We start from the raw sequence: 111,013 nt of genomic DNA, 5'->3' as shown, positions 1-111,013 counted from the left end.
CACGAGCCGACCGCATCTCCGCGGCCTGCCCCGCCGCCTCCGCGGCGATCGCGCACGCCTGGTCCAGTTCGCCGAGGCCGAGGCGGGCGGTGGCGAGGACGACCCGGCAGAACAGGCGGCTGCGGGCATAGGCGGGCGCCCGGAGCTGGAGGGACCGCTCGGCGTGCTGCGCGGCGGCCCGGAACTGCTGGAGGTCCCGGTGGCAGTGGCCGAACTCGTCGGCGAGCTGCGCCTCGTCGAAGAACGCGGCCCAGTACGGCGCCTCGTCCCCGGGCCGGGCCGCCTCCAGGGCGCGTTCGGCCCGCACGAGCGCGGCGGTGCACGCTCGCACCTCCCCCAGTACGCCGTGCGCCCGCGCCTCGGAGGCGTGCAGCAGCGCCTGGACGACCGGCGGGGCGCCCGTGCCGACCCCCTGCTGGGCGACCCGGGCCAGCTGCACGGCCTCCCGGCCGTGGCCGAGGTAGACGGCCTGGCGGCTCATGGTGACCAGGACGTAGGAGCCGTAGGCCCGGTCGCCGGCCGCCTGGGCGAGCCGCAGGGCCTGCACGAAGTACCGCTGGGCGAGCCCGTGCGCGGCGATGTCGTACGACGTCCAGCCCGCGAGCCGGGTCAGATCGGCGGCGGCGGCGAACAGGCGGCGACCGGTCTGCTCGTCGTAACTGCCGCGCAGCATCGGCTCGCACTCGTGCTCCAGGTAGCGCACCAGCGCCTGCCGGGCGTGGCCGCCGCCGAACCGGTCGTCGAGGGTGCGGAACAGCTCGCCCACCGAGTGCAGCGCGGCGATGTCACCGCCGGTGACCCTGTGGCCGGGGGCGCGCTCGGCGGGCGTCCGCAGCCGCGGCGGGACCAGCGGCCCCGGCTGCGGCGCCCTGGCCGCGCCGGGCCGGCCCTGCGGCGGCACCCGGGGGGCCGGCTCGCGGGCCACCCGGTCGTCGGCCTTGCCGATCAGCCAGTCCCGGCTGGGCACCACGAGCCCCGCCGGGGTGAAGGCGATCTTGCGCAGTTCGGCGTGGCTGCCGGAGTCCTTGCGCCACAGCCCGCTGACGATGTCGACGGCCTCCTCGGGGGTGGCCGCGAACTCCAGCCCGGCGTACACCGGCGCACACGCGTCCAGGCCGAGATCCTGGGCGGTGAGCCGGCGCCCGAGCCGGCGTGTGAAGACCTCGGCGATCAGGGCGGGGGTCGTACCGCGTGGCTGCTGTCCGCGCAGCCAGCGGGTGACCGAGGTCTTGTCGTATCTGAGGTCCAGCCCGTGTTCCAGGCCGAGCTGGTCGACGCGACGGGCCAGACCCGCGTTGGAGAACCCCGCTTCTGCGATGAGCGCGGCGAGCTGGCGGTTGGGGGTGCGCTGCGCGGATCGGTCCGTCATCTGCGGTGCGGTCTCCTGCCTTCCGGGCGGTCGATGTGCCCGGATTGCCGTTGAGCAGCCCTTATGGCCTCACGAACGGCGCGAATGTAGCGGAGAGTGAGCAGACGGTCGCACACTTCACCGTGCATTCATCCGATCGTGTGAGGAACGCCCTCAGGGCTGACGTACTCCGGTCGGACGTACAGTGGCGAGGGCGCGTTACGCGCCTGACACACCGGTCGCTGAGGGAGGCGTTTGCCGTGAGTGAGTTGCGGTTCGTCCGCATGGGGTTCGGTGCGGATGCCGTCGATTACCAGGAGGCCTGGGACGAGCAGCGCCGGGTGCACGCGGCCCGGTTCGCCGACGAGGTCCCGGACACCGTGCTCCTCCTGGAACACCCCCCGGTGTACACGGCCGGCCGGCGCACGGAGGACAGCGAGCGCCCGCTGGACGGCACCCCGGTCATCGACGTGGACCGCGGCGGCAAGATCACCTGGCACGGACCGGGCCAGCTGGTGGGCTACCCGATCCAGAAGCTGCCCCGCCCGGTGGACGTGGTCGCGCACGTGCGGCGGCTGGAGGAGGCGATCATCCGGGCCTGCGCCGAGTTCGGCCTGGAGACCACCCGGGTGGAGGGCCGCAGCGGCGTCTGGGTGCTCGGCGACCCGGTCGAGCAGCGGCCGGCACTCGGAGGGCTGTCCCTGGACTTCGACCCGCGGCTCACCGACGAGGAGTTCGACCCGCGGCTCAACGGCCCCGAGTACGCCCCCTCCAACGCGGGCCAGCGCCGTGAGGACCGGAAGATCGCCGCGATCGGCATCCGGGTCGCCAAGGGCGTCACGATGCACGGCTTCTCCTTCAACGTGAACCCGGACAACGCCTGGTTCGACCGGATCATCCCGTGCGGCATCCGGGACGCCGGGGTCACCTCCCTCGCGAACGAGCTGGGCCGGGACATCACGATCGACGAGGTGCTGCCGGTGGTCGAGAAGCACCTGCGGGACGTCCTGGAGAACGCGGAGCTGAAGCCGCGGGTGATCGAGAAGGCGTCCGCCTGACCGTCCGCCGGGGGAATGCGCCCTGCGACAGCGGGGTTGGCCCGAGCGGCAGGGCGCACACAGTACGGGCGTACCCTGGGGTACGCCGAAGAATCGAAGTCACAGGGAGCCGGTCGTGTCCGCAGTCGCACCCGACGGACGCAAGATGCTGCGCCTGGAGGTCCGCAACAGCCAGACCCCCATCGAGCGCAAGCCCGAGTGGATCAAGACCCGGGCGAAAATGGGCCCCGAATACACGAAGATGCAGAACCTCGTGAAGAGCGAGGGGCTGCACACGGTGTGCCAGGAAGCCGGCTGTCCGAACATCTACGAGTGCTGGGAGGACCGCGAGGCGACCTTCCTCATCGGCGGCGACCAGTGCACCCGGCGCTGTGACTTCTGCCAGATCGACACCGGCAAGCCCGAGGCGCTGGACCGCGACGAGCCGCGCCGCGTGGGCGAGTCCGTGGTCACCATGGACCTGAACTACGCCACCATCACCGGCGTCGCCCGCGACGACCTGGAGGACGGCGGCGCCTGGCTGTACGCGGAGACCGTGCGCCAGATCCACCAGCAGACGGCGGACCGCGAGGGCGGCCGGACGAAGGTGGAGCTGCTGGCCCCGGACTTCAACGCGGTCCCCGAGCAGCTCGCCGAGGTCTTCGCCGCCCGCCCCGAGGTCTTCGCGCACAACGTCGAGACGGTCCCGAGGATCTTCAAGCGGATCCGCCCGGGCTTCCGCTACGAGCGCTCCCTGAAGGTCATCACCGAGGCCCGCGACTACGGCCTGGTGACCAAGTCGAACCTGATCCTCGGCATGGGCGAGACCCGCGAGGAGGTCAGCGAGGCGCTGAAGCAGCTGCACGACGCGGGCTGCGAGCTGGTCACCATCACCCAGTACCTGCGCCCGTCGGTGCGCCACCACCCGGTGGAGCGCTGGGTGAAGCCGCAGGAGTTCGTGGAGCTGAAGGAGGAGGCCGAGCAGATCGGCTTCTCCGGTGTGATGTCCGGCCCGCTGGTGCGCTCCTCCTACCGCGCCGGGCGGCTGTACCAGATGGCCGTGGAGAAGCGTGGCACGTACGTCGCCGCCCAGGCGGTGTGAGCCGCGCGTGTGAATTCGCGCACAAGTTCCTACCGGTCAGTAATGGCCAAGACGTCGCGGCCCCGACCGTCCTCGCTGATGAGGGCGCCGTCGGGGCCGCGTCGGCGTTCCAGCCCCTCGCACCAAGGCTTCATGCGTGTTTGACCGGTCGGTCACGCCCTGGTAACACCAATCAGTGACTCTCTTATCACGCCCCGTATCTCCATCGCTCAGAGGGGGGACCTCGATCATGCAGGCCGCACCCGTACGCGCCACCGCCATCCCGTCCTTCACCGGCGCCCTGCGCGCCGTGGAGTCGCTGCTCCTGAGCGGCGGTCAGCGCACCGCCCGCCGCAACGCCTGGACCTCCGTCCTGGAGGACCGCCGCCGCGCCAAGGACCGCGTCGAGGCCCAGCGGTTCCTGGACCAGGCCGCCGGCCAGTCCTGACGCCGCCCCCGGCGGCCCCGTCCCGCCCGCCGGGCACTGCCGTCGTCCGCGCTCCCGGGGGCACGTAGACTTCGTGGCATGGCGAGGAAGGAAACCGCGGCGGACGCCGCGAACGCAGGGCGACTGAAGCAGATCGCCCTCACGTACAAGATGACCCGCAAGGCCGACACGAAGATCGGTCTTGTACTCGCGGCCGTCGGCATCGGCACCCTCGGTGTCTTCCTCGCGATCGGCTTCCTGATCGGGCACCCGGTCTACCTGGGCATCTTCGGCCTGCTGATCGCCCTGCTGGCGACCGCGATCGTGTTCGGCCGCCGCGCCGAGCGGGCCGCGTTCGGCCAGATGGAGGGCCAGCCGGGCGCCGCCGCGGCGGTGCTGGACAACATCGGCCGGGGCTGGACGACGACGCCGGCGGTGGCGATGAACCGCAGCCAGGACGTGGTGCACCGGGCCGTCGGCAAGGCCGGCATCGTGCTGGTCGCCGAGGGCAACCCGAACCGGGTGAAGACCCTGCTGGCCGCCGAGAAGAAGAAGATGAACCGCATCGTCGCCGACGTGCCGGTGCACGACCTGATCGTCGGCAACGGCGAGGGCCAGGTCGAGCTGAAGAAGCTCCGCACGACGATGCTGAAGCTCCCGCGCGTGCTGACCGGCCCCCAGGTGACGGCCACCAACGACCGGCTCCGGGCGCTGGGCGACCTGATGAGCAACATGCCGCTGCCCAAGGGGCCCATGCCGAAGGGCATGAAGCTGCCCAAGGGCGGGCCCCGGGGGCGCTGACCCGGCCCCTGCCGTGGACACGCCGCCGAACGGAGTATCCGGCCGGTAATCGGCTCATACGCTCCTAGCCTTCGGAATGTGACAAAACGACACATTGCGTACCTGGCATGCGCCACGACCCTCGTCGGCACGGTCATCGGTGCCACTCCGGCGTCCGCTGCCCACAAGACCCTCGTGGTGCATCCGGGTCAGTCGATCCAGAAGGCGGTCAACGCCGCCAAGGCCGGCGACACCGTGTTCGTGCTCGCCGGCACCTACCGTGAGAGCGTCACGGTGAAGACGGCGGGCCTCACCCTGCGGGGCGCGGGCCCCGGCACCGTGATCCAGCCCCCCAAGAAGAAGACCAAGCCCGCGCCGCACGGCAAGAAGGCCGCGGTCACCTGCCTCTCGGACGGCAACGGCATCTGCGTGGTCGGCGGCAAGAACAAGCCCCTCAAGGACGTCACCGTCTCCGACCTCAAGGTGACCGGCTTCGCCAAGTCCGGCGTCTTCACCATGGGCACCGACCATCTGACCGTGAAGCGTGTGATCGCCGAGCACAACGGCCAGTGGGGCATCGCCCAGGAGCACTCCACCCGCGGCGTCTTCCGCAACAACACCGCCCGCAGCAACGGGGACGCGGGCATCTTCCTCGCCAACAACGTCAAGGCCGAGCAGGGGGCCAAGGACAGCAAGGGCGCGGTGGTCGACCACAACCGGCTGGAGGGCAACCGGATCGGCCTCACCGTCCGCCGGCTGCGCAACCTCGCCGTCACGCGCAACTACGTCCTCGGCAACTGCGCGGGCGTGTTCGTCGTCGGCGACGAGAACAAGCCGCGGGCCGGCGCCCTCGCCGTCAGCGACAACCTGGTCGTGCAGAACAACAAGTACTGCCCGAAGACCGCCCGGCTGCCCTATCTTCAGGGCTCCGGCATCGTCCTGACCGGCACCGAGAAGTCCCTGGTGACGCGGAACAGGATCACCGGCCACTCGGGCAAGTCCCCGCTGTCGGGCGGCATCGTCCTGTTCAAGAGCTTCGTGGGCGCCACGAGCGAGAAGAACCGGATCACCGCCAACCTGCTGGCGAACAACTCCCCGGCGGACCTCGTCAGCCAGGAAGCCACCAAGACCGGCAACGCCTTCACCGGAAACGCCTGCCGGGTCTCCAAGCCCGCGGGCCTGTGCTGACCGGACGGCCGTACCCGATCCACGCAAGGAAGGAAGGCGGCACATGACCGCACCATCCCGCGCGCCCTCTGCTCCCCCCGAGCCGGGGGCACCCCCCTCCCCTCCCCCGCCGATGCGGCTGCGCGAGCTCGTGTTCGGGGCGGCCTGCGCCGCCGCGGTCCGCGCCGCCGCCCGGCTCGGTGTCGCCGACGCGCTCGGGGACGCCCCCATGACCGTGGAGACCCTGGCGAGCGCGGTGCGCGCCGAGCCGAAGCCGCTGCGCCGGCTGCTGCGCGCCCTGTCCTGCTACGGCGTCTTCGCCGAGCGGCCGGACGGCACGTTCGCCCACACCGAGATGTCCCGGCTGCTGCGCGAGGACGACCCGAACAGCCTGCGGGCCATCGCCATGTGGTGCACCGAGCCGTGGACCTGGGACGCCTGGCCGCTGCTGGACCAGGCCGTGCGCACCGGCCGGAACGTCGTGGAGGACCTCTACGGCAAGGAGTTCTTCGCCTACCTCAACGAGGACGCCCCCGAGTCCGCGGACGTCTTCAACCGCGCGATGACCCGCTCCAGCGAGCAGTCGGCGCGTGAGGTGGCGGCCCTGCTGGACCTGTCCGGCAGCAGCTCGGTCGCGGACCTCGGCGGCGGCCAGGGGCACGTGGTGGCGTGCCTGCTGGACAAGTACCCGGCGATGCGCGGCAGCCTGCTCGACCTGCCCCGGGTGGTGGAGAACGCCCTGCCGCGGCTGCGCGAGGGCGGCGACCTCGCCGACCGCGCGCGGATCGTGCCCGGCGACGTCCGGGAGGCGGTGCCGGTCGAGGCCGACGTCTACATCATCAAGAACATCCTGGAGTGGGACGACGAGTCCACGGCCCGGCTGCTGGGCAACGTGGTCGAGGCGGGCGGTCCCGGCACCCGGGTGGTGGTGATCGAGAACCTCGTCGACGACACCCCGTCGATGCGGTTCAGCACGGCCATGGACCTGCTGCTTCTCCTGAACGTCGGCGGGGCCAAGCACACCACCGACAGCATGGTCGGACGGCTGGAGGCGGCGGGCCTGGCGGTCCGCGACATCCGGCCGGTCAACCCGTATCTGCACGCGTTCGACTGCGTCGTCCCCGCATGACCGGCTCCCCGCGCCCCGAAGGGGCGCGGGGAACTGCCCTCACCGCTGTTCCGGCGGAGCGCTCAGCCGGCGTCGCGCTCCCAGAGGTAGAAGCGCTCTGCCATGGCGTCCTTCGGGGACCGCCAGGTTTGCGGGTCGTACGCGCTGACGTACGCCGACAGCCGCTCGCTGACCTCCTTGAACTCGGGGTGGGAGGTGACCTTGGCGATGGCCGGTCCCGGCTCCCGCTCGGACTCGATCAGGTGCATGTACACGTCGCCGAACTGGAAGAGGCTGCGCCGGACGACTCCGACGAGGTGCGGCAGCTCTCCGCGGTCGGACTCCGCGAACACCTTGGCGATGTCGGTGGCGGAGCCCGGGGCCATGCGGGCGACGATCAGGGCCTGGTGCACGGTGGTCTCCTGTCGTCCGGCTCAGTCGGCCAGGGCCGGGGCGGGCCGCTCGCCGGCCGCCGCCTTCTCGATCTTCTGCCGGATCAGGTCCAGCTGGATCTTCGAGTTCTTGTTGATGTTGTCGGTCATCCAGTCGTCGTCGACCGGTGCGTCCGGCTTCATCGCGAAGTCCTGGGTCCAGACCATCCGGGTGCCGGCGGGGACCTCCTCGTACCGCCAGTGGATGTCCATGTGGGCGAAGGGCCCGGTCTCCACCCGGCGGGCCCTGACGGTGCGGGTGGCGCGGTCCGGCTCGCGCTCGGAGACCCAGCTCCAGACGGTGCCGTTCTCGTCCGGGTGCATGGTGAGCCGGAACGTCGTCTTGTCGCCCTCCTTCTTGAGGACCTCCACCGACGCGTACTCGCTGAACAGCTGGGGCCAGCGCTCCAGGTCGTTGGTCATGTCCCAGACCAGGTCCAGCGGGGCGGCGATGGTGATCTCGTTCTGGGTGTGTCCTGCCATGTCAGGCTCCTGCCATCAGGGTGCTGTTGACGAGGTTGAGGAACTGCTGGGGCGTCTTGCAGCGCTCGGCGTCGACCGGCATCGGGGTGCCGTGCGTGTTCTCCAGCTCGCCGACGATGCCGAGCAGGCCGAGCGAGTCGACACCGAGGACGTCGAAGCCGGTGTCCGGCTTCTCCTTCAGCTGCTGCGGGCTGACGGTCACACCGGCGGCCTTCTTCATCAGTGCGGCGAGTTCTTCCACGGTGATCTGGGGCATGTGCTCTCCTCCTTCTCTGTACTCACTGCGCGGTGCCGCGTCGCAGCACCAGCGCCGAGTTCGACCCCATGAGTCCACGGCTGAGGATCAGCGCCGTCCGCAGTTCGGCGGCGCGGGCGCTGCCGGTCACGAGGTCGAGGTCGTGGCAGACGTCGAAGACGTTCGGCGTCGGCGGGATCAGGCCGTGCTCCATCGCGAGCACGGCCGCCGCGGTGTCCAGGACGGGGGCAGCGCCGTACCCCCGGCCGATCCCGGTCTTGGGTGCGGTGACCGGTACCCGGGTGCCGTGCTCGCCGAGGGCGTCGGCGATCGCCAGCGCCTCGGCCCGGTCGGCCTCCGGTACCCCGAGGGCGTCGGCGAAGACGACGTCGACCTCCTCGGGGGCGCACTCGGCCTCCGCCAGGGCCTGCCGGACGGCCTGGGCGAGCCCCTCCCGGGACCGGTCCCAGCGGGAGGCGCCGGTGAAGGTGGCCCCGTGGCCGGCCACGACGGCCTTGATGTCGGCGCCGCGGGCCCGGGCGGCTCCGGCCGCCTCGACCACGAGCATCCCGCCGCCCTCGGCGGGCACGAACCCGCAGGCCCCGTCCGTGAACGGGCGGTAGGCCCGGGACGGGTCCGTCTCCCTGCTCAGTTCCTCGTAGCCGAGCTGGCAGACCATCGAGTACGGCGCGAGCGGCGCCTCGGTGGAGCCGGCCACGATCACGTCGGTGCCGCGCCGCACGGCCCGGGCCGCGTGGGCGAGGGCGTCCAGACCGCCGGCCTCGTCGGAGGCGACGACCGAGCAGGGTCCCTTGAAGCCGCGGCGGATGGACACCTGGCCGGTGCTCGCGGCGTAGAACCAGGCGATGGACTGGTACGGTCCGACGAACCGGCTCCCCTTGCCCCACAGTCGCTGGAGTTCGCGCTGGCCGAACTCGCCGCCGCCGGACCCGGCGGCGGTGACCACGCCGATGGAGTACGGCGCGTCGGGGATGTCGGCCAGCGCGAGCCGGGCGTCGTCCAGTGCGAAGTCGGCCGCGGCCATGGCGTAGTGCGTGAACCGGTCGGTCTGGACGAGGAAGCGCTCCTCGATCGTGGCGGCCGGTTCGAAGGCGCGGACCTCACCGGCCACCTTGAGGGGAAGGTGCTCACAGCCCTCGCGGGTGACCCGGTCGAGGACGCTGAGGCCCTCCTGGGTGGCCTTCCAGAAGGTGCCGGTGGTGGTGCCGTTGGGCGCGACCACGCCGATGCCGGTGATGGCCGCGTGCCGGTCCTGCGGTTCGCTCATCGTGTCCTCACTCCCTCGGCCGGGTCAGGATCACCGCGGACTGGAAGCCGCCGAACCCGCTGCCCACGGACAGCACGCTGGTCAGCTTCCGTTCGCGGGCGACGCGCGGGACGTAGTCCAGGTCGCACTCGGGGTCGGGGATCTCGTAGTTCGCGGTCGGCGGGACGACCTGCTTGGCGAGGGCCAGGACGCAGGCGACGAGTTCGATGGCGCCGATCGCCCCGAGGGAGTGCCCCACCATGGATTTGATGGAGCTCATCGGGGTGTCGTAGGCGTGGTGGCCGAGCGCCCGCTTCACGGCCGCCGTCTCGTGGCGGTCGTTCTGCCGGGTGCCGGAACCGTGCGCGTTGACGTAGTCGATCGCCGTGGGGTCGAGACGCGCCTGGTCGAGGGCGTTGTCGATGGCCCGCGCCATCTCCAGGCCCTCCTTGGTCAGGCCGGTCATGTGGTAGGCGTTGCCGAAGGTGGCGTAGCCGCCGAACTCGCAGTACACGTGGGCACCGCGGGCCCGGGCGTGCTCCAGTTCCTCCAGGACGAGCACCGCGCCGCCCTCGCCCATGACGAAGCCGTCACGGTTGTTGTCGAAGGGCCGGGAGGCGTGCGCGGGGTCGTCGTTGTTCGGTGAGGTGGCCTTGATCGCGTCGAAGCAGGCCATGGTGATCGGGGAGATCGGAGAGTCCGAGGCTCCCGCGATGCATATGTCGGCGCGGCCTTCCTGGACGGTGTGGAAGGCGTACCCGACCGCGTCGAGTCCCGAGGTGCAGCCGGTGGACACGGTCTGCACGGGACCCTGGGCGCCGAAACGTTCCGCCACCGCGGAGGCCGCGGTGCTCGGCGCGAACGCCCGGTGCAGCTGCGGCTCCGCCTCGGTGTGGTCGACGTCCCAGCGCTGCCCGCGATGGCTGACCAGGACGTAGTCGTGCTCCAGCCGGGTGGTGCCGCCGACGGCGGTGCCCACGGAGACGCCGACCCGCCAGGGGTCCTCAAGCCCGAGGTCGAGACCGGAGTCCCGGACCGCTTCCTCGCCGGCGACCAGGGCGAACTGTATGTACCGGTCCGCCCGTTCGACCTGCTCGGCGTCCAGGCCGTACGCGGCGGGGTCGAAGTCGCACTCGGCGGCGATCCGGGACCTGAGCCCGGTCGGGTCGAAGAACGTGATGCCCCGCGTCGCGGTACGGCCGTCGGCGAGCAGATCCCAGAACGCCGGTACGCCGATCCCTCCCGGGGCGACGACGCCTATGCCGGTGACCGCCACGCGCCGGTTCATGAGCGGACCCGTGCCCGGTCGGCCGGATCGGCGGCGACGGCGACGGCCTCCGTCTCCTCGGTGTCGACGTGGCCGAGGGCCGGCCGGGGGGCCAGCGGGCCCAGGTGGAAGACGATCCGCGCCTCCACGTTGCCGACGTTGCGGAAGCGGTGCCGCATGTTGATGGGGATCATCAGCCCCTGCTCGGGCTTCAGCGGGTGCGGCTCACCGTCCAGGTCCACCTCCAGCTGTCCGCACAGGACGTACACGAACTCCTCGGAGTAGGGGTGGTAGTGCTCACCGATGCGGTCGCCGGGCTGCACGATGGCCACGCCCATGAAGCCGCTGGTGGAGCCCACCGTGGCCGGGGTGAGCATGGCGCGCAGATCGCCGCCGCGCCGGGTGTTGGGCTCGATCTCGCTGAGGTCCACGATCTTCGGAAGGGATTTGATCACGACGTTCCTCCGTTTGGTGTGCTGGCCTGCCGGGCTCAGGCGTCCGGCGAGCGGCGGTCGGTGACGAGGTCCATGCCGACGGGCTCGCCGTCCAGCAGGGTGCTCAGCGCGGCCTGACGACCGGGCTCCGGCAGCGGAGCGCGGGCGCCCGCGCCGGGACGTACGTCGACCAGCCGGACGACGACGTCGTCGCGCTGGAAGATCGTGCTGCGCAGCACCGGGCTGTCCGGGTCCCCCGCAGCCGCCTCGTCCTGCTGGGCGAGCAGCTCCGCCAGCCGCATCCCGCAGTCCGGCCGGGCCGGGTAGTACAGCGCCTGCCGCTCGCCCTCGGCGAGTTCGTCCGCGGTGACGTGGTGCACGGCCGGCAGCGCCGCCCGGGTGAAGAACACCCGCGCGGACTCCTGGTCGCCCAGGTCCCGCTCCTGCTCCAGGTAGGGGTTGATGGCCTCCTCGACGGCCCGCACCTCGGGCTGCCGGGCGACGTGCCGCAGCGCCGCGAGCAGGTCGCCGCGCACCTCGATGGCCCGCACGACCCGGTTGCCGTGCATGAACAGGGAGGTGCGGCACAGCCGGGTGGTCTCGTCGACGCGCGCCTGGGGCGAGGCGTAGCCCGCGAGGATTTTCGCGACCTTCTCCTCGCTCCCCGGCCTGACCGTGAAGGTCAGCGCGTGCCGGATCACGCCGTCCCCGATCCGCGGGGACGCCTGGAGCCGGCGCCGTGACGCGGCCCCGGCCGACTCGCCGCCGGTCTCGCGCACGATGTGGAACCGCAGCGACCGGGTGTCCCGGACGCAGCTGTGCAGCGGTTCCACCATGTGCACGTGCTCCTCGCTGTTCACCCAGGTGAGGAACGGCGGGGCACTCTCCCACTCACTGGTGATGAGCCATTGGGAGGGGTTCTCGATCGACTGGCACAGCTGGTCGCTGACGTGGCCGGGCACCTGCGCCACCTGGTTGCACAGCTGCTCGTAGGCCTCCAGGAACTGCTGCTGGGCGCCGTCGTTGACGTCCACGAGCAGGACGACCCGGAGAGGGGAGCCGTCGAACACGGACTGGGAGACCCTCTTCGACACCTGGCGCGTCGACTGGTCCGACATCTTTTCCGACAAGGTGGTCATGCTGCGCATCTCCTTCACGGGGGCAGAGGCGAACGCCGGCCGCCGATGACGCGACGTCAGTGCTCCTTGATCCTGTGCCGCTTCCCGCACAACGCGCGACTCGCGTGAACCACGTGGGTGATTGAGCACGCGAAAGCCGTCCCACAGGGCACAGAAACAGCAACGCGCCTCACATCCCGACCCCTGCCTCTGGAGCTTTGATGCAGCACAAAGCCGATCACCAGGTGCCCGTCCTCGTCGTGGGCGGTTCGCTGGTGGGCCTGTCCCTCTCCCTGTTCCTGGGCCGTCTCGGCGTACCCCACATGCTCGTCGAGCGGCACTCCGGGACCTCGATCCACCCGCGTGGCCGCGGCAACAACCTGCGGACGATGGAGCTGTACCGGGTGGCCGGCATCGAGCCGGACATCAAGGCGGCGGCCTCGCTGCTCGCGGCCAACCACGGCATCCTCCAGACCCCGACCCTGGTCGGCGGCGCCGGCGAATGGCTGTTCAAGCACATCGACCCGGGCGGCGGACTGGCGAGGTTCAGCCCCACGGCCTGGTGCCTGTGCAGCCAGAACGACCTGGAGCCGGTGCTGCTGAAGGGGGCCCGCGCGCTCGGCGGGGACCTGCGGTACTTCCACGAGTTGGAGGGCTTCGAACAGGACCCCGAAGGAGTGACGGCGTTCGTCCGGGACCGGGACAGCGACGAGCTGTACACGGTCCGCGCGGACTACCTGGTCGCGTGCGACGGCCCGCGCAGCCCCGTCCGGCGCCGGCTCGGCATCGGGCAGAGCGGCCCCGGCGACCTCTTCGCGAACGTGAGCGTCACCTTCCGGTCCAAGCTGCTCGCCGAGACGGTCGGCGACCGGCACTTCATCTGCTGCTACCTCACCAACCCGGAGGCCGACGGCGCCCTGCTGCCGGTCGACAACAAGGAGCACTGGGTCTTCCACGCGCCCTGGCACCCGGAGCAGGGCGAGACGCTGGAGGAGTTCACCGAGGAGCGGCTCCAGCGGCACATCCGGCTGGCCGTCGGCGTCCCCGACCTGGACGTCGAGATCACCGGCAAGGCGTCCTGGCGCGCCGCCGAACGCGTCGCCGAGCGGTACACGGCGGGCCGGGTGCTGCTGGCCGGCGACTCCGCCCACGAGATGTCCCCGACCGGCGCCTTCGGCTCCAACACCGGCATCCAGGACGCCCACAACCTGGCCTGGAAACTCTCCGCCGTCCTCGACGGCTGGGCCGGGCCCGACCTGCTGGAGACCTACGACAGCGAGCGCCGGCCCGTCGCGCTGGCGACCAGCGCCCGCGCCTCCGCCCGCTCGGTGGAGCACAGCCACCCGGGCTTCGCGCCCACGCCCGGCGTCGGCGGCGGCCCGCGCAGCGGCATCCTCCCCGTCGTCCTCGCCTACCGCTATCTGGAGGGGGCCCTCATCGGCGCCGACCCCGCCCAGCCGGTCGTACCCGACGAGGTGCGGCTGACCGCGGACCCGGGCAGCCGGGCGCCGCACCTGTGGCTGCGCCGCGCGGGCGACCGGCTCTCCACGATCGACCTCTACGAGCGGTCACTGGTGCTGCTCTGCGACGCCGGGTCGGCCGCGGGCGGGGCCTGGCACGCCGCCGCCCGGGGGATCGCCCGCACGGACGGCGTACGCCTGGAGGCGTACCGGATCGGTACGGGCGCGAACGCCGACCTCGCCTACGACGGGGACGGCCCCGGAGCCGGCACCGACTGGGCGGCGCTCCACGGCACGACGGCGGACGGCGCGGTGCTGGTACGGCCGGACGGCTTCGTGGCCTGGCGCGCGACGGCCGCCGCGACCGACCCGGAGACGGAGCTGCGGGCGGTACTGAGGGCGGTGCTGCGGAAGGGGTGACGGCGGTGCCGCGGCGGGGGTGAGCCGGTGGGTGGTCCCGGTGGCCGGTGGCCGCCGGGAGCACGCGGTCGGACGCGTACCCCGGCCGTCCCCGGCGGTCACCGGGGTCGCTCGGTCAGATCCTGACCTCGACCGTCTTCGCGAGCCGGTCGTGCAGGCCGCGGCCGTCGCGGTCCCAGATCAGGGCGGGGATCGCGAGGCAGAGCAGGACGGTGCGCAGCAGGGCGCGCCCCGGGTTGACCGTGCCCGTCCGCAGGGCCACGACCCGGATGCCGAAGAGGCGCTTGCCGGGGGTGAAGCCGACCGTGCCGACGGTCAGGACGCTCAGGACGAAGAAGACACCGAGCGCCCAGTTGCTCGTCGCGGGGGCGCGGTAGCCGTCCGTGATCAGGCCGTATGCGATCAGGACGCACAGCGCCCAGTCCACGGCGAGTGCGCCGAGGCGCCGTCCCGGCCGTGCGATCGAGTTCGGCCCGTGCTCCGGGAGACCGAGCTGTTCGCCCCGGTACCCGAAGTCGGCGCCCGCCTCTTCCATGGCCGCGCGCGGTCCGGAGAGCCACGATCCGATTGCCTGCCTGTTGTCCACGCCTCCACGGTACTGTGCCCGGTTTCGGGCACTACGCACAGGGGTGTGTCGGGGCTACGGTGGACACGTGGCCGGTTAACTTCTGCGAAACAAACGGGTCACGCCCGAGAAATCACCCGTCCCTAGGGTCGAGACCAGCGTGTGCCACCGCACTGGCCGCACGAACGATCTACCACCCCGGCGAGGACGGTCGGGAGTAGGAGGAGCTGGATGTTCCAGAACGCCGACGAGGCCAAGAAGTTCATCGCGGACGAGGACGTCAAGTTCGTCGACGTCCGCTTCTGCGACCTGCCGGGCGTCATGCAGCACTTCACGGTGCCCGTTGAGGCGTTCGACCCGGACGAGGAGCTGGCCTTCGACGGATCGTCGATCCGTGGTTTCCAGGCCATCCACGAGTCCGACATGGCTCTGCGTGCCGACCTGTCCACGGCCCGTGTGGACCCGTTCCGCCGCGACAAGACCCTCAACATCAACTTCTTCATCCACGACCCGATCACGGGCGAGCAGTACTCCCGTGACCCGCGCAACGTGGCGAAGAAGGCGGAGGCGTACCTGGCGTCGACCGGGATCGCGGACACCGCGTACTTCGGCCCCGAGGCCGAGTTCTACGTCTTCGACAGCGTGCGTTTCGCCACCTCCGCGAACGAGTCCTTCTACCACATCGACTCCGAGGCGGGCGCCTGGAACACCGGCGCGCTGGAGAACAACCGCGGGTACAAGGTCCGCTACAAGGGCGGCTACTTCCCGGTGGCCCCGGTCGACCACTTCGCCGACCTGCGCGCCGAGATCTCCCTGGAGCTGGAGCGGTCCGGCCTGAAGGTCGAGCGCCAGCACCACGAGGTGGGCACGGCCGGCCAGGCGGAGATCAACTACAAGTTCAACACCCTGCTCGCCGCCGCCGACGACCTCCAGCTCTTCAAGTACATCGTGAAGAACGTCGCCTGGCGCAACGGCAAGACCGCGACCTTCATGCCGAAGCCGATCTTCGGTGACAACGGCTCGGGCATGCACGTGCACCAGTCGCTGTGGAGCAACGGCGACCCGCTGTTCTACGACGAGGCCGGTTACGCGGGTCTGTCGGACACCGCCCGCTACTACATCGGCGGCATCCTCCGGCACGCCCCGTCGCTGCTGGCCTTCACCAACCCGACGGTGAACTCGTACCACCGTCTGGTGCCGGGCTTCGAGGCGCCGATCAACCTGGTGTACTCGCAGCGCAACCGCTCCGCCGCGATGCGCATCCCGATCACGGGTTCCAACCCGAAGGCCAAGCGCGTCGAGTTCCGCGCGCCCGACTCCTCCGGCAACCCGTACCTGGCCTTCTCGGCCCTGCTCCTCGCGGGCCTGGACGGCATCAAGAACAAGATCGAGCCGGCCGAGCCGATCGACAAGGACCTGTACGAGCTGGCTCCCGAGGAGCACGCGAACGTCGCCCAGGTCCCGACCTCGCTGAACGCCGTCCTCGACGCGCTGGAGGCCGACCACGAGTTCCTCCTCCAGGGCGACGTGTTCACGTCCGACCTGATCGAGACGTGGATCGACTTCAAGCGCACCAACGAGATCGCCCCGCTCCAGCTGCGCCCGCACCCGCACGAGTTCGAGCTGTACTTCGACGTGTGATCGACGCGCTGAGGCGCCGACCGAGGCCCCGCCGCTCCCCCGGGAACGGCGGGGCCTCGGCGTTCCCGGCTCAGGTCAGCGCGGACGCCGACGGTACGACCACGCCGTAGAGATCGGCGACGGTCGCGAGGGCGCTGTGGTGGAGCTGGTCCGCGGTCACCTCGGCCTGCGGGGTGCGCAGGGGGCGGGTCGCGCAGGCGTCGGCCACCACGGTGGGGCGGTTGCCGCGCAGGAACGCGCCCTGGGCGGTGAACAGGACGCACATGTGGGTCATGAAGCCGGCGATCACCACGTCCTGGTGGCCGGCGGCGTCCACGTGCTCGCCCAGGCCGGTGCCGTGGAACGCGTCGGGGGCGCCCTTGACGACGACGGGCTCGCCGTCGGCGGGGGCGACCCGGGGGTGGATCCGGCCGATCTCGGCGCGGATGTCGTACGGGGTGCCCGGGCCGCCGTCGTGGACGACGTGGATCACCCGGGCGCCCGCGGTCCGCGCCGTCGCCAGCAGTCCGGCCGCGGCGTCGAGCGCGGCGTCCCAGCCCGTCAGCTCCAGCACGCCCCGCGTGTAGGTGTTCTGGTAGTCGACCAGGATCAGCGTGGAGCCGGCCGGTGTGGCCGGGGTCTGGTCGAGGCCGTTCAGTTCGCGCAGCGTGGTGGTGGGCATGACGGCCCTCTCCTCGGTGGTGTGGTGGGTACGTGATCACGCTAGGAGCCGCCCCCGCATGGCAGCAATGTCGGGTAACTTGCAGATCCGGACATCCGGAGGGGGAGGGCGTGGGCGGGAGCCGGCGGTTCGTCGTGATCATGCTGTTCGACGGCGTCGACCTGCTGGACGTCACCGGACCGCCGGAGGTGTTCGCGCTGCTCCGGCGGGAGACCGGCCAGGAGACCGGTTACGAGGTGGTCCTGGCCGCCGCGGCCATGGAGCCCGTCACGACCGCCGCCGGGGTGCGGGTACTGCCCGACCTCACCTTCGCGGAGGTGTCCGGGCGGGCCATCGACACGCTGCTGGTGCCGGGCTCGGTCGAGGTCGACGAGGAGCGGCGGGTGCAGGCCCTGGCCGATCCCGCCGTCGTCGCCCAGGTGCGGACGCTCGCCGCGCGCAGCCGGCGCGTGGCGTCCGTCTGCGTGGGCGCCCATCTGCTCGCCGCCGCCGGCCTGCTGGACGGAAGGCGCGCCACCACCCACTGGTCGACCGCCGGGCAGCTCGCCGCCGAGCATCCCGCCGTCCAGGTCGACGCCGACCCGATCTTCATCCGGGACGGCGGGGTGTGGACCGGCGCGGGCATCACCGCCTGCCTGGACCTGTCCCTCGCGCTGGTCGCCGAGGACTTCGGGGAGGCCGTCGCCCTGCGGGTCGCCCGGCAGCTGGTCATGTACCTGAAGCGGCCGGGCGGGCAGAGCCAGTTCAGCGTGCCCGTCGAGCCCGTCTCCAGCACCCCGCGCATGGCCGATCTGCGCCACTTCGTCGCCGAGCACCTCACCGGGCCGCTGACCCTCGCCGACCTCGCCCGGCACGCCCACGTCAGCGAACGCCAGCTCGCCCGGATCTTCAAGGCGGAGCTCGGCATGACCCCGGCCGCCTACATCGAGGCGGCCCGTGTCGAGGCGGCGCGGAACCGGCTCGAAACCACGGACGACACCCTGGACCGCGTCGCCACCGCGTGCGGCTTCGGTACGGCCGACACGCTGATCCGGGCGTTCCGCCGCAAGCTCGACACGACGCCCACGGAGTACCGGAGCCGTTTCCGCCGCTCCGGCTGACCGGCTTCCGCCGCCGTGCAACCTTTCCCGCTTCTCAAACTTCCTACTGTCGGGAGATCATCCCTCCGGATCGTGTCGGACGAGAGAGGTTGAACGGGGATGCCGGAACAGAACGACTGGGAGCGCGAGTTCGATCACACCTGGGCGAACTCCGCCGAGCACAAGGAGCCCTCCGCCCGGGCCCGGATGCTCGCCGCCCGCTGGAAGGAGAACCCGCCGAACCCGGCGCCCTTCCGCGCCGACCCGGACCCGGTGCCGCGCCGGTCCTCCTGGGTCTCGACGGCCGTGGTCCTCGGCTGCGTGGCGGTGGTCATCGTGCTGCTGGGGTACGCCCAGATGCGCTCGCCGTACTAGGAGCCGGGCCGGAAGCAGCGGGCGGACGACACGGGCAGGAGACGTTCATGCGGGCAGGCGTCGCGGCGGCACTCCGCCTCGCCGAGGGCGTGGCGCTGCCGGACGCGCTCGACACCGGTGACCCGGCGGCCTGGCTGGAGTTGGACGAGGGTGTGCGGGCGGCGGGGTGGAGCGGGCCGTCGGCCGGCGAGCGCGCCCTGCTCACCGCGCCGGCCGCCGACGGTCCGCTGAGCGACGCCCGGCTCGCCGTCGCCCTGTGCCACCGTGACGGCAGGGTCCGGCACCGTGCGCTGGGCCGGGTCGCCGGCCGTCCGGCGCTGCTCCCCCTGGTGGTCGTGCGGTGCACCGACTGGGCGGAGCCGGTGCGGGCACGGGCCCGTGACCGGCTCGCCGAGGCGCTGGACTCCGTGACGGCCGCACCGCTCGCCCCGCTGATCCTGCGCCTGGGCGACCGCCACCGCGGTGACTTCGCCATGGGCCTGCTCGGCGACGTCCTGCGGCGGTGCGCCCCGGGACCATCTGGCCCCGCTGCTCGCGTCCGGTGACCGTGCGGTACGCCGGTTCGCGTACGGCCTCGCCGTGGAGGAGGGCTTCCTCTCCCCCGCCGAACTGGCCCGTGCCGCCGCCCGCGACGACGACGCCGTCGTCCAGACGCTGTGCGCGGACGCGGCGCTCACCGCCGTCACGCACGACACCGCGGCAAAGGTGCTGGACGCTCTGCTCGGCGCCCGCAGCCCGCGGGCCCGGTCGGCCGGCGTGACCGCGCTGCGGCGGCTGGCCCGGCCGGACCGGGCGGTGGACTTCCTCGCGGACCGGTCGGCGCTGGTGCGGGCCTGCGCCCGCTACGTCCTGCGGCAGCACGGAACCGATCCGCTGCCCTGGTACCGGGCCCGCTGCGCCGAGCCCGCCGACCCGTCACTGCCGCCCGGTGCCGCGATCGGGCTCGCGGAGTGCGGGACGCGCGCGGACGCCCCCCTGCTGTGGCCGCTGCTGGATCATCCGGCACCGGGGGTGCGGGCACGGGCCGTGGCCGGGCTGCGGACGCTGGACGTGACGGACGTACGGCGGATGTGGCGGATGCTCGACGACCCGGCACCCGGCGTGGTGCGCGAGGCCACGCTCGCTCTGCTGCCGTCGGCCGCCGGGCTGCCGGAGCGGGAACTGGTGCGGCGGCTGGACCCGGCGCTCCCCCGCTGGGTGCGGGTGTCGGCGTGGCGGCTACTGCACGCGCACGGCGAGGTCGTACGCCTGCGGGCGGCCGTGGCGCTGCTCGGCGGTCCCGACGAGCGACTGCGGACGCGGGCGGCAGCGGTGGTGCGGCGCGCACTGCGGTGGGGAGCGGGGAGCCGGTCGGAGCCGGAGGCCGCCCGGCTGCTGGCCCGGGGTCGCGCCCTGCTGGGCTGACCCACGGCACCGCACCGGTGACACACAGGGACATTTTGCTGCTCCTGGGGACGTTCGGGACCAGCTCATGGCAATCCACAGGTGCACACTGGACAGCGGGACGAGTGCCTGACTGCGGGGTGATGCAAGATGCGGAGCCGGTTCCGGAGCGATCGAGGGCTGACCGTGCGTATGGGTCTCACGCTGTTCCTGCTCGGGCTGCTGTACGTGGGCTTCGTCGCTGCACTGATCGTGCTGCTGAAGTCCTGGGTGCTGGTCGCCGTCCTGATCGGGGCGCTGTTCGTGGCGCAGTTCTGGTTCTCCGACCGGATCGCGATGTTCGCCATGCGCGGGCGGGTCGTGGAGCGGGAGGAGTATCCCGAGCTGCACGCCGTGGTGGACCGGCTGTGCGCGATCGCGGACCTGCCCAAGCCGGCGGTCGCCGTGTCCGCGATGGACATGCCGAACGCGTTCGCGACCGGGCGCAGCCCCGAGCACGCGGTCGTCTGTGTGACCACCGGGCTGCTGCGCCGGCTGGAGCCGGCGGAGCTGGAGGGCGTGCTCGCGCACGAGTTGTCGCACGTGCGGCACAAGGACGTCGCCGTGATCACGGTCGCGTCGTTCCTCGGGGTGCTCGCGGGCCTGGTCGTGCGGTTCGCCTTCTACTCCCAGGTCTTCGGCTCGGGCCGCCGGGACCAGAACACGGCCGCGGTCTTCGCGGCGGTCCTGGGCGTCTCGGCGGCCGTGTACGCGATCAGCTTCCTGCTGATCCGGTCGCTGTCCCGGTACCGGGAACTGGCGGCCGACCGCGCCGCGGCGCAGCTGACCGGCCGGCCGTCGGCGCTGGCGGCGGCGCTCACCAAGGTCTCCGGGGACATCGCCCGGATCCCGACCAAGGACCTGCGCACGGCCCAGGCGTTCAACGCGTTCTACTTCACCCCGGCGGCCGGCCGGGAGCCCGGCATCGAGCGGTTCTTCTCCACGCACCCGACCCTGGAGCAGCGGCTGGAGCAGCTGGGCCGGATCTCGGCGGAGCTGGGCGAGGCCGCCACCCCGGGAAAGGCGGGCTGACCGGTGGGGCTGCTGGACATCCTGCTGGGCCGTACGAAACCCGTCGCGCCCGATCTCGACCAGCTCTTCGCGCTGCCGTCGGCGGCCGTGACGCTGGAGGCGGCGGCGGGTTTCACGCCGACCGGGGTCGGGGCGGTGTGCTTCGCCACGGTGGAGGGCGCGGCCTTCGAGCAGATGCACCGTGAGGTGCAGGCGCTGCTGGACGCGGACACCGACCGGACCGGCCCGCCGGTGGAGCTGCGCCGGGACGGCTACGGCTACTCCTGGCTGGTGTCCCGGCGCTCCCCCGACCAGCTGCCCGAACTGGTCAACGATCTGCACGCCGTGAACAGTTCGCTGGAGGTCAACGGCTTCGGCCCGCAGTTGCTGTGCTCGCTGGCCGGGTTCACGGACGGCACCGCCCGGAAGCTGGCGCTCGTCTACCTCTACAAGCGCGGCACGTTCTACCCGTTCGCCCCGCTGCCCGGCGCCGCCGAGCGGCGGGACACCGCGCTGGAGCTCCAGCTCCGGGCCACGCTCGGCGACGACCTGCGGATCGAGCAGGACCTCGGCCGCTGGTTCCCGGTGTGGGGCGCCCCCGGCCTGTGACGGCCGGCGACGCCCCCGCTCACCTCCCGCTCTTCTCCCGCGCCTGCCGCCGGGCCTCGACGGGCCGCTCACGGCGGTAGCGGCGCTCCCACTCGGCCTGCCGGTCCCGGCGGTCCCGGTACGCCCGGTAGCTGTCGGGCGGGGCGCCGGGGCCGGCCGGCGGGATGGTGCCGGGCGAGCCGCGGCCGTGCGTCGCGTACAGATACAGCAGGGCGACGGCGGCGAGCCACCAGAGGTGGTTTCCGGTTCCGAGGATCACCAGGACGACGGTCCCGGTCGCGAGAACGCCACGCATGACGGGCCTCCTGGGGTGCGTCGGGGGATGCGGTTGCCTTCGCTCAGCGTAGGGATGCCGTGACTTTCGGTGCACCCCGTTTTTCCTTGGCGCGAGCGGCCGTGAGTGAATGGCCCGCATGAACGAACTCACCGACTTCAGCCACCCGTTCGACGGCGAACGGCTCAGCGGGGTGAGCGCCGGACGGCCCGGCCGCACCACGGCACTCCTGCTGCACGGCGCGGGCAACGGCAGCAAGCAACGGCTGCTGCCCCTCCTGGCCGACTTCGCCGCCCACGGCTGCCGCGCCCTGGCGTTCGACTTCTCCGGCCACGGCGAAAGCACGGGCGCGCTCGCGGAGTTGAGCCTGCGGCGGCGGTACGAGCAGGCGGTGGCGGTGCTCGACTCGCACGTCCCGGGGGACGACCCGCTGGTCCTGGTCGGCTTCAGTATGAGCGGGCAGACGGTGGCGGACCTGGTACGGCACTACGGGCGCCGGGTGGCGGCGGTGGGCCTGGGCGCGCCCGCCGTCTACACGCCCGAGGCCTGGGACGTGCCGTTCGGCACCGGCGAGGGCCGCTTCTCGGAGCTGATCCGCACGCCCGGGAGCTGGCGCGACTCCCCCGCCCTGGAGGCGTTCCGCTCGTACGAGGGCCGGGCGGTGCTCGCGGTCCCCGGCACGGACGCGATCATCCCCCCGGCGGTGACCCGAGCCGTCCAGGACGCGCTCTCCACCCGCGCCCGCTGCACCCGCTTCGACCTCCCCGACGCCGACCACATGGTGGGCCTGTGGCTCCACGACCACCCCGAGGACCGCCGGGAGTTCGTGAAGACCCTGCTGTAGCCCGGCCCGCGGGGGCCGCGGGGCCGCCATCGGCGCGCGGCTCCGCCGCCTCGCCCCGCGCGGTGTCAGTGGCACCGGCGACCATGGCGGCAACGCATCGCGAGCCGAAGGGGAGGACGGTATGGCGGAGGGACGGCGGTACGTCGACGTGGTGGAGCGGCGGGCCCGGCTGGCCGTGCGGCACCGGCTGGCCGGGGCGGCACGGGCGGTGACGCCCGAGGAGGTCGCGGCCTCCCTGGTCGCCCTGCACGGCTCGGACCCGGCGACCGTGCACCTGGCGGTGGCCGCCCGGCTGACCGACCCCGCGCGGGCGGTACCGGAGACGGAGCGGGCGCTGTACGAGGACCGCACGCTGGTGCGGATGCACGGCATGCGGCACACGGTGTTCGTGTTCCCGGCGGACCTGACGGCCGTCGTCCACGCCTCGACGGGCCTCGCGGTGGCCGCCCGTGAGCGCGCGAGCCTGCTGCGGGACATGGCACTGGCCGGCGCCCCGGACGCGGCGTGGCTGGCGGAGGTGGAGGAGGCCACGCTCGCCGCGCTGGCCCGGCGCGGCCAGGCGACGGCGGCGGAGCTGGCGGCGGACGAGCCCCGCCTGCGCGAGCGGTTCGTCCACGCGGCCGGGAAGAGCTACGAGGGCGTCCACACGGTCTCGACCCGCCTGCTGCGCGTGCTCGGCGTGGAGGGCAAGGTGGTTCGGGGCCGTCCGCTCGGCTCCTGGACGTCGAGCCAGTTCCGCTGGGCGCCGGCGCCGCCCCACCCCGAGCTGGACGTGGCCGGGGCCCAGGCGACGCTGCTGCGCCACTGGCTGCGGGCGTGCGGCCCGGCGACCGAGGCGGACCTGAAGTGGTGGACGGGCTGGACGCTCCGGGAGGTCCGCCGCGCGCTGGCGGCGATCGGCGCCGAGGAGGTCCTGCTGGACGAGGGCACGGGATACGTCGGTGCCGGGGACGCGGAGCCGGTGACGGGCCCGGGCGCGCCCTGGGCGGCACTGCTGCCCGCCCTGGATCCCACGGCCATGGCGTGGCAGCGGCGCGACTGGTACCTGGACCCGGTGCTGCGCCCCCTGCTCTTCGACCGCAGCGGCAACGTGGGTCCGACGGTGTGGTGGAACGGCCGCGTGGTGGGCGGCTGGGCCCAGCGCGCGGACGGCGAGATCGTCTGGCGGATCCCCGAGGAGGGCGTCCGCCGGGAGGCCGCGGCCGAGGTCGCGGCGGAGGCGGAGCGCCTGCGCGGCCGGCTGGGCGCGACCCGGATCACCCCGCGCTTCCGGACCCCGCTGGAGCGGGAACTGACGGCGTGACGGTGCCGGGTGCCCCGCGCCGGTGACGCGGGGCACCCGGCACCGCGGCCGGCTCAGCGCGAGTAACGCATCAGTGCCCGCACCATGTGGCACGTGGTGTCGGACGGCGGGCGCATCCCGATCCGCTCCGCCGTGCCGCGGATCGTCTCGTTCCGGGCCTGGTCCGGCAGGTACACCCCGGAGTCGAGCAGGGCTATGGCCAGGCGCATGGCCTTCAGGCGCCGGTTGTGCGTGACGTACCACTCGCGCGGCCGTCCGGCCGGCAGCGGTCGCTTCGCCACGGGCTCGTAGGGCGAGTCGAACAGCACGGAACGCTGGGCGGTGGACTGGGTCGGCAACGGCTTCGGCTTCAGGGCGGCAGCGGGCACAGGCATCCTCCTGTCGCGGTCAGGGCACCCACCGAAGTCCGGCGCGCACCCTCGAACACTGCTTCTATTCTACGGGCCACCACTGACAAAAGCCCCTGGCCACAAGGGCTTTCGGGGCTCCAGTGACGGGGGTGCAGAACGGGTTTCGCGTACCGTGTGCGGCATGGAGATCTGGATCAATCCGGCCTGTTCCAAGTGCCGCAGCGCGATCAGCCTGCTCGACGCCGAGGGGGCCGAGTACACCGTCCGCCGCTACCTGGAGGACGTGCCGAGCGCCGACGAGATCAGGGCCGTACTCGACCGGCTGCACCTCGAACCGTGGGACATCACCCGCACCCAGGAGCCGGTCGCCAAGGAGCTGGGGCTCAAGGAGTGGCCGCGGGACGAGAGCGCGCGGGACCGCTGGATCACCGCGCTCAGCGAGCACCCGAAGCTGATCCAGCGCCCGATCATCACCGCGGACGACGGTACGGCGCTGGTGGCCCGCAGCGAGGAGGCCGTACGGGAGGCCCTCTCCCACAGCGGCAACGGCTGAGAGCGGATCAACTCCTGGGTGATGCAGGTCACTTCACCGACTCCCGCGACCGCTGAGCAGCCTCGTTCGGTATCTCGTACATAGCGGCGTACGCTCCCCTACCTCTTCAGGAGGCGCGCATGTCGCGCAGGAGAACTCTCGGTACGAAGAAGAAGCTCGCGCTGCTCGTCGGCGCCGCGGCGGTGGCGGGCGGCGGGGCGTTCGCCCTGGCGTCCACCTCCAACGCCGCGCAGGGCCCGCAGGACGCCAGGACGCTGTCCGCCGGGGACTCGACCGTCTGCCAGGGGCTGGCCACGGCCCTCGGCAACAACGAGAGGTTCATCGCGGACCAGAAGGCGAAACCGGACGCGCAGTCGGCGGCCCGGATCGCCAACCGGCAGGCGGTCGTCGAGCAGATCAAGGTCCAGCAGAAGGCGTCCGGTTGCACCGTTGGGGAGTCGGCTCAGGGCTCCCAGGCGGCGCAGGGCGGCGACGCCGGGCAGAGCGCGGCCCCGCAGGGCGGCGGTCAGCAGGCCGGGGGCGCCCAGCAGGGCGGCGGCCGGCAGGTGTGCAAGGGCTCCACCGTGACGCTCTCCGGCGAGGGCGGCGCCCCGGCCGCGTCCAGCGACCAGTTCCCGGCGGGGACGACCCTGAAGGTCACCAACCTGGACAACGACAAGTCCACCACGGTGAAGGTGACGTCCGTCTCCGGCAGTTGCGTCCTGCTCAACAACGCCGCCTTCGAACAGGTCCGGGAACCGGGCAAGTTCCTCATCCGGCGCGCGGTGATCGAGAAGGTGGGGTGAGGCTCAGGGAGCCGACAGGAAACCGGTGAGGTGGCGGATCAGGGCCGGCGGTGCCGTCTGCGGCAGCGCGTGGTGGGAGACGTCCGGCAGTATGGCCGTCTCCGCGTGCGGCAGCAGCGCACCGGCCCGCGCCACCACCTCGTGAGGGTCATGGGTCCTGCTGTTCGCGGCCACGAGCAGCAGGACCGGCACCCGCAGGGCGCGCAGCGCGTCCGGCGCCGGGCGGGGCCTGGTCACCGGCTTCGCGGCCGGGAAGCCGGCGGCGGCCTCCTGGAGCGCCAGCCAGTCGGGGTCGAGCGCCGCTCCCCCGGTCTCCCACTCCAGGAAGGCGCGGACCCGGCGGGGTGCGGGCCGCAGCAGCATCGGCAGCGCGTGCAGCAGGTACGCCGTCTTGAACCCGGCGAAGCACTGGGTCGGGTCCAGGAGGAACAGACGGCGCACCCGGGCGGGCGCGCGCAGCGCGTGGTGCAGGGCGATCCAGCCGCCGTAGGAGTGGCCGCCGAGGTCGGTCGCACCGACACCGAGGCCGTCCAGGACGGCGTCCAGCCACTCGGCCAGGTCGGCGACCGTACGGGGGTGGCGGTCGCCTGCCCGGCTCAGCCCGGGTGCGCCGGGCAGGTCCACGGCGTGCACCCGGCGGATCCGGGCGAGGCCGGCGGCCTGCGCGTACCAGGAGGCGGAGGTCGCTCCGCCGCCGCCCGGCAGCAGGAGCAGCGGCGGCGCGTCCCGCGGGCCGCAGACGTTGACGTGGGCCTCGCCGAAGGGCGTGGCGACCGTCAGCGCCTCACGGTCGGCGGGCCACTTCGCCATCACCTTGTCGTACGCAACCCGGTACGCCTCCCGGTCGTGTCCGGCCACGGTACCGCCCCCTATCATCTCGCTCAGCAAGATATTCGCCGAGCGAGATGATAGCCGGGAGGCTGCCCGTGTCCACCCCGTCCGGCCCCGCCCCGGGGCCCGAGCTGGAGATCGTCCACCTGCTGCGCGCCACCACCGTGGAACTCGGCCTGCACAGCGGCCGGTTCGCACAGCGAAACGGCATGCACCCCACGGACGTGCGCGCACTGATCGCGCTCATGGACGCGCGGCGCGCGGGCGAGGAGATGAGCGCCGGGCGGCTCGGCGGCGTGCTCGGGCTCAATTCGGCGGGTACGACCGCGCTCGTCGACCGGCTGGAGGGGGCCGGGCTGGTGCGCCGGGTGCGCGGCGAGCGGGACCGGCGCAGGGTGGTGATCGAGGTGGAGGACCGCGCGGTGGAGCTCGGCCAGGACTTCTTCGGGCCGCTGATCGAGCGGTCGGTGGAGCTGCTGCGCGGCTACGACGACCACCAGCTCGCGGCGATCCGGGGCTTCCTCACCGGCGTGCGCGAGGCCGCCGCCGGCGGACGGTGAGCGGCCGGTACCTCACCCGGCGCGGCCTCACCGGGTGAGCCCGGACACAGAAAGACCAGGTAACACGGGGTTCACAGACGAGCAATGGACGGGAAACGGCCTGTTGACAGGCTGCCCGGCAGATCGAGCGGCGCACCGGTGCCGCAGCGCCGCAGCACCCACGAGTGCACCCGACCCACCCCCGAAGGATGTGGCCCCCGTGACCTTCAAGGCTGAGTACATCTGGATCGACGGCACCGAGCCGACGGCCAAGCTGCGTTCCAAGACGAAGGTCATCACGGGTGCCCCGGCCGGTCTCGACGCGCTGCCGGTGTGGGGCTTCGACGGCTCCTCCACCAACCAGGCCGAGGGCCGCTCCTCGGACTGTGTGCTCAAGCCGGTCTTCACCTGCCCGGACCCGGTGCGCGGCGGCGACGACATCCTGGTGCTGTGCGAGGTGCTCGACACCGACATGCGCCCGCACCCGTCCAACACCCGCGCCGCGCTGGTCGAGGTCGCCGAGCGGTTCGCCGCGCAGGAGCCGGTCTTCGGCATCGAGCAGGAGTACACCTTCTTCGACGGCTCCCGCCCGCTGGGCTTTCCCGAGGGCGGCTTCCCGGCCCCGCAGGGCGGCTACTACTGCGGTGTGGGCGCCGACGAGATCTTCGGCCGGGAGATCGTCGAGGCCCACCTGGAGAACTGCCTGAAGGCCGGTCTCGGCATCTCCGGCATCAACGCCGAGGTCATGCCGGGCCAGTGGGAGTTCCAGGTCGGCCCGCTCGCCCCGCTGGAGGTCTCCGACCAGCTGTGGGTGGCCCGCTGGCTGCTGTACCGCACCGCCGAGGACTTCGGCGTCTCCGCGACCCTGGACCCGAAGCCGGTCAAGGGCGACTGGAACGGCGCGGGCGCGCACACCAACTTCTCCACCAAGGCCATGCGCGAGGGCTACGACGCCATCATCACCGCGTGCGAGTCGCTCGGCGAGGGTTCGAAGCCGCTGGACCACGTGAAGAGCTACGGCGCCGGCATCGACGAGCGGTTGACGGGCCTGCACGAGACCGCCCCCTGGGACAAGTTCTCCTACGGCGTCTCCGACCGCGGTGCCTCGGTCCGCATCCCGTGGCAGGTCGAGAAGGACGGCAAGGGCTACATCGAGGACCGCCGCCCGAACGCCAACGTGGACCCGTACGTGGTGACCCGCCTGCTGGTGGACACCTGCTGCACCGCGCTGGAGAAGGCCGGCCAGGTCTGATCCGTACCGCCGCGTCCGAGGGGCGCCCGCCATGACGGCGGGCGCCCTTCGCGCGTGTCAGGGCCCCGTCCTCACCTCGCCGCTGTCCGAGGAATGAGACGGCGATCCGGTCACCGGCGCACTGCGGCAGGCCGCTGACCAGGGCGGAAATCCGGGGTTCCGGGTGAACGCAACGTCAATTTCACGCCAAGGACGCGTCCAAGCAGTGAGAGGAGGCTCCTGCCCGGCGCACGCCTCTGCTTCAATGGGCGCATGGACGGCTTCCAGCAGATCACCGCGACGGGTCGCCACGACCTTGAGCCGTTCTGGCCTTCCCGTCAGCACCACGACTTCGACCGTGTGTGTCGCCCCGCGAGGAACGCGCGGGCCCTCTAAAGCCGTACACCCCGGCCTTCGGCCAGCGCGGAACGACGTACGTCCTCCGGCGCGCCCGACCACGAATCGCGGCCGCCGCACCTTCCGACGAACTCCTCGCGCGAAAGAGCTGACCTCTCATGGCGACCTCCCGTTCCCTCTCCACCGCCACCCTGACCGCCCCCGCCGCGAACGGCACCCGGCACCGGCTGCGAGCCGTCGACCGGGACGAGGTGGTGGACGTCGCGGACTTCCTGCCGCCCGGCGCCACCTGGCTGCCCGCGCCGCAGCACGCCCTGCCCACCCTGCCGGGCCAGCCGCCGATGGTCGGCTACCTGGTGCTGGTCCCCGCCGACCAGCGGCCCCCGTTCCTGCCGGTCGCGGTCCCGGACCAGCCGGAGAGCGAGGCGGACCCCGGCACCGAACCGCCGGTGCGGATCGACCCCGTGCGGCGCACCGCCAGCGTCGACGGCCGTGAACTCGACCTGACGTACCTGGAGTTCGAGCTGCTGGCGCACCTGGTGGCGCACCCGCACCGGGTGCACACCCGCGACCAGCTGGTCACCACGGTGTGGGGCTACGGCCACGTCGGCGACGGCCGCACCGTCGACGTCCACATCGCCCGGCTGCGCCGCAAGCTGGGCGCCGAGCACCGCCAGGCGATCCAGACGGTACGCCGGGTCGGCTACAAGTACACCCCGCCGACCGCCCGCTGACGGTTCCCCCTGCGGCCGGTCCGCCGACCCCCACGGACCTGGGCTCCGCCGACCGCACGGTACCGGCGGGGCCCGGGGCAGGCCGCCGGAACCGGTACGGCCACCCGAGTACCGCCCCGACCGGTGCCGGCGAAGGCGCGCTCGGCCGGGGTGGGGGCGTCGGCGGTCGCCGGGGTCGGCGGGCGGGCGGCACCGGTGGAGGCCGGGTGGCAGGGGCACGGCAGCCGCGTCCCACCGGACGTTCTGCCCTCGGCAGAGCCCCGCGTCGCCACGGTCCCGGACCGGGCACGATCCCGGCATGAGACTTCTCGTGCTGGGCGGAACGGAGTTCGTGGGACGGGCCGTGGTGGAGGGCGCGCTCGGACGCGGCTGGGAGGTGACCGTCTTCCACCGGGGACGGCACCAACCGCCGGCCGGGGTGCGGTCGTTGCACGGTGACCGCACCGCGCCCGACGGCCTCGCCGCCCTCGCGGCGGACGGCGGCGACGGCTGGGACGCCGTGGTGGACACCTGGTCGGCCGCCCCGCGTGCCGTGCACGAGGCGGCCCGGCTGCTGCGCGGCCGGGCCGGGCGGTACGCGTACGTCTCCAGCCGGTCGGTGTACGCCTGGCCCTGGCCGCGCGGCGGCGCGGAGGACGCCCCGCTGGTCGAGGGCGCCGCCGCGGACGCCGGGGCCACGGACTACGCGCGGGACAAGCGCGGCGGGGAACTGGCCGCCGTCGGGGCCTTCGGCGCGGCGGACTCGCTGCTGGTACGGGCCGGGCTGATCCTCGGCCCGTACGAGAACGTCGGCCGGCTGCCCTGGTGGCTGACCCGGATCGCCCGCGGCGGCCCGGTCCTGGCCCCCGGCCCGCGCGAACTGCCCGTGCAGTACGTCGACGTGCGCGACCTCGCCGAGTGGCTGCTCGGCGCCCTGGAGCGCGGGCTGTCCGGGCCGTACAACCTGGTGAGCCCGCCCGGCCACACCACCATGGGCGAGCTGCTCCAGGCGTGCCTGCGGGTCACCGGCGCGGACGCGGAGCTGCGCTGGACCGACCCGGAGCCGATCCTGGAGGCCGGGATCGAGCCGTGGACCGAGCTGCCGGTGTGGGTGCCGCCAGGCGGCGAGATGTACGACGCCGTGCACGGCGCGGACGTCTCGCGGGCGGTGGCCACGGGGCTGGTGTGCCGGCCGGTGGGCGAGACCGTCGCGGACACCTGGCGGTGGCTGACGCGGATCGGCGGCAGCGCGCCCCAGCGCCCGGACCGGACCCGCAAGGGCCTGGACCCGGAGGTGGAGGCGAAGCTGCTGGCACGGACCGGGAACGACCCGACATGACCACCGATGTCCGTGAACTTCCGCTGCGCAGGCGGAGGTTGGGGCCGCTGTCACACGGTGGTTCCGTGAGGAATTCGTGAGACCGCTGAACACCTGAGGGGCGGCGTCCGTATGGAAGGGCGCCGCTTCACTCCTGTCGGGCGCCTCGATGCTGCCCCGCAAGGAAGTCAGAGGAGTTCCATGGGACGCAACACACGAAAACGCCGTACGCCGCTGGCCACCAAGGCCATAGCCGCATCGGCGGCCCTAGCGCTCGGTGGGGGCGGGCTGATCTGGGCGAACTTCTACGCCTCGGCTCACGAGTCGGACAACCAGTCGTGGGGAGGCAACCAGACGAAGGCCGCGACGGCGCAGGTCGCGACCCTCTCCTGCCCGGACGTGGGCCAGAAGCTCACCAACGTGCCGGCGCAGGCCCGTACCGAGGTCGCCGGGGAACTGGCCAACCTCGACCGCCAGATCACCGACGCCTACCAGCGTCTGGCGACCACGCGGGACGCGCAGGCCAGGGACGCGAGCTTCGTGCAGAACTCCATCCTCCAGCCGCTCCAGGACCGGCGGAAGGTGATCCTCGACCGGATCAAGCTGGAGATCACCCGCGTCGGCGGCACCGCTCCCGCCAGCCTGGACACCCTGGCCACCTGCACGGCGCAGAACGCCAACCAGACCACCGCCGGCGGCCAGCAGCAGAACGGCGGCCAGCAACAGGGCGGTCAACAGCAGAACGGCGGTCAGCAACAGGGCGGCCAGCAGCAGAACGGCGGTCAGCAGCAAGGCCAGAACGGCCAGCAGGGTCAGAACGGCCAGCAGGGCAACATCGGCGGGCAGGCCGGCAACGGCCCGGTCGCGGCCGACTTCGTGGACATCACCAAGGTCCAGGCGAACGTCAAGGCCAAGCCGCGCGCCGGCCGCAACGCCTCGACCGGCACCTTCACCACGCGCTGCGGTGTGAACGCCAACAAGAACCACAACACCGACAACGTGATCGTGGCGCCCGGTGTGGCCAACGGCGCGCACCACCTGCACGACTACGTCGGCAACCAGAAGGTCAACGCCTTCTCCAGCAACCAGACGTTCCTCCAGGCCGCCACGAGCTGCCAGAACCAGAACGACCTGTCGTCGTACTACTGGCCGGTGGTCCGCGTCCAGGACGGCACCCAGGACTTCGACCAGAACGCCGACGGCGGTGGCAAGGAAGGCAACGTCGGCCGCATCCTGACCCCGGTGCAGGCGCAGATCAAGTACGTGGGCAGCCCGCGGAGCAAGGTCGTGGCGATGCCGCAGTTCCTGCGGATCATCACCGGTGACGCCAAGACCACCACCAACGGCCTGGCCAACGCCAACGCGCACTGGAGCTGCACCGGCTTCGAGAACAAGGTCCAGCTGACCACGCAGTACCCGATCTGCCCGCAGGGCAGCAAGGTGGTGCGCACGTTCGCCTTCCAGAGCTGCTGGGACGGCCAGAACGTCGACAGCGCCAACCACCGCACGCACGTCGCGTTCGCCGACGCGAACGGCAACTGCCAGAACGGCTTCAAGGCGATCCCGCAGCTGACGATGCGGCTGGTGTACGACATCAAGCCGCCGACCGTCCAGAACGGCCAGGTGAAGAACGCCTACGCGGTGGACGGGTTCCCGGAGCAGCTGCACAAGGCGGCCACGGACCACGACGACTTCATCAGCGTCACGAAGAACGGTCTGGCCAACAAGATCGCCAACTGCGTGAACCGCGGTCAGAACTGCTCGTGATCCCGTAACGGGCGCAGGACAGAAGGCCGGTGACGATCCCCCCCCCCCCCGTCACCGGCCTTCGCCGTGCCCGAAGGCGCTCGTCAGCCGCTGTGCGCGTGGTGGTCGGCGCCGTCCTCCAGGTCGCCGCCGAGCGTGCCGCGCAGCGCCTTGACCACCCCGTCGTCGCCGACGGCGACCCATTTGCGGCCGACCAGGTAGTGACCGCCGTAGTCCTTCGCGTCGTTGATCCACTCACGCTGGCCGCGGTCGGTGGCGAAGGTGGCGAGGATGAATTTCCCCTCGCCGGTACGGCAGATGGCCTGGCGGATCTCGTCCGCGTCGGTCTGCATGTTCGGCGCGCACTTCACCTCGGCGGCCAGGTGCTCCAGGCTGCCGGTCGCGGTGGGCGGCACGGACTCCGTCGTGCCGCCCGAGCCGCAGCCCGCCAGCGTCAGTACGGCCGCGGCGCCGAGCAGCAGTCCTGTCAACCTCATCTGTTTCCTCCGGTCCGGTGGGCCGAGCATGCCCCAGCGCCCTCGGATACGGCTCCCGCGCGCGCTGCGCTCAAATCCGGTGACCGGGCGCGCACGGGTGTGCGAGGGTGACGCGGTGAACCAGAACTGGGAAGACCGCGTGGCCGCCGCCTGGGCCGCCTTCGACACGTATCCGGAGGAGCGCGCGCACGAGTTCCGCGCCCTGATCGACACGCTCGTCGCCGAACTGCCGGACGACAGCCCGCTCGGGCCCTTCGAGCAGGCCTGCGCCTGGGACTCCACCGGGCACTCCGACAAGGCGGTGCCGCTGTACCGGGAGGCGCTGGCCCGCGGACTCGACGGGTACAAGGGCCGCCGGGCGAAGATCCAGTTGTCGAGCTCGCTGCGGAACACCGGCCGGGCGGAGGAGGGCGTCGAGCTGCTCACCCCCGAACTTGACGCGCCCTCGGACGAGTTGGACGACGCGGTACGGGCCACGCTCGCCCTGTGCCTGTCCAGCCTCGGCCGCGACCGCGAGGGCCTGTCCCTGGTGCTCGGCGCGCTCGCCCCCCATCTGCCGCGCTACCAGCGGTCGATGGCGAACTACGCCCGCGCGCTGGTCGAGCCCGGGGTGTGAACCACTCGTCCGGCGGTGACCAACCGCCGGCTCGCTCGTTCTCCCCGACGTGCAGTCACAGGATGTATCCCAGCGTCACGCACCCTTCCCCGCCGGGAGCGCGGGCCCGGTCGACGTCGAGCAGGCCGAGGCCGCGCTCGTCGAGCACTACCCCCGGCTGGTCCGGCTCGCCTACCTGGTGCTGCCGCCGGGCCTCGGCCGCAGCCGCCGGGTCCTGACCGCACACGCCCTCGCCCAGCGCGCCCTGCCCCGCGGCCGCAGACAGCCGTCCGTGATCCCGGCCCAGGCCGTCGGCCGGGAGGGCGACCCCGGGTACACCTACCTGCGCGAGCGGGTCCTGCGCACGGCCCTGGAGGCGGCCCGCCCCCGCAAGGGCCTGCCCCGGCTCACCCAGCTCCCCGCGCCGCTGCCCCAGGTGTGGGGCCTGAAGCTGTTCCCGCGCTCCGGCGGCGCCGACGAACTCGCCCTGGACCAGCGGCTGTCCGCCCTGTCCGGCCCGGCCCGCGCCGCCTACGTCCTGCGTGGCCTGGAGAAGCTGCCCGACCCGGACATCCGCGATCTGCTCGACGCCGCCGGGGTCGCCGACCCGGGCGGCGCGCTGGCCTCCGCGAACAGTGTGCCCATGCAGCCGGGGCTGCTCTCCTCCCCGGAGTTCGACCCGTGCTCGCTCCAGGCCCGGCCCACCGATCTGATGCGCCGCCGGCAGCACACCAAGGCCGCCCTCGCCGCCGCGGCGGCGCTCGCGGTGTGCGGCACGCTGGTCGCCCTGCCGGGCGGCGGCTGGGGCCCCGACGGCGCCGCCGCGCCCGCCTACGCCGGGAACCCGGCCGCCGAGGCCGCCCTCGACCCCGGCAAGGTGGTCCGGGTCTCCCCCACCGCCTGGCGGACCTCGGCCCGTACCGACTTCTCCGTGTGGCCCGCGCGCGGCCCGCTCACCGGCGACAAGGCCCTGCTGCGCCGCGCCCTCGCCGTCTGGGCCCGCCCCGGGGAGGCGGTCCGCGTCTCGGCGACCCCGGGCACGCAGACCGGCGGCCCGGCCGGCCCGCCCCAGTTGCTGTACGCGGGCGAGGTCGACGCCGCCCGGGTGGTGATCCTCTACGACGGCCTGCGCATCGTCCGCTACGCCGAGCCGAAGAACGGCACGCGGGGCGCGGCACTGGACTTCGCCCGGGTCGACGGCGCGACGGGCGCCGGGGCGAGCGCGCTGGTGCTGGGCCGCTCCGACGGCAACGTCCGCTACCTGACCGCCCCGTGGGTGACGAAGGCGGCGCAGCGGGACCTGACGAAGCCGGACGCGGGCGCGACGCCGCTCACTCTCGCCGACGGCGTCACCGCGCCGCTGGCCAGCCCCGCCGTGCGGACCGGCGGCTGCACCTCGTGGACCGTGCTCCAGCTGACCGACGCCTCCGGCACCCGGCTCGCCACCGACCTCGGCGAGCTGGTCCCGGCCCACCTCACGGCCGGCCGGCCCGGCGCGCCCGGGGAGGCGTCCGGCGCGCGGGGCCTGCGCACCTGGGCGCCGTTCGCCTGCTCCCTGGCGGCCGAGCGCTCGTCGGGCATCCGGAGCGTCAACGCCTGGGCGTACGCCGAGCAGCCGCTGCCCGGAGGCGCCGGGCCAGGGGCGTGGGTGTGCACCCGGGCGGAGACCTGGCGCGGCGACGGCACGGCCGCGCTGGCCCAGTTCCGCACGCCGGGCGGGGCGGCCGGGGCGGTCGTCGCCAAGGGCACGGACGTGCCGGCCTGCGGGCCGCGTGATCCTCATGTGCTGGCCGGGGTGCTGTGGAAGTCGGCGGCGGGGAGCTGGTACCTGCTGGCGGCGGGCAGCGAGGGGACATCGTCGGTCTCCGCGACGGGCGGGGTCACGGCGTCCGCGCGGGGACCGCTGCTCGCCGTCAAGGCCGAGCAGGGCGCGCGGGCGGACCTGAAGGGGACCCTGACGGACGGCCGGGAGATCAGCGGGCTGGGCTAGCCGGCAGGAGTGGTCCGTACCGGTCTGTGCCTCCCGGGCACAAAGTGATCGCCCGGTGCTCGACATGTGATCACGAGCGGCCGGAACCGATCGGTAAAGTGTTCGTATGAGTACCGGGGTTCGCCGCAGGATGGGTGTCGAGGAACGTCGGCAGCAGCTGATCGGCGTCGCCCTCGACCTGTTCAGCCGACGCTCGCCCGACGAGGTCTCCATCGACGAGATAGCCTCGGCGGCGGGCATCTCGCGGCCTCTCGTCTACCACTACTTCCCGGGCAAACTCAGCCTGTACGAGGCCGCGTTGCAGCGTGCGTCGGAGGATCTCGCGAGCCGTTTCACCGAGCCGCACGAGGGCCCGCTGGGTGCCCGGCTGCTGCGCGTGATGGGCCGCTTCTTCGACTTCGTGGACGAGCACGGCCCCGGCTTCTCGGCCCTGATGCGCGGCGGCCCGGCGGTCGGCTCCACGACGACCAACGCGCTCGTCGACTCCGTCCGGCAGGCCGCGTACGACCAGATCCTGTCCCACCTGGGCGTGACCGAGGCCTCCCCGCGCCTGGAGCTGGTCGTCCGCTCCTGGATCTCGCTCGCCGAGTCCACGGCGCTGATCTGGCTGGACGGCCGGCGCATCCCGCGCGCCGAGCTGGAACGGCAGCTCGTCCACGACTTCGCGGCGCTCGCCGCCGTCAGCGCCGCCTACGACGAGGAGATGGCGGCGGTCCTGCGCGGCATCCTCAGGGAGGAGCCGGCCGAGAGCCCGCTCGGCGAACTGGTCGGCCGGCTGGTAGCGCTCGCCTCCTAGGGCTTGATGCCCACCCCCGTCCACAGGCTGACCTCGGCGTCCGTGGGGGTGTCGGAACCGGGCCGGGTGGTGTCGGGGCGCCAGCGGTGGCCCACGGTGACGCCCGGGTCGAGGAGTTCGAGCCCGTCGAAGAAGCGGGCGACCTGCGCACGGGAGCGGAACTGCACCGGGGTGCCCGCGGAGGTGTAGATGTCGGTGACCTTCTGCCAGGTGGCCGGGTCGAAGTCGGGTGTGCAGTGGCTGAGCGCCAGGGCGCTGCCGGAGGGCAGGATGCCGAGCAGGCGGCGGACGATGCCGTACGGGTCCTGGGCGTCGGTGACGAAGTGCATGAGGGCGTTCAGGGACAGCGCCACGGGCCGGCTCAGGTCCAGTACCGCGCTGAGCTCGGCGGAGTCCAGCAGCGTGTCGATGTTGTTGACGTCCGCCTCGATGTACGTCGTACGGCCCTCGCGGGTGCTGCGCATGAGGCGCTCGGCGTACTTGAGGACGAGCGGGTCGTTGTCGGCGTAGACCACCCGGGCGTCGGGGACCACGGACTGGGCCACCTGGTGCAGGTTGGGCTCGGTGGGGATGCCGGTGCCGATGTCCAGCCACTGGCGGATGCCGTGTTCCCGGGCGAGGACGCGGGTGGCCCGGTGCATGAAGGCCCGGTTCTCACGGGCGCACACGAAGATGGCGGGATACGCCTCGGCCACGCGTTCGGCGGCCTGCTTGTCGACCTCGAAGTGGTCCTTGCCGCCGAGGTAGTAGTCGTACATGCGGGCGGAGTGCGGCCTGCTGGTGTCGATACTCCGGGTGGGCTGCGAGCTGGTCATCCTGTCCCTTTCGGTGGGGGGTGCGTCGGCTGTCCGGGTCAGTGGGCCGTCAGGTGGTCGGCCAGGCCTCTCTTGACCCCCGTGACGAACGCCGTGATCTCTTCCGGCGTGTAGATCAGCGCGGGTCCGTCGGGATCCGTCGACTGCCGTACGGCCACGCGTCCGTCGGCGAGTCGCTTCGTCTCCACGCACTGGCCCCCGTTGGGGCCGCTCCACGGGCACTCCCAGCCCTGGTCCCCCAGGTCCGAGGCGGGCATCCCGTTGTAGACACTGCCCTCGGCGATGGTCATGAGTACTCCTTGCGCATGCGGTCCAAGAGCGCCCTGCTGTCCGCGGACGAGGTCAGCAGCGACATGCGGTTGTGTGCCTCCAGATGCGCCACGACGTCGGAGCGCTGGTCGAGGTACACGGCGGCGGAGAGGAGCTCGCTGTAGACGATGTCGGGCAGTTCCGGCTCCTCGAACCGGAAGTAGGTGAAGGGGGCGCACGCCCCGACGTGCGCGCGGGCCGAGAAGGGCACGATGTCGACGCTGACGTGCTCCAGCTCCGAGACTTCGAGCAGCCGGTCGATCTGCTCCCGCATCACCTCGGGCCCGCCCACGACCCGGTGCAGCACGGTCTCCTCCATCACCACCCAGAGGGTGGGCGCGTCGGGCTTCTCCAGCAGGCTCTGGCGGCGCAGCCGCAGGTCGACGCGCCGGTCGAGGTCCTCGGCGGTGTCGTTCGGGAAGCCGCCGCCCAGGGTCGCCCTAGCGTAGGCGGGCGTTTGCAGCAGCCCGGTGACGTAGTGCGGCTCATAGGTGCGCAGCACCTTCGCACCGGTCTCCAGGCTCACGTAGGCGGTGAACCAGGCGGGTACCACATCGCGGTACGGGTGCCACCAGCCCGGCTCGTTGGCCCGTTCGGCGAGGGCGACGAACTCCTCGATCTCCTGCTGGTCGGCGCCGTAGGTCTGGAGCAGCTTCTCGACGTAGAGGATCTTCAGGCCGACCTCGGCCTTCTCCAGCCGGCGGATGGTCAGGGGCTTCACCCGCAGGGCCCTGGCCGCGTCGTCCAGGGAGACGCCCGCGCCGAGGCGCATGTCCTGCAACCGTCGGCCGAGGATCATGCGGAGAACGGTGGGTGCACTGCTGCCGGCGCCCGCGCGTACCTCGTTCATGCTGCCCTGCCTCCTGAGAGATCGTCACCAGGACCGAGGATATGGCGATGTGATGCGTCGATCGGACCGGATCCCTTCCGGCTGAAATTATCAGGGAGGCGGTTGCAGTGTGAACTAGTCCGCGAGCATAGTTACTTGTGTGACGAAGCCCCCGTCACACAAGACGCAGACGCGCCAACGGCCATACCGGTAGGGCTAGTTGGCGAACGCGTCGTTTATCGCGCCCCTCCATGGAAGGCGACCGCCGTGTCCCCCCACACGACTTCTTCACTCCGGCACCTGGGCGGAGCGAACACCGACCGCGCGCACTGGCTCGAACTGCCGGGTCACCGCACGAGCGTCAGAACGGCGCGGCGTTTCGTCAGCGCACGGCTCTCCTCCTGGCGGGTGCCCGAAGAGGCCTGCGCGAACGCCGTGCTCCTGGTGTCCGAGCTGGCCACCAACGCGGTACTGCACACCCTCAGCCTGCGCATCCTGTGCGGTATCCGTCTGCTGTCGGACGCCGGCCTGCGCCTGGAGGTGCACGACCGGGACGCCTCCGGCCGCCGCCTGCCCTGCCGCGTGCCGGGTCCCGACGACGAGGGCGGCCGAGGACTGCTGCTCGTGCAGGAGATCGCGGACAGCTGGGGAGTCGTCCCTTCGCCGCTCACCGGGGGCAACGCGGTCTGGGCGAACCTGGCCACCGGCTTGTGAGCAGCGGCGGGCGGCGAATCTAGCGCTCGAACTTGCGGTAGGAGGGCGCGAGGTCGCGTACCTCGGCGGAGGCGTGCAGGACGAACCCGTCGTCCCGCACGTGCTCGCGCAGCAGTTCGAGGACGGCCTCGGTCAGGCGGGTCTTGGTCTCCTCCGTACGGCCGGCGAGCAGGCCGATCGTGACGTGGACGACGGCGTGCCGCTGCTCCTCGGGGTCCTCGTAACCGAACGCCGTGAGCGCGCTGGGCCGGAACTGCGTCTTGCACGCTTCCGGCTTCGCGTCCGCGATCTCGACGGTCGCCGTGTGCAGGGCGCGGGCGAAGCCGGCGCGGTCGAAGGCCGGATCCATCACGGCGGAGTAGTCGACGGTGATCTGCGGCATGGGGCTCACTCCTGTTCCCGGGCAACGGTGTCACCCTAGCCCGGGTGCCGCCGCCCCGGTCCGGGCGCCTCTCCGCGGTGAGGTGGGGCGGCCCCCGCCCGGGTGCCGCCCCACCTCACCGGTGCCCGGGCGTCACCGCCGGGTGAAGACCGCCACGGTACGGCCGGGAACGGCGAACGTCCCCGAGTCCGGGGCGAACGCCGCGGTCTTCACGACCGGGTCCGCCCCCGACGCCTGCACGGGATGCAGCCGGTAGTGCTCCCCGGCCAGCGCCGGGATGCGCTGGTCCTGCCGGTCGGGGGTGGCGTTGAAGACGACGACCAGGTCACCGAGGCGCATGGTGATCACGCCCGGTGTCTCGTCCTTCCCGGACAGCGGGAACGACAGCTGTTCCTGCACCCGCGAGGCCGTCCCGAGGGAGAACGCCTCCTCGGTCGTACGGATCTTCAGCAGGTCCCGGTAGGCGGCCGAGGCGCCGGTGATCTGCTCACAGCCGACCTTGACCGTGCTCAGCAGCGGCCGGGCGTAGTCCCACTTGGAGGCGTTGTCGGAGGCCGGGGGCAGCCCGCGGCCGAAGCCGTTGCCGTCGGCGCAGTTCCAGTGGATGGCGTTGAACCAGTCCCCGCTGTCGAAGGAGTTGCGGTCCAGGGACTTCGAGCGCAGCAGGTCGGTGCCCGCCTGGGAGAGCGCGGGGCCCTGGGAGAGGCCGGCCGTGGCCATCGCCAGGACCTGCATCCGGGCCCGGTCGCCGGCCGGGGTGTCCTTCGGCAGCTTGTAGGTCAGCGCGTCGAAGAGGGACTCGTTGTCGTGGGCGTCCACGTAGGCGAGGGCGTCGCCGGGCGCGTCCGCGTATCCGGCGGGTGCTCCGTTGTAGTCGATCCCGGCGCCGGTGACCTCCTTGCCGTCGGTGTCCGTGAACCGGTACCCGGCCAGGTTGCCGGTCAGGCCGATCTTGATCAGGTCCTGGTAGTGCAGCAGCCGGGCCTTCTGCTCCTCCGTGCTGCCGTTGGCCGTGGAGGAGTTCGGGTCGGTGTAGAGGCCGGAGGCGAAGCCCTGGACGCCGGGGTCGGAGTCGAAGGGGCTCCCGCCGCGCACCGCGTCCCGGGCGCGGTCGGAGAAGGTGGCGATGCCGGTGCCGGCCATGTTGGCCTGCGTGGCCTGCACGAACCGGGCGTCGTTCGCGACCTCGCCGAAGTTCCAGCCCTCCCCGTACAGGATGATCTTCTTGCCGTCGACGCCGTCCTTCTCGGGGGTCAGCGCGTCCAGGGCCTGGCGGACGGCCAGGATGTTGGCCTTCGGGTGGTGGCCCATGAGGTCGAAGCGGAACCCGTCGACTTTGTACTGCCTGGCCCAGGTGACGATCGAGTCCACCACCAGCTTGCCCATCATCGCGTTCTCCGGCGCGGTGTTGGCGCAGCAGGTGCTGGTGGCCACCGAGCCGTCGGCGAGGAGCCGCTGGTAGTAGCCGGGCACGATCCGGTCCAGCACGCTGGTCTCCGCCTGCCCGCTGGCGGCGGTGTGGTTGTAGACGACGTCCATCACGACCCGCAGCCCGTCCTGGTTGAGCGCCTGCACCATCTCGCGGAACTGGACGGTACGGGCCGTGCCGTCCGGGTCACTGGCGTACGAGCCCTCCGGGACCGTGTAGTGGTACGGGTCGTAGCCCCAGTTGTAGGCGTCCTTCGCGGCGGTCTTCGCCACGCACTCCTGCTGCTTGTCGGAGTCGGCCGGGTAGGAGGCCAGGTCGCAGTCCGGACTCGCCTGGTCGGCCTTCTTCTCGGGGATGGTGGCGATGTCGAAGGCGGGCAGCAGGTGCACGTAGGAGGTGCCGGCCTTGGCCAGCGCCCGCAGGTGCTTCGAGCCGTCGCTGTTCTTGTCCGTGAAGGCCAGGTAGGTGCCCGGGTGCTTCGCCGTGCGGTCCTCTACGGAGAAGTCCCGGATGTGCAGCTCCTGGATCTGCGCGTCCTTCAGCGGCACGGCCTTGGGCTTGCTCAGGGCCGCCCAGCCGCTCGGGGCGAGCGACTTGTCGTTCAGGTCGACGACGAGGCTGCGCGCCGAGTTCGCGGTCAGGGCGACCGAGTAGGGGTCGGTGACCTTGTTGGTGACCACCTTGCGGACGCTGGGCGCCCAGACCTTCACGACGTACCGGTAGGGCTTGCCCTTCCAGGAGGCCGGGCCGGTGACGGACCAGACGCCGGTGGTGTCGTTCCGGCGCATCTTCACGGACGTGCCGTTGAGGTCGAGGTGGACGCTCTGCGCGGTCGGCGCCCAGACCGCGAGGGTCGGCCTGCCGTCGTGGAAGGTCGGCCCGAGGGCGGCCTTCGTCGCGCCGGGGTACAGGTCGTCCAGCACGCCGGCGATCTGCACGCCGGTCGCGGCCAGCACGGCGCCGTTCGCGGCCCGCTGGGTGGCGACGAGCTGTCCGGCGAGGGCGCCGCGCACCCGGTCCCGGTCGCGGGGGTCGACGGACCAGGCGGTGTAGTCCTTCAGGTGCGGGAACCTCGCCTTCTGGGCGTCGGTCAGGGTGGTCTTGGTCAGTCGCAGCCAGCGCTCGTCGTCGCTGGTCAGCGCACCGTCCTTGACGGTGATCGAGCCGTCGTGGGAGGAGAGGAGCTGGGTGGAGGCGGCGCCGTCGACGCCGTTCCAGGCGACGGTGTCGCGGTCGATCCAGACCGCCTTGGAGGTGGTCAGGTCCAGCGCGGCGGCGCTGCCCGCGGGCTGCGGCAGCAGGTACTTCTCCTGGCCGTTCAACAGCCACACCTCGTGGCCGTTCGACTTGAGGTCGAGCGACTGGTCGGTGGGCAGGTCCTTGTCGTCGCCCTTGTGGATGATGTAGCCGAGACTGGTGGCACCCGCGCTGAGCGGCACCTCGAAGACCGCGCCATAGGCATCAGTCTTCACCGGCTTCATCGGGTCCGACCAGTCGGTGGGGTGCGCGGCGCCGGTCCAGACGTGCAGGCCCCAGCCGTCGTAGTTCCCGTCGGCGCGGTGGTAGTGCAGGACCGCCTTGGACTCGTCCTGGGCGGGATAGCCGGGCCGTTCGGTGCGTACCTCGGCCTTGCCCTGCTCGATCCACACCTCGCCCGTCCTGGTGACGTCGATGCTCCGGTCGGCGGAGACGTCCTTGTTGCCGTCCTTGTCGACGACCAGGAAGCCGACGTCGGAGGCGCCGGGCTTGAGCCTGACGTAGGCGAAGGCGCCGTAGGCGTCCCGGCCCGTGAAGGGGTGGCCGGCCGGCCAGTTCGTGGCCTCGCCGTCGGCGAGGTCGCCCCAGGCGTACAGGCCCCAGTCGGCGTAGTCGCCGTCCGTGCGCTTGTAGTGGACGACCGCGTAGTCGCGGGAGGAGGCCGTGGGGACCTCGGGCGCGGGCGGGGTGCCGGTGGTGCTGCTCGCCGTGGCGCTCGCGGTGCGTCCGGCCGAGTCGACGACGACGGCCTTGTAGCGCAGGGCGGTGCCGGCGGGTACGTCCTTGCCGAGGGTCTGGGTGACCTGGTAGGGGGCGTGGTCGGCGGAGCCGAGCGTCTTCCACGCGCCGTTTCCGACCTGGGCGGCGAAGACGACCCGGTTGAGCTGTCCGCCGTCGACGCCGGCCCCCAGGACGACCGTCCCGGTGGCGCCGGCGGCCGGGGCGGTCAGGGTGATCGCCGGCTTGGTGGCGGGCTTGTCGAGGGTGCCGGCGGCCTTGTAGACGACGGCGGAACCGGCCGGGACGGTGACGGTGACCTTCCTGTCGCCGTCGGACGTCACCGAGCCGGTGGCCCCGTGGACGCCCCGGTACGGCATGTCCGCGGATCCGGTCGCGAAGGTCGCCGTCTTCTCGGAGTCGGCGTTGTTGAACGCGACGACGTACTCCTGGCCCGTCCGGGCGTCGGTGCGCGTGAAGGCGTAGACACCGGGCCCGTCGGCCGCGTACCGCTCGGTCTGCACTCCGTCGGTCAGGGCGGGGTTGGCCGTGCGGAGCTTCGCGAGCGCGGCGATCTGCCGGTACAGCGGGGCCTCGGTGTCGTAGGCGGCGCTCGCGTGGGTGCGGTCGGTGCCGATCTCGTCGTCGTCGAGGTAGTCGGCGACCCGGGAGGCGAACAGGGGCTGGCGGGCGTCCTTGTCGCCGCCGGAGCCGGTGAAGCCCTGTTCGTCGCCGTAGTAGACGACCGGGTTGCCCCGGCTGAGGAACATCAGCTCGTTGGCGAGCCTGTCCTTCTTCAGGATCTCGGCGTCGGTGGCCTTCGGGTTGTCCTGCTTCAGGAAGTACCCGATGCGGCCCATGTCGTGGTTGCCGAGGAAGGTGACCTGCTCGTAGGCGTTGGCCTTGTCGGTCGTGTACGTGTAGTCGTCACCGAAGACGCTCGCCAGCTTGCGCGCGCTGCCGCCCTGGGAGGCGTAGGCGCGGGCCGCGTCCTGGAAGGGGAAGTCCAGGGTGGCGTCCAGGCGGCCCTGGGTGACGTACGGGGAGGTGACGGCGGTGTCGGCGGAGTAGACCTCGCCGAACATGAAGAAGTTCTTCCGCCCGCGCTCGGCCGCGTACCGGTCCAGCGCGGTCGCCCACTGGGTCCAGAACTCCATGTCCACGTGCTTGACGGTGTCGATCCGGAAGCCGTCGACGGCGAAGTCCCGCACCCACCGCTCGTAGATCTTCTCCATGCCGTGGACGACCTCGGGCCGCTCGGTCCACAGGTCGTCCAGGCCGGAGAAGTCGCCGTAGGTGGTGGACTCGCCGGCGTACGTCGAGTCGCCCCGGTTGTGGTACATCGCCGGGTCGTTGAGCCAGGCCGGGACCTTGCTCCCGCTCGTGGCCCTCGGGGTGTACGGGAAGGAGGCGCCGGAGACGGCCGGGAACTTCCGGCTGCCGTCGGCGTAGTCGGCGTCGTCGAAGGGCTTGCCGTCCTCGGTGAGGTAGGGGAAGGCGCCCTTGGACAGGTAGCCGTAGGACTTCTCGTCGTAGTCCACGACGTCGGCGGTGTGGTTGGTGATGACGTCGAAGAAGACCTTCATGCCCTTGGCATGGGCCTTGGAGATGAGGGACTTGAGGTCGTCGTTGGTGCCGAAGTGCGGGTCGACCTGGGTGAAGTCGGTGATCCAGTAGCCGTGGTAGCCGGCCGAGGCGTTGCTGCCCGTCCCCTGCACCGGGCGGTTCTTGAAGATCGGCGCCAGCCAGATGGCCGTGGTGCCGAGCCCCTTGATGTAGTCCAGCCGCTTCGTCAGGCCCTTGAGGTCGCCGCCCTGGTAGAAGCCCTTGTCGGTGGGGTCGTACCCGGTGGACAGGCGGGAGCCGGTCAGACCGCCCCTGTCGTTGGAGGTGTCCCCGTTGGCGAAGCGGTCCGGCAGGACGAAGTAGAACTGCTCGCGGGTGGCGTCGTGCCGGACGGGTACGGCGGCGAGCTTCGCGTCCGAGGGGGGCGCGGGCGGGCCGGCCGCGTGGGCGGCCAGCGGCTGGAGCAGCGCGGCGGCGAGGGCGGCGGCGGTGACGGCCGCGGCCCGTCGACGGTGCGGGGTACGGCGCCTGCGCGGCGCCGGCCATCTCGGTATCACAGGTGATGACTCCTTGCGGGAGTTGCTGGGGTTTTGCGGCAAGGGGCGTGAAACCTCCCGCAAGAGGTTTCACGCTCCGTCAGACGTGGGCTCAGCAGCTCGACTTGCCGGCGTAGAGCGCGAGGGCCGTGTTCGAGCCGAGGGTGGCGGTGAACTGCCCGCTGGAGTTGACCGTCACCGGGGTGTTGTTCTGGACGTTGCAGTACGTCCCGGCCGGGAGGGACGTCTGGTAGGTGCGGGTCAGGGACGAGGACTCGTGGTTGATCGCCACGTAGCCCTTGGTGCCCCGGCCGAACGCGATCGCGTTGTTGCCGTTGTCCCACCAGTTGGTGACCGCCTGTCCGCGGGTCGCGTTGCGGAAGGCGACCATGGACTTGATCTCCGGCCAGGCGTGCTGGCACTTCCAGCCGTCCTGCCAGCAGGCGTTCACCTGGCCGCCGTTGGGCGGGCCGGCGTCGGCGTCCGACCACTCGTAGCCGGAGTTGACGTCGGGGGCGCCGTAGGGCCAGGCGAGCATGAAGACGTTGGCCAGGGTGTAGTCGGCGCCGCTCTTGTAGTTCAGCGTGCTGCCGTTGCGCTCGGTGTCGTGGTTGTCGACGAAGACGCCCGCGACCGAGCTGTTCAGATAGCCCCAGCCCTCGCCGTAGTTGGTGAGGTAGGCGAGCTTCTCGCTGGTGAAGACGCGCTTGAGGTCGTAGGCGTAGCGGAACTCCTGGACGTCTCCGTTACCGGTGTACTCGGAGGGCTGGACGGCCTCTCCCGCGCCGTAGATGACCTCCTGCTTCCAGTAGGCGGACGGGTTGGTCAGGCGGCTCTTGATGTTCGCCAGGTCACCGGCCGGGATGTGCTTGGCCGCGTCGATGCGGAAGCCGTCGACGCCGAGGGTGAGGAGGTCGTTCATGTACCCGGCGATGGTCTTGCGGACGTACTCCTCGCCGGTGTCGAGGTCGGCGAGGCCGACGAGTTCGCAGTGCTGCACGTTCCAGCGGTCGGAGTAGTTCGACACCTGGGAGGTGCAGTCGTCGAAGTCGTAGACCGAGTACAGGCCCGGGTAGTCGTACTTCGTGTACGACGAACCGCCGGTGCCGGTGCCGCTGCCCGCCGACATGTGGTTGATCACGGTGTCCACGACGACCTTCACACCGGCCGCGTGACAGGTGTTCACCATGTTCCGGAAGGCCGTGCGGTCGCCGAGGCGGCCCGCGATCTTGTAGGACACGGGCTGGTACGACGTCCACCACTGCGCCCCCTGTATGTGCTCGGCGGGCGGGGAGACCTGGACGTATCCGTAGCCGGCGGGGCCGAGGGCGGTGGTGCACTCCTTGGCCACCGAGGCGTAGTTCCACTCGAAGAGGACGGCGGTGACGTCCTTGGTGCCGGGCGGGGAGGCCTCGGCGGCCGTCGGGGTCATGCCAACCAGAGCGGCGGCTGTGAGGGCGACCGCCGCGGGGAGGGTTCTGCGTGCCATGTGGGGTTCCTTCGACGTTGAAGGCGACGGGACCGCTGAAGGCTTGCTGAAATATTTCAGCAAGCTTGCGGTGACGCAGATGTTAAAGGCCCGCTGGCCGAAGCGCAGCGGGCCGGTGTGAACTTGATGCAAGAACTTTCAGACGGGACCTCAGGACCGGCCCCGCCTCCGGCGGTCAGTCCGTCGTCGTCCACCAGACCGTGGTGTCGGCGGGCACCTTGGTCTCGCCGTCCGCCTCGGTCACCTCACCGCTGGTGAGCAGGACGCGGCCGTACGACGGGGTCGTCACCGACTCGCCCGTGGTGTTCGCGACGCACACGAAGTCACCGCGCCGGAAGGCCAGGACGCCCTCGGGCGCCCGCAGCCACTCCACCGCCTCCCCCGCGCCGAGGTCCGGGTGGGCGCGGCGCGCGCGCAGCGCGGCCCGGTACAGCTCCAGCGTGGAGCCGGGGGCGCCGGTCTGCGCCGCCACGCTCAGCCCGGCCCAGTCGGCGGGCTGCGGGAGCCAGCTTCCGCCGCTGCCGAAGCCGTAGGAGGAGCCCTCGCGGGTCCACGGGATCGGGACCCGGCAGCCGTCGCGGAAGCCGTCCTGGCCGGCGCCCCGGAAGTACGCCGGGTCCTGGCGCACCTCGTCGGGCAGGTCCACCACGTCCGGGAGGCCCAGTTCCTCGCCCTGGTAGATGTACGCCGAGCCGGGCAGGGCGAGCATCAGGAGGGTGGCCGCGCGGGCGCGGCGCAGGCCCAGCTCCCGGTCCCCGGCGGTGCGGATCTGGGTGCCGAGGCCGGGCGGGTTGGCGAAGCGGGTGGCGTGCCGGGTGACGTCGTGGTTGGACAGCACCCAGGTGGCGGGGGCGCCGACCGGGCGCATGGCCTCCAGGGTGCGGTCGATGACCGTCCGCAGTTCCTCCGCGTCCCACTCCGTGCTCAGGTACTGGAAGTTGAAGGCCTGGTGGAGTTCGTCCGGGCGGACGTAGTTCGCGGTGCGCTCGACGGTCGGGGTCCACGCCTCGGCGACGAAGATCCTCTCCCCCGCGTACTCGTCGAGGATCTTGCGCCACTGGCGGTAGATCTCGTGCACGCCGTCCTGGTCGAAGAACGGCATGACATCGTTGCCCAGCAGCTTGAGCTGGTCGTGGGCGCCGAGGTCGGGCAGGCCGTCGGCCTTGACCAGGCCGTGGGCGACGTCGATGCGGAAGCCGTCCACGCCCATGTCCAGCCAGAAGCGGAGGACGGAGCGGAACTCGTCGCCGACGGCCGGGTGGTTCCAGTTGAAGTCGGGCTGCTCGGGGGCGAAGAGGTGCAGGTACCACTCCCCGTCGGCCACCCGCGTCCAGGCCGGGCCGCCGAAGATGGACTCCCAGTCGTTGGGCGGGAGTTCGCCGTCCTTCCCCTTGCCGGGGCGGAAGTGGTAGCGCTCGCGGAGCGGGGAGCCGGGGCCCTCGGCGAGGGCGCGCTTGAACCACTCGTGCTGGTCGGAGGAGTGGTTCGGGACCAGGTCCACGATGATGCGCAGGCCGTGCGCGTGGGCGTCGCGGATGAGCGCGTCGGCGTCCAGCAGCGAGCCGAACATCGGGTCGACGGCGCGGTAGTCGGCGACGTCGTAGCCGGCGTCGGCCTGCGGGGAGGCGTAGAAGGGGCTGAGCCACACGGCGTCGACGCCGAGGTCGCGCAGGTAGGGCAGGCGGGAGCGTACGCCCTCCAGGTCGCCCATGCCGTCGCCGTTGCTGTCGGCGAAGCTGCGCGGGTAGACCTGGTAGATGACCGCGTCCCGCCACCAGTCGCGGCGGTCGGCGACGGTGACGGCGGAGTGGCGGGCCGGTGCGGCAGGGTGCTGCTGGCTCATGGCGTCCTTGATACGTAACGGGGGCATGGTGGGCGGTCGGTGGGTGCGGCGGTGAGGCGGGGCGGGCGTCAGCCCTTGGTGCCGCCGGCCGTGAGACCGGTGACGAGGTTCTTCTGCACGAGGTAGAAGAACACGGTCACGGGTATCGCGATCAGCACCGCGGTGGCCGCCATGTAGTTCCACTGGGCGTCGTGCTCGCTGACGAAGGTCTGGAGGCCGACGGCGAAGGTGTACTTGGAGTCGTCCAGCAGGAAGGTGGTCGCGAAGGCGACCTCGCCGACGGCGGTGATGAAGTTGTAGAACGCGGCCACGGCCAGGCCCGGCCGGGCCAGCGGCAGGATGAGCCGGAAGAAGGTGCCGAAGGGGCTGAGCCCGTCCACGCGTCCGGCCTCGTCGATCTCGAAGGGGATGGTGTCGAAGTACCCCTTGAGCAGCCAGGCGCTGTACGGCACGGCGGTGGAGCAGTTGATGATGATCAGCGCCCAGTAGGTGTCGATGAGACCCAGCTCGCTGAAGATCTCGTACATCGGCACGATCAGGATGGCGATCGGGAAGGCCTGCGTGAGCAGCAGGACCCACATCAGCTGCTTGTAGCCGGGAAAGCGCATGCGGGAGACCGCGTAGCCGGTGGTGGCGGCGACGAAGACACCGATGAACGTCGTGCCGAGGGCCACGATCATCGTCGACTTGAACCAGTCGAGGAACCCGGTGTGCTCCAGCACGAAGCTGTAGTTGGAGAAGCTGAACTTGCCCGCGATGTCGGCCGGGTGCAGGTAGTCCTCCTTGTCCGGGCCGAGGGACAGGTAGAACAGCCAGGCCACCGGGGCCAGGGCGATCAGGCTCGCCACGGCGAGGCCGCCGTGCAGCAGGGCGGCGCCGGCCGGGCCGCGCTCGCCGCGCCGGCGCACGCGGCTCCGGGGCGCGGCGGCGGGGGCCGGGGCGGTCTCGGTCTTGTCCAGGGTCGTGGTGCTCATGGCGGCGGCTCCTGCGGCGTCAGACGGCGAGCTGGTCATTGCGCTTCAGCCAGCGGAAGTAGAAGGAGGTGAAGACGGTCAGGATCGACAGCAGCAGCACGCCGTACGCGGCGGACTGGGCGAAGTCGCGCGGCTGCTGGCCGAAGCCGAGCTGGTAGGCCCAGGTGACGAGGATCTGGGCGTCCGGGGCGGAGTTCTTGCCGAACAGCAGGAAGATGATGACGAACTGGTTGAAGGTCCAGATGATGCCGAGCAGCACGACGGTGGAGCTGACCGAGCGCAGGCCGGGCAGGGTGACGTGCCGGAAGCGCTGCCAGGCGCTGGCGCCGTCCATCTCGGCGGCCTCGTAGAGCGAGGAGTCGATGGACTGGAGTCCGCCGAGCAGGGACAGCATCATGAACGGCACACCGCACCAGGTGTTGACCATGATCGCGGAGAACCGCTGCCAGAAGGTGTCCTCCAGCCACTCCGGCTGCGGCAGGTGGAGCGAGCCGAGGATCTGGTTGAGCACGCCGGAGTCGGCGAGCATGATCCGCCAGGAGAAGACGGTGACGAAGGTCGGCACGGCCCACGGCAGGACGAGCAGCAGCCGGTAGACGGTACGGCCGCGCAGCTTCTGGTTGAGCATGAGCGCGAGACCGAGACCGATGCCGTAGTGCAGGGCGACGCAGGCGGCCGTCCAGAACACGGTCCACAGGAAGTGCGACCAGAACCGGTCGTACGCCGTCGGGCCGAACAGGATGTCCCGGTAGTTGTCCAGGCCGATGAACTTGTAGGTGGCGTCGATGTGGTTGACGCCGATCGTGCGCGCCGAGTTCAGGCTGTTGGCGTCGGTGAGGGTGAGGTAGAAGCCCCGCACCAGCGGGTAGCCCACGAGGACGCCGAGGACGACGACCACCGGGGCGATCATCGCGTAGGCGTACCAGTACTTCTGGAAACCGTTTCGGACGCGCTGCCCCAGCCCGGGCCGAGGCGCGCGGTCACCGCGGCGCTTGCCGGTCGCGCGGTCGATGGCGACTGTCATGGTTCGACACCTTCAAGAGATCAAGGGGTTGGGCCGGGCACAGGGCGGTGGCCGTCGGATCCTTCCCCCCGTTCTCCCAGGAAGGATCCGACGGCCACGCGGGCTCACTTGCTGAAGCCGCTCACCAGCTTGGAGATGGCCAGCTCGGCGTTGCCCAGGCCCTTGTCCAGCGACTCCTTGCCGCTGGCGACCTTGGGCAGCTCGGTGTCGAGCGGACCCCACAGGGAGCTGTACTCGGGCAGCGCCGGGCGGGGCTGGGCGGCGGCGAGGACGCCCTGGTAGCCGGCGATGCCCGGGTCGGCCTTGACCTTGTCGGTGTAGGCGTCGGAGCGGGTGGGCAGGGTGGAGTTCTTCAGGGCGATGGTCTCCTGGGACTGCGCCGAGGTCATGAACTTGACGAACTTCAGCGCCGCCGCCTGGTGGGCCTTGTCCGAGCCGGCGTAGACCGAGAGGTTGTGGCCGCCGGTCGGGGCGCCCGCCTTGCCGGTGGAGCCGGCCGGGACGGTGGCGATGCCGAGGTTGGACTTGTCCTGGAAGGCGCTGCCCTTGTAGAAGTTCGTGATCTCCCAGGGGCCCTGGATGATCGCGGCGACCTTGCCGTTGACGAACGCGTCCTGGATGTGGGCGTAGGCGTCGGCGGTGGCGTCGGCCTTGTGCAGGCCCTTGCCGGAGAACAGGCTCAGCCAGGTGCCGTAGCCCTTCTGGGCGGCGGGCGAGTTCACGGTGATCTTCTTGGCGGCGGCGTCGACGGTGTCGGTGCCCTCGCCGTAGAGGAAGGGCTGGGCGTAGTAGGCCTGGGTGGAGCCCCAGTAGCCGTCGACCTTGGCCTTGTCCTTGATCTTGGCGGCGTCGGCCTTCAGCTCGTCCCAGGTCTTGGGGGCCTCGGTGATGCCGGCCTTCTTGAACAGGGCCTTGTTGTAGACCAGCGCGAGGGTGTCGGTGACCAGCGGCACGCCGTAGGTCTTGCCCTCGTACTGGGCCTGCTTGATGAGGTTCGGCTCGAACTTGCCCTGGTCGGCGAGGGCCTCGGTGCCGTCGAGGGGCAGGAAGAAGCCCTTCTTGGCGAAGGCGGGGGTCCAGCCGACCTCCGAGCGCAGCACGTCCGGGGCGCCCTTGGCGCCGGCCGCGGTGTCGAACTTGTTCTGCGCCTGGTCGAAGGGGACGTTGACGTACTTGACCTTGACGTCCTTGTTCGCAGCCTCGAACTGCTGGATCAGGGCCTTGTACGTCGGCGCCTCATTGGTGGCGTTGGAGGTGTCCCACCAGGTGATGGTGACCGGGCCGTCCGACTTTCCGCTGTCGCTGTCGCTCCCGCCGCACGCCGTCGCCGTCAGGGCGAGGGACGCCACCAGCGCGGAGGCCGCTATGCCACGCCGCATGAGTTCTCCTTGAGGGTTAAGCCCGAGTGGTACAGGGGACGGTCCCGTCCGCCCCTGCGACTTGCCGACTGCGCCGTTGCCGCGGCCGGGCGACTGGGAACGTAACAGCCATGTAAGCGTTGCGAAAGACCTTGCAGAAAAAAAGTGCAAGGCGACACGATGGTTACCCCGTCGTGACCAGTCGTCGACCGTGGCGCGACCCCGTGGTGCGGGCGTTGAGCGGCGATGACGGCACCTGTGCAAGACTTGCAAGCTCTTGCCACCAAGAACCCCGAGGGAGCGCGATGACGCAGCAACCCACGGCAGGCCGTACGCCCGCCCGCGCCCGGCGTCCGGCCGGTGTGCAAGGAGAGATACGACCGGTACAGTCCGGTGCCGTGACCACACGGCTTGCCGACATCGCTGCGCAGGCGGGGGTGAGCGAAGCGACCGTCAGCCGGGTCCTCAACGGGAAGCCGGGAGTCGCCGCCACCACCCGCCAGTCCGTGCTCGCCGCGCTGGACGTGCTGGGCTACGAGCGCCCGGTACGGCTGCGGCAGCGCAGCGAGGGCCTGGTGGGCCTGATCACGCCGGAGCTGGAGAACCCGATATTCCCGGCCCTGGCCCAGGTCATCGGCCAGGCGCTGACCCGCCAGGGCTACACGCCGGTGCTCGCCACGCAGACCCCGGGCGGGTCGACCGAGGACGAGCTGACCGAGATGCTGGTGGACCGCGGGGTCGCCGGGATCATCTACGTCTCCGGGCTGCACGCGGACACCACCGCCGACATGCAGCGCTACGAGCGGCTGCGCGCCCAGGGCGTGCCGTACGTGCTGGTGGACGGGTTCTCGCCGAAGGTGCAGGCGCCGTTCATCTCCCCCGACGACCGGGCGGCGATGTCGCTGGCGGTCACGCACCTGGTGTCGCTGGGGCACACCCGGATCGGGCTGGCGCTCGGACCGAAGCGGTTCGTGCCCGTGCAGCGCAAGATCGAGGGCTTCGTCCGCGCGGTGCAGGACCAGCTGGGGCTGCCCGCCCAGACCGTCGAGACGGAGCTGGTCCAGCACTCGCTGTACACCCTGGAGGGCGGTCAGGCGGCGGCGACGGCACTGATCGAGCGGAACTGCACGGCGGTGGTCTGCGCCAGCGACATGATGGCGCTGGGCGCGATACGGGCGGCCCGGCAGCGGGGCCTGGAGGTGCCCCGGGACGTGTCCGTGGTCGGGTTCGACGACTCCCCGCTGATCGCCTTCACCGACCCGCCGCTGACCACGATCCGCAAGCCCGTCCCGGCCATGGGGCAGGCGGCGGTGCGCACGCTGCTGGAGGAGATCGGCGGGACACCGGCACCGCACAGCGAGTTCGTGTTCATGCCGGAACTGGTGGTGCGCGGTTCCACCGCTTCGGCGCCGAATGTCCTCCGTACGTCGTAGAAGGTGCGCCGCGGACCCGACCTTGGGATGATCGGCCGAGGAAGCCTTGTCTGGCAGACTCTGTGCCTATGAGTGACTCGACCGTGACAGAGCCGGAAGGTCGCGAGGAGGTGGCCGTTCCGCGGGCCGTCACGGGCGAGGTCCCACGCGGTCCGCTGGGCCGGCTGCGGCGGCCGAGGCGGCCCCGGCTGTGGTTCGAGATCCTTTTGATCGCGGTGAGTTACTGGACGTACTCACTGATCCGCAACGCCGTACCGGAGCAGCGGTCCGCGGCGCTGCGCAACGCGGACTGGATCTGGCGCACCGAGCACGCGCTGGGCATCGCCGTCGAGCAGTCGGTCAACCACGCCGTCAACTCGGTGACTTGGCTCATCATCGGGATGAACTACTACTACGCCACACTGCACTTCGTCGTCACCATCGGGGTGCTGGTGTGGCTCTACCGATGGCATCCCGGCCGCTACGCGGCGGCCCGGCTGGTGCTGTTCGCGACCACGGGCGTGGCCCTGGTCGGTTACTACCTGTTCCCGCTCGCGCCGCCCCGGCTGATGCGCGGCGGGCGCTTCGTGGACACCGTGATGGCGCACCACACCTGGGGCTCGATGGCCTCCGGCGACCTGAAGCACATGTCGAACCAGTACGCGGCGATGCCGTCGATGCACATCGGCTGGTCGCTGTGGTGCGGCCTGACGGTCTTCGCGCTGGCGTCGGTGCCGTGGGTGCGCGTGCTGGGGCTGCTGTACCCGACGGCCACCCTGCTGGTGATCGTCGCCACCGCCAACCACTTCTGGCTGGACGCGGTGGGCGGTGTGCTCTGCCTGACCTTCGGGTTCACGGTGGCCCGGGTGTGGTACGGCAGCCTGCCGCACGCGCTGCCCCGGCTGGTCCCGGCCCGGACCCCCGCGCCCGCTCAGGCCCTGTCGCCGTAGAACAGCTCCTCCACCACCGTGCGCGCCCGGCGCGTGGTACGGCGGTACGCGTCCAGCATGTCCCCGGCGTGCCCGGCGCCGTACCCCAGGTAGCGGCCCACGGCGGCCAGCTCGCGCGGCTCGGTCGGGAAGGTGTCCCCGGCCCGGCCGCGGACCAGCATGACCGCGTTGCGCACCCGGGTGGCCAGCACCCACGCCTCGTCCAGGATCTCCGCGTCCTCGGCGGACAGCAGCCCGGCCTCGCGGGCGGCGGCCAGGGCCTGGCGGGTGCGGGTGGTGCGCAGGCCCGCCTCCTGGTGGCCGTGGCGCATCTGGAGGAGCTGGACCGTCCACTCCACGTCGGACAGCCCGCCGGGGCCGAGCTTGGTGTGCAGCTTGGGGTCGGCGCCGCGCGGCAGCCGCTCGGACTCCATGCGGGCCTTCAGCCGGCGGATCTCGCGGACCCCGTCCTCGGTGAGGCCCTTGGCGGGGTAGCGCAGCGGGTCGATCAGCTCCACGAACCGGCGGCCCAGGTCCGCGTCGCCGGCGACCGGCTCGGCCCGCAGCAGCGCCTGTGACTCCCAGACCAGGGACCAGCGGCGGTAGTACGCCTCGTACGACTTCAGGGTGCGCACCAGCGGGCCCGACTTGCCCTCCGGGCGCAGATCGGCGTCGATGAGCAGCGGCGGGTCGGCGCTGGGCAGCTGGAGCAGGCGGCGCATCTCGGCGACGACCCTGTTCGCGGCGGCCGACGCCTCGTGCTCGTCCACGCCGTCCTGCGGCTCGTGCACGAACAGCACGTCCGCGTCGGAGCCGTAGCCCAGCTCGTGCCCGCCGAAGCGGCCCATCCCGATGATCGCGAACCGGGTGGGCAGGGTGTCGCCCCAGCCCTCCCGGACCACCGCGCGCAGGGTGCCCGCCAGGGTCGCCTTGGTGAGGTCCGAGACGGCCGCGCCGACCCGGTCCACCAGGGCGCCCTGGTCGGCCTCGGCGGGGCTGGTCTCGGTGCCGTAGGAGCCGACGATGTCGGCGGCGGCGGTGCGGAACAGCTCGCGGCGGCGGACGCCACGGGCCGCGGTGACACCCTGCGCGGCGTTCTCCGCGCGGCCCACGGCCGCCAGGATCTCCTGCTCCAGCGCGGCCCGCTGCCGCGGCGCGAGGCCACCGCCGAGCGCCGTTGGGCCCGCTCCGCTGCCGTCGCCCAGCAGGGCCACCGCCTCGGGTGCCCGCATCAGCAGGTCGGGGGCGAGGCGGCCCGCCGACAGGACGCGGGCCAGGTTCTCGGCCGCCGCGCCCTCGTCCCGCAGCAGGCGCAGGTACCAGGGGGTCTTGCCGAGCGCGTCGGAGACCTTGCGGAAGTTCAGCAGGCCGGCGTCCGGGTCGGCGGAGTCCGCGAACCAGCCGAGGAGGACCGGCAGCAGGGTCCGCTGGATCGCCGCCTTGCGGGTCACGCCGGAGGCCAGGGCCTCCAGGTGGCGCAGGGCGGCGGCCGGGTCGGCGTAGCCGAGCGCCACCAGGCGTTCACGGGCCGCCTCCGGGCGCAGCCGGGCCTCGCCGGGGGCCAGTTGGGCGACCGCGTCGAGCAGCGGGCGGTAGAAGAGCTTCTCGTGCAGCCGGCGTACGACGCCGGTGTGCCGCTTCCACTCGCGGTTCAGCTCGGCCACCGGGTCGGCGCGCAGGCCCAGGGAACGCCCCAGGCGGCGCAGGTCCGGCTCCGCCTCGGGCACGAGGTGGGTGCGGCGCAGGCGGTAGAGCTGGATGCGGTGCTCCATGGAGCGCAGGAAGCGGTACGCCTCGTCCAGGCGGGCGGCGTCCTCGCGGCCGACGTAGCCGCCCGCGGCGAGGGCCGTCAGGGCGTCCAGGGTGGTGCCGCTGCGCAGGGCGGGGTCGGTGCGGCCGTGCACCAGCTGGAGGAGCTGGACGGCGAATTCGACGTCCCTGAGGCCGCCGGGGCCCAGCTTGAGTTCGCGGTCGATCTCGGCCGCGGGGATGTTCTCCACCACCCGGCGGCGCATCTTCTGCACGTCCGCCACGAAGTTCTCGCGGTCCGCCGCCTTCCAGACGAGGGGTTCGAGGGCGTCGACGTACGCCTGGCCGAGCGCCGCGTCCCCGGCCACCGGGCGGGCCTTGAGCAGGGCCTGGAACTCCCAGGTCTTCGCCCAGCGTTGGTAGTAGGCGAGGTGGCTGCTGAGGGTGCGCACGAGGGGGCCGTTGCGGCCCTCGGGGCGCAGGTTGGCGTCCACCGGCCAGATGGAGCCCTCGACGGTGGTCTCCGAACAGATCCGCATCAGGTGCGAGGCGAGTTTCGTCGCGGCCTTCAGTGCCTGGGGTTCGGGGACGCCCTCGGCCGGCTCCGCCACGAAGATCACGTCCACGTCGGAGACGTAGTTCAGCTCGTGGCCGCCGCACTTGCCCATCGCGATCACCGCGAGGCGGCAGGCGGCGGCGTCTTCCGGGGCCGCGCGTTCGGCGAGGGACAGGGCCGCGCGGAGCGTGGCGGTGGCCAGGTCGGCGAGCTCCGCTGCCGCCTCGGCGACGTCCGTGGTGCCGCAGACGTCGCGGGCGGCGATGGAGAGCAGGCAGCGGCGGTAGGCGACGCGGAGCGAGACCGGGTCGGCGGCCTCCGCCAGGCCGCGCTCGAACTCCGCGACACCCGGGTGGAGGTCGTGCGGCTCGTAGGTGACCAGGGCCTGCCAGTCGCCGGGGTGGCGGGCGAGGTGGTCGGCGAGGGCGGCGGAGGCGCCGAGGATGCCGAGCAGGCGGTCGCGCAGGGGCTTGGCCGCGATGAGGGTGTCCAGCAGTTCCCGGTGGGCGGTGGGGGTGGGCTGGGCCTCCAGGAGGCGGACCAGGCCGTGCAGGGCGAGGTCGGGGTCGGCGGTGGCGCCGAGGGCTTCGAGGAGGACGGGGTCGTCGCGGACGGGGGCCAGTTCGGGGCCGTCCAGGAGGCGTTCGGCGGCGGAGGGGTCGGTGAAGCCGTGCCGCAGCAGACGGGTGAAAGTGCTGCTCCTGCGCCCCGGCGTCATGTCCGTGGTCTCCCCTCGGATCCGCTGTCGTCCTGGCCAGAGCCTAACCGGAGGGGGCGGGGGGTGGCGGGTCGCGGTACGGGGACTTCCGGGGGCGGGGCTTCGGGGGGGGCGGGTGGGGGGTGGCGGGTGGCGGGTGCCGGGTGCCGTGCGGCGGCTTGGGCGGGTGCGGGTGGGGAGGAGCGCCGGGGCGGGGCCCGTGCCGGGTCCCGTGCCGGGTGGCGGGTCCCGTGCCGGTGGCGGGTCCCGTGTCGGGTGGCGGGCCCCGTGCCTGCGGCGGCCCGTGCGGGTGGGGCGTGGCTCGGGTCGCGCCTGCCGTGGGGTGAGGGTCGGGGCCGCGCCGGGTGGTGTCCGTCCTCGGTCCGGCGGACTGTTACTCCTGTGGTGCCGGGGTTTTCGCCGGCCGCTGCGGGCGGACACCACCCGACACGTCCCCTTCCCGCCGTGGGCGGCTGCGGGTCGTCGCGCGAGCCCCGGACTCCGCCGATCCTGCCCCGCCAGCCGCGGGTCGCGTTTCCTGTCACGCCGGGCGCGGGTACCGGGCGTCGTGGACTTCCGCACGAGCCCCGGCCTCCGCCGGTCCTGCCTCGTCAGGCCCCGCCGTGTGCGGGTGGGGGGTGGAACGGCGCTGCTGGTGGGGGAGGTTCGTCGTCAGGAGGTCGTGCAGGGTCTGGGCCGCGCTCGGGGCCGCGTCTCCGCAGCAGTTGTTGAAGAGGACGTGCACCTCTTCGGCCTGGGCGGCTGCCTGGCGGATGGGGGGCAGCCAGGCGGAGAGTTCCTGCTCGGTGTAGGTGTGGCGGAAGCGGTCCTCCTTCGTGCCCGTTCCCCAGTGAGGGCTGCGGCCGTGGAAGCGGATCAGGTGCAGGTGGGGGGTGGTGACGGGGGCGGGGGGCGGGGCGTCGGGGGTGTCCGTGGCCACCGCCGTCGCGTTCAGGTCGCCGAGGAACGCCGCCGTACGGGCCGCCTGGGCGGGGTGCCACCAGGCGGGGTCGCGGAACTCGACGGCGAACGGCCAGTCGTGGGCGCGTTCGCGGGCCGTGCGGATGAAGGCCTCGGCCTCCGGGCCGGGGGTGAGGGAGGGCGGGTACTGGAAGAGGAGGGTGCCCAGGCGGCCGGCGTCGCGGAGGGGGGCCAGCGCTTCGGCGTAGCGGGTCCAGACCTCCGTGCGCAGGGCCTCGTCGCGGGGGTGGTCGCGTAGGTCGGGCGGCAGGGTGGCGGGGCGGGTACGGTGGCCGGTGAGCAGGGAGAACGCCTTGACGTCGAAACGGAAGCCGGGAGGCGTGCGTTCGGCCCAGAGGGCGGTCGTGCGCGGGGCCGGGAGGGCGTAGTACGGGGAGTCCGCCTCGACGAGGGGGAAGCGCGTGGCGTAGTGGCGTAACCGCTTCTCGGCGTCCCGGTGGCCGGGTGGGTACCAGCCGCTCCGGAGCAGCGCCGGGTCGGTCCAGCCGCATGTGCCGATGAGGATGTCCGCCATGCGGGCGTGGGTACCCGCCGTTCACCGGGTTTTCACCCGTGGGGTTGGCCGACGTGGGCCGCGGGCACATTGGCGTGAGCATGCTCTGTCCGCACCGCCAGCCGCCCATCCCTACCCGGAGGTTGATGTGTCCGGCAGTTCCGTGTACCGCCGTGCCCGCGCCGTCGTGGCGTCCGCGGCCGCCCTCGCCGCAGCCGCGGTCGGACTGTGGACCGGACTCGGCGAGGGGTCCGCGCACGCCGCGGGCGCCGTGCCCAGCCCGGACCACGTGGTCGTCGTGGTCTTCGAGAACCATGCCTACAGCCAGGTCATCGGCTCCTCCAGCGCGCCGTACATCAACTCGCTGAAGGCGGGGGGTGCCAACCTGACCCAGTCGTACGCCGAGACCCACCCCAGCCAGCCGAACTACTTCGCGCTGTTCTCCGGGTCGACGCAGGGGATCACCGACGACAGCTGCTACACCCCGGGGTTCTCCTCGGCGCCCAACCTCGCGTCCGAGCTGATCGCCGCCGGCCGCACCTGGGCCAGCTACAACGAGACGCTGCCGAGCCAGGGCTCCACGACGTGCAGCAGCGGCACCTACGCCCGCAAGCACAACCCCTGGTTCGGGTTCAGCAACGTACCGACGTCGACCGCCAAGACGTTCGCCCAGTTCCCGACGGACTACTCGACGCTGCCGCAGGTGTCGTTCGTGGTGCCGAACCTGTGCAGCGACATGCACGACTGCTCGGTGTCCACCGGTGACACCTGGCTGAAGAACAACCTGGGCGCCTACGCGACCTGGGCCAAGACCCACAACAGCCTGCTCGTCGTCACCTTCGACGAGGACAACCGGCTGAGCGGGAACAAGATCCCGACCGTGTTCTACGGGCAGCCCGTCGCCGCCGGGTCCAGTTCCTCGACCACGTACAACCACTACGACCTGCTGCGCACCCTGGAGGACACCCAGGGCCTGACCACGCACGCGGGCAACGCGGCCTCCGCCAAGGACATCACCGGGATCTGGGCGTCCTGACGTGTACGTAGCGGACAGCCGTACGAGTACGTCCGCTCAGGGTGCCGTCCGGCCTTCGGCCGGGCGGCGCCGTGCGGCCCTCGCGCCGACCGTGCTCGCGCTGGGGACGGTGAGCCTGGTCACCGACGTCTCGTCGGAGATGGTGACGGCGGTGCTGCCGTTGTACCTGGTGACCGGTCTGGGTCTGTCGCCGTTGGGGTTCGGGCTGCTGGACGGCGTCTACAACGGGTTCTCGGCGCTCGTGCGCCTGGTGGGCGGGCACTTCGCCGACCGGGGCGGCGGGCGGCACAAGTGGGTCGCCGGGCTGGGGTACGGCATCTCGGCCGTGTGCAAGCCGCTGCTGCTGGTGGCGCACGCGCTGACCCCGATCGGGCTCGTGCTCGCCGCCGACCGGACCGGCAAGGGGCTGCGCACGGCGCCCCGGGACGCGCTGATCTCGCTCGCCAGTACGCCGGAGACGCGCGGGCGGGCCTTCGGGGTGCACCGGGCGATGGACACGGCCGGGGCCCTGCTCGGGCCGCTGGTGGCGTTCCTGATCCTGCGGGCCACCGTCGACGGGTACGACGCGGTGTTCACCGTGAGCTTCTGCGTCGCCGTGCTGGGCGTCCTGGTGCTGGTGCTCTTCGTGCCGGGCGGGCGGGGTGACGCGGGCCCGGTCGAACGGCCGACTCTCCGCGCGGCCCTCGCCCTGCTGCGCGGCCGTGATCTGCGCCGGATCACCGTGTGCGCGCTGCTGCTGGGCCTCGCCACGGTCAGCGACTCCTTCGTCTACCTGCTGCTCCAGCGCCGCCTCGGCGTCCCCGACCGCTGGTTCGCGCTGCTGCCGCTCGGCACGGCCGCCGCCTTCCTGCTGCTCGCGGTGCCGCTCGGCCGGCTCGCGGACCGGGTGGGCCGCTGGGCGGTGTTCCTGGCCGGCCACGGCGCCCTGCTCGCCGTGTACGCGCTGCTGCTCACCTCCTGGCACGGCACGGGCCTGCCGTACCTCGTGCTCGCCCTGCACGGCGCCTTCTACGCCGCCACCGACGGGGTGCTGATGGCCGCGGCCTCGGACAGTGTGCCGGAACGGCTGCGCTCCTCCGGGCTGGCCGTCGTACAGACCGGGCAGGCGCTGACCCGGTTCGCCTGCTCGCTGCTGTTCGGCGCGGCCTGGACGGTGTGGGGCGACCGGGCGGCGCTGGCGGGCGCGGCGGTGGCGCTGGCCGCGTGCGCCGCGTTCTCCCTCACCCTGCGCCCGAAGGGAACGGTGCCCGCATGACCGTACGCACCCGCATCCTGATCCTGGTCTCCACCGCCTGTGTGCTGGCGGCGGTCGGGCTGGCGTCGGTGCTGCACGCCTCCGCGCGGGCGGACCGCCGGGACCACGCGCAGGCGGGCGGGCCGAGTGTCACGCCGGGGACGGTGACGCTGCGCGAGCCGGGGCGGCTGGTGTTCCGGAACATGGCGTGGGGGCCGCACCGCGACGAGCTGACCAGCGTCCCGGCGTCCGCGCCGGACGCGCCGCGCACCGCGTCCGGCCTCAAGTGCCTGCGGTTCTACGCCGCCTCGGGCACCGGCGTGTGCCTCCAGGCCGTGCACGGGCCCGTCTCGGACACCTACCGCGCGCTGATCCTGGACGCGCGCCTGCGGACCGTGGACCGCTACGACGTGCCGGGCGTCCCCTCCCGCGCCCGGGTCTCCCCCACCGGGCACTTCGCCGCCTGGACGGCGTTCGTGGGCGGCGACTCGTACGCCGGGACGGACTTCTCCACGCGCGCGGCCATCGTGGACACCCGCGACGGGAAGCTGATCCCGTCCCTGGAGTCCTTCCGGATCGTCAAGGACGGGCGTCCGTACCGGGCGGCGGACGTCAACTTCTGGGGGGTGACGTTCGCGGCCGACGACCGCACGTTCTACGCGACGCTGGCGACCAAGGGGCGGACGTACCTGGTCCGCGGCGACCTGCGCCGCCGTACGGTCACCACGCTGCACGCCAACGTGGAGTGCCCGTCCCTGTCGCCGGACGGCACCCGGGTCGCGTACAAGAAGCGGGTCGCGGGGCTGCCGAAGGACGCGCCCTGGCGGCTGTACGTCCTGGACCTGCGCACGATGCGCGAGACCCCGCTCGCCGAGCCGCGCAGCGTGGACGACCAGGCGGTGTGGAAGGACGCCCGCACCCTCGTGTACGCGCTGCCCGGGGACTACGGCGCCGACCTGTACGAGGTCCCGGCGGACGGCTCGGGACGGCCGCACCGGATCAGCTCGGCGGCGGTGTCACCGGCGTACCTCGGCTAGGCCGTTTCCTGTGTCGTCGGCTGACGCCCAGACGCGGCGCACCGGGTGGCGGCGGCGATGGCCACAACGCGGTCACGGGGCGGCGGCCCGGACCGCCCTGGCCGGCACGCACCGCCACGCGAGGCCCGCCGCCAGCAGGTAGGCGAGGGCGCCGACGGCCATGGCGAGGCGCACCCCGGAGCCGTAGTCGGCGCTGGTCGCCAGCAGGCTGCCGCCGAGTGCGACGCCGGTGGCGCTGCCGATCTGGCGGGTGGTGTTGAACAGGGCGGAGGCGGCTCCCGCGTACGCCCGGGGCGCGGCGCCCATCACCGTGGTGGTCGAGCCGGTCAGGGCGAAGGACGTGCCGAAGCCGGCGGCCGTCATCGGGGCCACCAGCAGCGCGTAGGCCGGGTCGTTCCCCGCCGCGGCCCAGCCGGCCAGCCCGAGGGCGCCCAGGAGCATGCCGGCGACCACCAGCGGGCGGTCCCCGGTACGGCGGGTCAGGCGCCCGGACAGGACGGAGGCGAACATGGTCACCGCCACGGCCGGGAACAGCGCCAGCCCGGTCCGCAGGGCGCTGTAGCCGCGCTCGTGCTGGAAGTACAGGCTGGCGGTGAACACCATGCCGTAGAAGCCGAGGTTGAACAGGAGCCCGACGACGGCCGCTCCGCCCATCGCCGGTGAGCGCAGCAGTTGCGGCGGGAGGGCCGGAGCGCGGGCGAGCCGCTCACGCAGCGCGAACCCGGCCACGGCCAGGGCCGCCAGCCCCAGCCCGGCGAGGACGGCCGGGTCGGACCAGCCGCGCCGTCCGGCCTCGTTCAGGGCGGCGGTCAGCAGGGTGACGGACGCCACCACGGCGGCCTGGGCCGGCCAGTCCACGGCACGGTCCGGGTTCCGCGGCGAGGGCGCGACGTACCGCGCCGTCAGGGCCAGGCAGGCCGCGCCGACGGGCACGTTGACGAGGAACACCCACCGCCAGCCCGCGGTGGACACCAGCAGCCCGCCCAGCAGGGGCCCGGCGGAGGCGGCGATCCCCGCCATCGATCCCCACAGCCCGAAGGCGCGCGAGCGGGCCGCCGACTCCGGGTAGGCCTCCTGGAGCAGGGCGAGCGAGCCGGGAACGATCAGCGCCGCGCCGAGCCCTTCGACCAGCCGGGCGGCGACGAGGGCCGGGGCACTGGGCGCGCCCGCGCACGCGGCCGACGCCACGGTGAACAGCGCCACGCCCGCGCAGAAGACCCGCCGGTTGCCCAGCCGGTCACCGAGCGCACCGCCCGTCATCAGGAACCCGGCGAGAACGAGGGTGTAGCCGTCGGTGATCCACTGGATGCCGGTGAGCGAGGCCCCCAGCTCACGGCCCACCGCGGGCACGGCGACATTGATGATCGTGACGTCCAGGATGACCATGAAGTACCCGGCGCACACGGCGAGCAGCGGTGCCACAGGCGCATGCTAGGGCCGGGCGGACGCCGGATCGACGACCTCGGGTGCGTGTTCACGACCGCGGGGGCCGACGGTCCGCGACCGTCGGCCCCGTCCGCCGCATCAACGGCAAGTCTCTGACCTGCCCCTACAGCACCGGCAGGTTCTTGCGCAGCTCGAACGCGGTGACCTCGGAGCGGTACTCCTCCCACTCCTGCTTCTTGTTCCGCAGGAAGAAGTCGAAGACGTGCTCGCCGAGGGTCTCGGCGACCAGGTCGCTGCCCTCCATGAGGGTCAGGGCCTCGCCGAGGTTCTGCGGGAGGGGCTCGATGCCCATGGCGCGGCGTTCGGCGTTGGAGAGGGCCCAGACGTCGTCCTCGGCGCCCGGCGGGAGCTCGTAGCCCTCCTCGATGCCCTTCAGGCCGGCGGCGAGGAGGACGGCGTAGGTCAGGTACGGGTTGGCGCCGGAGTCGATGGAGCGGACCTCGACGCGGGCCGAGCCGGTCTTGCCGGGCTTGTACATCGGGACGCGGACCAGGGCGCTGCGGTTGTTGTGGCCCCAGCAGATGTAGGACGGGGCCTCGCCGCCGGCGCCGGCGGTGCGCTCGGAGCCGCCCCAGATGCGCTTGTAGGAGTTCACCCACTGGTTGGTGACCGCGGAGATCTCCGCCGCGTGCCGCAGCAGGCCCGCGATGAAGGAGCGGCCGACCTTGGAGAGCTGGTACTCGGCGCCGGACTCGTAGAAGGCGTTGCGGTCGCCCTCGAAGAGGGACAGGTGGGTGTGCATGCCGGAGCCGGGGTGCTCGGAGAACGGCTTCGGCATGAACGTCGCCTGCACGCCCTGCTCCAGCGCCACCTGCTTCATGACCAGCCGGAACGTCATGATGTTGTCGGCCGTGGAGAGCGCGTCGGCGTAGCGCAGGTCGATCTCCTGCTGGCCCGGCGCGCCCTCGTGGTGCGAGAACTCCACCGAGATGCCCATCGACTCCAGCATGGTGATCGCCTGGCGGCGGAAGTCCATGCCGACGTTGGTCGGGGTGTGGTCGAAGTAGCCGGAGTTGTCGGCGGGGGTCGGGCGGGAGCCGTCCAGCGGGCGGTCCTTCAGCAGGAAGAACTCGATCTCCGGGTGGGTGTAGAAGGTGAAGCCCAGGTCGGAGGTGCGGGCGAGGGCACGCTTCAGGACGTACCGCGGGTCGGCGAAGGACGGCGAGCCGTCGGGCATGAGGATGTCGCAGAACATGCGGGCCGTGCCGGGGGTCTCCGCGCGCCACGGCAGGACCTGGAAGGTGGACGGGTCCGGCTTGGCGATCATGTCGGACTCGTAGACCCGGGCGAAGCCCTCGATGGCGGAGCCGTCGAAGCCGATGCCCTCGTCGAAGGCCTGTTCCAGCTCGGCGGGGGCCACGGCGACGGACTTGAGGAAGCCCAGCACGTCCGTGAACCACAGGCGTACGAACCGGATGTCACGCTCCTCCAAGGTCCGGAGCACGAACTCCTGCTGCTTGTCCATCTTCCGCTTCCCCATCCTTGCTGGTCAGGCCGCCTGTCCCCCGTACCACGGGAGGCGGTCGGGCACCTGAGCATCCCACCACAACACCATTTCACGCGCGTTGCGGACCTTGATCGCCCGAGCATCCTCGCCCTGAACGCCTCCCGTACGGCAGGTGTACTGCGCTCTCGCCCCATCTTGCCTGCTCGGACCGGCATCCGTAATGGCCGGTCCGCTTCCCCGCGTGACCGACACCACGCCCGTTAAATTTGCATCCCAGATGCAAGTTTTCATAGCGTGTTGATCAGCCGAGTTCTCCGAGGAGTCCCGATGCTGACCGAGCAGTCCGCAGCCACCGTCCGCGCCACCCTGCCCGCCGTCGGCGCGGCGATCGGCGAGATCACCGAGCGCTTCTACGCCCGCCTCTTCGACGCCCACCCCGAACTGCTGCGCAACCTCTTCAACCGGGGCAACCAGGCCGCCGGCACCCAGAAGCAGGCCCTCGCCGGGTCGATCGCCGCCTTCGCCACGCACCTGCTGGACCACCCGGACCAGCGGCCGGACGCGATGCTCGGCCGCATCGCGCACAAGCACGCCTCCCTGGGCGTGGCCCCCGAGCAGTACGACGTCGTCCACGAGCACCTCTTCGCCGCCATCGCCGAGGTCCTCGGCGAGGCCGTCACCCCCGAGGTGGCCGCCGCCTGGGACGAGGTGTACTGGCTGATGGCGAACGCCCTCATCGCGATCGAGAAGCGGCTGTACGAGGAGAGCGGCGGCCCCGGCCTGCGTGCCTGGGAGGTCGTCGAGCGCGTCGAGGAGACCGCGGATGTCGTCACCTTCCGACTGCGTCCGGCCGACGGCGGCCCGGTGGCCGGCTTCCGCGCCGGGCAGTACGTCTCCGTCGGCGTCACCCTGCCCGACGGCGCCCGGCAGATACGGCAGTACAGCCTGACCGGGGCACCGGGCGAGGCGGTGCGCCAGATCAGCGTCAAGCGCGTACGGGGCGGGGCGACGCCGGACGGCGAGGTCTCCCACCACCTCCATGCGCGCGTGCGGCCCGGTGACGTCCTGGAGCTGTCCGAGCCGTACGGCGACCTCGTGCTGGCCGGCACCCCGGACACGCCCCTGCTGCTCGCCTCGGCGGGCATCGGCGTGACCCCGATGATCGCGATGCTGGCCGACCTCGCGGCCGGCGGCCACCGCGCCCCGGTCACCGTCGTGCACGGCGACCGCTCCCCCGCCGACCACGCCCTGCGCGCCGCCCACACGGCGTACGCGGAGAAGCTGCCCGACGCCACCGCGCACTTCTTCTACGAGCGCGACGCCGAGCCCGGCACCCGGACCGGCCTGGTCGACCTGACCGGCATCGCCGTACACCCCGGCACGCGCGCGTACCTGTGCGGCCCCCTCCCCTTCATGCGCGCGATCCGCACCCAGCTGATCGAGAAGGGCGTCGCCCCGGCCGACATCCACTACGAGGTCTTCGGCCCGGACCTCTGGCTGGCCCAGGGCTGAACGCGCCGAGGGGGCGCGGGGAACGGCGCGACCGGCCACAACGACGCGGCACACGCCCGACGACCTCACACGGCCGGTCACACCGCGTTCGGCCCCGACCTGGCGGCCGACACAGACCTGAGCGCCCCAAAGGGGCGCGGGGAACTGCGCGACCGGCCACAACGACGCGGCACACGCCCGACGACCTCACGCGGCCGGTCGCGACGCGTTCAGTCCAGCCCCGGCCGCCGGGAGATCCCCAGCAGCAGCGGCCCCGTCGGCTCGGCGACGAGGTCCCCGATCGTGACGGAGTCCAACGCGGCGAAGAACGCCTCCTGGGCCCCGCGCAGAGCGCCCCGCAGGCGGCAGCCGGAGCGCAGGGGGCAGGCCGGCGTCCCCTGCGTCCCCTCGCAGTCCACCACGTCACCGTCGCCCTCGAAGGTCCGCACGACCGCGCCCACCGACGCGGCGCGGCCCCGCTCCGTGAGCGCCAGCCCGCCGCCCCGCCCGCGCCGGGCGTCGACCAGGCCCAGGTGCTGGAGTTCGGCGACGACCTTCGCGGCGTGCGTGTAGGGCACGTCCATGTCGGCGGCGACCTGACGGGTGGTCGGGGTGGAGTCGGCGACGACCGCGAGTCGCATCAGGACGCGCAGGGCCAGGTCGGTGGAGCGCAGCAGCCGCATACCGCGAGCGTAAATAATGCGCATCCCGGCTTCAAAATATCCGTTCCCGTGCCCTCCCTACGTCAAGGGCGACCCCCCGGCATTACGATCAGCGGGCCCCACCGTCCACGTCCCCCTTCCCCAGAAGGACACGCCTCATGGGTTCCGGCAAGAACAGCAGCACCGCGGCGCGCAAGGCGCGCATCGAGGAGATGCGGCGCGCGGAGCGTGCCCGCGAGCGCCGCAACCGGGTGCTCACCATCACCGCCAGCGCGGTGGTCGTCGTCGGTCTCGTCGTCGGCGGTGTGGTCCTGGTGAAGACGCAGGGCGACTCCGGCAAGGACCAGGCGACGCCGAGCGGTGACGCCAAGGGCTCCGGGGACTCCGGGAAGTTCACCACCGGCGCGGACGGGGTGAAGACCTGGTCGGGCAAGCTGTCCCGGACGCATGTGACGACCAAGGTGTCGTACCCGATGCACCCGCCGGTCGGCGGCAACCACAACCCGGTCTGGCTGAACTGCAACGGCGACGTCTACACCAAGGCGGTGCCGGAGGAGAACGCCGTGCACTCGCTGGAGCACGGCGCGGTCTGGGTGACGTACACGGACAAGGCGGCCAAGGCCGACGTCGACGCGCTCGCGGCGAAGGTGAAGAAGACGCCGTACTCGCTGATGAGCCCGTACGAGAACCAGGACGCCCCGCTGATCCTGTCGGCGTGGGGCCACCAGGTGGCGGTGAAGAGCGCGAAGGACCCGGAAGTGGACAAGTTCTTCGCCACGTACGTGCAGGGTCAGCAGACGCCCGAGCCGGGCGCCTCGTGCACCGGCGGGGTCATGAAGTGAGGCGGCAGCACATCGGCTGGGTCGCCGGGGCCGCGGCGGCGGTGCTCGTCGCGGCCGGTGCGATCACCTACGCGGTCGCCGAGGAGACCGGCGGATCGGACCCGAAGACGCCGAGCGCACAGTCGGCGGACGCCGGGTTCGCCCGGGACATGGCCGTCCACCACCAGCAGGCCGTCGAGATGTCGTACATCGTGCGGGACCGCACGAAGGACGAGGAGGTGCGGCGGCTCGCCTACGACATCGCGCAGACGCAGGCCAACCAGCGCGGCATGCTGCTGGGCTGGCTGGACCTGTGGAACCTGCCGAAGGTGTCGGCCGACCCGCCGATGACCTGGATGGGCATGGGCGGCATGGCCTCCGGCAAGGACGGCGCGCTGATGCCGGGGATGGCCACGAACACCGAGCTGAAGAAGCTCCAGTCGCTCAACGGCAAGCAGGCCGAGATCCTCTACCTCCAGCTGATGACGGCCCATCACAAGGGCGGCATCCACATGGCCGAGGGCTGTGTCGCCAAGTGCACGGTCGGCGTGGAGAAGCGGCTCGCGCAGGGCATGGTCGACGCGCAGCAGTCGGAGATCGAGCTGATGGCCGGAATGCTCAAGGAGCGGGGCGCGCAAGCCCGTTCGTAACACCGCCGTAAGGATGAAACGGTCAAACCGCCCTCCGTGGTGGTTACTTGAGCTTCTCTTGACTTTCACGTTCCCCTCGCATGAACGGTTCATCGCAAGAGTGGCCCCCATCGTGTGATCCACTCGCCGGCCGACACCGCCGCGGGCCGGTGCGCGCCTCCACGACGTGCCAACCACTACATGCATGCGAACCGCATCGCAGGGGGTTCTATGAGATCCAACCGCGCCACCGTGCGCGCCGGTGTGAGCATGGCAGCGACGCTGCCCATGATCGCCGGTGCGCTGGCGCTGGGCATACCCGCGGCACACGCCGCGGACAGCCCCGCTCGTGACGTACTGAAGGGCACCAAGCCGCTCTGGGCCACGGCCAAGGCGGACAAGGGCGCGACCTCGGACAAGGCCCAGGTCAAGGCCCGCGTCTACCTGGCCGGCCGGGACGCGGCCGGACTCGCCGCCTACGCCAAGGCGGTGTCCGACCCCAGCTCGCCCCTGTACGGCAAGTACCTCAGCGCCAAGAAGGCGCAGGCCCGCTTCGGGGCCACCAAGGCCCAGGTGACCGCCGTCACGTCCTGGCTGAAGGCGGCCGGTCTGACGGTCACCGCGGTCACCCCGCACTACGTCGCCGTCTCCGGTGACGTGGCCGCCGCCGAGAAGGCGTTCGGCACCCAGCTCCACAACTACGCCAAGGGCTCCAAGACCTACCGCGCCCCGGCGCGCACGGCCTCCGCCCCGGCCACCCTCAAGGGTGCCGTGCTGACCGTCACCGGCCTGGACAACGCCCCGCACAAGGCGAACCACGACGACCAGCTGCCGCCCCCGGACGCGGTCTTCAAGAACGCGGGCCCGTTCTCCTCGTACTACGGCTCGAACGTCGCGACGACGCTCCCCGACGCCTACGGCCAGAAGATCCCGTACGCCGTCAAGGGCTACACCGGCAAGCAGCTGCGCGCCGCGTACGGCGCCGGCACGTACACCGGCCACGGGGTGCGCATCGCGATCACCGACGCGTACGCGTCCCCGACGATCGCCTACGACGCCGGCACGTACGCCGTGAAGAACGGTGACGCGGCCTGGAAGACCGGCCAGCTGCACCAGGTGCTGCCGAAGAACTACACCAAGACCGAGGAGTGCGGGGCCGCCGGCTGGTACGGCGAGGAGACCCTGGACGTCGAGGCGGTCCACGCGGTCGCCCCGAACGCCGACGTCACCTACGTGGGCGCGGCCTCCTGCTACGACGACGACCTGCTGGACTCCCTCAGCAAGATCGTCGACAGCCACCTGGCCGACATCGTCTCCAACTCCTGGGGCGACATCGAGGCCAACCAGACGCCGGACCTCGCGGCGGCCTACGACCAGGTCTTCCAGCTGGGCGCGGTCCAGGGCATCGGCTTCTACTTCTCCTCCGGTGACAACGGCGACGAGGTCGCCAACACCGGTGTGAAGCAGGTCGACACCCCGGCCAACTCCGCCTGGGTCACCGCGGTCGGCGGCACCTCGCTGGCCGTCGGCAAGGGCGACAAGTACCAGTGGGAGACCGGCTGGGGCACCGAGAAGGCCACGCTGGCACCCGACGGCAAGAGCTGGGTCGGCTTCCCCGGCGCGTTCACCTCGGGCGCGGGCGGCGGCACCAGCAAGACGGTCGCCGAGCCGTACTACCAGAAGGGCGTCGTGCCGAACGCGCTGGCCACGGCCAACAGCGCCTCCGGCAACCGCGTCGTCCCGGACATCGCGGCCATCGCCGACCCGAACACCGGCTTCCTGGTCGGCCAGACCCAGACCTTCCCCGACGGCACCGAGCAGTACAGCGAGTACCGCATCGGCGGCACCTCGCTGGCCGCGCCGGTCATCGCGGCGGTCCAGGCCCTGGCCCAGGAGGCCCGCGGCGGCAAGCCCCTCGGCTTCGCCAACCCGGTGATCTACGCCAAGTACGGCAAGAAGGGCGTCTTCCACGACGTCACGGACAACCCGACGGGGTCGGGCCTGGCCGTGGCCCGCGTCGACTACGCCAACGGCTTGGACGCCGCCGACGGCCTGCTGACCTCGGTCCGCAGCCTGGGCAAGGACAGCTCGCTGACCGCGGTGAAGGGCTACGACGACGTGACCGGGGTCGGCTCACCGGCCAACGGGTACGTGGAGTCGTTCCGGCGGTAAGTGTCTGAGGTTCGCTCAGTTGAAGGGGCGTGGGGTGCCGGGCACCTCACGCCCCTTCGGCTTCAGGGTGCCTTGAGCGCGGTGATGAAGGGGGTCCAGGCGGTGGGGGGGAGGAGGAGGACGGGGCCGTGGGGGGACTTGGAGTCGCGTACGGGGATGAGGTTGGGGATGTTGTGGGCTACTTCGACGCAGTCGCCGCCGCCCGCGTTGCTGTAGCTGCTCTTCACCCAGAGCGCGTCACTCAAGTCGATCCGCTTGCTTGCCATTTCGGTAATCCTCTGCCGCTGATTTGATCATGGCCAGGGACGCCTTCGGCGATAGTGCGACGGCCCTGAGCTGATCGTACGACCAGCGGTACTGCGCCACGAGGGCCGGATCATCGATGGTGTCACCGCTGTGCAGCGCCTCCGTATAGAACAGCGGCGGGGCATCAGCAAAGGTCATGATCTTCGCCGGACCAGTCATGAGCGGATGCGCACCGATCCTCCGCAGGATGAGCTGAGGAGTGATACGGCGCCGCTCAGCCAACTCCACGATGCGGTCGAGCTGCTCCGCCATCTCGGGCGGCGGCAGGATCGGGTCGGTGATCAGTGACTCGTGCAGGATTGCCCAGTACTGCGGGGTCCGGTGGTCCAGATCGAAGAGCTCGGCACGGGCCATTCGGCCGCTGACCTTCTCCTCGACCTCCTCGTCAAGGGACAACGGGAAGCCCGCCAAGATCACGGCTCGGGCGTAGGCCGCAGTTTGGAGCAGCCCAGGAATGAGGATCGGGCACCACTCCTCGATGGTCAGGGCATACTTCTCGGCCTCCAAGACCTTCTCGAAGTACGCGGCATGCCCACCCCTCTTGGCCTTCCGCACATCCTCGCAACGGCGCTCGAAGAAGCCGTCGGTGTCCAGCACTCGATCCGCATGCCGGGCAAGGTCGAGCGGCATCCGTCGCTCCCCATGCTCGATATCGCTGAGGTACGTCTTGCCGTAGAAGCTGCCCTCAAGGAACGCCTCCAACGACAGGCCGGCCGCCTCCCGCTTCCACCGCAACTCCTTGCCGTAGAAGGTCGGGACGCTCATCGAGCCGTCAATGTCCTTGCCCCGAGCCACCGCTCACTCTCCTCCGCTGCCCTGGTCGCGAACGCGAAACCTCTTCCACGGTAGCGAGCGCGGCGACAGTCTGTGAGGCGTTCGTCACACACAGCACAGAAGGTTGCCGCCCCTCATGTCCGACCGCTCCCCCACCGCCTACGACGTCACGCTCTGCGTCGAGGACCTCCGTGCCGCGCTCGCCCTGCACGGCATCACGCTCCCCTCGCTCCGGGTCGACCTGCCGAGCTTCGCGGGTACGTACGCCCCGCCCGCCGGACTCGTCACGCTCGGGAACTGCAACACGGCCACGGCGCGGGCTCTCGCCGCCGTGCTGAGGAAGGCGGCGGCGGAGTGATGACGCTGCTGGAACTGCACCTGCTGGCCACGCCGAAGGCCGCGCCGGAACTGCGCCACCACCTCCGCGCGCACGGCTTCGACGTCCGCCTGTGTGCGACGGAGCTGCTGACGAACGTCATCGACCACCTCGGCGAGGGAACACCGGTGACGGTCCGGGTCGGGGGTACGGCGGTGGGGAACCGTACCCGGATCGAGGTGACCGATCCCGACCCGCGCGCGTTGCCCGTCCTGCTGTCGGCTGGGGAGACGGCGGAGTCGGGGCGGGGGTTGGCTCTCGTGGACGCGCTGGCCGAGCGGTGGGGGGTGGAACAGGGGCCGGACCGGAAGACGGTGTGGTGCGAGCTGAGGAACTGACCGTCGGGCCGCCCGCTTCTCGGCCAGTGTCGGGCTTCCGCGAGGTGAGTCAAGGGCGCGTTCCGCGTCGCCTTCGGCGATGGGCCTCCGGCCCACCCTTGACACACCTCGCTCCAGCCCGGGGAAGAAGCGAGCGGGCGGCCGGGGGAAAGTGGCCCCCTCACCGGCACCGGTCCCTGACGCCAACTGCGTCCACACCGTCGGAAGGGGACGCGACCGCGCCTCGCCAGCACGCCGGGTGGGCTCGGCGGCGAACGGTGGGTGGGGGGTGGGCTCAGGGCTGTTGTACCGCGAGTCCGGGGCAGTGACGCCGCATCGCGTCCAGGACCGCCTCGGGCCGCACCGGCAAGGTGTTCACGGCCATGCTGGCCGGACCGAAGCCGAGCCGTGCGTTCATGGAGGCGGTCCTGCGGACGAGCTCGGGCGCGCGGGCCAGGTAGGCGTCCGGATCGTGCAGCACCAGCTCGATGAACCGCTGCGAGGTGTTGCGTACCCGCTGCTCGCGTATCCGCACGACGGCTATCTCGTCCCAGCCGAACCGGCCCAGCCGCACGTGGTCCACTCCCGCGTCGTCCAGCACCAGTTCCGGTCGGTCGCGGAGCAGGCGCTGGATGAAGAGCACCGAGCAGAACCCGAAGAAGAGGACGGCCAGCGCCCCCGTCACGGTCATCTTCACGGTGCTGTGGGCGACCAGGAAGACGATGCCCAGCGCGACGAAGACCAGGGACCCGGCCAGCATGGCCCACGCGCGTCCCTTGGCGAGCGGGAAGACCGTCGGGGGCAGTGGAGCCGCTTCGTCGATCACGGGCAGACCATAGGACCAGAGCCCTAGCCAATGGAACCGGGTGATTGGCGGATTTGGGCCACGTGACCGCGTACCCGCCCTTCTGACCTGCACTTCGGCTGCGCCCCTTGGCACAATTCCGCCAATCACAGCCTGCGGGGACCCAACCGCCCGCCCACCCCAAGCCGCTAAGCCCACCCGGCGTCCATGCGAGGCGCGGACGCGCCCCACCCGCCACCCGCAGCCGCTGAACCCACCCGGCGTGCAGGCGAGGCGCGACCGCGTGACCCTCCCGACGGCACGCACCCAGTCGGCCTGGGGGCCTGTTGCCGCTGGGGCCACCGCTGTTTCGGGCCGCTCGCTCGCTTCTTCCCCGGGCTGGAGCGAGGTGTGTCAAGGGTGGGCCGGAGGCCCATCGCCGAAGGCGACGCGCAGCGCCCTTGACTCACCTCGCGGAAGCCCGACACTGGCCGGGAAGCGAGCGGACCAACGGTCACCTTCCCAGCTCAGGCGGGTGCAGCAAGCCGTACTGGGGTGTCGGTGGGCCCCCTCAGCGGTACACCGCCCCCGAGCGCTCCGCCTCCGCCTCCGGCACGTGGGCCGTGATCACCCGTCCCGCCGACGGAGTCTCCCGGCGGCGGTCCACCGCGTACGCCACGCCTGCCACGCCCAGGCCCAGGACGGCCAGGGCCGCTCCCGCGAGTGCCGGGGACGTCGTGCCGAGGCCGGCCGCCAGGGCGAGGCCGCCGATCCAGGCGCCGCCCGCGTTGGCCAGGTTGAACGCCGCCTGGTTGGCCGAGGAGGCGAGGGAGGGGGCCGCCGACGCCTTCTCCATCACCATGAGCTGGAGCGGGGAGCCGGTGACGAACGCCGCCATGCCCAGCAGGGTGACCGCCAGGGCCGCGCTCCACTCCGCCCGCATCAGCAGGGGGAAGAGCACCAGCACCGCGCCCAGGGACGCCAGGCCGCCGAAGAGCGTGCCGCGCAGGGAGTGGTCGGCGAGCCGGCCGCCCAGCAGGTTGCCCGCCGTGGCGCCGACGCCGAAGAGGGCCAGGAGCAAGGTCACGCTGGAGTCGGCGTAGCCCGCCGCGTCCGTCAGCATCGGGGTGACGTAGCTGTAGGCCGCGAAGAGCGCGCCGAAGCCCGCGACCGTCGTACCGAGGGCCAGCCAGACCGGCACCGACTTCAGGGCGGCCAGTTCGCCGCGCAGGCCCGTCGACGTGGCCGCGTGGTTCCGGTCGTGCGGGATGAGGAGGGCCAGGGAGGCGATCGCCGCCAGGCCGATCACGCTCACTCCGAGGAACGTCGCCCGCCAGCCCAGGTGCTGGCCCATCAGCGTGGCGACGGGGACGCCCGCGATGTTGGCGACGGTCAGGCCGAGGAACATCAGGGACACCGAGCGGGCCTTGCGCTCCGGGGGAACCATCGCCGTGGCGACGACCGCGCCGACGCCGAAGAAGGCGCCGTGCGGCAGGCCGCTGAGGAAGCGGGCGGCCAGCAGGGAGCCGTTGCCGGGGGCGAACGCCGACAGGGCGTTGCCCGCCACGAACAGGGCCATGAGGGAGATCAGGACCGTGCGGCGGGACATCCGCGCGGTCAGGGCGGCCAGCAGCGGGGCGCCGATGACGACGCCCAGCGCGTACGCCGAGACCAGGTGGCCGGCGGCGGGGATCGAGATGTGCAGGTCGTCCGCGACGTCGGGCAGGAGGCCCATCATCACGAACTCGGTCGTACCGATGCCGAAGGCGCCCACGGCGAGGGCGAGCAGGGCCAGGGGCATGAGGGACCTTTCAGAGAGCGGAGTGCCGTACAGAGTCGAGTCTCGCAGTATGTTCCTGGACGGAACAAACGCTCTCAGGTCCAGTATTCCGGCAGGTTAAGACCCTGTGTCGAGCTTCACACGGGCCGCTACGGGCAGGTGATCGCTGTTCGTGCGCGGCAGCGTCCAGCTCTTCTCCGGTTCCACGCCCTTCACCAGGATCTGGTCGATGCGGGCCATCGGGAACGACGCCGGCCAGCTGAACCCGAAGCCGCTGCCCGCCGCGCCCTGCGTGGAGCGCATCTGGGAGGTGACGCCGTTGAGCGCGCGGTCGTTCATGGTGCCGTTCAGGTCGCCGAGCAGCACGACCTGCTTCAGGGGCTCGTCGGAGATGGCCTCGCCGAGCGCGTCGGCGCTCTTGTCCCGCTGCCGGGCGGTGAACCCGGCCTCCATCTTCACCCGCACCGAGGGCAGGTGGGCGACGTAGACCGCGACCGGGCCCTTGGGCGTCGCGACGGTGGCGCGCATCGCCCGCTTCCAGCCGAGCTTGATGTCGACAGCGTGGACACCGGTCATCGGGTACTTGCTCCACAGCCCGACCGTGCCGACGACCGCGTGGTACTTGTACGTCGACGCCAGCGCCTTCTCGTAGACGGGTACGGCGGAGGCGGGCAGCTCCTCCAGGGCCAGGACGTCGGCGCCGGACGCGGCCACGCCGGTGGCGGTCGCGGCCGGGTCGGGGTTGTCGGCATTGACGTTGTGGGTGGCCACCGTGAGGTCTCCGCCACCGCCGGACTTGTCGGTCAGCAGCCCGCCGAAGAGGTTCAGCCAGACGATCGCCGGGAGCAGGAGCGCGATCAGCGCGATCACCGACCGGCGGATCAGGGCGAGGACCAGCAGCACCGGGACGGCCAGGCCCAGCCAGGGCAGAAACGTCTCGGTGAGCGAGCCGAGGTTGCCCACCACGTTCGGCATGTGCGCGTGCAGCAGCATCACCAGGGCGAGCAGCAGGGCCAGCACGGCGAGGACGGCGCCGCGCCGCCACACGCGCTTGTCGTTCCGCCACCCGGCGAACAGGCGGTGCTTCAGGCGCCGGAGCCGGGATCCCGGCCGCTCGGGCTCCGAGCCGTCGCCCGCCGTCTCCGTCATGTACGCCTGCTGCGCCATACCGTCTGCCTCACTGCCTGCCGTGCACACCGTTCGCCCCCGTTGCTCTTCCGACCCTAGGGGATGATCGGCTCCGTTCCGCCGTCCCATGACGGCCGTACGGAAGACGAGGACGAACGAGCCGGGGCCGCGAGTTCCGGTGACCCCCGGGGTGCGTGGGGTCTGTGACGAAACACGCACATTAGCGCTACGGCGCCGTGGACCTGACGGGACGTAGGCCGTCCAGGACCGCGTCGACGATCTGCTCCGCCAGTCCCTCGGGCAGTTCGGCGTCGGGGCGCATGACGGAGCGGACGAGCATGGGGCCGACGAACATGTCGTTGGCCAGGTCCAGGTCGATGTCCGCGCGGATCTCGCCGTTCTCCTGCGCGCGGCGCAGCAGGTCCAGGGCGAGGTCGCGGCGGGGCGCTATGACGCCGGCGTGGTACGCCGCCCAGATCCGCGGGCTGCTCTTCATCTGCGCGTACACGTTGTGCAGGATCGCCGAGGAGCGGCTGACCAGGCCGCGCCGGCGCAGGGACTCCAGCAGCACGACGAGGTCGTCGCGCAGGGAGGTGCCGGGAAGCTCGGGGTCGGGGGGTTCGGCGGCGCGTACGACGTCGACGAACAGTTCCTCCTTGCCGCTCCAGCGGCGGTAGATGGTGGCCTTGCCGACCCCGGCGGTGCGGGCGACCCGCTCGATGGACAGCTCGGCGAGGGGCACGCCCTCCTCCAGGAGCTTCATCACGCCCTCCAGGATGGCGCGTTCCACCGCTTCGCTGCGCGGCCGGCCCCGTGCGGGTCCGTCCGGGCGCGGCCGGCTCTCGGCAAGGCTCACGACGATCCGTCCTCTCACTGTGCTGCGGGGATTGTCCCGCAGCCGCCTCCTTCCCCCGTGGAACCGCGCGCGGAGCTCACTCCCCGGCGGCGACCAACTCCGGTTCCGTCTCGCGCCGCTGACCGGCGGGCGGCTTGCCCGGCAGGAACAGGAAGGTCACCACGGCGCCGATCAGCGCGACGCCCGTACCGCACAGGGCGGTGACGTGCATGGCGTGCAGGAACGCGTCGTGGGCGGGGGTGACCAGGGCCTCGCCCCGCGGACCGAGCTTCTCGGCGACGCCGAGGGTGGCCTCGATGGACTCGCCGGCGGTCGCACGCAGGTTGGGCGGCAGCAGGCCGAGCTTGTCCTCGATGCCGTTGCGGTACGCGGTGGCGAGCACCGAGCCGAGCACGGCGATGCCGAGGGCGCCGCCGACCTGGCGGAAGGTGTTGCTGAGCGCCGAGGCGGAGCCGGCCTTCTCGCGGGGCAGGGCCTGCATGATGACGACCGAGGTCGGGGTCATGATGTGCGCCATGCCGGTGCCCATGAGGAAGAAGACGACCTCCAGCAGCCAGATCGGCGTGTCGGCCTCGAACGTGGCGAACGCGGCCAGCGTCGCCGCGATCAGCACCAGACCGCCGGTGGTGGTGGCCTTGTTGCCGAACCGGTCGACCAGCAGCCGGGCGCGGGGCGCGAAGATCAGCTGGGCCGCGGCGAGGGGCAGCATCAGCACACCCGACTCCAGCGGGGAGTAGCCGCGCACGCTCTGGGTGTAGAAGACGCCGAAGAACGTGACGCCCATCAGCGCGAAGAAGACCAGCGCGATGGCGCTCATGGCGGCCGAGAAGACCTTGTTGCGGAAGTAGGTGACGTCCAGCGACGGGTGGTCGCTGCGCTTCTCGAAGACGACGAAGGCGGTCAGCACGACGAGCCCGGCGGCGATGGCGCCCAGCGCCTTGGCATCGGTGAAGTCGGCCAGCTCACCGCCCTTGATGATGCCGTAGACGAGCAGCACGAGGCCGACGACGGACAGGACCACGCCGATGGGGTCGAGGCGGCCGGGCCGCGGGTCGCGGGAGTCGGGCACCAGCCAGGCCATCAGGACGAGCGCGACGATGACGATGGGCACGTTGACGAGGAAGACCGAGCCCCACCAGAAGTGGTCGAGGAGCGCGCCGCCGGTGATCGGGCCGATGGCGATGGCGAGGCCGACGCCGCCGGCCCAGATGCCGATGGCCTTGGGCTGTTCCTCGCGCTCGAAGACGTTCATGAGCACGGCGAGGGTGGCGGGCATGACGAAGGCGGCACCGAGGGCCATCAGCGCGCGGTAGGCGATCAGCTGGCCGGGCGAGCCGGACTCGGCGGCGAGCGCGGAGCCGATGCCGAACACGAGGATGCCGCCGAGCAGCACCTTCTTGCGGCCGAGCCGGTCGCCGACGAGTCCGGCGGTGAACAGCAGGCCGGCGAAGACGAGGGTGTAGGCGTTGATCGCCCACTCGATCTGGCTCTGCGTGGCGCCGAGGCCGGTGGGCGCCGGGGTGGCGATGGTCTTGATCGCGACGTTCAGGATGGAGTTGTCGAGCACCACGATCAGCAGGCTGAGCATGAGCACGCCGAGGATCGCCCAACGGCGCCGGTGCACCGCTTCCGGTATTCGGGAGGCAGGGACGGGACTTGTCATGTGTTCGAGCCTACGATCATTCCGATACGGAACCGTCTCGTATCTTATTTCTTTACCAAGGCCTTACGCGGCTCGGCTCACAGGGGGGTACCCCTGGCCCCGAATGGCACGAGGTGCCACCATGGAGTCGATCCGGGGACGCCGTCAGGGCGCCTCGAGATGACTGAAGGAGCCGTTGCCATGACGCAGCTTTCGGCTGCCCAGAACAAGCCTTCCGACGGCAGCAAGGCGCTGTACGGGGGGAAGGGCACCCGCCGCATCACCGTCCGCGACATCGCCCTCGCCAAGGAGCGGGGCGAGAAGTGGCCCATGCTCACCGCCTACGACGCCATGACCGCGTCCGTCTTCGACGAGGCCGGGATCCCGGTCATCCTGGTCGGCGACTCGGCGGGCAACTGCCACCTCGGCTACGAGACCACCGTCCCCGTCACCCTCGACGAGATGACCATGCTGTCGGCGGCCGTCGTACGCGGCACGACCCGGTCCCTGATCGTCGGCGACCTGCCCTTCGGCTCCTACCAGGAGGGCCCGGTGCAGGCGCTGCGCTCGGCGACCCGGCTGGTGAAGGAGGCCGGGGTCGGCGCGGTCAAGCTGGAGGGCGGCGAGCGGTCGCACGAGCAGATCCGGCTGCTGGTGGAGTCCGGCATCCCGGTCATGGCCCACATCGGGCTGACCCCGCAGTCCGTCAACGCGATGGGCTACCGCGTGCAGGGGCGCGGCGAGGAGGCGGCACAGCAGTTGCTGCGCGACGCCAAGGCCGTGCAGGACGCGGGGGCGTTCGCGGTGGTGCTGGAGCTGGTTCCGGCGGAACTGGCGGCCGAGGTGACGCGGGTGCTGCACATCCCGACGGTCGGTATCGGCGCCGGCCCGGAGACGGACGCGCAGGTCCTGGTCTGGACGGACATGCTCGGACTGACCTCCGGCCGGGTCCCGAAGTTCGTCAAGAAGTACGCGAACCTGCGTGAGGTCATGGGCGACGCGGCGAAGGCGTTCGCCGAGGACGTCGTCGGCGGGACGTTCCCGCTGGAGGAGCACTCCGTCCACTAGGCCACTGCGGCACCACCGGGCAGCCCGCCGATCGTCCCCCGTCGGCGGGCTGCCCCGCGTCCGTCGGTCTGCTGTCGGCGGGTGTCGGTCGGCTGTCGGTGGTTTGTCGGTGGGGGCTGGCACTGTCGTCGGCATGACACGCATCGACGACAACCCCGTCGGCGGACGCTCCGCCGTGACCGTACGGGGACTGGTCAAGCACTACGGCGAGACCAAGGCACTGGACGGTGTCGACCTGGACGTGCGCGAGGGCACCGTGATGGGTGTGCTCGGGCCGAACGGCGCCGGCAAGACCACCCTCGTACGGATCCTGTCCACCCTCATCTCCCCCGACGCCGGACAGGCCACGGTGGCCGGCTACGACGTCGTACGGCAGCCCCGCCAGCTCCGCCGGGTCATCGGCCTCACCGGCCAGTACGCCTCGGTGGACGAGAAGCTGCCGGGCTGGGAGAACCTGTACCTGATCGGCCGGCTGCTGGACCTGTCCCGCAAGGACGCCCGCGCCCGCGCCGACGAACTGCTGGAGCGGTTCTCGCTGACGGAGGCGGCCAGGCGGCCCGCGGGCACGTACTCCGGCGGTATGCGGCGGCGGCTGGACCTGGCCGCGTCCATGATCGGCCGGCCCGCCGTGCTGTACCTGGACGAGCCGACCACCGGCCTCGACCCCCGCACCCGCAACGAGGTGTGGGACGAGGTGAAGGCGATGGTCGGCGACGGCGTCACCGTGCTGCTCACCACCCAGTACATGGAGGAGGCCGAGCAGCTCGCCTCCGAGCTGACCGTGGTGGACCGGGGCAAGGTCATCGCGAACGGCGGGATCGAGGAGCTGAAGGCCCGCGTCGGCGGGCGCACCCTGCGGGTGCGGCCGGTGGACCCGCTGGAGCTGCGCCCGCTCGCCACGATGCTGGACGAGCTGGGCATCACCGGGCTCGCCACGACCACCGTGGACGCCGAGACCGGGACCCTGCTGGTGCCGATCCTCAGCGACGAGCAGCTGACCGCCGTGGTCGGCGCGGTCACCGCGCGCGGCATCACGGTCTCCTCCATCACCACCGAACTGCCCAGCCTGGACGAGGTGTTCCTGTCGCTCACCGGCCACCGCGCCGGCGCCCCGCAGGACGCCATGCCCGCCGACGACCGTCAGGAGGTCGCCGTATGACCGCCGCCACCCTGTCCCCGACCGTCCCGAAGACCGACACGCCGATCCCGCTGCGGGCCCATCTGCGCCACACCGGCGCGCTGATCCGCCGCAACCTGCTGTGGATCCGCCAGGACCCGGAGTCGATGTTCGACGCGATCCTGTTCCCGGTGGTCTTCACCCTGCTGTTCGTGTACGTCTTCGGCGGCTCCATCGGCAAGTCCCTGGGCGGCGGACAGGACCAGTACGTCCAGTACGTCATCCCCGGCCTCATGGCCATGATGGGCATGAACATGGCCCAGGGCGTGGGCACCGGCTTCAACCAGGACTTCAACTCCGGTGTCATGGACCGCTTCCGGTCCCTGCCGATCGGGCGCGGCTCCGTGCTCTTCGCGAAGATCGCGGTGGAGCTGATGCGGATGCTGTTCGCGACCGCGGTGCTGATGGTGGTGGCCCTCCTCGTGGGCTACGACATCAACAGCTGGAGCGGCCTGCTGGCCTCCGTGGGGCTGTCGGCCGTGTTCGGCTCGGCGCTGATGTGGGTGTTCCTGACCCTCGGCGTGGTGATGAAGAACGCGCAGTCGGTGCAGGCGATGGGCTTCCTGGTGCTGATGCCCTTGCAGTTCGGCTCGTCGATCTTCGCGCCGACCGCCTCGATGCCGGGCTGGCTCCAGGCGTTCACCGACTACAACCCGCTGTCGTCGCTGGCCGACACCGCGCGCGGTCTGATGGAGGGCGGCCCGGTCGCGCACGACCTGTGGGTGACGCTGATCTGGTCGGTCGGCCTGACCGCGGTCATGGCTCCGGTCGCCATCCACAAGTTCCGCACGAAGAGCTGACGTATCCCCGGTACTCAGAACAGGGCGGTGGCCTCCGCGAGGGAGAGGCCACCGCCCTCGGCGTACGCGGCCTCGTACGAGAGCGGGTCGAGCGCCTCCCGGATCCGCGCCTCGGTCAGGGCGTGGCACCGCCGCTCCACGTCGGAGGGGATGTGGCCGGGCGGCAGCAGCGCGTCGGCGGCGCCCAGGCAGCGGGCGGCGTCGGCGGCGCGGTCGCCGCCGTCGGCGCGGGCCAGGGCCATCGCCGCGATGGTGAGGCAGATGGAGCTCAGGTGCGGGTTGAGGGCCTCGGACAGCGGGTTGGCGCCGAGACGGACGGCCCTGCGGACCCGGGTGAGGGCTTCCTCCGTGCGCTCGTCCACGGCGTCCACCCAGGCCTCCTGGGAGGTGATCATCGCGTCGAAGACGACGAAGCGCGCGATGGTGACCTCCTCGCGCGTCCGCCGGAGCTGTTCGCGGGCCTCCGCGGTGCGGCCGGTCAGGCTGAGCCAGCCGGCGAGGAAGAGCCGCGCGAAGGGCACGGCCTCGTTGTGGGCGCCGTGCCGGTCCGCGGTGACGTCGCGGAGCATCCGCTCGCCGCGTTCGCTCTCGCCGGCCTGCACGAGCACGCTGCCGAGCCGGGCGCGGAGTACGGCGACCTGGGCGTGGGCGCCGAGGCGTTCGGCGTGCTCGATGGCGGCCTGGTAGTCGGCGGCGGCCTCGCGGTGGGCGCCCTTGCGTTCGTTGGCCTCGCCGCGGGCGGACAGGGCCTCGGTGATGCCCCAGGCGTCGCCGAGCCGGTGGTAGATCTCCAGGGACTCGTCGGCGTCGCGGGTGGCGTCGCCGGCCCAGGAGGCACGGTTGGCCAGGAGGTTGGCGCGCAGGTGGAGGGCGCCGGCCAGCTCCCACTCGTAGCCCGGTGTCTCCCGGCAGGTCCGCACGTTGGCGTCCACGATGGTGCGCACCACGTCGGCGCCGCCGGTCAGCAGCCCGGCGAAGAACCACAGCATGCCCGGGGGCCGGCAGGTCTGCGGCAGGCCGGGCTCGTAGACCTGGGCGACGACGCGGAGCTTCGCCTGCGCCTCGGGGGTCTGCCAGAGGTCGATCTCGGTGTCCATGCAGGCCAGATGGGCCAGGTGGACCCCGCGCCGGGCCTCGGCGAGGAGTTCGCCGGTGTACGGCGGCGGGGCGTCGGTGCAGCGCTGCCACACCGGTTCGGCGCGGCGGACCGGTTCGGTGAACGGGTCGGGGCCGAGCGCCATGACCTCCCGGCACCAGGTGCGGATCTCGATGCGCTGGTCGCGCATCTGCCAGAACCAGAACAGGGACAGGACCAGGCACAGGCCCTCCTGCTCGTCGCGTTCGGCGATCGCGTGCCGGAACGCGGTGCGCAGGTTCTCGTACTCCAGCTGGAACCGGTCGATGGCGGCGCGCTGCTCGGAACCGCGCAGCAACGGGTCGGTGGTGCGGGCGAGTTCCCGGTAGTGGGTCAGTTGGGCACGCTCGGCCTCCGCGCGGTGGCCGGTCTCCGCGAGGCGTTCGGCGGCGTACTCGGCGACGGTCTCCAGCAGCCGGTAGCGCATGCCGCCGTCGGCCGCGGGGGCGGCCACCACCAGGGACTTGTCGACCAGGGAGCCGAGCGCGTCCAGGGCGGCCGGCCCGCACACCGCCTCGGCGGCGGCCAGGTCGCAGCCGCCGGCGAACACCGACAGCCGGGCGAGGACGTCCCGTTCACCGGCGTCCAGCAGGTCCCAGGACCAGTCGACGACGGCTCTGAGGGTCTGCTGGCGGGGCAGCACGGTGCGGCTGCCGGAGGTGAGCAGCCGGAAGCGGTCGTCCAGCCGGTCCGCTATCTGGCGCGGTGTCAGCATGCGCAGCCGGGCCGCCGCCAGCTCGATCGCGAGGGGCAGCCCGTCCAGGCGGCGGCAGATCTCGGCGCACGCCTCCGGGTCGTCCTCGACCCGGAAGCCGGGGCGGGCCGCCGCGCCCCGGTCGGCGAGCAGCCGCAGCGCGACCGGCTCGGGCAGCGGCTCCACGGGCCGGACCAGCTCCCCCGGCACACCGAGGGGTTCGCGGCTGGTGGCGAGGACGGTCAGCTCCGGGCAGCGGGCCAGCAGGTGCTCGGTGAGCCGGGCGGCGGCGTCCACGACGTGCTCGCAGTTGTCCAGGATGATCAGCATGCGGCGCCGGGCGCAGTGCTCCACGAGCCGTTCGACGGGGTCGCCGTGCCGGTCGGAGACCGCGCGCATGCCGTCCACGCCGGCACCGTGCAGCACGGTCTCGCGGGCGCCGATCGCGGTGAGCACGGCCTGCGGTACGGCGTCCGGGGCGTCCACGGGGGCCAGCTCGGCGAGCCACACCCCGTCCCGGACGGTGTGCCGTACCGCCTCGGCGGCCTCCTGGGACAGCCGGGTCTTGCCGGCGCCGCCGGGCCCCAGCAGGGTGACCAGGCGGGCCGTGGACAGGTCGGCGCCGATGGCCCGGAGGTCGGCTTCCCGGCCGACGAAGGAGGTGAGCCGGGCGGGCAGGTTGCCCAGGCGGGCCACGGCGGGCCGCTCGGCCGGTTCCTCGCACAGCAGCTCGGCGTGCAGGGCGCGCAGTTCGGGGCCGGGGTCGGAGCCGAGCCGGTCCGCGAGGAGGCGTCGTACGTCCTCGTAGGCGGCGAGTGCCTGCGCGGGGCGGCCGGTGTCGCGCAGGGCGCGCAGCCGCAGCGCCTGGAGGGGTTCGTCCAGCGGGTGGCTGTCGCACAGGGCGGTCAGCTCGGGCAGCGCCCGCTCGGCCTCGCCGAGGGCGAGGGCGGCGGTGTGCCGGGCGCGCAGGGCGTCGAGCCGGCGGGTCTCCCAGCGGACCGCCTCGGCGGTGCGGTCGGGCAGATCGGCGAGGGCGGGGCCGCGCCACAGGGCGAGGGCGTCGTCGAGGACGGCGGCGGCCTTGGCCGGGTCGCCGTCGGCGAGGGCGGCGAGGCCGTCACCGGTCAGCCGGTCGAAGCGGCCGAGGTCGACGTCGTCGGGGGCGGCGGTGAGCCGGTAGCCGCCGTCGGCGGAGACGACGGCGCCGGCACCGAGGGCCCGGCGGAGCCGGCCGACGAGCGCCTGGAGGGCGCCGGTGGCGTCGGCGGGCGGGTCGGCGCCCCACACCTCGTCCACCAGCACGCCGGCGGGCACGGTCCGCCCGGCCCTGAGCGCGAGCACGCTCAGCAGGGCACGCAACCGGGCCCCGCCGACCGGAACGGCCGTACCGTCGGGGCGGATCGCCTGGGTGGTGCCGAGCAGCCGATAGCGCACGGGGTCCATTCTCTCCGGAGTGGTCAGCGGAGGTCACCGGGGTGCGGCGGCGTGCCGTCCGGGCTGGTTCCGAGGGTCACCAGCACGCCCACGGCCCGGCGGACACGGTACGGAACCCGCCGTGGCGGCTGTTCCTCCCGCTCGAACGCGCCGAACCACTCGGGGCAGGCGTCGACCGGCTCCAGGGTGAGGGCTCCGGGCACCGGCTCCAGCTCGCGCCCGGCCGCGACGAAGACCACCGCGCCGGGTGCCGCGGCGGGCGGTGCGACGGTGCGCGGGTCGTGACGGGCCAGGAACTCCTGGTGCACCAGGTCGATGCCCCGGACCCGGCCGACGGTCGCCCGGCCGGGTCCGCCGTGGTTCTCCACCCAGGCGGCGGCGCCGTAGCAGTCGTCCTCCTCGGCCGCCGGCACCAGCCGCCACGCGATCTCGTCCCCGACGGCGAACGGTGTGCCGCAGCACTCCATCTGCCAGTCCGCGTAATACACCCTGATCCGTGGCATTCCTTCACCTTCCCGGAACCGGGCGGCCACCGCGAGACGTTTTCCCCATGTGTCCGCGGCCGGTACGGTCGCAGTTCCCGACCGTCCCCGGCCGCAGCACAGGAGCTTGCCCATGACCACCGCCACCACCCGTCACGGCGACCGGCAGGTCAGTCCCGTGTTCGTCGGCATCCTGGCCGTGACGGCGGTGACCGGCTGGGCCACCTGGAGCGGGTTCGCCGCGCAGCCGGGCATCGCGGTGTTCCTGTTCGTGACGGCGGCCTGGATCGTCTCCCTGTGCCTGCACGAGTACGCGCACGCCCGCACCGCCCTGCACAGCGGGGACATCACGGTCGGCGCGAAGGGCTACCTCACGCTGAACCCGCTGAAGTACACGCACGCGCTGCTGAGCATCGTGCTCCCGGTGCTGTTCGTCATCATGGGCGGCATCGGTCTGCCCGGCGGCGCGGTGTTCATCGAGCGGGGCCGCATCCGGGGCCGCTGGCGGCACAGCCTGATCTCGGCGGCGGGCCCGCTGACGAACGTGCTGTTCGCGGCGGTGTGCACGGCCCCGTTCTGGCTGCACGCGCTGGACGGCGTGCCCGCGGACTTCCGGTTCGCGCTGGCGTTCCTTGCGCTGCTCCAGGTGACGGCGGCGCTGCTGAACTTCCTGCCGGTGCCGGGCCTGGACGGCTACGGGGTGATCGAGCCGTGGCTGTCGTACAACGTCAAGCGGCAGGTGGAGCCGTTCGCGCCGTTCGGGCTGCTGTTCGTGTTCGCGCTGCTGTGGCTGCCGTCGGTCAACAGCGCGTTCTTCGACGTGATCGACTCGATCATGCGGGCGCTGAACGTCGACGACTTCTCCCGCTACTGCGGCCAGGACCTGTACCGGTTCTGGCAGGGCGACAACGAGTACTGCGCCGCGGTCAGCTCGTGACGGACCCGTTGCGGGCCGTCTTCCCGCGCTTGGCGTAGTACCAGGTCATGTTGGACGACAGGCCCGCCAGCAGCACCCAGACGATGCCCAGCCAGCTCCCCTGCACGAAGGAGACGACCGCCGCGGCCACGGCGAGGAGGCAGACGATCAGGGTGTAGAGGGCGATGCGGGGCATGGGGGTCGGCTCCGGATCCGGTCGGGGGACACTGCTTGGGGTTCCAGTGTCCCCCATGGCCGGACACGGCCGGACCCGGCTCACACGTCGGTGACGCGGAGCCCGGCGTGTGCCTTGTACCGGCGGTTGACGGAGATCAGGTTCGCGACCAGCGACTCGACCTGGTGGGCGTTGCGCAGCCGGCCCGCGAAGACGCCGCGCATGCCGGGGATGCGCCCGGCCAGCGCCTGCACGATCTCGACGTCGGCGCGCTCCTCGCCGAGCACCATGACGTCGGTGTCGATCTGCTCGATCTCCGGGTCCTGGAGCAGGACGGCCGACAGGTGGTGGAAGGCGGCGGCGACCCGGGAGTCCGGCAGCAGGGCGGCGGCCTGCTCGGCGGCGCTGCCCTCCTCCGGCTTGAGGGCGTAGGCGCCCTTCTTGTCGAAGCCGAGCGGGTTGACGCAGTCCACGACGAGCTTTCCGGCCAGCTCCTCGCGCAGCGACTTCAGGGTGTCGCCGTGGCCCTCCCACGGGACGGCGACGATCACGATGTCGCTGCGGCGCGCGGTCTCGGCGTTGTCGGCGCCCTCGACGCCGTGGCCGAGTTCCCCGGCGGCGGCCCGGGCCCGCTCGGCGGCGCGGGAGCCGATGATCACTTTCTGGCCGGCCCGCGCGAGCCGGTAGGCGAGGCCCTTGCCCTGCGGTCCGGTGCCGCCGAGCACGCCGACGACGTACCCGGAGACGTCGGGCAGGTCCCAGGGGTCCTTGGCGGGGGCCTTGGCAGGGGTCTGTGCGCTGTCGGTAGAGGTCATGGGCCGACTCTACGTCCGCCGCCGGTTCCGTTCCGGCTCAGGTCAGCCGGTGTACGGGCACCCGGCGGAAGGTGATCGTCGCGTAGGCGCCGAAGTCGCCCGTCTCGTACAGCAGCCCGACGGTGTGCGGGTCGACGCGGACCAGGTCGGAGTAGGCGGCGGGCAGCCCGTCGACGGTGAACGCCGGGCGCCAGGTGGTGCCGCCGTCGTCGGAGGCGCGGATCGTCATCAGGGCGCGGGCGGCGGGGTCGGCGGGGGCGGAGAAGAGCAGCAGGTCGGGGTCGCGGAGCTGGAGCACGGAGCCCTGGCAGACCGGCGCGGTCAGCCCGGCCTGCGGGCGGAAGGGCTTGACGAGGCTCTTGCCGCCGTCCTTGGAGTGGGCGTCGGCGCGGTTGCCGGGTGACGGGGAGTCGTTGCGGGTGTTGAGGTAGACGCGGCCGTCGGGGAGTTCGGCGGCGGTGGTCTCGTTGACGTTGACGTAGCCGTCGGTGTTCTCGTCCAGGTAGCCCAGGTACCAGCTCTCGCCGCGGTCGTCGCTGAGCAGGCAGTGCCCGCTGTTGTACCTGGCCTCGGCGCCGGTGTCGGTGCCGGTGGGCGGCAGGGTGTGGTTGGCCGGGACGAGGACGCGGCCGGACGTCAGCTGGAGGGCGTGACCGGGGGTGGTGGCGTACCAGCGCCAGCCGGGCTTCTTCACCTGCTTGGTGATCTCCCTGGGCCTGGACCAGGTCACCCCGTCGTCGTCGCTGTGCTGGACCCACACGCGCCGCCCGTCGGCCTCCCCGACCTGGCCGCGCAGGATGGCTGCCTCGGTGGCGGTGGCGGCGGCGCGCACGTGCACGAGCAGGACGCGGCCGGTGTCCAGGACGACGGGTGCGGGGTTGCCGGCGAGGTTCGCGCCGTTGTCCGCGGCGACCTGGAGCGGGCCCCAGGTACGGCCGCCGTCCGTGGACCGCTTGAGCACGATGTCGATGTGCCCGTGGTCGGCGGCGGAGTCGACGCGGCCCTCGCAGAAGGCGAGCAGGGTGCCGGACCTGGAGGCGACGACGGCCGGTATGCGGAAGCTCGCGTATCCCTCGTGGCCCGCGCGGAAGGGGACGGTCACGTCGGTCATCGGGCGGCTCCTCGGGCCTGCGCGGCGGGCGGGATGGCAGCCACCATCCCCGGGTCGGGCGAATTCGCGGTGAACACCGCGTCACGAGTGCCGCGTTGCGGCAGGATGCGGTCGCATGGACGCCGTACGGGTCGCGTTGCTGCGGGAAGTGCTCGCCGGGACCGAGTGGCTGGGGGCCACCCGGAGGTTCGCGGCGGTGCTGCGCGGGTCGGTGGTGGCGCACGGCGGCGGGCTGCTGCTGGTGGGCACGCCGGAGTACGAGCCGTGGCACCTGGCCGCGCACCTGGTGGACGAGGCCGCGTGGTCGGGCACGCCCGAGCTGGCGCCGACGCTGGTACGGCAGCACGCGCGCCCCTCCGATCCCGCGCACCTGGCGGTGGGGCCGGGGCGGATCGCGGCGGCGCGGCGCGGGGAGACGCTGCTGGTGGTGGCACCCGAGGAGCCGGCGGCGCTGCTGGAGCGGGTGCACGATGCCCGGCGGGCCGGGGTGACGGTGCTGGCACTCGGCGCGGGCGGGGGCGAACTGGCCGCGATGGCGCACGACACGCTGGCGGTGCCTCAGGGGGCGGAGCTGGACCTGGACAGCGTGCAGCACCTGGTCAGCGCGGCGGCGGGCGAGAACGGGGGCTCTCCGAGGGCTCGACGGGGGTTCCGGGACCGCCTGTCACGGCTGACAGAAGCGCTGACGGCTCCGCCGCCTGCCCCTTGGTGACCACCCCGCCCACTCGGCCGAGGGGTGACCGCAGAGCCCTCCCGTGACGGCACCGGCCCGTGCGCGGGGGCGGGGGCGGGGGTGGGGGCGGAGTGAGTCCACGCGGGCACCTTCCGGCCTGCCACCCTCCGGTCCAGCCGCCGGCCCCACCCACCGCGGCCCGCCACTCGCTGGGGCGCGAGCGCGTCCGTGGGGGGTACTTCTCGGTCTGCCGAGTCGGGTGGGTGGGTGGGAAAGGGGCCGAAAAGCAGTTGCCCGGCGGTGCCGGGGCGTCGAGCATGCCTCAGTGAGCCGAGCCCTCCTCCCCGATCTCGCCCCCTGGAAAGCCTCCGCGGACTTCCGGCGCCTGTGGAAGTCCGGTCTGATCAGCAACTTCGGCAGCTTCCTGACGTTCGTCGCGCTGCCGGTCCAGCTCAAGGACCTGACGGGGTCCGCGGCAGCGGTCGGCGCGATCGGCGCCGTGGAGCTGCTGCCGCTCATCGTGTGCGGCCTCTACGGCGGCGCCCTCGCCGACGCCCTGGACAAGCGGAAGCTCATCGTCTGGACGGAGGCCGGCCAGGGCCTGCTCAGCGCCGCCCTGCTGCTGAACGCCCTGCTGCCCCGCCCCGCGGCCTGGCCGCTGTACGTCGTCGCCGCCCTCTCCTCCGCCCTGGTCTCCGTGCAGCGCCCGGCCCTGGACTCCCTGTGGCCCCGGATCGTCGCCCACGCCGACATGCCGGCGGCGGCCTCGCTGAACTCGCTGCGCTGGACCGTCGGCGGGGTCGCGGGCCCGGCGGTCGCGGGCGTGGTCGTCGCCTACGCGGGCCTCGGCTGGGCCTACGCGGCCGATCTGCTGACGTTCGCCGTCTCGTTGGCGTACATCGCGCGGATCGCCCCCTCCCCCGCCGCCGAGGAGGCCGCGAAGCCGGACCTGAAGGCCATCGCGGAGGGCGCGCGGTACGCGTGGAGCCGCAAGGAACTCCTCGGCACCTACGCCGTCGACCTCGCGGCGATGTTCCTGGCCATGCCGCTGGCCGTGCTGCCGTTCCTCGCCGACGACCTGCACGCGCGGTGGGCGCTCGGGCTGATGTACGCGACGATCCCGGCGGGGGCGCTGCTGGTGAGCCTGACCAGCGGCTGGGCCTCGCGGGTGCACCGGCACGGGCTGCTGGTGGCGCTGTCGGCCGCCGGGTGGGGCCTGGCGGTGGCGGCGGCCGGGGTCTGCGGGAACGTCTGGCTGGTGCTGCTGTTCCTCGCCGTCGGCGGCGGCTTCGACATGGTCAGCGGCATCTTCCGGGCGGCCATGTGGAACCAGACGATCCCGGACGAGCTGCGCGGCAGGCTCGCCGGGATCGAACTGCTGTCGTACTCGGTCGGCCCGCAGCTCGGCCAGGTCCGCGCGGGCGGCATGGCCGCGTGGGCGGGCGTGCGGGCCTCGGTCTGGTCCGGTGGTCTGGCGTGCGCGGGCGCGGTCGGACTGCTGGCGCTGTGCCTGCCGGGGCTGATGACGTACGACGCCCGCACGAACGAGCACGCGGTACGGATGCGCGAGCGGCGCGCGGCCGTATCGGCGTGATCAGTCCTCGTCGGTGCCGCCCCCGGCGGGCGCGTCGTGCCAGCGCGGGTCGTTCTCCCACTGGAGGTTGCGCTCGGCGGCGGTCTCCATCGCGCGCCGGGCCTCCTCGGGGGAGGCGTACGGCCCGAAGCGGTCCTTGCCCGGGCAGTCCGGGCCCTCTTCGACCTTCTTGTGTTCCAGGCAGTAGTACCACTCGCCCGGCTTGCCGACGGTGCGCTTCTTGAACAGGGCCATGAACAGCTCCTCTCGCCACCGACATGTTCCCCCATGTCCGCTGGTTAGACTCGCTTGCATGTCTGGCCAGTCGCTGCTCGTACCAGGGGAGCTGTCCCCCACCCGTTCGGTTCCCGGAAACATCCGCCGCCCCGAGTACGTCGGCAAGCCCGCGCCGGCGCCGTACACCGGGCCGGAGGTGCAGACCCCCGAGACCATCGAGGCGATGCGGACCGCCGGCCGTATCGCCGCGCGGGCGATGGCCGAGGCCGCGAAGCACATCGCGCCGGGGGTCACCACGGACCTGCTGGACAAGGTCGCGCACGAGTACATGTGCGACCACGGCGCCTACCCGTCCACGCTCGGCTACCGGGGTTTCCCGAAGTCGCTGTGCACCTCGGTCAACGAGGTCATCTGCCACGGCATCCCCGACTCGACGGTCCTCAACGACGGCGACATCGTCAACCTGGACGTGACGGCGTACATCGGCGGGGTGCACGGCGACAACAACGCCACCTACCTGGTCGGTGACGTGGACGAGGAGTCGCGGCTGCTGGTGGAGCGCACCCGCGAGGCGCTGGACCGGGCGATCAAGGCCGTCAAGCCCGGCCGGCAGATCAACGTCATCGGCCGGGTCATCGAGTCGTACGCCAAGCGGTTCGGCTACGGCGTGGTGCGGGACTTCACCGGGCACGGCATCAGCACGTCGTTCCACTCCGGGCTGATCATCCCGCACTACGACAGCCCGCACGCGACGACCGTGATGCAGCCGGGGATGACGTTCACGATCGAGCCGATGCTCACGCTGGGCACGCACGAGTACGACATGTGGGACGACGGCTGGACGGTCGTCACGAAGGACCGCAAGCGGACCGCGCAGTTCGAGCACACGCTGGTGGTGACGGAGACCGGCGCGGACATCCTGACCCTCCCCTGAGCGCGCTGCGACCGGGCCCCCACCGCGCGGGAGGGGACCCGGGCCGGATCAGCGCAGGTAGTCGCTACAGTGGGCGCCCGACCACGTCAGGTGGTTCTCCAGCGAGGTGAGGGTGCCGGCGTACGGGCTGCACACGGCCTCGTCGTCGGTCTTGGTGTCGTAGTGGGCGGCACTGGCCGTCGTGGCGCCGGACGCGGCGAGGGCGGCGGCGAGGGCCGTCGCGGCCAGGACAGATCTGATGCGCATGGTGCTCCTCTCAGGGAGGCGGAGTGGTCACGCCCAGAGGTCCCCGTTCGCCCCTGTCGGCCTTCGCGGGCACACACGGATCCACCCGAACGGGGGCTCGAAGGATCCCCCGGACGCGCGTGGGCGTCAGCGCTCCAGGTGGACGCGTCCGCCGACCTCGATCCAGCCGTGCGGCTGGGGGGCGGTCAGGAGCTGCGAGCCCTTGCCCTGGGTGATGTTCAGCGCCCGGCCCAGCAGGTCGGTGAGGAGCAGCGCCGCCGCGCCCGTCGCCTCGTCCTCCTCTATTTCGTCGTCGCGGCCGGGGAAGGCGCGGGCCCGGACCCGCCCGGCCGCCTCGTCCTCCCACGCCCACGCGTAGATCCACTCCCCCGGCGGCGGCACGTCGAGGGCGTCCACCTCGGCGGCGCTCGCGTACCGGCGCAGGGTGCGCGGGGGCGCCCACTCCGGGCGGGCCTCGATCCAGGTGAACTCGCCGTCCAGGCGGGTCCCGACGACCCCGGCGGAGGTGACCAGTTCGGGCACGTCGAGCAGCCAGGCCGTGCCCACGCAGGGGTGGCCCGCGAAGGGCAGGCGCAGCGTGGGGGTGTAGATGTCGATCACTCCGCGCTCGGGGTCGTCCACGAACACGGTCTCGCTGAAGCCGAGTTTGGCCGCCAGCGCCTGCCGGTCGCTCCGCTCGGGCAGCACCGAGCCGTCGCGGACGACTCCCAGTTCGTTGCCGTAGCCGCCGTTCGGCCCGCAGAAGACGCGGAGTACGTCGTAGTCAGTCACCGGGGAATTGAAACATCGCGGCGGCGGCGAGCGCCTCCCAGGCGGAGACACCACCGGGCAGGGGCCAGGACCGGGTGCGGGCCTCCCGCCGCCAGTCCTCCTCGTCCGGGAGCCGGGTGAGCACCACGCACGGCGGGGTGCGCCCTTCCGCGAGCGCGGCGACGGCCCTGTCGTGGCCGTCGAGCAGCAGCCAGCCGTCGAGGGCGGTGACCCACCAGAGCAACACCGGCGCCAGGGTGCCGTCGCGGGCGTGTGCGCGGTGGCGCGCACCCGGGGCGCGTCCTCGGCGGAGAGCGGACGCAAGCGCGACGGCGGCGGCTCCGGCCGGTTCCCCACCTCCAGCACCCGGCCGTCCGGTCCCGGCGGCTCCCTGCGCGCACTCCCCATGCCCCACCCTGCCACCGCGTGAGAGCTGAATCACGGGAGGGAGGGGTATGGGTGAGGATAGCCTCATGTAAGTTAGGGCAGCCTCACCAGACCAGATCCGCTTGGAGCCTGCATGCGCGCCGTCCGACTGACCGTCACCGCCGCCGCCACCGCGGCGGCTCTGACCGCCCTCTCGGCCTGCACCGCGAAAAGCGATGCCAAGGACGGTGACGCCATCCAGGTCACGGCCGCCGACTCCACGTGCGAGACCTCCAGCACGTCGGTGCCGGCCGGCCAGGTGACGCTGAAGATCGAGAACACGGGCTCGAAGGCGACCGAGGTCGAGATCCTGTTCCCGGACGACCGGATCGTCTCCGAGAAGGAGAACATCGGTCCGGGCACCAAGTACACGCTCACCGCCGAGGTGAAGGCCGGCTCGTACGAGATCGCCTGCCGGCCCGGCATGAAGGGCCACGGCGTCCGGCAGAAGCTGACCGTGACCGGCGGCGGCAGCGCCGCCAAGCGCGACCCGAAGCTGGACTCGGCCGTCGCCGAGTACCGCCAGTACGCCCAGGACCAGGCCGACGAGACGCTGCCGAAGGCCGAGACCTTCGTGAAGGCGGTCAAGGACGGCGACCTGGAGGCCGCGAAGAAGTCCTACGGCCTCTCCCGTCTCGGCTGGGAGCGCACCGAGCCGGTCGCCGAGTCCTTCGGCGACATCGACCCGAAGGTCGACGTCCGCGAGGACGGCCTGGAGGCCGGCCAGAAGTGGACCGGCTGGCACCGGCTGGAGAAGGCCCTCTGGCACGACAAGAAGATCGGCGCCGAGGAGAAGGCCCTCGCCGACCGGCTGCTGACGGACCTCAAGGACTGGCAGGGCCGGGTCGGCAAGGCCGAGATCACCCCGACCTCCATGGCCAACGGCGCCAAGGAGCTGCTGGACGAGGTCGCCACCGGCAAGGTCACCGGCGAGGAGGACCGCTACGCCCACACCGACCTGGTCGACTTCAAGGGCAACGTCGAGGGCGCGCAGAAGGCGTACGAGCTGCTGAAGCCGGTCGCCTCGAAGAACGACCCGGCGCTCACCAAGGAACTCGACAAGCAGTTCGCGGCGCTGGACGCGCTGCTCGACAAGTACCGGACGGACAAGACGTCGTACGACTTCGTCTCCTACGACAAGGTGACCAAGGACCAGCGCAAGGAGCTGTCGGACGCGGTGAACGCGCTCGCCGAGCCGCTGTCCAAGCTCGCCGCCGCGGTCGTGAAGTAAGCGAGGGGCAGGAGCGATGACCGAGACCCAGGAGACCCGGGCCAATCCGTCGCGCCGCGCGCTGATCGGGTGGGGCGGTGCCGGGCTCGCGCTCGGGGCCGCGGCGGCCGGCGGGGCGGTGGCCATGGCCAGGACGGGCGACGACATGGACCCGGCCGCCGCCGAGACCGGCGGCGCGGTGGAGTTCCACGGCGTCCACCAGGCCGGCATCGCCACCCCCGTGCAGGACCGGCTGCACTTCGCCGCGTTCGACGTGAAGACCGACGACCGCGAAGCGTTCGTCCAGATGCTCAAGGACTGGACGGCGGCGGCCCGCCGGATGACCGCGGGGAAGACCGTCGGCGAGGGCGCCTACGGCGGGCTCGCCGAGGCCCCGCCGGACGACACCGGTGAGGCGCTCGGGCTCAAGCCGTCCCGCCTGACGCTCACCATCGGGTTCGGTCCGTCGCTCTTCGACAAGTTCGATCTGGCGGACCGCCGGCCCGAGGCCCTGGTCGACCTGCCCAAGTTCCCCGGCGACAACCTGGACAGGTCCCGCACCGGCGGCGACCTGTGCGTGCAGGCCTGCTCCGACGACCCCCAGGTCGCCGTGCACGCCATCCGCAACCTCGCCCGGATCGGCTTCGGCAAGGTCGCCATCCGCTGGTCCCAGCTCGGCTTCGGCAAGACCTCCTCGACCACCCCGGACGCGCAGACCCCGCGCAACCTGATGGGCTTCAAGGACGGCACCCGCAACATCGCGGGCACCGAGACCGACCGGCTGGACAAGTTCGTGTGGGTCGGCGAGGAGGACGGGCCGGACTGGATGACCGGCGGGTCGTACCTGGTCGCCCGGCGCATCCGCATGAACATCGAGACCTGGGACCGCGCCTCGCTCCAGGAGCAGGAGGACGTGTTCGGCCGGGACAAGCGCGAGGGCGCCCCGGTCGGCAAGGCCAAGGAGCACGACGAGCCGTTCCTGAAGGCGATGAAGCCCGACGCGCACGTACGGCTCGCGCACCCCGACTCCAACAACGGGATCACCATCCTGCGCCGGGGGTACTCCTTCACCGACGGCACCGACGGCCTCGGGCGGCTGGACGCGGGCCTGTTCTTCCTCGCCTACCAGCGGGACGTGCGCAAGGGGTTCATCCCGCTCCAGCGCCGCCTCGCCGCGCACGACGCGCTCAACGAGTACATCCAGCACGTGGGTTCGGCGGTCTTCGCGGTCCCGCCCGGTGTCCGGGACTCCGGCGACTGGTGGGGCCGCACGCTGTTCTCGAAGGGGGCATAGCCCGTGTTCTCCAACTACCTGATCGGCCTGCGGGAGGGTCTGGAGGCGTCGCTCGTCGTCTGCATCCTGATCGCCTACCTGGTCAAGACCGGCCGCAAGGACGCCCTGAGGCCGATCTGGATCGGCATCGGCATCGCGATCGCCATCGCCATGGGCTTCGGCTGCGCCCTGGAGTTCGGCTCCCAGGAGCTGACGTTCCAGGCGCAGGAGGCGCTCGGCGGCTCCCTGTCGGTCGTCGCCGTGGGCCTGGTGACCTGGATGGTGTTCTGGATGCGGCGCACCGCCCGGCACCTGAAGTCGGAACTGCACGGCAAGCTGGACGCCGCCCTCGCCCTCGGCACGGGCGCGCTGGTCGCCACCGCGTTCCTCGCGGTCGGCCGGGAGGGCCTGGAGACCGCGCTGTTCGTGTGGGCGTCGGTGCACGCGGCGAGCGACGGCACCCCGCGCCCGCTGATCGGCGTCGCCCTCGGCCTCGCCACGGCCGTCCTCCTCGGCTGGCTGTTCTACCGGGGCGCCCTGAAGATCAACCTGGCCAAGTTCTTCACCTGGACCGGCGGGATGCTGGTCGTGGTGGCGGCGGGCGTGCTGGCGTACGGCTTCCACGACCTCCAGGAGGCCGACTGGATCCCCGGCCTGAACGACCTGGCCTTCGACATCTCCGGTGTCATCCCGCCGGACAGCTGGTACGGCACCCTGCTGAAGGGCGTGTTCAACTTCCAGCCGGACCCGACGGTCCTTCAGATCACGGTGTGGGCGCTGTACCTGGTCCCGGTGCTCGCGCTGTTCCTCTCCCCGGTAGGGTTCGCCTCCGGGAAGGGGAAGGTGAAGGAGCCCGATGACCAGGGAACGCAGCCGTCAGCGGCTTCGCAGGCGTGACCGGAACGCACTCATAGCGGCCTCGCTGACCGCTTTGTCGCTGACCGCGAGCGGATGCGTGGTGGTGCACGGGGAGCGGGTGGTGCTTCCCGCGGCCACCCGCGCCGAGGCCGCCAAGGCGGTCACCGCGTTCACGGACGCGTACAACAAGGCCGACAAGGCCTACGACAGCTCCCTGGACGCGCCCTACGTCACCGGCGCCCTTTCCGACATCGACTCCGCCCGGCTGCGGGCCGGGCACGTCAACAGCCCGTCGGGGAACGCGAACCACACCCCGCTGACGCTGACGGACGTGAAGATCACGATCCCGGAGAAGGCCGGCTGGCCCCGCTGGTTCGTCGCCGACGCCCGGGGCAACAAGGGCGGGAACTACCGCTGGGTGCTGGTCTTCACCCGGGGCGACCTCGGCGAGCGCTGGCAGGTGAGCTATCTGACGCTCATGGCCCCCGGCACCGTCCCGGCGTTCAAGACGGACGAGGACGGCTGGGCCGAGGCCGTACCGGCCGGCGCCGGCGGGCTGGCCGTGCGCCCGGACGAGTTGAGCAAGACGTACGCGGACTACTTGAAGAACGGCGGGAAGGCCTTCGCGGACGGGCGCGACACCAGCGGGCTGCGCGCGGACCGCGCGAAGGAGGCCAAGAAGCCCGGCCTGGTCCGGCAGTTCATCGACGAACCGCTCACCCACGGCGACTACGCGCCGCTCGCGCTGCGCACGGCGGACGGCGGGGCGCTGGTGTTCTTCACCACGCACCACTACGAGAAGCAGACCGCCTACACGGGCGCCACCGTGCCGGTCCCGAACAAGGACGTGCGGGCCCTGATCAAGGGCGATGTGAAGCAGTCCCTGACGCTGGAGTCGATCGCCAACCAGGCCGTGCTCGACCCGGCCGGCAGTGGCCCGGTGCGGATGCTGGGGCGGGTGCAGGGGCTGACGTCCGCGCAGGGCGCGTAGGGCGAGCGGGGCCCGGGGGCCCGCCGGGCCGTCAGTGGTGCAGGGGCCAGGACGTGCCGTGGTGGCCGGGCTCGGAGCCCACGTGCCGGGCGCAGGCGTCGGTGAGCGCCTCCAGCAGGCTCAGCGGGTCCGGCAGCGGATGCTCCGGGCCGCGCACCCAGCGCACCCGCTGGTCGGCGTCGCCGGGCAGCCGGGCGGGCGGTACCAGGACGTAGGAGCCCCGGCAGTGCCAGCGCAGCCCGGGGTGCTCGTCCATCGTCTCGGGGTGGCAGTCCAGCTCGCAGGGCCACCACTCGTCCTCGTCCTCGGGGGTGCCGCGGGTGAGGGTGAAGAACAGCATGCGGCCGTCGTCGCTCTCGGCGACCGGGCCGACCTCGACGCCGGAGCCGAGCAGCCGGTCCAGCGCCTCCCGGCCGGCCGCCAGGGGCACGTCCAGCACGTCGTGCACCATGCCGGTGGCGGTGATGAAGTTCGCCGTCGGCTGGTGCCGGGCCCAGCGCTCGATCTGGGCGCGGTCCGTGGTGGACTGCGTCTGCCAGGCGAACGACACCGGGTGCCGGGCGGGGGTGGGACAGCCCACGCGGTCGCAGGAGCAGCGGTAGCCGTCGGCGGGATGCGCGGCGGGGGCGAGGGGCAGGCCCGCGGCGGCGGCTGCGAGCAGCAGGGTCTCACGGCCGCTGTCGTCGTCGGCGGCCTCCTTCGGGCGGCGTCCGAGCAGCCACTGGGAGAGTTTGCCCTGCCGGCCACCCCGGCCGCCGAACGTCGCGCTCATCTATCCCCTCGGTCTGGTGGTCGCCTCGCTGGTGTGCGGACAGCATGCCTTATCGTCCCATCTTCGTGTGCTTCGGGGGGTCGCCGCACAAGAGTGGCCGGCGGTCACCGGTGGACGGGCGGGCGGTTCAGCGCGGGGCGATCCCGTGCAGGGCGTACTCGACGAGGGTGTCCGTGTACGCGTACGAGACCGGCCCGCTCCGTTGCAGCCAGCGCTGGGCGAGCGGGGAGACGAACAGCTCCAGGGCGATCCGGGGGTCGACGTCGGCTCGTACGGCCCCCGCGTCCTGGGCCGAGCGCAACCGGGCGACGTACAGCTGGAGCTGCGGTTCCAGCAGCTTGGCGACGACCTCGCGGCCGAGCTGCTCGTTGACCACCCCCTCCGCGGCCAGCGCCCGTGCCGGCACCTCGAAGCGCGGGTCGAACAGCTCGTCCACCGTGGCCCGCAGCACCGCCTTGAGGTCGGCGGCCAGGTCACCGGTGTCCGGGACGGCGTCCGCCGCCTGCCCCGCCGCCTGCGCCGACTGCCCGGCGAGGTCGAGGAAGGCCTCCAGCAGGACGTCCGCCTTGGACGACCACCAGCGGTAGATGGTCTGCTTGCCGACCCCGGCCCGGGCGGCGATGGCCTCGACGGTGGTCTTCGGGTACCCGACCTCCCCGACCAGGGCGAGGGCGGCGGCGTAGATGGCCCGGCGGGACCTCTCGCTGCGGCGGGTGGCGTCGGGTGCGGGCTTGCTGACCATGGGGTCGAAAGTAACAAGCGGCGGGGGCGGGCTACGACACGCGTCAGGACGCGGGGTCGCACGGCGGCCAGGCGTCGCCCCAGTCCGCGTCCCGGGCCGCCTTGTACAGGTCGCCGTGGCGCTTGGTGACCGTCGTCCGGCGCAGCCGCTCCTCGGTCTCGCACAGGTCGAGCAGCACTTGGCCCTTGCGGAGCTGCGGGCGCCGGACCACCCGGGCGGGGGCGGGCTCGGCGGGCAGCCGGGTGGCGGCGACGTAGGAGAACTTCTCGTCCTCGTACGCCAGTGAGCCGCCCTTGACCTGGCGGTGCAGGGAGGAGCGGCCGACGCGGGCGGAGAAGTGGCACCAGTCCGTGCCGGGCGCGATGGGGCAGGCGGCGCTGTGCGGGCAGGGGGCGGCGATGCGGAAGCCGGCCCGGACCAGCCGGTCGCGGGCCTCGATGACGCGCGCGTAGCCGGCCGGGGTGCCGGCTTCGACGATCACGACGGTCCGCGCGGCGCCGGCGGCGGCGTCGACGAGGGCGGCGCGGTCGGTCTCGGCGAGTTCGTTGAGGACGTACGACACCGTGACCAGGTCGGTGGTGTCCAGGGTGAGGTCGGCGCCGATCCGGGCGCGCTGCCAGCGGGCGTCCTTCAGGGCCGGGTTGGCGGCGGCGATCTCCCGGCCGAGGGCGAGGGCGGGTTCGGCCCAGTCCAGCACGGTGACGCCGCGCTCGCCGGGCCAGGTGGCGGTGACGGCCCAGGTGGCGGCGCCGGTGCCGCCGCCTACGTCCACATGGCTGCCGGGGGTCCAGTCGGGGACGGTCGCCGCGAACGCCTCCAGCGCGCGGTGGACGGCCTCGAAGGTGGCGGGCATGCGGTAGGCGGCGTACGCGGCCACGTCGGCGCGGTCGCGGAGGATCGGCGCGTGGGTCGGGGTGTCGCCGCGGTAGTTGGCGATCAGCCGGTCCACGGCGGCGGTGACCTCCGTGGGGGGCAGGCCGTCGAGCAGCTCGGCCAGGGCTGTGCGCAGGGGGTCGTTCACCTGGCGATTCTATGGCGCCCGGCGCCGGTGCGAGCCCGCCGCCCTCGGTTGTCAGACGACCGCTCTCGCCAGGTGGGTCGCCAGCCTCGCTCGTGGGGCGCTGTCCGGGGCGCGGCGTTTCGGGTGGACCGTGTTGGCCAGGAGGACGAGGAACGTGTCCGTCGCCCGGTCCAGGATCAGGGCCGTGCCGGTGAAGCCCGTGTGGCCCGCCGCGCCGCGGCCCGCCAGTTCGCCCATGAACCACGGCTGGTCCACGCAGAAGCCCAGTCCGGGCGGGGTGAACAGCAGCTCCACGTAGTCGGGGCCGAGGATGCGCGCGGGGCCGTAGGAGCCGCCCGCGAGCAGGGCGCGGCAGAAGACGGCCAGGTCGGGCGCGGTGGAGAAGAGGCCCGCGTGGCCGGCGACCCCGCCGAGCGCCCAGGCGTTCTCGTCGTGGACCACGCCCCGCAGCATCCCCCGGTCGGCCTTGGCCCACGGCCGCCGCTGGTCCTCGGTGGCCGCGGCGCCGGGGCAGGGTCCGAACGCGGTGGCGTTCATGCCGAGCGGCCGGGTGACGCAGTCCCGCACGAGGACGTCGAGGCTCCGGCCGGTGACGCGTTCCAGGACGAACTGGAGCAGGAGCATGTTCAGGTCCGAGTACGCGTACCGGCCCATCTCGCCGGACGGGGCCTCGGCACGCAGCAGGTCGAGACGGGTGGCGTCGTCGGGGCAGTCGTACAGGGGGAGTTCGGGGCGCAGACCGGAGGTGTGGGTGAGCAGCTGCCGCACCGTGATGCCGTGCGCGGCGGCGGCGTGGAAGTCGGGCAGGTAGTCGCCGACGCGGGCGTCCATGCCGAGGGTGCCGCGCTCGATCTGCTGCACGGCGGCGACGGACGTGAACAGCTTGGTCAGGGAGGCCAGGTCGAAGGGGGTGTCGACGGTGGCCGGGACCCGGGCGGCCGGCGGCAGTTCCACGCCGGTGCCGCTCTCGGGGTCGTGGGCGGCGTAGCGCACGGCCCAGCCCGCGGCCTCGGCCACGGCGATCACGGGTCCGCGGCCGGCCAGGACGACGGCGCCGGACGCCCAGGGGCGCTCACCGGCGGTGAGGGCGTGCACCTCGTCGACCAGGTGCCCGAGTTCGACGGGGTCGAGCCCGGCCCGTTCCGCCGTGCCGGCGCGCAGTCTCGGTGCGCTCAGCTCTCGTCTCCCTCCGACCCCGCACGGGTGGTCCCCCGTGTCGCCCAGGGACGGCACATTCCCACGAAGCAGGCCACCGCGACCAGTGCTCCGGCCAGCTGGACGACGGCCATCGGGACGGCGGTGTGCTCCCCGGCGACGCCGACGAGGGGGGAGGCGACCGCGCCGACGAGGAAGGAGGAGGTGCCGAGCAGCGCGGAGGCGGAGCCGGCCGCGTGCTTGGTGCGCAGCAGGGCGAGGGTCTGGGCGTTGGGCAGGGTGACGCCCATCGCGGACATCAGGACGAAGAGGGCGGCGGCGACGGGGACGAGGCCGGTGTCGCCGAAGACGCCCGTGGCCATCAGCAGCAGGGCGGTCGCGGCGAGCACGATCACCGCCAGGCCGCCGGCGAGCACCTTGTCCAGGCTGACCCGCCCGACCAGGACCTTGCCGTTGAACTGGCCGGCGGCCACCAGGCCGACGGAGTTGAGGCCGAACAGCAGGCTGAAGGTCTGCGGGGAGGCGCCGTAGATCTCCTGGACGACGAAGGGGGACGCGCTGACGTAGGCGAACAGCGCGGCGAAGGCGAAGCCGCCGGCGAGCATGTAGCCGGTGAAGGGCAGGTCGGCGAGGAGGCCGCGCATCGCCCGCAGGGTCTCGCGGGTTCCGCCGCTGTGCCGTTCGGTCGGCGGCAGGGTCTCCGGCAGCCGGACCCAGACGAGGGCGGTGAGCGCGGCGCCGACCACCGTGAGCACCACGAAGACGCCCCGCCAGTCCGTCACCCGGAGGATCTGCCCGCCGACGAGCGGCGCGACGATGGGGGCGGCCCCGGAGATCAGCATGAGGGTGGAGAAGAAGCGGGCCATGGCGACGCCGTCGTACAGGTCGCGTACGACGGCGCGGGCGATGACCACTCCGGCCGCGCCGGCGAGGCCCTGGACCAGCCGGAAGGCGATCAGCGTCTCGACGGTGGGCGCGAGGGCGCACAGGGCGGTGGCGAGCAGGTAGACGACGAGTCCGGCGAGCAGCGGGCGGCGCCGGCCCCAGCGGTCGCTGAGGGGGCCGACGACCAGTTGGCCGAGGGCGAGTCCGGCCATGCAGGCGGTGAGGGTGAGCTGGACGGTGACGGCGGGGGCGTCGAGCGAGCGGGTGACCTCCGGCAGTGACGGCAGGTACATGTCCATCGCGAGCGGGGTGGTCGCGGTGAGGCCGCCGAGGAGGAAGGTGACGAGGGGGCCGGTGCGGCGCGGTGCGCGGGCCGGTGACGGTACGGAGGCGGAGGCGGACCGCTGGTCCTGTCGCGGTGTCGGTGCCGCCGCGTGGTCCGGCATGTGCCCCTCCCTGTTCTCTGCGTTCTCTGCGTTCTCTGCGTTCTCTGACATCGGTGTCGCTGACATGACCGGCACCTATGCTCTCAGCTCGTACACACTGCCGGGGAACGGATGAGCGAGGGCGGGGATGGCGGGAGAGAGCGTGCGGTGGGGGATCCTGGCGACGGGCGGGATCGCGGCGGCGTTCGCGGCGGATCTGGTGGATCTGCCGGGCGCGGAGATCGTGGCGGTGGCCTCGCGGCGGCGGGAGCCGGCGGAGGCGTTCGCCGAGCGGTTCGGGGTGGAGCGGGCGTACGGCGACTGGGAGTCGCTGGCGGCGGACCCGGACGTCGACGTCGTGTACGTCGCCACTCCGCACGCGGCGCACCGGGCGGCAGCCGGGCTGTGCCTGGAGGCGGGCCGGAACGTGCTGTGCGAGAAGCCGTTCACGCTGAACCTGCGCGAGGCGGAGGAACTCGTCGCGCTGGCGCGGGAGCACGACCGCTTCCTGATGGAGGCGATGTGGATGTACTGCAACCCGCTGGTCCGGCGGCTGAAGGCGCTGGTGGAGGACGGGGCGATCGGCGAGGTGCGGACCGTGCACGCCGACTTCGGCCTGGCCGGCCCCTTCCCGGCCGCGCACCGGCTGCGGGACCGGGCGCTGGGCGGCGGTGCGCTGCTGGACCTGGGCGTGTACCCGGTGTCGTTCGCGCAGTTGCTGCTGGGCGAGCCGGACGGGGTCGCCGCGAGCGCGGTGCTGTCGCCCGAGGGCGTCGATCTCCAGACGGGCGCGGTGCTGTCCTGGGAGAGCGGCGCGCTGGCCTCGCTGCACTGCTCGATCGTCGGCGGTACGGCGGTCACCGCGTCGGTCACCGGTTCGCGCGGCCGGATCGACATCCCGTCCGGCTTCTTCAACCCCGACCGGTTCGTACTGCACCGGGACGGCCGTGACCCCGAGGAGTTCGCCGCCGACCCGGCCGACGGGCCGCGCACCAGCCTGCGGCACGAGGCGGCGGAGGTCATGCGGGCGCTGCGGGCGGGCGAGAAGGAGTCGCCGCTGGTGCCGCTGGAGGGCACGCTCGCGGTGATGCGGACGCTGGACGCGGTGCGGGAGCGGATCGGGGTGCGCTACCCCGGGGAGGAGACGGCGGGTGACGAGACGGCCGTTCTCGCCGGGTAACCGTATGGCGGACAGTGGATTCCGCATGGCGGACTTCCCGCCTACGCTGCGGAACCATGACTGACAGGCAATCGAACATCGCGGTGGTGACCGGGGCCGGCTCCGGCATCGGCCGGGCCGTCGCCGTGGAACTGCTGCGCGCGGGCTGGTCGGTGGCGCTGGCCGGCCGGCGCGCGGAGCCGCTGGCGGCGACGGCGGCACTGGCGCCGGGGGCGGCCTCGCTCGCCGTCCCCACCGACGTGTCACGGCCCGAGGACGTCGAGGCGCTCTTCACGGCGACCGTGGAGCGGTTCGGCCGGGTGGACCTGCTGTTCAACAACGCGGGGACCTTCGGGCCCGGCGGGGTCCCGGTCGAGGAACTGCCCTACGACGCCTGGCGGCACGTGGTGGACACCAACCTCAACGGCGCGTTCCTGTGCGCCCAGGCGGCCTACCGGCGGATGAAGGAGCAGGACCCGCAGGGCGGCCGGATCATCAACAACGGCTCCGTCTCGGCCCACACGCCCCGCCCGCGGTCGGTCGCCTACACCGCGACCAAGCACGCGCTGACCGGCCTGACCAAGTCGCTCTCCCTGGACGGGCGGCCGTACCGCATCGCGGTCGGGCAGATCGACATCGGCAACGCGGCGACGGACATGACGGCCCGGATGGAGACGGGCGCGCTCCAGGCGAACGGGGAGGTGGTCCCGGAACCGGTGATGGACGTGGCCGATGTGGCGCGCACGGTACGGCACATGGCGGAGCTGCCGCTGGAGGCGAACGTGCAGTTCGCGACGGTACTGGCGACGGCGATGCCGTACATCGGGCGGGGCTGAGGCGCGCCCTTCGCCCGCCCCCGCAAACGGAATTTGAACATCCGTGCTATTGCGGTCCATCGGTGACATGTGCTCAACTTTTCTCCACCAGAGCTTCACAGTTGGGGCACAGAGGTTCCGCGGCCACTGCGAGGGGGGAGGCGGCGGCCGTTCCATCGGACGGGAGTTGGGGGTGGACCTCGCGGCGGGCCGCGGGGTACACACCGGCCGCTGGAACGACCGCCGCCACACACGCCGTACGACGGGATCGGTGGCAGGGCAGGCGGTACGACCGCTCAGCGCGGGTGCGTGTGACCGTCCGCGCCGGCACCCCGGTCAGCGCCGGTGCCCGCCCCCCGTCTCCGCTCCGTCGGCCGCCGGTGCCCCCGCCGTCCGTGCCCGGCGCCTGCGCAGGGTCCAGGCTCCCGCTCCCAGCACCGCGAGCGCCCCGGCGGCGCCCTCCGCGATCCGCCACGCCGAGCCGCCGCCGGACGCCGAGCCGGGAGCGCCGGCCGCCGCCTGCACCGTCTTCGGCGCGGGCACCGGGGTCGCGCTCGCCCCGCCCTCGCTGAGCGGTTCGACCAGCAGGCCCACCGGCTGGGCCGAACGCCCGTGGGTGAAGCCCCAGTCGAGGAGCGCGGCGGTGTGCTCGTAGACGGCGTTGCCGCCCGCGTCGGGATGCATCACGGTGACCAGCAGGGTGCGCCCGCCCCGGGTGGCCGCGCCGGTGAAGGTGTTACCGGCATGGCTGGTGTAGCCGTTCTTGACACCGATCAGGCCGTCGTAGGTCTTCAGGCCCCACGCCCCGGTCAGCAGGCGGTCGGTGTTCTGGATCTGGAAGGTCTTCTTCCCGCCCGCCGGGAAGTCGGCGGTCCGCGTGCCGCAGTAGGCGCGGAAGTCGGGGTCCTTCAGGCCGTGCCGGGCGAAGAGCGTGAGGTCGTACGCCGAGGAGAGCTGCCCCTTGTGGTCGAAGCCGTCCGGGCTGACCACATGGGTGTCCAGGGCCTGGAGGTCCGCGGCCTTGGCCTGCATCTCGGCGACGGTCTTCGCGACGCCGCCGTTCATGTGGGACAGCACGTGCACGGCGTCGTTCCCCGAGCGCAGGAACACGCCCTGCCACAACTGCTCGACGGTGTAGGTGAGGCCGGGCTTGATGCCGACGAGGCTGGAGCCGGCCGGGATGTCGGCGAGATCGGCGTCGGTGACCCGGTACCGCTCGGTGCGCTCGAACTTCTTCAGCACGGTGGCGGCGAACAGCATCTTCAGCGTGGACGCGGGCGCGAGCCGCCGGTGCGCGCCGAAGGAGGCGAGCACCTCCCCGCTCTCGCAGTCGGCGACCAGCCAGGAGCGGGCGGTGAGCTTCTTGGGCAGCCCGGTGGCGCCGCGCACCTGGACGCCGGCGCGGGCCAGCCGCTCGCCGCCGACGACGGTCGCCGCGGCGGCGGAGGTGGCCGTGGACAGGGGAAGGGCGGCGGCCGTCAGTCCGAGGACGGCACGCCGGCTGAGCCGGGAACATTCACGCACCCGGGGACCGTACACCGCGTCGAGCAGGGACTTCACGAACTGGTGGCCGAGACGGCACGGAATTTGCCGCGTTATGAAAATCCGATGAAGTACCCCCGTTCCCCGGCCCTTACACCTCTCTTGCACCCCTCCTGCCGCTCACCTGCCGAGCAGACGGTCGATCTCCGCCGACTGCGCCGCGGTGAGGGGCCCCTTCGCGAGCGCCCCGGCGTTCTCCTCGGCCTGGGCGACTGTCCGGAAACCGGGGATGGGCACGGTGCGCGGGCTGCGGGCCCACAGCCAGGCGAGGGCGCCCTGGGCGAGGCTGCGGCCCTCGCTGGTGAGGAGGGAGCGGACCGCGTCGATCCGGGCCAGCCACTCGGGATCGGCGCCGGAGCCGTCGTCCGCGTACCCCGGGAGCCAGGCCGGCGGCCGGCTCCGGATGTCCCCGGCCTCCAGCGGCCCGCCGCGCCGCCCGGCGAGCAGTCCCATGGCGAGCGGGCTGCGGTTGACGCTCGCCAGCTCCAACCGCTCGCACAAGGCCACGAGTTCGGGTGCGTCCTGGAGGACGTTGAGGGCGTGCTGTACGGCCGTGCAGTGCGGGCCCTCGGCGAAGACGGCGGCCCGCGCGGGGTCGTCGGTGCTCCAGCCGTAGGCGCGGACGAGCCCTTCGCCGACGAACTCCTCGCAGGCGTCGCGCAGTTCGGCGGCCCGCGCCGGGTCGGCGTCGGAGATGTGGAGCTGGTAGAGGTCGACGCGGTCGGTGCCGAGGCGGCGCAGGGAGGCGGTGAGGGCCCGGCGGGCGTACTCCGGGGTGGCGTCGGTGCCGGTGAGGGTGCGGGTGTCCGCGTCGAAGACGTTGCCCCACTTGGTGGCGAGGACGACGTCGTCCCGCCGCTTGCCGAGGGCCTTGCCGAGGATCTCCTCGCTGTGCCCGGTGCCGTAGGAGTCGGCGGTGTCGAAGAAGGTGACGCCGAGGTCCAGCGCCCGGCGGACGGCCCGTACGGACTCGTCGTCGTCCACCTTCCCCCAGCCGACGGGCTGCCCGTCGGCGGTCTGGTGCTCACCCCCGATGGCCCAGCACCCGAAACCGAGCGCGCTCACCTCGATGCCACTGCGTCCCAGCGTTCGTGTCGTCATGGGCGGGACGGTAGGGGTTGGAGCGCAGGCGAACACAAGCCCACGGGGGTGTTGTCACGTTCGCGCGTCTCCGCAAGCCCGGGTCTTCTCACGCCTGCCCGGTCTCGAAGCGCGAGATCCGCCCGTCGTCCTCGACGGTGAAGCTCCACCGGGTGCGCATCTCGCCCCAGGTGTCGTTGCGGTAGCGGGCGAGCAGGGTCCGGCCGCCGGCGGACTCGTTGTCGACCTCCATGTGGCCGTGGGAGGAGAAGATCTCCCGGTCGATCCAGTCGGCGAGGTCCCGGTCGGAGCCGTCGTCGGCCATGGTCGCCCCGGGCGTGAGCAGGGCCATGAAGCCCTCGCGGTCGTGGGCGTTGACGGCGTGGACGAAGGCCCGGACCGCGGGGTCGCTGAGCTTGGCCGGTTGAATCGTCATGGCGTCAGACTCACACCGCGCCGGCGGGCCCGCCACCCGAACGGCAGCCAGGACGGGCCGGGCCGCGTCGGCGGTGCGAGGGTGGGAACGCGGGAGGGGACGTGTCCGCCTGTCTGCTGGGGAGTCACCGTGACCTGTTACAACCGACGTGATCTGGGCCTGCTGCTGCTTCGGCTGAGCACCGGCGGAGTACTGGCGGCGCACGGCGCGCAGAAGCTGTTCGGCTGGTTCGGCGGGCACGGGCTGGAGGGCACCGGCCAGTACATGGAGTCCATCGGCTACGCGCCCGGCAAGCTGAGCGCGACGGCGTCGGGGCTGGCGGAGGCGGGCGGCGGCACCCTGCTGGCCCTGGGCCTCGCGACCCCGGCGGCGGGCGCGGCGGCGGCCGGCGGCATGGCGGGGGCGGCGGCGGTGCACATGCCCCACGGCTTCTTCGCGCAGGAGGGCGGTTACGAGTACGCGGCGACCCTCGGCCTGGCCGCGGCCGGTCTCGCCATCGCCGGTCCGGGCCGCCTCTCCCTCGACCACGCCCTCGGCCACGTCCTCGACCGCGGCTGGATGGTCCCGGTCGCCCTCGGCGTGACCGCCGCGGCGACGGCCGTGATGGTGGGCGCCCGCAACCGCCGGGTACGGCAGCAGGCGGAGGGCGAACAGGAGACGCTGTTCGAGGAGTGAGCCGACGGTCGTCCTGTGGGGCGGCCGGGTGGTGCCCGAGGCGGGCCCTGCCTCTCCGGCCATGCCCAGGGCCTGGCGACCGGCGCCGGGGCCGGCTGCCTCTGGACGGCAGGAGGCATTCATGGTCGGGTCGGGGCCATGACCTCCTTGATCCGCCATGTCACCATCGACTCTGCCGATCCCTACAACCTTGCGCGTTTCTGGGCCGAGGTTCTGAACGGCTCTCTCGCCGAGGACGACTTTCCGGGAGATCCGGAAGCCGTGGTCACATCCGCCACGGCCACCTTGCTGTTCGTCCGGGTCGATGACCGCAAGAGCGTGAAGAACCGCGTGCACGTGGATCTCCAGCCTCAGGACCTCACCCGGGACGAAGAGGTCGAGCGGCTGCTCTCGCTCGGTGCCACGCTGGAGAGCGACCACCGAAGGCCCGACGGAACGGGGTGGGTGACGCTGCACGACCCCGAAGGCAATGAGTTCTGCGTGGAACGCAGCGCAGCGGAGCGGGCGAACGGCTGACGGCCTGTTGTTCGGCTGAGCGGCCTGTTGTTCTGGCGAACGGCCTGTTGTTCGGCACAGCGGCCTGTCGTTCGCTGTTGCGGCCTGTCGTTCGTTGCCTGTCGTTCGTTGTTGCGGCCTGCCGTTCGGTCGTGCGGCACGGCCGCCGAGCGTCGGCGGGCCGCGTCGGCTGTGCCACCTGGACCTGCGCAACAACCGGCTCGGCGAACTCCCGGACGCGGTCGCCGGGTTGACCGAGCCGACCCCTCTCGCCCTGCGCGGCTGCGCCGTGCCGACCTGACACGACATTCCCAGGGGTCTCCCCCGCTTGAAGGGGCCTGCCCGAGGGCGGCGAACGCACTGATGACTTTCAGCCATCTTTGACCTCCTGCCACTTCCGCCCCGTGCGGCACAGCCCGTCTCCCGTCCGGCCACGGCCCGGCCGCGCACCCTCCACGGGCGTCGCGGGAGAGCCCGCGGAGCCCTTGTCGCGCCTGGGCGCAGACCCCCGTTTTCGCTCGCTGTCCGAACAGCTAACACACCCCGGGACACTACATCTGGGGTCCGTTGCGACGCGAGACACAAGATGTATGCTCCCACCTGATTTCGGCGACACCTGAGACGCCCACGGCACAGCGGGCCCCTCAGGCACTGGCGTCTGCCTTTCCCTGCCTTGCCACCCCTGTGTCCCGGGCCCCGTCCTCCACCCAACGAGGGAGCACCACGTGACCATCGCTCCGAGCTTTCCGGCCTCGCGCACCGAGGAGCACTTGCAGCAGGACCTGGAGCCCGCGCTGCTGCGGACGCTGACCGAGCTGACCGCCGACCTGCCCGACGCCGACCCGGGTCGGGTCGCCGCCGCCGCGCTGCGCGGCCGGTCCGCTCGGGCCGACGAGGCGGAGCTGCGGGAGCTGGCCACGGAGGCCGCCGCCGGGCTCATCTCCGAGGACCCCGCCTACTCGAAGCTGGCCGCCCGGCTGCTGACGATCAGCATCCGCCGTGAGGTCGCCGCGCAGGGCGTGTCGACCTTCACCGAGTCGATCGCGCTCGGCCGGCGCGAGGGCCTGATCGCCGACGGCACGGCGGAGTTCGTCCGCACCCACGCCGAACGGCTCGACGCTCTGGTCGAGTCCGCCGTGGCGGAGGGCGCCGACGACCGCTTCGGCTACTTCGGCCTGCGCACCCTCTACAGCCGCTACCTGCTGCGCCACCCGGTCACCCGCAAGGTGATCGAGACGCCCCAGCACTTCCTGCTGCGGGTGGCGAGCGGTCTGGCGGAGGACGACACGAGCCGTTCCGTCGAGGAGGTCGCGGCGCTGTACGGCCTGATGAGCCGCCTGGACTACCTGCCGTCCTCCCCCACGCTCTTCAACTCCGGCACCCCGCACCCGCAGATGTCCGCGTGCTACCTGCTGGACTCCCCGCTGGACGAGTTGGACTCCATCTACGACCGCTACCACCAGGTCGCCCGCCTCTCCAAGCACGCCGGCGGCATCGGCCTGTCCTACTCCCGCATCCGCTCCCGCGGCACCTTCATCCGGGGGACGAACGGGCACTCCAACGGGATCGTGCCGTTCCTGAAGACGCTGGACGCCTCCGTGGCGGCGGTGAACCAGGGCGGCCGGCGCAAGGGCGCGGCAGCGGTCTACCTGGAGACCTGGCACTCCGACATCGAGGAGTTCCTGGAGCTGCGGGACAACACCGGTGAGGACGCCCGCCGCACCCACAACCTCAACCTCGCGCACTGGATCCCGGACGAGTTCATGCGCCGGGTCAACGCCGACGAGCAGTGGTCGCTGTTCTCCCCCGCCGACGTGCCCGAGCTGGTCGACCTGTGGGGCGAGGACTTCGACGCCGCCTACCGCAAGGCCGAAGCGGCGGGCCTGGCGAAGAAGACCATCGCGGCCCGCGAGCTGTACGGGCGGATGATGCGCACCTTGGCCCAGACCGGCAACGGCTGGATGACCTTCAAGGACGCCGCCAACCGTACCGCCAACCAGACCGCCGAACCCGGCAACGTCGTCCACTCCTCCAACCTGTGCACCGAGATCCTGGAGGTCACCAACGACGGCGAAACCGCCGTCTGCAACCTCGGCTCGGTCAACCTTGGCGCGTTCGTGGACGCGGTGAGCGGGGACATCGACTGGGAGCGGCTGGACCAGACGGTCCGCACCGCCGTGACCTTCCTGGACCGCGTGGTCGACATCAACTTCTACCCCACCGAGCAGGCAGGCCGCTCCAACGCCAAATGGCGTCCGGTCGGCCTGGGCGCGATGGGCCTACAGGACGTCTTCTTCAAGCTCCGTCTGCCCTTCGACTCGGCGGAAGCCAAGCAGCTCTCCACCCGGATCGCCGAGCGGATCATGCTCGCCGCCTACGAGACCTCCGCCGACCTCGCCGAGCGCAACGGCCCCCTGCCCGCCTGGGAGCAGACCCGCGCCGCCCGCGGCGTCCTCCACCCCGACCACTACGACGTCCAGTTCACCTGGCCCGAACGCTGGGCGGCGCTGAGGGAACGTGTCGCCGCGGTGGGCATGCGCAACGCCCTCATGCTGGCCATCGCCCCGACCTCGACCATCGCGTCGATCGCGGGGGTGTACGAGTGCATCGAGCCCCAGGTCTCCAACCTGTTCAAACGCGAGACCCTCTCGGGCGAGTTCCTCCAGGTCAACTCCTACCTCGTACAAG

General features: G+C 72.2%; 106 protein-coding genes and 1 pseudogene (1 of these 107 cut by a window edge). 54 read left to right on the top strand and 53 right to left on the bottom strand.

The window, feature by feature from the left end; translation table 11 throughout:
* On the bottom strand, positions 1 to 1,369 hold the 5' portion of the coding sequence (locus AQJ11_RS19015) for an NsdA family TPR-like regulatory protein (RefSeq protein WP_059263831.1). Its footprint begins 98 nt before the window's first position; the window shows 1,369 of its 1,467 coding nt (coding positions 1-1,369); the start codon lies at positions 1,367 to 1,369; the stop codon falls past the left edge of the window.
* A 239-nt stretch (positions 1,370 to 1,608) separates the two neighbouring features.
* Here AQJ11_RS19015 and lipB point away from each other — a divergent pair, with 239 nt between their 5' ends.
* The 6 genes from lipB to AQJ11_RS18985 all read left to right on the top strand — a co-directional run bounded on the left by lipB (position 1,609) and on the right by AQJ11_RS18985 (position 6,969).
* Entirely contained in the window at positions 1,609 to 2,406 is a 798-nt protein-coding gene (lipB, locus tag AQJ11_RS19010; RefSeq protein WP_058080272.1) for a lipoyl(octanoyl) transferase LipB, read from the top strand.
* Between the two features lie 115 nt (positions 2,407 to 2,521).
* A complete protein-coding gene (lipA, locus tag AQJ11_RS19005; RefSeq protein WP_014672277.1) occupies positions 2,522 to 3,487 on the top strand; it encodes a lipoyl synthase in 966 nt (321 codons plus the stop codon).
* Between the two features lie 229 nt (positions 3,488 to 3,716).
* Positions 3,717 to 3,914: an SCO2195 family GlnR-regulated protein gene (locus tag AQJ11_RS19000; RefSeq protein ID WP_014672278.1), complete on the top strand. Its 198-nt coding sequence runs from the start codon at positions 3,717 to 3,719 to the stop codon at positions 3,912 to 3,914.
* A gap of 78 nt (positions 3,915 to 3,992) precedes the next feature.
* Positions 3,993 to 4,694 carry a DUF4191 domain-containing protein gene (locus AQJ11_RS18995; protein ID WP_014672279.1) on the top strand — a complete coding sequence of 234 codons (702 nt, stop codon included), beginning with the start codon at positions 3,993 to 3,995 and terminating at the stop codon, positions 4,692 to 4,694.
* 78 nt (positions 4,695 to 4,772) lie between these two features.
* A complete protein-coding gene (locus tag AQJ11_RS18990; protein WP_059263830.1) occupies positions 4,773 to 5,861 on the top strand; it encodes a right-handed parallel beta-helix repeat-containing protein in 1,089 nt (362 codons plus the stop codon).
* Positions 5,862 to 5,904: 43 nt separating this feature from the next.
* Positions 5,905 to 6,969, top strand: coding sequence for a methyltransferase (locus tag AQJ11_RS18985; protein WP_341846286.1), 1,065 nt, complete (start codon positions 5,905 to 5,907; stop codon positions 6,967 to 6,969).
* A gap of 62 nt (positions 6,970 to 7,031) precedes the next feature.
* On the opposite strand, the gene AQJ11_RS18980 is transcribed toward AQJ11_RS18985, so the two are convergent.
* Genes AQJ11_RS18980 through AQJ11_RS18950 form a run of 7 tightly spaced genes read right to left on the bottom strand, consistent with a single transcriptional unit; the run spans position 7,032 to position 12,204 of the window.
* Positions 7,032 to 7,361, bottom strand: a complete 330-nt coding sequence (locus AQJ11_RS18980) for a TcmI family type II polyketide cyclase (RefSeq protein ID WP_014672282.1) — start codon at positions 7,359 to 7,361, stop codon at positions 7,032 to 7,034.
* Positions 7,362 to 7,382: 21 nt separating this feature from the next.
* The gene (locus AQJ11_RS18975; protein ID WP_014672283.1) at positions 7,383 to 7,862 is read right to left on the bottom strand and encodes an SRPBCC family protein; all 480 of its coding nucleotides are present in this window, start codon (positions 7,860 to 7,862) and stop codon (positions 7,383 to 7,385) included.
* A gap of 1 nt (position 7,863) precedes the next feature.
* Positions 7,864 to 8,118: an acyl carrier protein gene (locus AQJ11_RS18970; RefSeq protein WP_014672284.1), complete on the bottom strand. Its 255-nt coding sequence runs from the start codon at positions 8,116 to 8,118 to the stop codon at positions 7,864 to 7,866.
* A 22-nt stretch (positions 8,119 to 8,140) separates the two neighbouring features.
* Positions 8,141 to 9,385 carry a beta-ketoacyl synthase N-terminal-like domain-containing protein gene (locus tag AQJ11_RS18965; protein WP_059263829.1) on the bottom strand — a complete coding sequence of 415 codons (1,245 nt, stop codon included), beginning with the start codon at positions 9,383 to 9,385 and terminating at the stop codon, positions 8,141 to 8,143.
* A 7-nt stretch (positions 9,386 to 9,392) separates the two neighbouring features.
* A complete protein-coding gene (locus tag AQJ11_RS18960; RefSeq protein WP_059263828.1) occupies positions 9,393 to 10,652 on the bottom strand; it encodes a beta-ketoacyl-[acyl-carrier-protein] synthase family protein in 1,260 nt (419 codons plus the stop codon).
* Positions 10,649 to 11,086, bottom strand: coding sequence for a cupin domain-containing protein (locus tag AQJ11_RS18955; protein ID WP_014672287.1), 438 nt, complete (start codon positions 11,084 to 11,086; stop codon positions 10,649 to 10,651). The genes AQJ11_RS18960 and AQJ11_RS18955 overlap by 4 nt, the downstream gene beginning before the upstream one ends.
* A gap of 35 nt (positions 11,087 to 11,121) precedes the next feature.
* A complete protein-coding gene (locus AQJ11_RS18950) occupies positions 11,122 to 12,204 on the bottom strand; it encodes a SchA/CurD-like domain-containing protein (protein ID WP_014672288.1) in 1,083 nt (360 codons plus the stop codon).
* A 200-nt stretch (positions 12,205 to 12,404) separates the two neighbouring features.
* On the opposite strand from AQJ11_RS18950, the gene AQJ11_RS18945 reads away from it, so the two are divergent.
* A complete protein-coding gene (locus tag AQJ11_RS18945) occupies positions 12,405 to 14,063 on the top strand; it encodes an FAD-dependent oxidoreductase (RefSeq protein WP_059263827.1) in 1,659 nt (552 codons plus the stop codon).
* Between the two features lie 115 nt (positions 14,064 to 14,178).
* Here AQJ11_RS18945 and AQJ11_RS18940 read toward each other — a convergent pair whose 3' ends face one another.
* Positions 14,179 to 14,649 (bottom strand): RDD family protein, encoded by a 471-nt coding sequence (locus AQJ11_RS18940; protein ID WP_058080281.1) that lies wholly within the window; start codon positions 14,647 to 14,649, stop codon positions 14,179 to 14,181.
* A gap of 210 nt (positions 14,650 to 14,859) precedes the next feature.
* Between AQJ11_RS18940 and glnA (AQJ11_RS18935) the strand changes: the two genes are divergently transcribed.
* Complete coding sequence (glnA, locus tag AQJ11_RS18935) at positions 14,860 to 16,269, top strand: type I glutamate--ammonia ligase (RefSeq protein WP_014672291.1); 1,410 nt, start codon at positions 14,860 to 14,862, stop codon at positions 16,267 to 16,269.
* Between the two features lie 70 nt (positions 16,270 to 16,339).
* On the opposite strand, the gene AQJ11_RS18930 is transcribed toward glnA (AQJ11_RS18935), so the two are convergent.
* The gene (locus tag AQJ11_RS18930; RefSeq protein WP_059263826.1) at positions 16,340 to 16,930 is read right to left on the bottom strand and encodes an isochorismatase family protein; all 591 of its coding nucleotides are present in this window, start codon (positions 16,928 to 16,930) and stop codon (positions 16,340 to 16,342) included.
* Positions 16,931 to 17,070: 140 nt separating this feature from the next.
* Here AQJ11_RS18930 and AQJ11_RS18925 point away from each other — a divergent pair, with 140 nt between their 5' ends.
* From AQJ11_RS18925 to pspAB, 5 genes and pseudogenes are all read left to right on the top strand, one after another.
* The gene (locus AQJ11_RS18925; protein WP_382587176.1) at positions 17,071 to 18,030 is read left to right on the top strand and encodes a GlxA family transcriptional regulator; all 960 of its coding nucleotides are present in this window, start codon (positions 17,071 to 17,073) and stop codon (positions 18,028 to 18,030) included.
* A gap of 99 nt (positions 18,031 to 18,129) precedes the next feature.
* The gene (locus AQJ11_RS18920; protein WP_014672294.1) at positions 18,130 to 18,384 is read left to right on the top strand and encodes an SCO2583/SCO2584 N-terminal domain-containing protein; all 255 of its coding nucleotides are present in this window, start codon (positions 18,130 to 18,132) and stop codon (positions 18,382 to 18,384) included.
* Between the two features lie 47 nt (positions 18,385 to 18,431).
* A pseudogene (locus AQJ11_RS18915) lies at positions 18,432 to 19,788 on the top strand (hypothetical protein).
* A 129-nt stretch (positions 19,789 to 19,917) separates the two neighbouring features.
* On the top strand, positions 19,918 to 20,838 hold the full coding sequence (gene htpX, locus AQJ11_RS18910) for a zinc metalloprotease HtpX (RefSeq protein ID WP_059263825.1): 921 nt from the start codon (positions 19,918 to 19,920) through the stop codon (positions 20,836 to 20,838).
* A 3-nt stretch (positions 20,839 to 20,841) separates the two neighbouring features.
* Positions 20,842 to 21,426, top strand: a complete 585-nt coding sequence (pspAB, locus tag AQJ11_RS18905; RefSeq protein WP_059263824.1) for a PspA-associated protein PspAB — start codon at positions 20,842 to 20,844, stop codon at positions 21,424 to 21,426.
* Between the two features lie 19 nt (positions 21,427 to 21,445).
* On the opposite strand, the gene AQJ11_RS18900 is transcribed toward pspAB, so the two are convergent.
* A complete protein-coding gene (locus AQJ11_RS18900) occupies positions 21,446 to 21,721 on the bottom strand; it encodes a hypothetical protein (protein ID WP_059263823.1) in 276 nt (91 codons plus the stop codon).
* Between the two features lie 118 nt (positions 21,722 to 21,839).
* Between AQJ11_RS18900 and AQJ11_RS18895 the strand changes: the two genes are divergently transcribed.
* Both AQJ11_RS18895 and AQJ11_RS18890 read left to right on the top strand, forming a co-directional pair.
* Positions 21,840 to 22,544, top strand: a complete 705-nt coding sequence (locus AQJ11_RS18895) for an alpha/beta hydrolase (RefSeq protein WP_244218295.1) — start codon at positions 21,840 to 21,842, stop codon at positions 22,542 to 22,544.
* Positions 22,545 to 22,665: 121 nt separating this feature from the next.
* Complete coding sequence (locus AQJ11_RS18890; protein ID WP_059263821.1) at positions 22,666 to 23,847, top strand: winged helix DNA-binding domain-containing protein; 1,182 nt, start codon at positions 22,666 to 22,668, stop codon at positions 23,845 to 23,847.
* 53 nt (positions 23,848 to 23,900) lie between these two features.
* Here the strand turns inward: AQJ11_RS18890 and AQJ11_RS18885 are convergent, their stop codons facing one another.
* On the bottom strand, positions 23,901 to 24,215 hold the full coding sequence (locus tag AQJ11_RS18885) for a hypothetical protein (protein ID WP_059263820.1): 315 nt from the start codon (positions 24,213 to 24,215) through the stop codon (positions 23,901 to 23,903).
* Positions 24,216 to 24,378: 163 nt separating this feature from the next.
* On the opposite strand from AQJ11_RS18885, the gene AQJ11_RS18880 reads away from it, so the two are divergent.
* Entirely contained in the window at positions 24,379 to 24,750 is a 372-nt protein-coding gene (locus AQJ11_RS18880; RefSeq protein WP_058080287.1) for an arsenate reductase family protein, read from the top strand.
* A gap of 119 nt (positions 24,751 to 24,869) precedes the next feature.
* Positions 24,870 to 25,535 (top strand): RlpA-like double-psi beta-barrel domain-containing protein, encoded by a 666-nt coding sequence (locus tag AQJ11_RS18875; RefSeq protein WP_059263819.1) that lies wholly within the window; start codon positions 24,870 to 24,872, stop codon positions 25,533 to 25,535.
* A 3-nt stretch (positions 25,536 to 25,538) separates the two neighbouring features.
* Here AQJ11_RS18875 and AQJ11_RS18870 read toward each other — a convergent pair whose 3' ends face one another.
* On the bottom strand, positions 25,539 to 26,411 hold the full coding sequence (locus tag AQJ11_RS18870) for an alpha/beta fold hydrolase (RefSeq protein ID WP_107120849.1): 873 nt from the start codon (positions 26,409 to 26,411) through the stop codon (positions 25,539 to 25,541).
* Between the two features lie 50 nt (positions 26,412 to 26,461).
* Between AQJ11_RS18870 and AQJ11_RS18865 the strand changes: the two genes are divergently transcribed.
* The 5 genes from AQJ11_RS18865 (at position 26,462) to AQJ11_RS18845 (ending at position 32,291) form a co-directional block, all read left to right on the top strand.
* The gene (locus AQJ11_RS18865) at positions 26,462 to 26,926 is read left to right on the top strand and encodes a MarR family transcriptional regulator (RefSeq protein WP_014672305.1); all 465 of its coding nucleotides are present in this window, start codon (positions 26,462 to 26,464) and stop codon (positions 26,924 to 26,926) included.
* Positions 26,927 to 27,125: 199 nt separating this feature from the next.
* Complete coding sequence (gene glnII / locus AQJ11_RS18860) at positions 27,126 to 28,157, top strand: glutamine synthetase (RefSeq protein ID WP_014672306.1); 1,032 nt, start codon at positions 27,126 to 27,128, stop codon at positions 28,155 to 28,157.
* 494 nt (positions 28,158 to 28,651) lie between these two features.
* Positions 28,652 to 29,227 carry a winged helix-turn-helix domain-containing protein gene (locus tag AQJ11_RS18855; protein WP_058080290.1) on the top strand — a complete coding sequence of 192 codons (576 nt, stop codon included), beginning with the start codon at positions 28,652 to 28,654 and terminating at the stop codon, positions 29,225 to 29,227.
* A gap of 298 nt (positions 29,228 to 29,525) precedes the next feature.
* On the top strand, positions 29,526 to 30,545 hold the full coding sequence (locus AQJ11_RS18850) for an NAD-dependent epimerase/dehydratase family protein (protein WP_208616562.1): 1,020 nt from the start codon (positions 29,526 to 29,528) through the stop codon (positions 30,543 to 30,545).
* 180 nt (positions 30,546 to 30,725) lie between these two features.
* The gene (locus AQJ11_RS18845) at positions 30,726 to 32,291 is read left to right on the top strand and encodes a DUF1996 domain-containing protein (RefSeq protein WP_059263816.1); all 1,566 of its coding nucleotides are present in this window, start codon (positions 30,726 to 30,728) and stop codon (positions 32,289 to 32,291) included.
* Positions 32,292 to 32,374: 83 nt separating this feature from the next.
* On the opposite strand, the gene AQJ11_RS18840 is transcribed toward AQJ11_RS18845, so the two are convergent.
* Positions 32,375 to 32,767, bottom strand: a complete 393-nt coding sequence (locus AQJ11_RS18840; RefSeq protein WP_175252129.1) for a hypothetical protein — start codon at positions 32,765 to 32,767, stop codon at positions 32,375 to 32,377.
* A gap of 115 nt (positions 32,768 to 32,882) precedes the next feature.
* Between AQJ11_RS18840 and AQJ11_RS18835 the strand changes: the two genes are divergently transcribed.
* From AQJ11_RS18835 to AQJ11_RS18825, 3 genes are all read left to right on the top strand, one after another.
* Entirely contained in the window at positions 32,883 to 33,383 is a 501-nt protein-coding gene (locus tag AQJ11_RS18835; RefSeq protein WP_244218294.1) for a tetratricopeptide repeat protein, read from the top strand.
* Positions 33,384 to 33,432: 49 nt separating this feature from the next.
* Positions 33,433 to 35,352, top strand: a complete 1,920-nt coding sequence (locus tag AQJ11_RS18830; RefSeq protein ID WP_059263815.1) for a hypothetical protein — start codon at positions 33,433 to 33,435, stop codon at positions 35,350 to 35,352.
* 106 nt (positions 35,353 to 35,458) lie between these two features.
* Positions 35,459 to 36,148, top strand: a complete 690-nt coding sequence (locus AQJ11_RS18825; protein WP_086011522.1) for a TetR/AcrR family transcriptional regulator — start codon at positions 35,459 to 35,461, stop codon at positions 36,146 to 36,148.
* Here AQJ11_RS18825 and AQJ11_RS18820 read toward each other — a convergent pair.
* The 3 genes from AQJ11_RS18820 to AQJ11_RS18810 are packed head-to-tail and all read right to left on the bottom strand — an operon-like array spanning position 36,145 to position 38,122.
* Complete coding sequence (locus AQJ11_RS18820; protein WP_014672315.1) at positions 36,145 to 36,963, bottom strand: SAM-dependent methyltransferase; 819 nt, start codon at positions 36,961 to 36,963, stop codon at positions 36,145 to 36,147. The genes AQJ11_RS18825 and AQJ11_RS18820 overlap by 4 nt on opposite strands.
* A 38-nt stretch (positions 36,964 to 37,001) precedes the next feature.
* A complete protein-coding gene (locus AQJ11_RS18815; protein WP_014672316.1) occupies positions 37,002 to 37,253 on the bottom strand; it encodes a DUF397 domain-containing protein in 252 nt (83 codons plus the stop codon).
* Positions 37,250 to 38,122, bottom strand: coding sequence for a helix-turn-helix domain-containing protein (locus AQJ11_RS18810; RefSeq protein ID WP_014672317.1), 873 nt, complete (start codon positions 38,120 to 38,122; stop codon positions 37,250 to 37,252). Before AQJ11_RS18810 ends, AQJ11_RS18815 begins: the two co-directional genes overlap by 4 nt.
* A 246-nt stretch (positions 38,123 to 38,368) precedes the next feature.
* Between AQJ11_RS18810 and AQJ11_RS18805 the strand changes: the two genes are divergently transcribed.
* Entirely contained in the window at positions 38,369 to 38,815 is a 447-nt protein-coding gene (locus AQJ11_RS18805) for an ATP-binding protein (RefSeq protein ID WP_078611734.1), read from the top strand.
* 19 nt (positions 38,816 to 38,834) lie between these two features.
* On the opposite strand, the gene AQJ11_RS18800 is transcribed toward AQJ11_RS18805, so the two are convergent.
* From AQJ11_RS18800 to AQJ11_RS18765, 7 genes are all read right to left on the bottom strand, one after another.
* Positions 38,835 to 39,197, bottom strand: coding sequence for a 5-carboxymethyl-2-hydroxymuconate Delta-isomerase (locus AQJ11_RS18800; RefSeq protein ID WP_014672319.1), 363 nt, complete (start codon positions 39,195 to 39,197; stop codon positions 38,835 to 38,837).
* Positions 39,198 to 39,329: 132 nt separating this feature from the next.
* Positions 39,330 to 44,723, bottom strand: a complete 5,394-nt coding sequence (gene pulA, locus AQJ11_RS18795) for a pullulanase-type alpha-1,6-glucosidase (protein WP_059263814.1) — start codon at positions 44,721 to 44,723, stop codon at positions 39,330 to 39,332.
* Positions 44,724 to 44,814: 91 nt separating this feature from the next.
* A complete protein-coding gene (locus AQJ11_RS18790) occupies positions 44,815 to 46,191 on the bottom strand; it encodes an alpha-amylase (RefSeq protein WP_175252130.1) in 1,377 nt (458 codons plus the stop codon).
* A 175-nt stretch (positions 46,192 to 46,366) separates the two neighbouring features.
* Complete coding sequence (locus tag AQJ11_RS18780) at positions 46,367 to 48,034, bottom strand: glycoside hydrolase family 13 protein (protein WP_059263812.1); 1,668 nt, start codon at positions 48,032 to 48,034, stop codon at positions 46,367 to 46,369.
* 68 nt (positions 48,035 to 48,102) lie between these two features.
* Positions 48,103 to 49,008 carry a sugar ABC transporter permease gene (locus tag AQJ11_RS18775; protein WP_014672323.1) on the bottom strand — a complete coding sequence of 302 codons (906 nt, stop codon included), beginning with the start codon at positions 49,006 to 49,008 and terminating at the stop codon, positions 48,103 to 48,105.
* A 19-nt stretch (positions 49,009 to 49,027) separates the two neighbouring features.
* Positions 49,028 to 50,032: a carbohydrate ABC transporter permease gene (locus AQJ11_RS18770; RefSeq protein WP_014672324.1), complete on the bottom strand. Its 1,005-nt coding sequence runs from the start codon at positions 50,030 to 50,032 to the stop codon at positions 49,028 to 49,030.
* Positions 50,033 to 50,136: 104 nt separating this feature from the next.
* Positions 50,137 to 51,411, bottom strand: a complete 1,275-nt coding sequence (locus AQJ11_RS18765; RefSeq protein ID WP_058080298.1) for an extracellular solute-binding protein — start codon at positions 51,409 to 51,411, stop codon at positions 50,137 to 50,139.
* A 377-nt stretch (positions 51,412 to 51,788) separates the two neighbouring features.
* Here AQJ11_RS18765 and AQJ11_RS18760 point away from each other — a divergent pair, with 377 nt between their 5' ends.
* Both AQJ11_RS18760 and AQJ11_RS18755 read left to right on the top strand, forming a co-directional pair.
* Entirely contained in the window at positions 51,789 to 52,823 is a 1,035-nt protein-coding gene (locus tag AQJ11_RS18760) for a LacI family DNA-binding transcriptional regulator (protein WP_041665130.1), read from the top strand.
* A 68-nt stretch (positions 52,824 to 52,891) separates the two neighbouring features.
* Positions 52,892 to 53,752, top strand: a complete 861-nt coding sequence (locus tag AQJ11_RS18755) for a phosphatase PAP2 family protein (protein WP_107112838.1) — start codon at positions 52,892 to 52,894, stop codon at positions 53,750 to 53,752.
* Here the strand turns inward: AQJ11_RS18755 and AQJ11_RS18750 are convergent.
* Together AQJ11_RS18750 and AQJ11_RS18745 are read right to left on the bottom strand one after the other, a co-directional pair.
* Positions 53,734 to 56,754: a bifunctional [glutamine synthetase] adenylyltransferase/[glutamine synthetase]-adenylyl-L-tyrosine phosphorylase gene (locus tag AQJ11_RS18750; RefSeq protein WP_059263811.1), complete on the bottom strand. Its 3,021-nt coding sequence runs from the start codon at positions 56,752 to 56,754 to the stop codon at positions 53,734 to 53,736. The two genes, AQJ11_RS18755 and AQJ11_RS18750, sit on opposite strands and share 19 nt — an antisense overlap.
* A gap of 520 nt (positions 56,755 to 57,274) precedes the next feature.
* Entirely contained in the window at positions 57,275 to 58,228 is a 954-nt protein-coding gene (locus tag AQJ11_RS18745; protein WP_014672329.1) for a DUF72 domain-containing protein, read from the bottom strand.
* 127 nt (positions 58,229 to 58,355) lie between these two features.
* On the opposite strand from AQJ11_RS18745, the gene AQJ11_RS18740 reads away from it, so the two are divergent.
* The 3 genes from AQJ11_RS18740 to AQJ11_RS18730 are packed head-to-tail and all read left to right on the top strand — an operon-like array spanning position 58,356 to position 61,514.
* Positions 58,356 to 59,243: an alkaline phosphatase family protein gene (locus AQJ11_RS18740; RefSeq protein WP_014672330.1), complete on the top strand. Its 888-nt coding sequence runs from the start codon at positions 58,356 to 58,358 to the stop codon at positions 59,241 to 59,243.
* A 1-nt stretch (position 59,244) separates the two neighbouring features.
* A complete protein-coding gene (locus AQJ11_RS18735; RefSeq protein WP_208616561.1) occupies positions 59,245 to 60,498 on the top strand; it encodes an MFS transporter in 1,254 nt (417 codons plus the stop codon).
* Entirely contained in the window at positions 60,495 to 61,514 is a 1,020-nt protein-coding gene (locus AQJ11_RS18730; RefSeq protein ID WP_059263810.1) for a TolB family protein, read from the top strand. The genes AQJ11_RS18735 and AQJ11_RS18730 overlap by 4 nt, the downstream gene beginning before the upstream one ends.
* A 72-nt stretch (positions 61,515 to 61,586) precedes the next feature.
* Here AQJ11_RS18730 and AQJ11_RS18725 read toward each other — a convergent pair whose 3' ends face one another.
* Complete coding sequence (locus tag AQJ11_RS18725) at positions 61,587 to 62,936, bottom strand: MFS transporter (RefSeq protein WP_059263809.1); 1,350 nt, start codon at positions 62,934 to 62,936, stop codon at positions 61,587 to 61,589.
* Between the two features lie 127 nt (positions 62,937 to 63,063).
* Entirely contained in the window at positions 63,064 to 64,425 is a 1,362-nt protein-coding gene (gene glnA, locus AQJ11_RS18720) for a type I glutamate--ammonia ligase (RefSeq protein ID WP_014672334.1), read from the bottom strand.
* A 309-nt stretch (positions 64,426 to 64,734) separates the two neighbouring features.
* Here glnA (AQJ11_RS18720) and AQJ11_RS18715 point away from each other — a divergent pair, with 309 nt between their 5' ends.
* Entirely contained in the window at positions 64,735 to 65,919 is a 1,185-nt protein-coding gene (locus AQJ11_RS18715) for a globin domain-containing protein (RefSeq protein ID WP_059263808.1), read from the top strand.
* A gap of 209 nt (positions 65,920 to 66,128) precedes the next feature.
* On the opposite strand, the gene AQJ11_RS18710 is transcribed toward AQJ11_RS18715, so the two are convergent.
* Positions 66,129 to 66,581, bottom strand: a complete 453-nt coding sequence (locus AQJ11_RS18710) for an RrF2 family transcriptional regulator (protein ID WP_058080306.1) — start codon at positions 66,579 to 66,581, stop codon at positions 66,129 to 66,131.
* Positions 66,582 to 66,718: 137 nt separating this feature from the next.
* On the opposite strand from AQJ11_RS18710, the gene AQJ11_RS18705 reads away from it, so the two are divergent.
* The 3 genes from AQJ11_RS18705 to AQJ11_RS18695 all read left to right on the top strand — a co-directional run bounded on the left by AQJ11_RS18705 (position 66,719) and on the right by AQJ11_RS18695 (position 70,182).
* Positions 66,719 to 67,402, top strand: coding sequence for a DUF3105 domain-containing protein (locus AQJ11_RS18705; RefSeq protein ID WP_014672337.1), 684 nt, complete (start codon positions 66,719 to 66,721; stop codon positions 67,400 to 67,402).
* On the top strand, positions 67,399 to 68,031 hold the full coding sequence (locus tag AQJ11_RS18700; RefSeq protein WP_059263807.1) for a DUF305 domain-containing protein: 633 nt from the start codon (positions 67,399 to 67,401) through the stop codon (positions 68,029 to 68,031). The genes AQJ11_RS18705 and AQJ11_RS18700 overlap by 4 nt, the downstream gene beginning before the upstream one ends.
* Before the next feature lie 210 nt (positions 68,032 to 68,241).
* Positions 68,242 to 70,182, top strand: a complete 1,941-nt coding sequence (locus AQJ11_RS18695) for a S53 family peptidase (protein ID WP_059263806.1) — start codon at positions 68,242 to 68,244, stop codon at positions 70,180 to 70,182.
* A gap of 62 nt (positions 70,183 to 70,244) precedes the next feature.
* On the opposite strand, the gene AQJ11_RS18690 is transcribed toward AQJ11_RS18695, so the two are convergent.
* Complete coding sequence (locus AQJ11_RS18690) at positions 70,245 to 70,448, bottom strand: DUF397 domain-containing protein (RefSeq protein ID WP_058080308.1); 204 nt, start codon at positions 70,446 to 70,448, stop codon at positions 70,245 to 70,247.
* Complete coding sequence (locus tag AQJ11_RS18685; RefSeq protein ID WP_244218293.1) at positions 70,420 to 71,283, bottom strand: helix-turn-helix domain-containing protein; 864 nt, start codon at positions 71,281 to 71,283, stop codon at positions 70,420 to 70,422. Before AQJ11_RS18685 ends, AQJ11_RS18690 begins: the two co-directional genes overlap by 29 nt.
* 115 nt (positions 71,284 to 71,398) lie before the next feature.
* Here AQJ11_RS18685 and AQJ11_RS49835 point away from each other — a divergent pair, with 115 nt between their 5' ends.
* Both AQJ11_RS49835 and AQJ11_RS49830 read left to right on the top strand, forming a co-directional pair.
* Complete coding sequence (locus AQJ11_RS49835) at positions 71,399 to 71,620, top strand: hypothetical protein (protein WP_014672342.1); 222 nt, start codon at positions 71,399 to 71,401, stop codon at positions 71,618 to 71,620.
* Positions 71,620 to 71,976 carry an ATP-binding protein gene (locus tag AQJ11_RS49830; RefSeq protein WP_167360864.1) on the top strand — a complete coding sequence of 119 codons (357 nt, stop codon included), beginning with the start codon at positions 71,620 to 71,622 and terminating at the stop codon, positions 71,974 to 71,976. The genes AQJ11_RS49835 and AQJ11_RS49830 overlap by 1 nt, the downstream gene beginning before the upstream one ends.
* Before the next feature lie 274 nt (positions 71,977 to 72,250).
* Here AQJ11_RS49830 and AQJ11_RS18670 read toward each other — a convergent pair whose 3' ends face one another.
* From AQJ11_RS18670 to AQJ11_RS18650, 5 genes are all read right to left on the bottom strand, one after another.
* Complete coding sequence (locus AQJ11_RS18670; RefSeq protein ID WP_244218292.1) at positions 72,251 to 72,781, bottom strand: STM3941 family protein; 531 nt, start codon at positions 72,779 to 72,781, stop codon at positions 72,251 to 72,253.
* Between the two features lie 529 nt (positions 72,782 to 73,310).
* The gene (locus tag AQJ11_RS18665) at positions 73,311 to 74,540 is read right to left on the bottom strand and encodes an MFS transporter (protein ID WP_014672345.1); all 1,230 of its coding nucleotides are present in this window, start codon (positions 74,538 to 74,540) and stop codon (positions 73,311 to 73,313) included.
* Positions 74,541 to 74,636: 96 nt separating this feature from the next.
* Positions 74,637 to 75,686 carry an endonuclease/exonuclease/phosphatase family protein gene (locus tag AQJ11_RS18660; protein ID WP_014672346.1) on the bottom strand — a complete coding sequence of 350 codons (1,050 nt, stop codon included), beginning with the start codon at positions 75,684 to 75,686 and terminating at the stop codon, positions 74,637 to 74,639.
* A gap of 187 nt (positions 75,687 to 75,873) precedes the next feature.
* Positions 75,874 to 76,503, bottom strand: a complete 630-nt coding sequence (locus AQJ11_RS18655) for a TetR/AcrR family transcriptional regulator (RefSeq protein ID WP_175252132.1) — start codon at positions 76,501 to 76,503, stop codon at positions 75,874 to 75,876.
* Positions 76,504 to 76,579: 76 nt separating this feature from the next.
* Positions 76,580 to 78,166, bottom strand: a complete 1,587-nt coding sequence (locus AQJ11_RS18650) for an MFS transporter (RefSeq protein WP_237280815.1) — start codon at positions 78,164 to 78,166, stop codon at positions 76,580 to 76,582.
* 180 nt (positions 78,167 to 78,346) lie between these two features.
* Here AQJ11_RS18650 and panB point away from each other — a divergent pair, with 180 nt between their 5' ends.
* The 3 genes from panB (at position 78,347) to AQJ11_RS18635 (ending at position 81,190) form a co-directional block, all read left to right on the top strand.
* Positions 78,347 to 79,213 (top strand): 3-methyl-2-oxobutanoate hydroxymethyltransferase, encoded by an 867-nt coding sequence (panB, locus tag AQJ11_RS18645; protein WP_014672349.1) that lies wholly within the window; start codon positions 78,347 to 78,349, stop codon positions 79,211 to 79,213.
* A 133-nt stretch (positions 79,214 to 79,346) separates the two neighbouring features.
* On the top strand, positions 79,347 to 80,372 hold the full coding sequence (locus AQJ11_RS18640) for an ATP-binding cassette domain-containing protein (protein ID WP_041665131.1): 1,026 nt from the start codon (positions 79,347 to 79,349) through the stop codon (positions 80,370 to 80,372).
* Positions 80,369 to 81,190 carry an ABC transporter permease gene (locus AQJ11_RS18635; protein WP_014672351.1) on the top strand — a complete coding sequence of 274 codons (822 nt, stop codon included), beginning with the start codon at positions 80,369 to 80,371 and terminating at the stop codon, positions 81,188 to 81,190. The genes AQJ11_RS18640 and AQJ11_RS18635 overlap by 4 nt, the downstream gene beginning before the upstream one ends.
* Before the next feature lie 14 nt (positions 81,191 to 81,204).
* On the opposite strand, the gene AQJ11_RS18630 is transcribed toward AQJ11_RS18635, so the two are convergent.
* Positions 81,205 to 84,462: an AfsR/SARP family transcriptional regulator gene (locus tag AQJ11_RS18630; RefSeq protein ID WP_059263805.1), complete on the bottom strand. Its 3,258-nt coding sequence runs from the start codon at positions 84,460 to 84,462 to the stop codon at positions 81,205 to 81,207.
* A gap of 14 nt (positions 84,463 to 84,476) precedes the next feature.
* Positions 84,477 to 84,956: a DUF6578 domain-containing protein gene (locus tag AQJ11_RS18625; protein WP_244218291.1), complete on the bottom strand. Its 480-nt coding sequence runs from the start codon at positions 84,954 to 84,956 to the stop codon at positions 84,477 to 84,479.
* 112 nt (positions 84,957 to 85,068) lie between these two features.
* Between AQJ11_RS18625 and AQJ11_RS18620 the strand changes: the two genes are divergently transcribed.
* Positions 85,069 to 85,872, top strand: coding sequence for a site-2 protease family protein (locus tag AQJ11_RS18620; protein WP_014672354.1), 804 nt, complete (start codon positions 85,069 to 85,071; stop codon positions 85,870 to 85,872).
* Here AQJ11_RS18620 and AQJ11_RS18615 read toward each other — a convergent pair.
* Genes AQJ11_RS18615 through AQJ11_RS18605 form a run of 3 tightly spaced genes read right to left on the bottom strand, consistent with a single transcriptional unit; the run spans position 85,862 to position 87,952 of the window.
* Entirely contained in the window at positions 85,862 to 86,104 is a 243-nt protein-coding gene (locus tag AQJ11_RS18615; RefSeq protein ID WP_237280816.1) for a hypothetical protein, read from the bottom strand. The two genes, AQJ11_RS18620 and AQJ11_RS18615, sit on opposite strands and share 11 nt — an antisense overlap.
* A gap of 23 nt (positions 86,105 to 86,127) precedes the next feature.
* On the bottom strand, positions 86,128 to 86,841 hold the full coding sequence (gene npdG / locus AQJ11_RS18610) for an NADPH-dependent F420 reductase (RefSeq protein ID WP_014672356.1): 714 nt from the start codon (positions 86,839 to 86,841) through the stop codon (positions 86,128 to 86,130).
* Positions 86,842 to 86,878: 37 nt separating this feature from the next.
* A complete protein-coding gene (locus AQJ11_RS18605) occupies positions 86,879 to 87,952 on the bottom strand; it encodes a sialidase family protein (RefSeq protein ID WP_059263803.1) in 1,074 nt (357 codons plus the stop codon).
* A 115-nt stretch (positions 87,953 to 88,067) separates the two neighbouring features.
* On the opposite strand from AQJ11_RS18605, the gene AQJ11_RS18600 reads away from it, so the two are divergent.
* Both AQJ11_RS18600 and AQJ11_RS18595 read left to right on the top strand, forming a co-directional pair.
* A complete protein-coding gene (locus AQJ11_RS18600) occupies positions 88,068 to 88,664 on the top strand; it encodes a hypothetical protein (protein ID WP_014672358.1) in 597 nt (198 codons plus the stop codon).
* 286 nt (positions 88,665 to 88,950) lie between these two features.
* Entirely contained in the window at positions 88,951 to 90,219 is a 1,269-nt protein-coding gene (locus AQJ11_RS18595; RefSeq protein ID WP_079082352.1) for an MFS transporter, read from the top strand.
* Here AQJ11_RS18595 and AQJ11_RS18590 read toward each other — a convergent pair whose 3' ends face one another.
* Positions 90,220 to 90,453 carry a hypothetical protein gene (locus AQJ11_RS18590; RefSeq protein ID WP_014672360.1) on the bottom strand — a complete coding sequence of 78 codons (234 nt, stop codon included), beginning with the start codon at positions 90,451 to 90,453 and terminating at the stop codon, positions 90,220 to 90,222. It abuts the gene before it with no gap.
* A 58-nt stretch (positions 90,454 to 90,511) separates the two neighbouring features.
* On the opposite strand from AQJ11_RS18590, the gene map reads away from it, so the two are divergent.
* On the top strand, positions 90,512 to 91,369 hold the full coding sequence (gene map / locus AQJ11_RS18585) for a type I methionyl aminopeptidase (RefSeq protein ID WP_014672361.1): 858 nt from the start codon (positions 90,512 to 90,514) through the stop codon (positions 91,367 to 91,369).
* Positions 91,370 to 91,417: 48 nt separating this feature from the next.
* On the opposite strand, the gene AQJ11_RS18580 is transcribed toward map, so the two are convergent.
* From AQJ11_RS18580 to AQJ11_RS18570, 3 genes are all read right to left on the bottom strand, one after another.
* The gene (locus tag AQJ11_RS18580) at positions 91,418 to 91,615 is read right to left on the bottom strand and encodes a hypothetical protein (protein WP_014672362.1); all 198 of its coding nucleotides are present in this window, start codon (positions 91,613 to 91,615) and stop codon (positions 91,418 to 91,420) included.
* A 126-nt stretch (positions 91,616 to 91,741) separates the two neighbouring features.
* The gene (locus tag AQJ11_RS18575) at positions 91,742 to 92,386 is read right to left on the bottom strand and encodes a PhzF family phenazine biosynthesis protein (protein ID WP_059263802.1); all 645 of its coding nucleotides are present in this window, start codon (positions 92,384 to 92,386) and stop codon (positions 91,742 to 91,744) included.
* A complete protein-coding gene (locus tag AQJ11_RS18570) occupies positions 92,379 to 92,612 on the bottom strand; it encodes a hypothetical protein (protein ID WP_059263801.1) in 234 nt (77 codons plus the stop codon). The genes AQJ11_RS18575 and AQJ11_RS18570 overlap by 8 nt, the downstream gene beginning before the upstream one ends.
* A gap of 273 nt (positions 92,613 to 92,885) precedes the next feature.
* Here AQJ11_RS18570 and efeO point away from each other — a divergent pair, with 273 nt between their 5' ends.
* The 4 genes from efeO to AQJ11_RS18550 are packed head-to-tail and all read left to right on the top strand — an operon-like array spanning position 92,886 to position 97,123.
* On the top strand, positions 92,886 to 94,022 hold the full coding sequence (gene efeO, locus AQJ11_RS18565; protein WP_014672366.1) for an iron uptake system protein EfeO: 1,137 nt from the start codon (positions 92,886 to 92,888) through the stop codon (positions 94,020 to 94,022).
* 16 nt (positions 94,023 to 94,038) lie between these two features.
* The gene (gene efeB / locus AQJ11_RS18560) at positions 94,039 to 95,295 is read left to right on the top strand and encodes an iron uptake transporter deferrochelatase/peroxidase subunit (RefSeq protein WP_014672367.1); all 1,257 of its coding nucleotides are present in this window, start codon (positions 94,039 to 94,041) and stop codon (positions 95,293 to 95,295) included.
* Positions 95,296 to 95,298: 3 nt separating this feature from the next.
* Complete coding sequence (efeU, locus tag AQJ11_RS18555; RefSeq protein WP_014672368.1) at positions 95,299 to 96,171, top strand: iron uptake transporter permease EfeU; 873 nt, start codon at positions 95,299 to 95,301, stop codon at positions 96,169 to 96,171.
* Positions 96,131 to 97,123: an SCO2278 family lipoprotein gene (locus AQJ11_RS18550; RefSeq protein ID WP_079082351.1), complete on the top strand. Its 993-nt coding sequence runs from the start codon at positions 96,131 to 96,133 to the stop codon at positions 97,121 to 97,123. Before efeU ends, AQJ11_RS18550 begins: the two co-directional genes overlap by 41 nt.
* 31 nt (positions 97,124 to 97,154) lie before the next feature.
* On the opposite strand, the gene AQJ11_RS18545 is transcribed toward AQJ11_RS18550, so the two are convergent.
* The 5 genes from AQJ11_RS18545 to AQJ11_RS18525 all read right to left on the bottom strand — a co-directional run bounded on the left by AQJ11_RS18545 (position 97,155) and on the right by AQJ11_RS18525 (position 102,144).
* A complete protein-coding gene (locus AQJ11_RS18545; protein WP_058080322.1) occupies positions 97,155 to 97,895 on the bottom strand; it encodes a bifunctional DNA primase/polymerase in 741 nt (246 codons plus the stop codon).
* Positions 97,896 to 98,022: 127 nt separating this feature from the next.
* Positions 98,023 to 98,637 (bottom strand): TetR/AcrR family transcriptional regulator, encoded by a 615-nt coding sequence (locus AQJ11_RS18540; protein WP_058080323.1) that lies wholly within the window; start codon positions 98,635 to 98,637, stop codon positions 98,023 to 98,025.
* Positions 98,638 to 98,680: 43 nt separating this feature from the next.
* Positions 98,681 to 99,658: a small ribosomal subunit Rsm22 family protein gene (locus AQJ11_RS18535; RefSeq protein WP_059263799.1), complete on the bottom strand. Its 978-nt coding sequence runs from the start codon at positions 99,656 to 99,658 to the stop codon at positions 98,681 to 98,683.
* Positions 99,659 to 99,709: 51 nt separating this feature from the next.
* Positions 99,710 to 100,891: a serine hydrolase domain-containing protein gene (locus tag AQJ11_RS18530; protein WP_208616560.1), complete on the bottom strand. Its 1,182-nt coding sequence runs from the start codon at positions 100,889 to 100,891 to the stop codon at positions 99,710 to 99,712.
* Complete coding sequence (locus AQJ11_RS18525) at positions 100,831 to 102,144, bottom strand: multidrug effflux MFS transporter (protein WP_058080325.1); 1,314 nt, start codon at positions 102,142 to 102,144, stop codon at positions 100,831 to 100,833. The genes AQJ11_RS18530 and AQJ11_RS18525 overlap by 61 nt, the downstream gene beginning before the upstream one ends.
* Positions 102,145 to 102,271: 127 nt before the next feature.
* On the opposite strand from AQJ11_RS18525, the gene AQJ11_RS18520 reads away from it, so the two are divergent.
* Positions 102,272 to 103,303 carry a Gfo/Idh/MocA family protein gene (locus AQJ11_RS18520; protein ID WP_208616559.1) on the top strand — a complete coding sequence of 344 codons (1,032 nt, stop codon included), beginning with the start codon at positions 102,272 to 102,274 and terminating at the stop codon, positions 103,301 to 103,303.
* Positions 103,304 to 103,359: 56 nt separating this feature from the next.
* Positions 103,360 to 104,118, top strand: coding sequence for an SDR family oxidoreductase (locus tag AQJ11_RS18515; protein WP_041665135.1), 759 nt, complete (start codon positions 103,360 to 103,362; stop codon positions 104,116 to 104,118).
* Between the two features lie 315 nt (positions 104,119 to 104,433).
* Here AQJ11_RS18515 and AQJ11_RS18510 read toward each other — a convergent pair whose 3' ends face one another.
* The 3 genes from AQJ11_RS18510 to AQJ11_RS18500 form a co-directional block, all read right to left on the bottom strand.
* Entirely contained in the window at positions 104,434 to 105,657 is a 1,224-nt protein-coding gene (locus tag AQJ11_RS18510; protein WP_059263798.1) for a D-alanyl-D-alanine carboxypeptidase family protein, read from the bottom strand.
* Positions 105,658 to 105,759: 102 nt separating this feature from the next.
* Positions 105,760 to 106,740 (bottom strand): aldo/keto reductase, encoded by a 981-nt coding sequence (locus AQJ11_RS18505; protein WP_208616558.1) that lies wholly within the window; start codon positions 106,738 to 106,740, stop codon positions 105,760 to 105,762.
* Positions 106,741 to 106,828: 88 nt separating this feature from the next.
* Positions 106,829 to 107,155, bottom strand: a complete 327-nt coding sequence (locus tag AQJ11_RS18500) for a nuclear transport factor 2 family protein (protein WP_058080329.1) — start codon at positions 107,153 to 107,155, stop codon at positions 106,829 to 106,831.
* Between the two features lie 129 nt (positions 107,156 to 107,284).
* Between AQJ11_RS18500 and AQJ11_RS18495 the strand changes: the two genes are divergently transcribed.
* The 4 genes from AQJ11_RS18495 to AQJ11_RS18485 form a co-directional block, all read left to right on the top strand.
* The gene (locus AQJ11_RS18495; RefSeq protein ID WP_014672380.1) at positions 107,285 to 107,830 is read left to right on the top strand and encodes a DoxX family protein; all 546 of its coding nucleotides are present in this window, start codon (positions 107,285 to 107,287) and stop codon (positions 107,828 to 107,830) included.
* Positions 107,831 to 107,968: 138 nt separating this feature from the next.
* Positions 107,969 to 108,346 (top strand): VOC family protein, encoded by a 378-nt coding sequence (locus AQJ11_RS18490; protein WP_015493234.1) that lies wholly within the window; start codon positions 107,969 to 107,971, stop codon positions 108,344 to 108,346.
* Between the two features lie 94 nt (positions 108,347 to 108,440).
* Positions 108,441 to 108,626 (top strand): hypothetical protein, encoded by a 186-nt coding sequence (locus tag AQJ11_RS46035; RefSeq protein WP_079082350.1) that lies wholly within the window; start codon positions 108,441 to 108,443, stop codon positions 108,624 to 108,626.
* 424 nt (positions 108,627 to 109,050) lie between these two features.
* Positions 109,051 to 111,013, top strand: a 1,963-nt coding sequence (locus AQJ11_RS18485) for a ribonucleoside-diphosphate reductase subunit alpha (protein ID WP_059263796.1), incomplete at its 3' end; no start/stop codon positions are given.

It is taken from the genome of Streptomyces corchorusii, from assembly GCF_001514055.1.
GTDB classification, from domain to species: Bacteria; Actinomycetota; Actinomycetes; order Streptomycetales; family Streptomycetaceae; genus Streptomyces; species Streptomyces olivaceoviridis.
Note: the sequence above shows the minus strand (reverse complement) of the source record. Positions and strands in the feature narration are given on the sequence as shown.

Coding starts and splice junctions, on each gene's coding strand:
- AQJ11_RS18925 (WP_382587176.1), top strand. CDS start 17,071: ATGCTGTTCGACGGCGTCGACCTGCTGGACGTCACCGGACCGCCGGAG.
- AQJ11_RS18895 (WP_244218295.1), top strand. CDS start 21,840: ATGAACGAACTCACCGACTTCAGCCACCCGTTCGACGGCGAACGGCTC.
- AQJ11_RS18985 (WP_341846286.1), top strand. CDS start 5,905: ATGACCGCACCATCCCGCGCGCCCTCTGCTCCCCCCGAGCCGGGGGCA.
- AQJ11_RS18775 (WP_014672323.1), bottom strand. CDS start 49,008: ATGAGCACCACGACCCTGGACAAGACCGAGACCGCCCCGGCCCCCGCC.
- AQJ11_RS18615 (WP_237280816.1), bottom strand. CDS start 86,104: ATGGGGGACACTGGAACCCCAAGCAGTGTCCCCCGACCGGATCCGGAG.
- AQJ11_RS18995 (WP_014672279.1), top strand. CDS start 3,993: ATGGCGAGGAAGGAAACCGCGGCGGACGCCGCGAACGCAGGGCGACTG.
- AQJ11_RS18920 (WP_014672294.1), top strand. CDS start 18,130: ATGCCGGAACAGAACGACTGGGAGCGCGAGTTCGATCACACCTGGGCG.
- AQJ11_RS18490 (WP_015493234.1), top strand. CDS start 107,969: ATGACCTCCTTGATCCGCCATGTCACCATCGACTCTGCCGATCCCTAC.
- AQJ11_RS18855 (WP_058080290.1), top strand. CDS start 28,652: ATGGCGACCTCCCGTTCCCTCTCCACCGCCACCCTGACCGCCCCCGCC.
- AQJ11_RS18550 (WP_079082351.1), top strand. CDS start 96,131: ATGACCAGGGAACGCAGCCGTCAGCGGCTTCGCAGGCGTGACCGGAAC.
- AQJ11_RS18690 (WP_058080308.1), bottom strand. CDS start 70,448: ATGGCAAGCAAGCGGATCGACTTGAGTGACGCGCTCTGGGTGAAGAGC.
- AQJ11_RS18820 (WP_014672315.1), bottom strand. CDS start 36,963: ATGACCAGCTCGCAGCCCACCCGGAGTATCGACACCAGCAGGCCGCAC.
- AQJ11_RS18600 (WP_014672358.1), top strand. CDS start 88,068: ATGGACGCCGTACGGGTCGCGTTGCTGCGGGAAGTGCTCGCCGGGACC.
- AQJ11_RS18640 (WP_041665131.1), top strand. CDS start 79,347: ATGACACGCATCGACGACAACCCCGTCGGCGGACGCTCCGCCGTGACC.
- htpX (WP_059263825.1), top strand. CDS start 19,918: ATGCGGAGCCGGTTCCGGAGCGATCGAGGGCTGACCGTGCGTATGGGT.
- AQJ11_RS18710 (WP_058080306.1), bottom strand. CDS start 66,581: ATGCGGCTGCTGCGCTCCACCGACCTGGCCCTGCGCGTCCTGATGCGA.
- AQJ11_RS18780 (WP_059263812.1), bottom strand. CDS start 48,034: ATGAGCCAGCAGCACCCTGCCGCACCGGCCCGCCACTCCGCCGTCACC.
- AQJ11_RS18880 (WP_058080287.1), top strand. CDS start 24,379: ATGGAGATCTGGATCAATCCGGCCTGTTCCAAGTGCCGCAGCGCGATC.
- AQJ11_RS18580 (WP_014672362.1), bottom strand. CDS start 91,615: ATGCGCATCAGATCTGTCCTGGCCGCGACGGCCCTCGCCGCCGCCCTC.
- AQJ11_RS18650 (WP_237280815.1), bottom strand. CDS start 78,166: ATGACAAGTCCCGTCCCTGCCTCCCGAATACCGGAAGCGGTGCACCGG.
- AQJ11_RS18695 (WP_059263806.1), top strand. CDS start 68,242: ATGAGATCCAACCGCGCCACCGTGCGCGCCGGTGTGAGCATGGCAGCG.
- AQJ11_RS18540 (WP_058080323.1), bottom strand. CDS start 98,637: ATGGTCAGCAAGCCCGCACCCGACGCCACCCGCCGCAGCGAGAGGTCC.
- AQJ11_RS18890 (WP_059263821.1), top strand. CDS start 22,666: ATGGCGGAGGGACGGCGGTACGTCGACGTGGTGGAGCGGCGGGCCCGG.
- AQJ11_RS18545 (WP_058080322.1), bottom strand. CDS start 97,895: ATGAGCGCGACGTTCGGCGGCCGGGGTGGCCGGCAGGGCAAACTCTCC.
- AQJ11_RS18520 (WP_208616559.1), top strand. CDS start 102,272: ATGGCGGGAGAGAGCGTGCGGTGGGGGATCCTGGCGACGGGCGGGATC.
- AQJ11_RS18605 (WP_059263803.1), bottom strand. CDS start 87,952: ATGACCGACGTGACCGTCCCCTTCCGCGCGGGCCACGAGGGATACGCG.
- AQJ11_RS18750 (WP_059263811.1), bottom strand. CDS start 56,754: ATGACGCCGGGGCGCAGGAGCAGCACTTTCACCCGTCTGCTGCGGCAC.
- AQJ11_RS18825 (WP_086011522.1), top strand. CDS start 35,459: ATGAGTACCGGGGTTCGCCGCAGGATGGGTGTCGAGGAACGTCGGCAG.
- AQJ11_RS18870 (WP_107120849.1), bottom strand. CDS start 26,411: ATGATAGGGGGCGGTACCGTGGCCGGACACGACCGGGAGGCGTACCGG.
- glnA (WP_014672334.1), bottom strand. CDS start 64,425: ATGGACAAGCAGCAGGAGTTCGTGCTCCGGACCTTGGAGGAGCGTGAC.
- AQJ11_RS18900 (WP_059263823.1), bottom strand. CDS start 21,721: ATGCGTGGCGTTCTCGCGACCGGGACCGTCGTCCTGGTGATCCTCGGA.
- efeO (WP_014672366.1), top strand. CDS start 92,886: ATGCGCGCCGTCCGACTGACCGTCACCGCCGCCGCCACCGCGGCGGCT.
- AQJ11_RS49830 (WP_167360864.1), top strand. CDS start 71,620: ATGACGCTGCTGGAACTGCACCTGCTGGCCACGCCGAAGGCCGCGCCG.
- AQJ11_RS18815 (WP_014672316.1), bottom strand. CDS start 37,253: ATGACCATCGCCGAGGGCAGTGTCTACAACGGGATGCCCGCCTCGGAC.
- AQJ11_RS18660 (WP_014672346.1), bottom strand. CDS start 75,686: ATGGCGCAGCAGGCGTACATGACGGAGACGGCGGGCGACGGCTCGGAG.
- npdG (WP_014672356.1), bottom strand. CDS start 86,841: ATGACCTCTACCGACAGCGCACAGACCCCTGCCAAGGCCCCCGCCAAG.
- AQJ11_RS18705 (WP_014672337.1), top strand. CDS start 66,719: ATGGGTTCCGGCAAGAACAGCAGCACCGCGGCGCGCAAGGCGCGCATC.
- AQJ11_RS49835 (WP_014672342.1), top strand. CDS start 71,399: ATGTCCGACCGCTCCCCCACCGCCTACGACGTCACGCTCTGCGTCGAG.
- AQJ11_RS18840 (WP_175252129.1), bottom strand. CDS start 32,767: ATGAGGTTGACAGGACTGCTGCTCGGCGCCGCGGCCGTACTGACGCTG.
- AQJ11_RS18715 (WP_059263808.1), top strand. CDS start 64,735: ATGCTGACCGAGCAGTCCGCAGCCACCGTCCGCGCCACCCTGCCCGCC.
- AQJ11_RS18790 (WP_175252130.1), bottom strand. CDS start 46,191: ATGGCACGCAGAACCCTCCCCGCGGCGGTCGCCCTCACAGCCGCCGCT.
- glnA (WP_014672291.1), top strand. CDS start 14,860: ATGTTCCAGAACGCCGACGAGGCCAAGAAGTTCATCGCGGACGAGGAC.
- panB (WP_014672349.1), top strand. CDS start 78,347: ATGACGCAGCTTTCGGCTGCCCAGAACAAGCCTTCCGACGGCAGCAAG.
- AQJ11_RS18930 (WP_059263826.1), bottom strand. CDS start 16,930: ATGCCCACCACCACGCTGCGCGAACTGAACGGCCTCGACCAGACCCCG.
- AQJ11_RS18810 (WP_014672317.1), bottom strand. CDS start 38,122: ATGAACGAGGTACGCGCGGGCGCCGGCAGCAGTGCACCCACCGTTCTC.
- AQJ11_RS18970 (WP_014672284.1), bottom strand. CDS start 8,118: ATGCCCCAGATCACCGTGGAAGAACTCGCCGCACTGATGAAGAAGGCC.
- map (WP_014672361.1), top strand. CDS start 90,512: ATGTCTGGCCAGTCGCTGCTCGTACCAGGGGAGCTGTCCCCCACCCGT.
- AQJ11_RS18845 (WP_059263816.1), top strand. CDS start 30,726: ATGGGACGCAACACACGAAAACGCCGTACGCCGCTGGCCACCAAGGCC.
- AQJ11_RS18975 (WP_014672283.1), bottom strand. CDS start 7,862: ATGGCAGGACACACCCAGAACGAGATCACCATCGCCGCCCCGCTGGAC.
- AQJ11_RS18620 (WP_014672354.1), top strand. CDS start 85,069: ATGACCACCGCCACCACCCGTCACGGCGACCGGCAGGTCAGTCCCGTG.
- AQJ11_RS18800 (WP_014672319.1), bottom strand. CDS start 39,197: ATGCCGCAGATCACCGTCGACTACTCCGCCGTGATGGATCCGGCCTTC.
- AQJ11_RS18635 (WP_014672351.1), top strand. CDS start 80,369: ATGACCGCCGCCACCCTGTCCCCGACCGTCCCGAAGACCGACACGCCG.
- AQJ11_RS18515 (WP_041665135.1), top strand. CDS start 103,360: ATGACTGACAGGCAATCGAACATCGCGGTGGTGACCGGGGCCGGCTCC.
- AQJ11_RS18765 (WP_058080298.1), bottom strand. CDS start 51,411: ATGCGGCGTGGCATAGCGGCCTCCGCGCTGGTGGCGTCCCTCGCCCTG.
- AQJ11_RS18745 (WP_014672329.1), bottom strand. CDS start 58,228: ATGGCGGACATCCTCATCGGCACATGCGGCTGGACCGACCCGGCGCTG.
- AQJ11_RS18960 (WP_059263828.1), bottom strand. CDS start 10,652: ATGAACCGGCGCGTGGCGGTCACCGGCATAGGCGTCGTCGCCCCGGGA.
- AQJ11_RS18945 (WP_059263827.1), top strand. CDS start 12,405: ATGCAGCACAAAGCCGATCACCAGGTGCCCGTCCTCGTCGTGGGCGGT.
- AQJ11_RS18525 (WP_058080325.1), bottom strand. CDS start 102,144: ATGCCGGACCACGCGGCGGCACCGACACCGCGACAGGACCAGCGGTCC.
- AQJ11_RS18770 (WP_014672324.1), bottom strand. CDS start 50,032: ATGACAGTCGCCATCGACCGCGCGACCGGCAAGCGCCGCGGTGACCGC.
- AQJ11_RS18965 (WP_059263829.1), bottom strand. CDS start 9,385: ATGAGCGAACCGCAGGACCGGCACGCGGCCATCACCGGCATCGGCGTG.
- efeB (WP_014672367.1), top strand. CDS start 94,039: ATGACCGAGACCCAGGAGACCCGGGCCAATCCGTCGCGCCGCGCGCTG.
- AQJ11_RS18500 (WP_058080329.1), bottom strand. CDS start 107,155: ATGACGATTCAACCGGCCAAGCTCAGCGACCCCGCGGTCCGGGCCTTC.
- AQJ11_RS18875 (WP_059263819.1), top strand. CDS start 24,870: ATGTCGCGCAGGAGAACTCTCGGTACGAAGAAGAAGCTCGCGCTGCTC.
- AQJ11_RS18630 (WP_059263805.1), bottom strand. CDS start 84,462: ATGGACCCCGTGCGCTATCGGCTGCTCGGCACCACCCAGGCGATCCGC.
- AQJ11_RS18730 (WP_059263810.1), top strand. CDS start 60,495: ATGACCGTACGCACCCGCATCCTGATCCTGGTCTCCACCGCCTGTGTG.
- AQJ11_RS18850 (WP_208616562.1), top strand. CDS start 29,526: ATGAGACTTCTCGTGCTGGGCGGAACGGAGTTCGTGGGACGGGCCGTG.
- AQJ11_RS18505 (WP_208616558.1), bottom strand. CDS start 106,740: ATGACGACACGAACGCTGGGACGCAGTGGCATCGAGGTGAGCGCGCTC.
- AQJ11_RS18590 (WP_014672360.1), bottom strand. CDS start 90,453: ATGGCCCTGTTCAAGAAGCGCACCGTCGGCAAGCCGGGCGAGTGGTAC.
- AQJ11_RS18755 (WP_107112838.1), top strand. CDS start 52,892: ATGAGTGACTCGACCGTGACAGAGCCGGAAGGTCGCGAGGAGGTGGCC.
- AQJ11_RS19000 (WP_014672278.1), top strand. CDS start 3,717: ATGCAGGCCGCACCCGTACGCGCCACCGCCATCCCGTCCTTCACCGGC.
- AQJ11_RS18665 (WP_014672345.1), bottom strand. CDS start 74,540: ATGCCCCTGGCCCTGCTCGCCCTCGCCGTGGGCGCCTTCGGCATCGGT.
- AQJ11_RS18950 (WP_014672288.1), bottom strand. CDS start 12,204: ATGACCACCTTGTCGGAAAAGATGTCGGACCAGTCGACGCGCCAGGTG.
- AQJ11_RS18625 (WP_244218291.1), bottom strand. CDS start 84,956: ATGCCACGGATCAGGGTGTATTACGCGGACTGGCAGATGGAGTGCTGC.